Origin of the sequence: Parasphingomonas puruogangriensis (genome assembly GCF_036663635.1) — a bacterium.
GTDB lineage: Bacteria > Pseudomonadota > Alphaproteobacteria > Sphingomonadales > Sphingomonadaceae > Sphingomonas.
Map to the genome: position 1 here is coordinate 456,672 of NZ_JAXOJI010000002.1, position 108,738 is coordinate 565,409.

General features: G+C 65.2%; 125 protein-coding genes, 3 tRNA genes, 1 pseudogene and 1 riboswitch (2 of these 130 running past the window's edge). Of the genes and pseudogenes, 42 read left to right on the forward strand and 87 right to left on the reverse strand.

The annotated features are described in order from the left end of the window. The 6 genes from U1739_RS07625 to U1739_RS07650 form a co-directional block, all read right to left on the reverse strand. Nucleotides 1-478, reverse strand: partial view of a hypothetical protein gene (locus U1739_RS07625; RefSeq protein ID WP_332706025.1) — the 5' portion only. It extends 494 nt beyond the left edge of the window; the window shows 478 of its 972 coding nt (coding positions 1-478); the start codon lies at nucleotides 476-478; its stop codon lies beyond the left edge, outside the window. Further along, nucleotides 475-1,167, reverse strand: a complete 693-nt coding sequence (locus U1739_RS07630) for a DUF805 domain-containing protein (protein WP_332706027.1) — start codon at nucleotides 1,165-1,167, stop codon at nucleotides 475-477. The genes U1739_RS07625 and U1739_RS07630 overlap by 4 nt, the downstream gene beginning before the upstream one ends. A gap of 365 nt (nucleotides 1,168-1,532) precedes the next feature. Further along, nucleotides 1,533-2,597 carry a DNA-directed RNA polymerase subunit alpha gene (locus tag U1739_RS07635; protein WP_332706030.1) on the reverse strand — a complete coding sequence of 355 codons (1,065 nt, stop codon included), beginning with the start codon at nucleotides 2,595-2,597 and terminating at the stop codon, nucleotides 1,533-1,535. 98 nt (nucleotides 2,598-2,695) lie between these two features. Continuing rightward, complete coding sequence (rpsK, locus tag U1739_RS07640; RefSeq protein WP_260598070.1) at nucleotides 2,696-3,085, reverse strand: 30S ribosomal protein S11; 390 nt, start codon at nucleotides 3,083-3,085, stop codon at nucleotides 2,696-2,698. A gap of 69 nt (nucleotides 3,086-3,154) precedes the next feature. Next, the gene (gene rpsM / locus U1739_RS07645; protein WP_332706033.1) at nucleotides 3,155-3,523 is read right to left on the reverse strand and encodes a 30S ribosomal protein S13; all 369 of its coding nucleotides are present in this window, start codon (nucleotides 3,521-3,523) and stop codon (nucleotides 3,155-3,157) included. A 189-nt stretch (nucleotides 3,524-3,712) separates the two neighbouring features. Next, nucleotides 3,713-3,964, reverse strand: a complete 252-nt coding sequence (locus tag U1739_RS07650) for a hypothetical protein (protein ID WP_332706036.1) — start codon at nucleotides 3,962-3,964, stop codon at nucleotides 3,713-3,715. A 154-nt stretch (nucleotides 3,965-4,118) separates the two neighbouring features. Here U1739_RS07650 and U1739_RS07655 point away from each other — a divergent pair, with 154 nt between their 5' ends. Next, nucleotides 4,119-4,769, forward strand: a complete 651-nt coding sequence (locus U1739_RS07655) for a PAS domain-containing protein (protein ID WP_332706039.1) — start codon at nucleotides 4,119-4,121, stop codon at nucleotides 4,767-4,769. Between the two features lie 6 nt (nucleotides 4,770-4,775). Here the strand turns inward: U1739_RS07655 and U1739_RS07660 are convergent, their stop codons facing one another. The 29 genes from U1739_RS07660 to U1739_RS07800 all read right to left on the reverse strand — a co-directional run bounded on the left by U1739_RS07660 (nucleotide 4,776) and on the right by U1739_RS07800 (nucleotide 23,427). Further along, nucleotides 4,776-5,345: an SRPBCC family protein gene (locus U1739_RS07660; protein WP_332706042.1), complete on the reverse strand. Its 570-nt coding sequence runs from the start codon at nucleotides 5,343-5,345 to the stop codon at nucleotides 4,776-4,778. 62 nt (nucleotides 5,346-5,407) lie between these two features. Further along, complete coding sequence (locus U1739_RS07665; protein ID WP_332706045.1) at nucleotides 5,408-6,058, reverse strand: adenylate kinase; 651 nt, start codon at nucleotides 6,056-6,058, stop codon at nucleotides 5,408-5,410. Between the two features lie 43 nt (nucleotides 6,059-6,101). Further along, a complete protein-coding gene (secY, locus tag U1739_RS07670; RefSeq protein ID WP_332706048.1) occupies nucleotides 6,102-7,466 on the reverse strand; it encodes a preprotein translocase subunit SecY in 1,365 nt (454 codons plus the stop codon). A gap of 122 nt (nucleotides 7,467-7,588) precedes the next feature. After that, nucleotides 7,589-8,131, reverse strand: coding sequence for a 50S ribosomal protein L15 (gene rplO, locus U1739_RS07675; RefSeq protein ID WP_332706051.1), 543 nt, complete (start codon nucleotides 8,129-8,131; stop codon nucleotides 7,589-7,591). Nucleotides 8,132-8,274: 143 nt separating this feature from the next. After that, on the reverse strand, nucleotides 8,275-8,451 hold the full coding sequence (gene rpmD / locus U1739_RS07680; RefSeq protein WP_261292492.1) for a 50S ribosomal protein L30: 177 nt from the start codon (nucleotides 8,449-8,451) through the stop codon (nucleotides 8,275-8,277). Nucleotides 8,452-8,456: 5 nt separating this feature from the next. Then, entirely contained in the window at nucleotides 8,457-9,203 is a 747-nt protein-coding gene (rpsE, locus tag U1739_RS07685) for a 30S ribosomal protein S5 (RefSeq protein ID WP_332706054.1), read from the reverse strand. Between the two features lie 3 nt (nucleotides 9,204-9,206). Further along, nucleotides 9,207-9,566, reverse strand: a complete 360-nt coding sequence (rplR, locus tag U1739_RS07690) for a 50S ribosomal protein L18 (protein ID WP_332706057.1) — start codon at nucleotides 9,564-9,566, stop codon at nucleotides 9,207-9,209. Beyond that, on the reverse strand, nucleotides 9,566-10,099 hold the full coding sequence (rplF, locus tag U1739_RS07695; protein ID WP_260598057.1) for a 50S ribosomal protein L6: 534 nt from the start codon (nucleotides 10,097-10,099) through the stop codon (nucleotides 9,566-9,568). The genes rplR and rplF overlap by 1 nt, the downstream gene beginning before the upstream one ends. After that, nucleotides 10,099-10,494 carry a 30S ribosomal protein S8 gene (rpsH, locus tag U1739_RS07700; protein WP_332706060.1) on the reverse strand — a complete coding sequence of 132 codons (396 nt, stop codon included), beginning with the start codon at nucleotides 10,492-10,494 and terminating at the stop codon, nucleotides 10,099-10,101. The genes rplF and rpsH overlap by 1 nt, the downstream gene beginning before the upstream one ends. Before the next feature lie 10 nt (nucleotides 10,495-10,504). Then, a complete protein-coding gene (rpsN, locus tag U1739_RS07705; protein ID WP_332706063.1) occupies nucleotides 10,505-10,810 on the reverse strand; it encodes a 30S ribosomal protein S14 in 306 nt (101 codons plus the stop codon). A gap of 1 nt (nucleotide 10,811) precedes the next feature. Beyond that, entirely contained in the window at nucleotides 10,812-11,372 is a 561-nt protein-coding gene (gene rplE / locus U1739_RS07710; RefSeq protein ID WP_332706583.1) for a 50S ribosomal protein L5, read from the reverse strand. 22 nt (nucleotides 11,373-11,394) lie between these two features. Continuing rightward, nucleotides 11,395-11,712, reverse strand: coding sequence for a 50S ribosomal protein L24 (gene rplX / locus U1739_RS07715; protein WP_261292488.1), 318 nt, complete (start codon nucleotides 11,710-11,712; stop codon nucleotides 11,395-11,397). Then, a complete protein-coding gene (rplN, locus tag U1739_RS07720; RefSeq protein ID WP_202095168.1) occupies nucleotides 11,712-12,080 on the reverse strand; it encodes a 50S ribosomal protein L14 in 369 nt (122 codons plus the stop codon). Before rplN ends, rplX begins: the two co-directional genes overlap by 1 nt. A 60-nt stretch (nucleotides 12,081-12,140) precedes the next feature. Continuing rightward, on the reverse strand, nucleotides 12,141-12,419 hold the full coding sequence (gene rpsQ, locus U1739_RS07725; RefSeq protein WP_332706066.1) for a 30S ribosomal protein S17: 279 nt from the start codon (nucleotides 12,417-12,419) through the stop codon (nucleotides 12,141-12,143). A gap of 10 nt (nucleotides 12,420-12,429) precedes the next feature. Continuing rightward, entirely contained in the window at nucleotides 12,430-12,636 is a 207-nt protein-coding gene (gene rpmC / locus U1739_RS07730) for a 50S ribosomal protein L29 (RefSeq protein ID WP_332706069.1), read from the reverse strand. Between the two features lies 1 nt (nucleotide 12,637). Next, on the reverse strand, nucleotides 12,638-13,072 hold the full coding sequence (rplP, locus tag U1739_RS07735) for a 50S ribosomal protein L16 (RefSeq protein ID WP_260598049.1): 435 nt from the start codon (nucleotides 13,070-13,072) through the stop codon (nucleotides 12,638-12,640). A gap of 10 nt (nucleotides 13,073-13,082) precedes the next feature. Next, nucleotides 13,083-13,790, reverse strand: coding sequence for a 30S ribosomal protein S3 (gene rpsC / locus U1739_RS07740; protein ID WP_332706072.1), 708 nt, complete (start codon nucleotides 13,788-13,790; stop codon nucleotides 13,083-13,085). Beyond that, nucleotides 13,790-14,170, reverse strand: a complete 381-nt coding sequence (gene rplV, locus U1739_RS07745; RefSeq protein WP_261292484.1) for a 50S ribosomal protein L22 — start codon at nucleotides 14,168-14,170, stop codon at nucleotides 13,790-13,792. The genes rpsC and rplV overlap by 1 nt, the downstream gene beginning before the upstream one ends. A 1-nt stretch (nucleotide 14,171) precedes the next feature. After that, nucleotides 14,172-14,447: a 30S ribosomal protein S19 gene (gene rpsS / locus U1739_RS07750; protein WP_261292483.1), complete on the reverse strand. Its 276-nt coding sequence runs from the start codon at nucleotides 14,445-14,447 to the stop codon at nucleotides 14,172-14,174. A 6-nt stretch (nucleotides 14,448-14,453) separates the two neighbouring features. Beyond that, the gene (gene rplB / locus U1739_RS07755; RefSeq protein ID WP_261292482.1) at nucleotides 14,454-15,305 is read right to left on the reverse strand and encodes a 50S ribosomal protein L2; all 852 of its coding nucleotides are present in this window, start codon (nucleotides 15,303-15,305) and stop codon (nucleotides 14,454-14,456) included. Then, nucleotides 15,305-15,625 (reverse strand): 50S ribosomal protein L23, encoded by a 321-nt coding sequence (locus tag U1739_RS07760; RefSeq protein ID WP_332706075.1) that lies wholly within the window; start codon nucleotides 15,623-15,625, stop codon nucleotides 15,305-15,307. Before U1739_RS07760 ends, rplB begins: the two co-directional genes overlap by 1 nt. Continuing rightward, nucleotides 15,618-16,247, reverse strand: a complete 630-nt coding sequence (gene rplD, locus U1739_RS07765) for a 50S ribosomal protein L4 (protein WP_332706078.1) — start codon at nucleotides 16,245-16,247, stop codon at nucleotides 15,618-15,620. Before rplD ends, U1739_RS07760 begins: the two co-directional genes overlap by 8 nt. 2 nt (nucleotides 16,248-16,249) lie before the next feature. Further along, nucleotides 16,250-17,008, reverse strand: a complete 759-nt coding sequence (gene rplC, locus U1739_RS07770; RefSeq protein WP_332706081.1) for a 50S ribosomal protein L3 — start codon at nucleotides 17,006-17,008, stop codon at nucleotides 16,250-16,252. A gap of 239 nt (nucleotides 17,009-17,247) precedes the next feature. Then, nucleotides 17,248-17,559 carry a 30S ribosomal protein S10 gene (gene rpsJ, locus U1739_RS07775; RefSeq protein WP_332706586.1) on the reverse strand — a complete coding sequence of 104 codons (312 nt, stop codon included), beginning with the start codon at nucleotides 17,557-17,559 and terminating at the stop codon, nucleotides 17,248-17,250. Between the two features lie 556 nt (nucleotides 17,560-18,115). Further along, nucleotides 18,116-19,309: an elongation factor Tu gene (gene tuf, locus U1739_RS07780; RefSeq protein ID WP_332706084.1), complete on the reverse strand. Its 1,194-nt coding sequence runs from the start codon at nucleotides 19,307-19,309 to the stop codon at nucleotides 18,116-18,118. 101 nt (nucleotides 19,310-19,410) lie between these two features. Beyond that, nucleotides 19,411-21,507: an elongation factor G gene (gene fusA, locus U1739_RS07785; RefSeq protein ID WP_332706087.1), complete on the reverse strand. Its 2,097-nt coding sequence runs from the start codon at nucleotides 21,505-21,507 to the stop codon at nucleotides 19,411-19,413. 120 nt (nucleotides 21,508-21,627) lie between these two features. After that, nucleotides 21,628-22,098, reverse strand: a complete 471-nt coding sequence (gene rpsG / locus U1739_RS07790) for a 30S ribosomal protein S7 (protein ID WP_332706090.1) — start codon at nucleotides 22,096-22,098, stop codon at nucleotides 21,628-21,630. 94 nt (nucleotides 22,099-22,192) lie between these two features. Further along, nucleotides 22,193-22,564 carry a 30S ribosomal protein S12 gene (gene rpsL / locus U1739_RS07795; RefSeq protein ID WP_019516007.1) on the reverse strand — a complete coding sequence of 124 codons (372 nt, stop codon included), beginning with the start codon at nucleotides 22,562-22,564 and terminating at the stop codon, nucleotides 22,193-22,195. A 410-nt stretch (nucleotides 22,565-22,974) separates the two neighbouring features. Beyond that, a complete protein-coding gene (locus U1739_RS07800) occupies nucleotides 22,975-23,427 on the reverse strand; it encodes a hypothetical protein (protein WP_332706093.1) in 453 nt (150 codons plus the stop codon). 182 nt (nucleotides 23,428-23,609) lie between these two features. Between U1739_RS07800 and U1739_RS07805 the strand changes: the two genes are divergently transcribed. From U1739_RS07805 to U1739_RS07825, 5 genes are all read left to right on the forward strand, one after another. Next, on the forward strand, nucleotides 23,610-24,026 hold the full coding sequence (locus U1739_RS07805) for a hypothetical protein (RefSeq protein WP_332706096.1): 417 nt from the start codon (nucleotides 23,610-23,612) through the stop codon (nucleotides 24,024-24,026). Between the two features lie 149 nt (nucleotides 24,027-24,175). Next, nucleotides 24,176-25,642 (forward strand): glycerol-3-phosphate dehydrogenase, encoded by a 1,467-nt coding sequence (gene glpD, locus U1739_RS07810; protein WP_332706098.1) that lies wholly within the window; start codon nucleotides 24,176-24,178, stop codon nucleotides 25,640-25,642. Nucleotides 25,643-25,749: 107 nt separating this feature from the next. After that, entirely contained in the window at nucleotides 25,750-26,814 is a 1,065-nt protein-coding gene (locus U1739_RS07815) for an NAD(P)-dependent alcohol dehydrogenase (RefSeq protein ID WP_332706589.1), read from the forward strand. 39 nt (nucleotides 26,815-26,853) lie between these two features. Beyond that, nucleotides 26,854-27,795 carry an oxygen-dependent tRNA uridine(34) hydroxylase TrhO gene (gene trhO, locus U1739_RS07820; protein WP_332706101.1) on the forward strand — a complete coding sequence of 314 codons (942 nt, stop codon included), beginning with the start codon at nucleotides 26,854-26,856 and terminating at the stop codon, nucleotides 27,793-27,795. A 90-nt stretch (nucleotides 27,796-27,885) separates the two neighbouring features. Next, complete coding sequence (locus U1739_RS07825) at nucleotides 27,886-28,566, forward strand: type 1 glutamine amidotransferase domain-containing protein (RefSeq protein ID WP_332706104.1); 681 nt, start codon at nucleotides 27,886-27,888, stop codon at nucleotides 28,564-28,566. Nucleotides 28,567-28,605: 39 nt separating this feature from the next. Here the strand turns inward: U1739_RS07825 and proS are convergent, their stop codons facing one another. Next, entirely contained in the window at nucleotides 28,606-30,156 is a 1,551-nt protein-coding gene (gene proS / locus U1739_RS07830) for a proline--tRNA ligase (RefSeq protein ID WP_332706107.1), read from the reverse strand. A 26-nt stretch (nucleotides 30,157-30,182) separates the two neighbouring features. Then, nucleotides 30,183-30,785, reverse strand: a complete 603-nt coding sequence (gene cas5c, locus U1739_RS07835; protein WP_332706110.1) for a type I-C CRISPR-associated protein Cas5c — start codon at nucleotides 30,783-30,785, stop codon at nucleotides 30,183-30,185. A 123-nt stretch (nucleotides 30,786-30,908) separates the two neighbouring features. On the opposite strand from cas5c, the gene U1739_RS07840 reads away from it, so the two are divergent. Further along, nucleotides 30,909-31,811 (forward strand): DMT family transporter, encoded by a 903-nt coding sequence (locus U1739_RS07840; RefSeq protein WP_332706113.1) that lies wholly within the window; start codon nucleotides 30,909-30,911, stop codon nucleotides 31,809-31,811. Nucleotides 31,812-31,833: 22 nt separating this feature from the next. Here the strand turns inward: U1739_RS07840 and gcvPB are convergent, their stop codons facing one another. The 5 genes from gcvPB to U1739_RS07865 all read right to left on the reverse strand — a co-directional run bounded on the left by gcvPB (nucleotide 31,834) and on the right by U1739_RS07865 (nucleotide 37,732). Further along, nucleotides 31,834-33,504 carry an aminomethyl-transferring glycine dehydrogenase subunit GcvPB gene (gene gcvPB, locus U1739_RS07845; RefSeq protein ID WP_332706116.1) on the reverse strand — a complete coding sequence of 557 codons (1,671 nt, stop codon included), beginning with the start codon at nucleotides 33,502-33,504 and terminating at the stop codon, nucleotides 31,834-31,836. 267 nt (nucleotides 33,505-33,771) lie between these two features. Next, complete coding sequence (gcvPA, locus tag U1739_RS07850) at nucleotides 33,772-35,130, reverse strand: aminomethyl-transferring glycine dehydrogenase subunit GcvPA (RefSeq protein ID WP_332706119.1); 1,359 nt, start codon at nucleotides 35,128-35,130, stop codon at nucleotides 33,772-33,774. A gap of 130 nt (nucleotides 35,131-35,260) precedes the next feature. Next, nucleotides 35,261-35,632 (reverse strand): glycine cleavage system protein GcvH, encoded by a 372-nt coding sequence (gene gcvH, locus U1739_RS07855; protein WP_332706122.1) that lies wholly within the window; start codon nucleotides 35,630-35,632, stop codon nucleotides 35,261-35,263. Beyond that, nucleotides 35,629-36,780, reverse strand: a complete 1,152-nt coding sequence (gene gcvT, locus U1739_RS07860) for a glycine cleavage system aminomethyltransferase GcvT (RefSeq protein ID WP_332706125.1) — start codon at nucleotides 36,778-36,780, stop codon at nucleotides 35,629-35,631. The genes gcvH and gcvT overlap by 4 nt, the downstream gene beginning before the upstream one ends. A 162-nt stretch (nucleotides 36,781-36,942) precedes the next feature. Continuing rightward, a riboswitch (glycine riboswitch) is annotated at nucleotides 36,943-37,043 on the reverse strand. Nucleotides 37,044-37,105: 62 nt separating this feature from the next. Beyond that, nucleotides 37,106-37,732, reverse strand: a complete 627-nt coding sequence (locus U1739_RS07865) for a hypothetical protein (protein WP_332706128.1) — start codon at nucleotides 37,730-37,732, stop codon at nucleotides 37,106-37,108. A 150-nt stretch (nucleotides 37,733-37,882) separates the two neighbouring features. On the opposite strand from U1739_RS07865, the gene ispH reads away from it, so the two are divergent. The 3 genes from ispH to rnhA all read left to right on the forward strand — a co-directional run bounded on the left by ispH (nucleotide 37,883) and on the right by rnhA (nucleotide 40,428). After that, nucleotides 37,883-38,842 carry a 4-hydroxy-3-methylbut-2-enyl diphosphate reductase gene (ispH, locus tag U1739_RS07870; RefSeq protein ID WP_332706131.1) on the forward strand — a complete coding sequence of 320 codons (960 nt, stop codon included), beginning with the start codon at nucleotides 37,883-37,885 and terminating at the stop codon, nucleotides 38,840-38,842. Between the two features lie 174 nt (nucleotides 38,843-39,016). Continuing rightward, complete coding sequence (gene thrB, locus U1739_RS07875) at nucleotides 39,017-39,973, forward strand: homoserine kinase (protein ID WP_332706134.1); 957 nt, start codon at nucleotides 39,017-39,019, stop codon at nucleotides 39,971-39,973. Continuing rightward, nucleotides 39,970-40,428, forward strand: a complete 459-nt coding sequence (rnhA, locus tag U1739_RS07880) for a ribonuclease HI (protein ID WP_332706137.1) — start codon at nucleotides 39,970-39,972, stop codon at nucleotides 40,426-40,428. The genes thrB and rnhA overlap by 4 nt, the downstream gene beginning before the upstream one ends. A gap of 156 nt (nucleotides 40,429-40,584) precedes the next feature. On the opposite strand, the gene U1739_RS07885 is transcribed toward rnhA, so the two are convergent. Further along, entirely contained in the window at nucleotides 40,585-41,676 is a 1,092-nt protein-coding gene (locus tag U1739_RS07885) for an NAD(P)/FAD-dependent oxidoreductase (RefSeq protein ID WP_332706140.1), read from the reverse strand. A gap of 3 nt (nucleotides 41,677-41,679) precedes the next feature. Further along, complete coding sequence (locus tag U1739_RS07890) at nucleotides 41,680-42,621, reverse strand: alpha/beta fold hydrolase (protein ID WP_332706143.1); 942 nt, start codon at nucleotides 42,619-42,621, stop codon at nucleotides 41,680-41,682. A 48-nt stretch (nucleotides 42,622-42,669) separates the two neighbouring features. Between U1739_RS07890 and U1739_RS07895 the strand changes: the two genes are divergently transcribed. From U1739_RS07895 to U1739_RS07930, 8 genes are all read left to right on the forward strand, one after another. After that, complete coding sequence (locus U1739_RS07895; protein ID WP_332706146.1) at nucleotides 42,670-43,146, forward strand: A24 family peptidase; 477 nt, start codon at nucleotides 42,670-42,672, stop codon at nucleotides 43,144-43,146. 48 nt (nucleotides 43,147-43,194) lie between these two features. Further along, nucleotides 43,195-44,235 (forward strand): Flp pilus assembly protein CpaB, encoded by a 1,041-nt coding sequence (cpaB, locus tag U1739_RS07900; protein ID WP_332706149.1) that lies wholly within the window; start codon nucleotides 43,195-43,197, stop codon nucleotides 44,233-44,235. After that, nucleotides 44,235-45,764 (forward strand): type II and III secretion system protein family protein, encoded by a 1,530-nt coding sequence (locus U1739_RS07905; RefSeq protein ID WP_332706152.1) that lies wholly within the window; start codon nucleotides 44,235-44,237, stop codon nucleotides 45,762-45,764. The genes cpaB and U1739_RS07905 overlap by 1 nt, the downstream gene beginning before the upstream one ends. A 23-nt stretch (nucleotides 45,765-45,787) precedes the next feature. After that, nucleotides 45,788-46,501, forward strand: coding sequence for a CpaD family pilus assembly protein (locus tag U1739_RS07910; RefSeq protein WP_332706155.1), 714 nt, complete (start codon nucleotides 45,788-45,790; stop codon nucleotides 46,499-46,501). Between the two features lie 3 nt (nucleotides 46,502-46,504). Further along, nucleotides 46,505-47,779 (forward strand): CpaE/TadZ family protein, encoded by a 1,275-nt coding sequence (locus tag U1739_RS07915; protein WP_332706158.1) that lies wholly within the window; start codon nucleotides 46,505-46,507, stop codon nucleotides 47,777-47,779. A 59-nt stretch (nucleotides 47,780-47,838) separates the two neighbouring features. Beyond that, nucleotides 47,839-48,813, forward strand: coding sequence for a type II secretion system F family protein (locus tag U1739_RS07920; RefSeq protein ID WP_332706161.1), 975 nt, complete (start codon nucleotides 47,839-47,841; stop codon nucleotides 48,811-48,813). Nucleotides 48,814-48,834: 21 nt separating this feature from the next. Then, nucleotides 48,835-49,830, forward strand: coding sequence for a type II secretion system F family protein (locus U1739_RS07925; protein ID WP_332706164.1), 996 nt, complete (start codon nucleotides 48,835-48,837; stop codon nucleotides 49,828-49,830). Nucleotides 49,831-49,910: 80 nt separating this feature from the next. Further along, a complete protein-coding gene (locus tag U1739_RS07930; protein ID WP_332706167.1) occupies nucleotides 49,911-50,516 on the forward strand; it encodes a helix-hairpin-helix domain-containing protein in 606 nt (201 codons plus the stop codon). Between the two features lie 157 nt (nucleotides 50,517-50,673). Here U1739_RS07930 and ppdK read toward each other — a convergent pair whose 3' ends face one another. From ppdK to U1739_RS07945, 3 genes are all read right to left on the reverse strand, one after another. After that, entirely contained in the window at nucleotides 50,674-53,337 is a 2,664-nt protein-coding gene (gene ppdK / locus U1739_RS07935) for a pyruvate, phosphate dikinase (protein WP_332706170.1), read from the reverse strand. A gap of 77 nt (nucleotides 53,338-53,414) precedes the next feature. Further along, complete coding sequence (glyS, locus tag U1739_RS07940; RefSeq protein WP_332706173.1) at nucleotides 53,415-55,850, reverse strand: glycine--tRNA ligase subunit beta; 2,436 nt, start codon at nucleotides 55,848-55,850, stop codon at nucleotides 53,415-53,417. Continuing rightward, nucleotides 55,847-56,713, reverse strand: a complete 867-nt coding sequence (locus U1739_RS07945) for a glycine--tRNA ligase subunit alpha (protein WP_332706592.1) — start codon at nucleotides 56,711-56,713, stop codon at nucleotides 55,847-55,849. Before U1739_RS07945 ends, glyS begins: the two co-directional genes overlap by 4 nt. Nucleotides 56,714-56,856: 143 nt before the next feature. Between U1739_RS07945 and U1739_RS07950 the strand changes: the two genes are divergently transcribed. Both U1739_RS07950 and U1739_RS07955 read left to right on the forward strand, forming a co-directional pair. Continuing rightward, nucleotides 56,857-57,738: a TraB/GumN family protein gene (locus tag U1739_RS07950; protein ID WP_332706176.1), complete on the forward strand. Its 882-nt coding sequence runs from the start codon at nucleotides 56,857-56,859 to the stop codon at nucleotides 57,736-57,738. Then, nucleotides 57,735-58,550 carry a TraB/GumN family protein gene (locus tag U1739_RS07955; RefSeq protein WP_332706179.1) on the forward strand — a complete coding sequence of 272 codons (816 nt, stop codon included), beginning with the start codon at nucleotides 57,735-57,737 and terminating at the stop codon, nucleotides 58,548-58,550. Before U1739_RS07950 ends, U1739_RS07955 begins: the two co-directional genes overlap by 4 nt. A 128-nt stretch (nucleotides 58,551-58,678) precedes the next feature. Here U1739_RS07955 and U1739_RS07960 read toward each other — a convergent pair whose 3' ends face one another. The 3 genes from U1739_RS07960 to U1739_RS07970 form a co-directional block, all read right to left on the reverse strand. Beyond that, entirely contained in the window at nucleotides 58,679-59,197 is a 519-nt protein-coding gene (locus U1739_RS07960) for an AAA family ATPase (protein ID WP_332706182.1), read from the reverse strand. Beyond that, nucleotides 59,194-59,754 carry a nicotinamide riboside transporter PnuC gene (pnuC, locus tag U1739_RS07965; RefSeq protein ID WP_332706185.1) on the reverse strand — a complete coding sequence of 187 codons (561 nt, stop codon included), beginning with the start codon at nucleotides 59,752-59,754 and terminating at the stop codon, nucleotides 59,194-59,196. The genes U1739_RS07960 and pnuC overlap by 4 nt, the downstream gene beginning before the upstream one ends. A gap of 60 nt (nucleotides 59,755-59,814) precedes the next feature. After that, nucleotides 59,815-59,891: transfer RNA gene (locus tag U1739_RS07970), tRNA-Pro, on the reverse strand. Nucleotides 59,892-60,167: 276 nt separating this feature from the next. On the opposite strand from U1739_RS07970, the gene dinB reads away from it, so the two are divergent. Continuing rightward, the gene (dinB, locus tag U1739_RS07975; RefSeq protein ID WP_332706595.1) at nucleotides 60,168-61,253 is read left to right on the forward strand and encodes a DNA polymerase IV; all 1,086 of its coding nucleotides are present in this window, start codon (nucleotides 60,168-60,170) and stop codon (nucleotides 61,251-61,253) included. Nucleotides 61,254-61,391: 138 nt separating this feature from the next. On the opposite strand, the gene U1739_RS07980 is transcribed toward dinB, so the two are convergent. From U1739_RS07980 to glmU, 7 genes are read right to left on the reverse strand one after another with little or no spacing between them, the layout of a single operon-like run. Further along, nucleotides 61,392-62,303, reverse strand: coding sequence for an ROK family protein (locus tag U1739_RS07980; RefSeq protein ID WP_332706188.1), 912 nt, complete (start codon nucleotides 62,301-62,303; stop codon nucleotides 61,392-61,394). Further along, nucleotides 62,300-63,532: an NAD(P)/FAD-dependent oxidoreductase gene (locus U1739_RS07985; protein WP_332706191.1), complete on the reverse strand. Its 1,233-nt coding sequence runs from the start codon at nucleotides 63,530-63,532 to the stop codon at nucleotides 62,300-62,302. The genes U1739_RS07980 and U1739_RS07985 overlap by 4 nt, the downstream gene beginning before the upstream one ends. After that, on the reverse strand, nucleotides 63,532-64,368 hold the full coding sequence (fghA, locus tag U1739_RS07990) for an S-formylglutathione hydrolase (protein ID WP_332706193.1): 837 nt from the start codon (nucleotides 64,366-64,368) through the stop codon (nucleotides 63,532-63,534). The genes U1739_RS07985 and fghA overlap by 1 nt, the downstream gene beginning before the upstream one ends. After that, a complete protein-coding gene (gene glmS, locus U1739_RS07995; RefSeq protein ID WP_332706196.1) occupies nucleotides 64,365-66,200 on the reverse strand; it encodes a glutamine--fructose-6-phosphate transaminase (isomerizing) in 1,836 nt (611 codons plus the stop codon). Before glmS ends, fghA begins: the two co-directional genes overlap by 4 nt. A gap of 14 nt (nucleotides 66,201-66,214) precedes the next feature. After that, nucleotides 66,215-66,583, reverse strand: coding sequence for a type II toxin-antitoxin system VapC family toxin (locus U1739_RS08000; protein WP_332706199.1), 369 nt, complete (start codon nucleotides 66,581-66,583; stop codon nucleotides 66,215-66,217). Further along, on the reverse strand, nucleotides 66,580-66,846 hold the full coding sequence (locus U1739_RS08005; RefSeq protein ID WP_332706202.1) for a ribbon-helix-helix protein, CopG family: 267 nt from the start codon (nucleotides 66,844-66,846) through the stop codon (nucleotides 66,580-66,582). Before U1739_RS08005 ends, U1739_RS08000 begins: the two co-directional genes overlap by 4 nt. Nucleotides 66,847-66,871: 25 nt before the next feature. After that, nucleotides 66,872-68,233 carry a bifunctional UDP-N-acetylglucosamine diphosphorylase/glucosamine-1-phosphate N-acetyltransferase GlmU gene (glmU, locus tag U1739_RS08010; RefSeq protein WP_332706205.1) on the reverse strand — a complete coding sequence of 454 codons (1,362 nt, stop codon included), beginning with the start codon at nucleotides 68,231-68,233 and terminating at the stop codon, nucleotides 66,872-66,874. Nucleotides 68,234-68,308: 75 nt separating this feature from the next. Here glmU and U1739_RS08015 point away from each other — a divergent pair, with 75 nt between their 5' ends. Further along, nucleotides 68,309-69,013, forward strand: coding sequence for an HAD hydrolase-like protein (locus U1739_RS08015; protein WP_332706208.1), 705 nt, complete (start codon nucleotides 68,309-68,311; stop codon nucleotides 69,011-69,013). 269 nt (nucleotides 69,014-69,282) lie between these two features. On the opposite strand, the gene U1739_RS08020 is transcribed toward U1739_RS08015, so the two are convergent. Then, complete coding sequence (locus tag U1739_RS08020) at nucleotides 69,283-70,326, reverse strand: hypothetical protein (protein WP_332706211.1); 1,044 nt, start codon at nucleotides 70,324-70,326, stop codon at nucleotides 69,283-69,285. Between the two features lie 186 nt (nucleotides 70,327-70,512). On the opposite strand from U1739_RS08020, the gene U1739_RS08025 reads away from it, so the two are divergent. Then, nucleotides 70,513-70,752, forward strand: a complete 240-nt coding sequence (locus U1739_RS08025) for a hypothetical protein (protein WP_332706214.1) — start codon at nucleotides 70,513-70,515, stop codon at nucleotides 70,750-70,752. An 83-nt stretch (nucleotides 70,753-70,835) separates the two neighbouring features. Here the strand turns inward: U1739_RS08025 and U1739_RS08030 are convergent, their stop codons facing one another. The 6 genes from U1739_RS08030 to U1739_RS08055 all read right to left on the reverse strand — a co-directional run bounded on the left by U1739_RS08030 (nucleotide 70,836) and on the right by U1739_RS08055 (nucleotide 74,187). Further along, a complete protein-coding gene (locus tag U1739_RS08030; RefSeq protein ID WP_332706217.1) occupies nucleotides 70,836-71,156 on the reverse strand; it encodes a hypothetical protein in 321 nt (106 codons plus the stop codon). Nucleotides 71,157-71,200: 44 nt separating this feature from the next. After that, nucleotides 71,201-71,416 (reverse strand): hypothetical protein, encoded by a 216-nt coding sequence (locus U1739_RS08035; protein ID WP_332706220.1) that lies wholly within the window; start codon nucleotides 71,414-71,416, stop codon nucleotides 71,201-71,203. A 103-nt stretch (nucleotides 71,417-71,519) separates the two neighbouring features. Continuing rightward, nucleotides 71,520-72,518: a nucleotidyltransferase family protein gene (locus U1739_RS08040; protein WP_332706223.1), complete on the reverse strand. Its 999-nt coding sequence runs from the start codon at nucleotides 72,516-72,518 to the stop codon at nucleotides 71,520-71,522. A 124-nt stretch (nucleotides 72,519-72,642) separates the two neighbouring features. Next, nucleotides 72,643-73,503 carry an HprK-related kinase A gene (locus U1739_RS08045; RefSeq protein ID WP_332706226.1) on the reverse strand — a complete coding sequence of 287 codons (861 nt, stop codon included), beginning with the start codon at nucleotides 73,501-73,503 and terminating at the stop codon, nucleotides 72,643-72,645. Continuing rightward, entirely contained in the window at nucleotides 73,500-73,781 is a 282-nt protein-coding gene (locus tag U1739_RS08050) for an HPr-rel-A system PqqD family peptide chaperone (RefSeq protein ID WP_332706229.1), read from the reverse strand. Before U1739_RS08050 ends, U1739_RS08045 begins: the two co-directional genes overlap by 4 nt. Before the next feature lie 4 nt (nucleotides 73,782-73,785). Further along, on the reverse strand, nucleotides 73,786-74,187 hold the full coding sequence (locus U1739_RS08055; protein ID WP_332706232.1) for a hypothetical protein: 402 nt from the start codon (nucleotides 74,185-74,187) through the stop codon (nucleotides 73,786-73,788). Nucleotides 74,188-74,268: 81 nt separating this feature from the next. Between U1739_RS08055 and U1739_RS08060 the strand changes: the two genes are divergently transcribed. The 10 genes from U1739_RS08060 to U1739_RS08105 all read left to right on the forward strand — a co-directional run bounded on the left by U1739_RS08060 (nucleotide 74,269) and on the right by U1739_RS08105 (nucleotide 84,305). Further along, nucleotides 74,269-75,474 (forward strand): ATP-binding protein, encoded by a 1,206-nt coding sequence (locus U1739_RS08060; RefSeq protein ID WP_332706235.1) that lies wholly within the window; start codon nucleotides 74,269-74,271, stop codon nucleotides 75,472-75,474. Between the two features lie 232 nt (nucleotides 75,475-75,706). After that, nucleotides 75,707-76,750, forward strand: a complete 1,044-nt coding sequence (locus U1739_RS08065) for a substrate-binding domain-containing protein (protein WP_332706598.1) — start codon at nucleotides 75,707-75,709, stop codon at nucleotides 76,748-76,750. 73 nt (nucleotides 76,751-76,823) lie between these two features. Beyond that, nucleotides 76,824-78,200 carry a phosphate ABC transporter permease subunit PstC gene (gene pstC / locus U1739_RS08070; protein ID WP_332706238.1) on the forward strand — a complete coding sequence of 459 codons (1,377 nt, stop codon included), beginning with the start codon at nucleotides 76,824-76,826 and terminating at the stop codon, nucleotides 78,198-78,200. Beyond that, the gene (gene pstA, locus U1739_RS08075) at nucleotides 78,193-79,494 is read left to right on the forward strand and encodes a phosphate ABC transporter permease PstA (RefSeq protein WP_332706241.1); all 1,302 of its coding nucleotides are present in this window, start codon (nucleotides 78,193-78,195) and stop codon (nucleotides 79,492-79,494) included. Before pstC ends, pstA begins: the two co-directional genes overlap by 8 nt. Beyond that, a complete protein-coding gene (gene pstB / locus U1739_RS08080) occupies nucleotides 79,491-80,249 on the forward strand; it encodes a phosphate ABC transporter ATP-binding protein PstB (protein WP_332706244.1) in 759 nt (252 codons plus the stop codon). Before pstA ends, pstB begins: the two co-directional genes overlap by 4 nt. Before the next feature lie 13 nt (nucleotides 80,250-80,262). Next, the gene (phoU, locus tag U1739_RS08085) at nucleotides 80,263-80,955 is read left to right on the forward strand and encodes a phosphate signaling complex protein PhoU (protein ID WP_332706247.1); all 693 of its coding nucleotides are present in this window, start codon (nucleotides 80,263-80,265) and stop codon (nucleotides 80,953-80,955) included. 1 nt (nucleotide 80,956) lies between these two features. Continuing rightward, a complete protein-coding gene (gene phoB, locus U1739_RS08090) occupies nucleotides 80,957-81,649 on the forward strand; it encodes a phosphate regulon transcriptional regulator PhoB (RefSeq protein WP_332706250.1) in 693 nt (230 codons plus the stop codon). Between the two features lie 96 nt (nucleotides 81,650-81,745). Beyond that, complete coding sequence (locus U1739_RS08095) at nucleotides 81,746-82,075, forward strand: hypothetical protein (RefSeq protein ID WP_332706253.1); 330 nt, start codon at nucleotides 81,746-81,748, stop codon at nucleotides 82,073-82,075. 107 nt (nucleotides 82,076-82,182) lie between these two features. After that, complete coding sequence (locus U1739_RS08100; protein ID WP_332706256.1) at nucleotides 82,183-83,082, forward strand: SDR family NAD(P)-dependent oxidoreductase; 900 nt, start codon at nucleotides 82,183-82,185, stop codon at nucleotides 83,080-83,082. Between the two features lie 194 nt (nucleotides 83,083-83,276). Next, nucleotides 83,277-84,305, forward strand: coding sequence for a hypothetical protein (locus tag U1739_RS08105; RefSeq protein ID WP_332706259.1), 1,029 nt, complete (start codon nucleotides 83,277-83,279; stop codon nucleotides 84,303-84,305). Nucleotides 84,306-84,411: 106 nt separating this feature from the next. On the opposite strand, the gene U1739_RS08110 is transcribed toward U1739_RS08105, so the two are convergent. Together U1739_RS08110 and epsC are read right to left on the reverse strand one after the other, a co-directional pair. Next, the gene (locus tag U1739_RS08110; protein WP_332706262.1) at nucleotides 84,412-84,756 is read right to left on the reverse strand and encodes a DUF2794 domain-containing protein; all 345 of its coding nucleotides are present in this window, start codon (nucleotides 84,754-84,756) and stop codon (nucleotides 84,412-84,414) included. 1 nt (nucleotide 84,757) lies between these two features. Then, on the reverse strand, nucleotides 84,758-85,432 hold the full coding sequence (gene epsC, locus U1739_RS08115; protein ID WP_332706265.1) for a serine O-acetyltransferase EpsC: 675 nt from the start codon (nucleotides 85,430-85,432) through the stop codon (nucleotides 84,758-84,760). A gap of 161 nt (nucleotides 85,433-85,593) precedes the next feature. Here epsC and U1739_RS08120 point away from each other — a divergent pair, with 161 nt between their 5' ends. The 3 genes from U1739_RS08120 (at nucleotide 85,594) to U1739_RS08130 (ending at nucleotide 88,112) form a co-directional block, all read left to right on the forward strand. After that, nucleotides 85,594-86,361 carry a sulfite exporter TauE/SafE family protein gene (locus U1739_RS08120; protein ID WP_332706267.1) on the forward strand — a complete coding sequence of 256 codons (768 nt, stop codon included), beginning with the start codon at nucleotides 85,594-85,596 and terminating at the stop codon, nucleotides 86,359-86,361. Nucleotides 86,362-86,463: 102 nt separating this feature from the next. Next, nucleotides 86,464-87,363 (forward strand): hydrogen peroxide-inducible genes activator, encoded by a 900-nt coding sequence (locus U1739_RS08125; RefSeq protein WP_332706269.1) that lies wholly within the window; start codon nucleotides 86,464-86,466, stop codon nucleotides 87,361-87,363. A gap of 86 nt (nucleotides 87,364-87,449) precedes the next feature. Continuing rightward, nucleotides 87,450-88,112 carry a fasciclin domain-containing protein gene (locus U1739_RS08130; protein WP_332706270.1) on the forward strand — a complete coding sequence of 221 codons (663 nt, stop codon included), beginning with the start codon at nucleotides 87,450-87,452 and terminating at the stop codon, nucleotides 88,110-88,112. Here U1739_RS08130 and U1739_RS08135 read toward each other — a convergent pair. Genes U1739_RS08135 through pgsA form a run of 3 tightly spaced genes read right to left on the reverse strand, consistent with a single transcriptional unit; the run spans nucleotide 88,109 to nucleotide 89,372 of the window. Further along, nucleotides 88,109-88,549: a molybdenum cofactor biosynthesis protein MoaE gene (locus U1739_RS08135; RefSeq protein ID WP_332706273.1), complete on the reverse strand. Its 441-nt coding sequence runs from the start codon at nucleotides 88,547-88,549 to the stop codon at nucleotides 88,109-88,111. The two genes, U1739_RS08130 and U1739_RS08135, sit on opposite strands and share 4 nt — an antisense overlap. Then, a complete protein-coding gene (gene moaD / locus U1739_RS08140; protein ID WP_332706275.1) occupies nucleotides 88,546-88,800 on the reverse strand; it encodes a molybdopterin converting factor subunit 1 in 255 nt (84 codons plus the stop codon). Before moaD ends, U1739_RS08135 begins: the two co-directional genes overlap by 4 nt. Nucleotides 88,801-88,805: 5 nt before the next feature. Further along, on the reverse strand, nucleotides 88,806-89,372 hold the full coding sequence (gene pgsA / locus U1739_RS08145; protein ID WP_332706278.1) for a CDP-diacylglycerol--glycerol-3-phosphate 3-phosphatidyltransferase: 567 nt from the start codon (nucleotides 89,370-89,372) through the stop codon (nucleotides 88,806-88,808). Nucleotides 89,373-89,508: 136 nt separating this feature from the next. Between pgsA and U1739_RS08150 the strand changes: the two genes are divergently transcribed. Continuing rightward, nucleotides 89,509-90,798 (forward strand): MFS transporter, encoded by a 1,290-nt coding sequence (locus tag U1739_RS08150; RefSeq protein ID WP_332706601.1) that lies wholly within the window; start codon nucleotides 89,509-89,511, stop codon nucleotides 90,796-90,798. A 138-nt stretch (nucleotides 90,799-90,936) separates the two neighbouring features. On the opposite strand, the gene U1739_RS08155 is transcribed toward U1739_RS08150, so the two are convergent. Further along, nucleotides 90,937-91,101: a hypothetical protein gene (locus tag U1739_RS08155; protein ID WP_332706281.1), complete on the reverse strand. Its 165-nt coding sequence runs from the start codon at nucleotides 91,099-91,101 to the stop codon at nucleotides 90,937-90,939. Nucleotides 91,102-91,264: 163 nt separating this feature from the next. Between U1739_RS08155 and U1739_RS08160 the strand changes: the two genes are divergently transcribed. Continuing rightward, nucleotides 91,265-92,716 carry an ATP-binding protein gene (locus tag U1739_RS08160; RefSeq protein ID WP_332706284.1) on the forward strand — a complete coding sequence of 484 codons (1,452 nt, stop codon included), beginning with the start codon at nucleotides 91,265-91,267 and terminating at the stop codon, nucleotides 92,714-92,716. A 94-nt stretch (nucleotides 92,717-92,810) separates the two neighbouring features. Here U1739_RS08160 and U1739_RS08165 read toward each other — a convergent pair whose 3' ends face one another. From U1739_RS08165 to aroA, 12 genes are all read right to left on the reverse strand, one after another. Next, complete coding sequence (locus U1739_RS08165; protein WP_332706287.1) at nucleotides 92,811-93,665, reverse strand: hypothetical protein; 855 nt, start codon at nucleotides 93,663-93,665, stop codon at nucleotides 92,811-92,813. Between the two features lie 277 nt (nucleotides 93,666-93,942). Continuing rightward, a complete protein-coding gene (locus tag U1739_RS08170) occupies nucleotides 93,943-94,374 on the reverse strand; it encodes a DUF4112 domain-containing protein (protein WP_443025516.1) in 432 nt (143 codons plus the stop codon). 6 nt (nucleotides 94,375-94,380) lie between these two features. Then, nucleotides 94,381-95,835: an ABC transporter substrate-binding protein gene (locus U1739_RS08175; RefSeq protein ID WP_332706289.1), complete on the reverse strand. Its 1,455-nt coding sequence runs from the start codon at nucleotides 95,833-95,835 to the stop codon at nucleotides 94,381-94,383. A gap of 145 nt (nucleotides 95,836-95,980) precedes the next feature. Continuing rightward, entirely contained in the window at nucleotides 95,981-96,199 is a 219-nt protein-coding gene (locus U1739_RS08180) for a hypothetical protein (RefSeq protein ID WP_332706292.1), read from the reverse strand. An 86-nt stretch (nucleotides 96,200-96,285) separates the two neighbouring features. After that, a tRNA-Leu gene (locus tag U1739_RS08185) sits at nucleotides 96,286-96,371 on the reverse strand. A gap of 63 nt (nucleotides 96,372-96,434) precedes the next feature. Then, on the reverse strand, nucleotides 96,435-96,716 hold the full coding sequence (locus tag U1739_RS08190; RefSeq protein WP_332706296.1) for an integration host factor subunit beta: 282 nt from the start codon (nucleotides 96,714-96,716) through the stop codon (nucleotides 96,435-96,437). 205 nt (nucleotides 96,717-96,921) lie between these two features. Then, nucleotides 96,922-98,655 (reverse strand): 30S ribosomal protein S1, encoded by a 1,734-nt coding sequence (gene rpsA / locus U1739_RS08195; protein ID WP_332706299.1) that lies wholly within the window; start codon nucleotides 98,653-98,655, stop codon nucleotides 96,922-96,924. Nucleotides 98,656-99,116: 461 nt separating this feature from the next. After that, nucleotides 99,117-99,521 carry a hypothetical protein gene (locus tag U1739_RS08200; protein WP_332706302.1) on the reverse strand — a complete coding sequence of 135 codons (405 nt, stop codon included), beginning with the start codon at nucleotides 99,519-99,521 and terminating at the stop codon, nucleotides 99,117-99,119. Between the two features lie 37 nt (nucleotides 99,522-99,558). Further along, complete coding sequence (locus U1739_RS08205) at nucleotides 99,559-99,780, reverse strand: helix-turn-helix domain-containing protein (protein ID WP_332706305.1); 222 nt, start codon at nucleotides 99,778-99,780, stop codon at nucleotides 99,559-99,561. Between the two features lie 2 nt (nucleotides 99,781-99,782). Further along, nucleotides 99,783-100,304, reverse strand: coding sequence for a DUF2975 domain-containing protein (locus U1739_RS08210; protein ID WP_332706308.1), 522 nt, complete (start codon nucleotides 100,302-100,304; stop codon nucleotides 99,783-99,785). A 309-nt stretch (nucleotides 100,305-100,613) separates the two neighbouring features. After that, nucleotides 100,614-101,264, reverse strand: coding sequence for a (d)CMP kinase (locus U1739_RS08215; protein ID WP_332706311.1), 651 nt, complete (start codon nucleotides 101,262-101,264; stop codon nucleotides 100,614-100,616). After that, entirely contained in the window at nucleotides 101,261-102,607 is a 1,347-nt protein-coding gene (gene aroA, locus U1739_RS08220) for a 3-phosphoshikimate 1-carboxyvinyltransferase (protein ID WP_332706314.1), read from the reverse strand. The genes U1739_RS08215 and aroA overlap by 4 nt, the downstream gene beginning before the upstream one ends. Before the next feature lie 103 nt (nucleotides 102,608-102,710). Between aroA and U1739_RS08225 the strand changes: the two genes are divergently transcribed. Further along, on the forward strand, nucleotides 102,711-103,028 hold the full coding sequence (locus U1739_RS08225; RefSeq protein WP_332706317.1) for an FYDLN acid domain-containing protein: 318 nt from the start codon (nucleotides 102,711-102,713) through the stop codon (nucleotides 103,026-103,028). A 92-nt stretch (nucleotides 103,029-103,120) separates the two neighbouring features. Next, nucleotides 103,121-103,196, forward strand: a tRNA-Ala gene (locus U1739_RS08230). Nucleotides 103,197-103,370: 174 nt separating this feature from the next. On the opposite strand, the gene U1739_RS08235 is transcribed toward U1739_RS08230, so the two are convergent. The 3 genes from U1739_RS08235 to nadC form a co-directional block, all read right to left on the reverse strand. Further along, a complete protein-coding gene (locus U1739_RS08235; RefSeq protein ID WP_332706320.1) occupies nucleotides 103,371-104,078 on the reverse strand; it encodes a ribonuclease T2 family protein in 708 nt (235 codons plus the stop codon). Beyond that, nucleotides 104,075-104,500, reverse strand: a complete 426-nt coding sequence (locus tag U1739_RS08240; RefSeq protein ID WP_332706323.1) for a hypothetical protein — start codon at nucleotides 104,498-104,500, stop codon at nucleotides 104,075-104,077. Before U1739_RS08240 ends, U1739_RS08235 begins: the two co-directional genes overlap by 4 nt. A gap of 61 nt (nucleotides 104,501-104,561) precedes the next feature. Next, complete coding sequence (nadC, locus tag U1739_RS08245) at nucleotides 104,562-105,407, reverse strand: carboxylating nicotinate-nucleotide diphosphorylase (RefSeq protein ID WP_332706327.1); 846 nt, start codon at nucleotides 105,405-105,407, stop codon at nucleotides 104,562-104,564. 250 nt (nucleotides 105,408-105,657) lie between these two features. On the opposite strand from nadC, the gene U1739_RS08250 reads away from it, so the two are divergent. Continuing rightward, complete coding sequence (locus U1739_RS08250) at nucleotides 105,658-107,445, forward strand: DUF885 domain-containing protein (protein ID WP_332706330.1); 1,788 nt, start codon at nucleotides 105,658-105,660, stop codon at nucleotides 107,443-107,445. Nucleotides 107,446-107,597: 152 nt separating this feature from the next. Continuing rightward, nucleotides 107,598-107,792 (forward strand): annotated as a pseudogene (locus U1739_RS21150) (IS1 family transposase); the annotation flags it as partial. 193 nt (nucleotides 107,793-107,985) lie between these two features. Here the strand turns inward: U1739_RS21150 and U1739_RS08255 are convergent. After that, nucleotides 107,986-108,171, reverse strand: coding sequence for a hypothetical protein (locus U1739_RS08255; RefSeq protein ID WP_332706333.1), 186 nt, complete (start codon nucleotides 108,169-108,171; stop codon nucleotides 107,986-107,988). Nucleotides 108,172-108,257: 86 nt separating this feature from the next. Then, nucleotides 108,258-108,738: the 3' portion of a quinolinate synthase NadA gene (nadA, locus tag U1739_RS08260; protein WP_332706336.1), read on the reverse strand. It continues 530 nt past the right edge of the window; 481 of the gene's 1,011 nt are visible here — the last part of the coding sequence; its start codon lies off the right edge, out of view; the stop codon is at nucleotides 108,258-108,260.

A 108,738-nucleotide genomic window follows, 5' to 3' on the forward strand; every position in this document is an offset into this window, starting at 1 on the left:
CTACCGCGCCTATACCGAACGGCCTTGTCGACACGCTTAGGCATGACATGGTCATCCAATCCAGATCGTTGATATAGCGATGCTTGCCGTCCTTGGCACGCGTTTCGACCAGCTTGGTCGCGGCGTTTATCGTGCCGCTGCCGGTGCCGATATCCACCATCGCGTTCTTATTGCCAAAGCGGAAATGTCCATGTTCCCAAAGCGAGAGCGCATACTTGACGTAAACGTCTGGTCGATCGTGGATGAGACAGAAGAGGAAGGCAGCAGGGCCGCAGTAGGACGTCCCAAGTTGCTCCGGCAGCTTGCCGCCGAGCCGGTTTCTGAGTTGCCGGGCAAGCATGTCCCTTGTCACGGGCCACCCCGCAGGACTGCTCTGCAGCGCCGCCTTGCGTTTTGCATCTTTCGTCTGACCAATCGCGATGAAACGACGCAGCAAATCCACCGCAACTTTCATCCGCTCCGTATTGCCCGTTATCACTGCGCCTCTCCACGGTTCAGCATCGCATCGATTCCGTTCAACAATTCGGTATTTTCGTCGTCCATTTCCGTATGCGTATTGTTAGACTGAACAGTTCCAGCGGTGACGGCAGTCTCGGGAGGAGTGGGGTGATCTGCGCTAATCCTCGTCCGCAACTCCCTATCGCGGTCGATCCCCGCCTGCCAGTCGAGCACCGCGAAGCCGAAGGCGATGCCCGCCAGCAGGAAGCCCATCGCCACCAGCAGCCCCGCTTTGCCGCCCGTCACACCGCTGGTCGCAAAGCGCGCAGGCGGTGGCGGCCCATAGCTGTTGATGCCCGCCGTCCCCGGCCGCAGCAGCAGCACGGCGACGCCAAGTCCCGCCAATCCCATCGCGCCCCATGACACCGCATCGTCCGCATATCCCAGCGAGCGCACCAGCCCGGCAAGGAACAACGCCACCACGCCTGCCATCACCGCCAGGCCCAGCCGCCCCGATTGCTCGCAATCGTGCAGCCGGCGCACGGATTCGATCGCCAGCTTGCCCACGGCGAGCGCCAGAACGGCATAAGTGGCGACCAGGGCGATCCCCTCCACGTCCTGCAAAGCCAGGATGCACAGCCACGCGACCCCGAGCGTCGCAGCGAGCCACGCCAGCCAACGTAACGGCCCCACACGCGGCGCCAGCGAGAAGAATTGAACGAACCCCAAGTACGTCTTCCCTTCCACCGGCGGTGAAGCGGCCGCCCCGCCTGCTTGTAATTGCAAACAATTTCGTTGCGAGCATCATGCCACGGCGTAATGAGGATTCAACCGTAGCGTGCCGTGGTGGCTGCACTATACGACAGGCAGCTAGTGCAGTCAGCATCCTCCGCGTCCCGGGTAAGAACAGACAAACAAAAAGGCCGCCCCTCGCAGGACGGCCTCTTCGTATTCCCAGAAGCGCCGCGCCCCGGCAAAAGCCGGTGCCCGTCGATCACGTCGGACGGGACGGGGATCGCGGGCCAAGCCCGCTCCCCCGCCCGCCGGCCGGGCCTTCGGCGTCTCCGGATTAGCGTGCGCTAATCCGGTGCGCCTCAGCCCATAATCTCCTGTTCGAGCTTCTTGGCCATTTCCTCGATATTCTCCGGCGGCCAGCCCGGGATTTCCATCCCCAGCCGCAGGCCCATCGACGACAGCACTTCCTTGATCTCGTTCAGCGACTTGCGCCCGAAATTCGGCGTGCGCAGCATCTCCGCTTCGGTCTTCTGCACGAGATCGCCGATATAGATGATGTTGTCGTTCTTCAGGCAGTTGGCGCTGCGCACCGACAGTTCCAGCTCGTCGACCTTCTTGAGCAGGTAACGGTTGATCTGCTGCGTGTCGCCCGCCGCTTCGCTCGCGCCGGAGGCCGGTGCGGCATGGCCGATCGGCGCCGAGCGCGTGACCAGCGAATCGTCGAACTGTACGAACAAGGCCAGCTGGTCCTGCAGGATGCGCCCGGCATAGCCGACCGCGTCCTCCGGGGTCACCGTGCCGTCGGTCTCGATGTTGAGCGTCAGCTTGTCGTAATCCAGCTCCTGGCCGACGCGCGTATTCTCGACCTTGTAGCTGACCTGCTTGACCGGCGAGTACAGCGCGTCGATCGGGATCAGCCCGATCGGCGCATCCGCCGGACGGTTGGCGACCGCCGCGACATAGCCCTTACCGACATCGGCGGTGAGCTCCATGTTGAGCGTCGCGCCCTCGTCGAGATGGCAGATGACGAGCGTCGGGTTGAGCACTTCGATATCGCCCGACACGGCGATGTCGCCGGCGGTGACGGTCGCGGGGCCGGTGGCCGAGAGCTGCAGCCGCTTGGGGCCTTCGCCCTGCATGCGCAGCGCGATCTGCTTTACGTTGAGCACGATGTCGGTGACGTCCTCGCGCACCCCGGCGAGCGAGCTGAATTCGTGCAGCACGTTCTCGATCTTGATCGAGGTCACGGCCGCCCCCTGCAGCGACGAGAGCAACACGCGGCGCAGCGCATTGCCCAGCGTCAGGCCAAAGCCACGCTCCAGCGGCTCGGCCACGAACGTCGCCTTGCGCTTGCCGTCACCAGCCTTTTTCTCGAGACCGTTGGGCTTCTTGAGTTCCTGCCAATTTTTTGCATTGACGGACATGGGCTTCCCCTTGGTTTTGGACTGCGTGCGACAGACGGCACGAGCCATGAGAGAATCGGCGGCGCAGCGTGATCAATCGCGCGCCGCCGAGCGGTAGGTCAGACGCGGCGGCGCTTCGATGGGCGCACGCCGTTGTGCGGGATCGAGGTCACGTCGCGGATCGAGGTGATCTGGAACCCGACCGCCTGCAGCGCGCGGAGCGCCGATTCACGGCCCGAGCCGGGGCCCTTCACTTCCACTTCCAGCGTGCGCACGCCGTGCTCGGCGGCCTTCTTGCCGGCGTCTTCCGCGGCGACCTGCGCGGCATACGGGGTCGACTTGCGGCTTCCCTTGAAGCCCATCGCGCCGGCCGAGGACCACGAGATCGCATTGCCCTGGGCATCGGTGATCGTGATCATGGTGTTGTTGAAGCTTGCGTTCACATGGGCGACGCCCGAGGTGATGTTCTTGCGCTCGCGCCGCTTGATGCGTGCTGGTTCACGTGCCATTTTCTGTCCTAAATCCTTGAATCAAATAAGCGCGCCGCCTGCGCCCTGGGGGCGCGGACGGCTGCGGGCTTATTTCTTCTTGCCGGCGATCGGCTTGGCCTTGCCCTTGCGGGTGCGGGCGTTGGTGTGCGTGCGCTGGCCGCGGACCGGCAGGCCCTTGCGGTGGCGCAGGCCACGATAGCAGGCCAGGTCCATCAGGCGCTTGATGTTCATCGATACTTCGCGACGCAGATCACCCTCGACGGTGTAATCGGCATCGATCGTCTCGCGAATCTGCAGCACTTCCTGATCGGTCAGATCCTGCACGCGACGCTCTTCGGCGATGCCCAGTTTCTTGACGATGGCCTGGGCATGCGTGTTGCCGATGCCGTGGATATAGGTCAGCGCGATAACCACGCGCTTATTCGTTGGGATATTGACCCCAGCAATACGAGCCATGTACTATTTTCTCCTGCTCCACAGGCCGGCATGGCAGCCAACCCATCTCATAGCGTTGCGACACATCCCTAACGCACAGAAGCGGCGGACGCTGATAAGCGCCGCCGGGACCGGTGGTTCGGAATGGGTGCCAGTAAGCCTCCGCCCTAAACTTGTCAACCGAGTCGGCGGGCGCTTCGGCGCGCTCGCCTACCTTGTCGTAGCGGCCGTCGCGGCGCGGGCGCGGCGTGCCGGCATCAACCACCAGCGACGCAATGCGACGACGGTCCAGGCCAGCTCGACTAAGCCGAACGGCCAGGCGCCCTGCAGAAAGCCATAGGCCGATCCCATCACACAGCCGGCGGCGAAAGCCAGCGTCCACCAATGGCTTGCCTGCTCCTTGATATAGCAAACCAGCATGAAGGTAACGGCAAACAGGCCGAATAGTGTCAGTGCGTCCATAGGCCGCGGTGTGCCCATCCCGACAAGATTATACCAGCCCCGGACGAGCTTCCTTGATGCCCATGCTTCGCTATTGTTAATTTGTGATATTGTCATAGGATAAGGTTCGTATGCTCAAACGGGTGACGCATGCTTGGTGACCAGGGGGAACATCGTGCTGATCGGACACTCCGTCTCTGATGGCGACGGCAGAATATTGGCGATCGACAGCGCCGTATGCGACGCCATGCAACGCATACGCCGCGACGTTATCGGACAATCCTATCTCGATCTCACGCATCCTGCCGATCGCCGACGCAATGCCGTGTTGGTCGCGCGTCTGCCCAGCAACGGTGCAGCGATCTGGTTCCGCAAACGCTATCTCGTGCCCGACGGCGGAACGGTCGAAACGGATGTCCACGTATCGCGCATGAATGCGGGGAGCGATGCCGGACGCCTGATTGGTACGCTCTATCTGGTCGCGCCGGAGGAACAACGGTTCGCGCCGGCCATGTTATGGCGTGCCGCGCGGCAATTGGCCCAATTGAACGACATCCGCCGCGACCTGCTCGGCAGCGACCTGTTCTCCGATTACGCCATGTCGATCCTGCTCCAGCTGTATCTCGACGAAGCCGAAGGGCGGCAAAGCGATACCGAGACATTAGCCGTGCGGATAGGTCTGTCGCCACTGTCGACCACGCGCTGGCTTCGCGCGCTCGCGCAAAAGGAACTGATCGAGCTGCTCGAGCGCGACACGGTTGCGCAGCTCACCGGTATCGGCGCGCAGAAAATCCTTCGCTTGCTCGCGGCAAGCGGCTGCAGCTGACCGCAATCAGCGGCCGGGTTCGGCAGGCTTCTTAGCCGCTGGTGCGAGCGGGGCTGCTGTTTCGGCAAAGGTCTTGAGATTGACGAGTTGTAGCGCCAGCACCTCGTCGACCTTTGACGCGAGCGTATCGGCCCCTGCCCGGACATAGCCGCCAACCACATAGCTCAATGTCATCCGCGTCTTATCGTCGCCCTCGGGATCAAGCTTGAACGTCAACGTGCCCGTCACCGCCTCGGCCTGGAGCGGACCCAGCGATCCTACCATCCGGATCATCCGCCCGGGCGCGACATATACGATATGGGCGTGCTCGACGCTGCCGTTGCTGTCGGGCAGCTTTTCGCAAAAGCAGCCGCTGGCTTGTGCATCGAGATACAGATTGGCGCTGTCGTCGGAATAGGTGTGATCCTTATCCCACCAGCGCTGCGGCAATTTGAGCGCGGCCCAAGCCCGCGCGATCGGCACCTCTATCGTGATCGCCTGGCTAAGCTCGAATCCGGCCGGCGTCGCCTGGACCACCTCCGCGCGCGCCGGTGCGGCAAGGCCAAGCGCACTGATTCCAACTAACAAATGTTTCATCGCCTGCCCCTTGATCTTCGGGGCCAGCATATGCGCTCTCACGCGTAGCGCAACGACACGCGTTAGTGGCGTGCGATAATCGCCTCGATCGACTGCGTCACGTGATCGATGTCCGCCATACCATCGACGCGATGGACCAGCCCGCGCGCGTCGTAGATCGGCAGGATCGGCGCGGTCTTGGCACGATATTCCTCCATCCGCGTGCGGACGGTTGCCTCATTGTCGTCGGGGCGGCGCTTGAACTCGGTCGAAGCGCATTTGTCGCACACGCCAGCCACGACGGGCTTGGCGAACTTGTCATGATAACCGGTGCCGCACTGCGCGCAGGTATAGCGCCCAACGATACGCTCCACGAGCGCGTCCTCGTTCACCTCCAGCTCGATTACGAAATCCAGCGTGCGATCCCGCGCATCGAGCAGCGCATCCAGTTGCTCTGCCTGCGCCGCGGTACGCGGATAGCCATCGAAAATCACGCCGTTCGCAGTGTCCGCCGCGTCGAGACGCTCGCCGATGATCCCGGAGACGATATCGTCCGACACCAACCCGCCGGATTCCATGACTGCCTTGGCCTGAAGCCCGGTGGGGGTGCCCGCCTTGACCGCGGCGCGCAGCATGTCGCCGGTTGACAGCTGCACCATGCCATGGGTCGTCATCAAGCGGCCCGCCTGGGTGCCCTTGCCGGCGCCCGGAGGCCCCAAGAGAATGATATTCACGCCTGCTATCCCCTCGCCTGCCCCATCGGCAGCCGCCATCCGCTTAGCGGAGACGGCCACCCTTCAGCTTCGCCTTTTTGATCAGATCGCCATACTGATGTGCCAGCAAATGCGACTGGATCTGCGTCACCGTATCCATCGTTACGTTGACCACGATCAGCAAGCTAGTCCCGCCGAGGTAGAACGGGATCGACAAGGCCGACACGAGATATTCCGGCAACAGGCAGATGATCGCCAGATAGCCCGCACCGATCACCGTGATGCGCGTCAGCACGTAATCGAAATAGGTCTCGGTATTCTTGCCCGGGCGGATGCCGGGGACGAACCCACCATAGCGCTTGAGATTGTCCGCGGTCTCTTCCGGGTTGAACACCACGGCCGTGTAGAAGAACGAAAAGAAGATGATCCCCGCGCCGTACAGCGCCATGTACACCGGCGAACCGTGCTGGAGATACTGGTTGAGCGTGATGATGAAGTCACCCCACTGGCTCTCACCCGCCACGCGCTGCCCGGCAAACTGGCTGATCGTTAGCGGCATCAGCAGCAGCGATGATGCAAAGATCGGCGGGATCACACCGGCAGTGTTGATTTTGAGCGGCAGATGGCTGCGATCGGCCTGCATACCGCGCTGCGTCTGGCGCTTGGGATATTGGATGAGAATGCGGCGCTGCGCACGTTCCATGAAGCAGATGAACAGGATCAGCCCGACCACTGCGACGATGATACCGAACATCTTCACCGCGTCGAGCGAACCCGAACGGCCGCCTTCGAACAGATTGTAGAGGGTGGTGGGCAGGCTGGCCACGATGCCGGCCATGATGATCAGCGACATGCCGTTGCCGATCCCCCGCGCGGTAATCTGCTCGCCCAGCCACATCAGGAACATCGTACCGCCGATCAGCGAGATGACCGCGCCGACCCGGAACATCATGCCTGGCTCGACGATCGCCTGCACGCCCTGGCTGGCGCCGAGCGCTTCCAGGCCGACGGCGATGAAATAGCCCTGCACGGCGGTCAAAGCGACCGTGCCGTAGCGGGTGTACTGGTTGAGCCGCTTACGTCCGCTCTCGCCGTCCTTCTTGATCGCGGCGAGCGTTGGCGACAGCGAAGTCGCGAGCTGCACCACGATCGAGGCGGTGATGTACGGCATGACGCCGAGCGCCGTCAGCGACATGCGGCTGAGCGACCCACCTGAGAACGCATTGAAGAAATCGAGCACGCCGCCCTGCGTCTGCTGGCTGAGCAGCCCGAGCGCGGTCGGATCTACACCCGGCAGCGGCACGTAGGACAGCATCCGGAAGACGATCAGCACACCGATGGTAAACCACAAGCGCTTCTTAAGATCGGTCGCCTGCGCGAACTTCGACAGGCTGAGGCCCTGGGCCATGGAATCGGCTGCTGATGCCATTATCGTTATCGTCCCGGAAACAAAAAGCGGCGGGAAACGTTTCTACGCCCCCGCCGCCCATATAGTCATGCAAGCGGTCTTGCCTAGCGCTCGTCGCACTTGCGACGATGCCGAAGCGGACTTTACGCCTTGAACGAGGCCTTGTGTGCCTTGCGCTCCTGATACTTGACGCCCTTCTTAGCGGCAGCCTTTTCAGCGGCAGGCACGACTTCGATCACGTTGACCGTGCCGCCAGCCTTTTCGACCATCTCGATCGCGCCCTTCGACGCACCGGCGACGGTGAAGCTGAGCTTAGCCGAGAACTCGCCCTTGCCAAGCAGACGCACGCCATCCTTGCCGCCACGAGCGACGCCAACCGCCTTGAGCGCGGCGTGATCGAGCGTCGCGCCGGCTTCGATCGTGCCGGCGTCGATCAGCTTCTGGATCACGCCGAGGTTCACGACAGCAAAGTCGCTGGCGAAGATGTTGTTGAAGCCGCGCTTAGGCAGACGCATGTGCAACGGCATCTGGCCGCCCTCGAAGCCGGCGATCGAGACGCCTTCACGGCTCTTCTGCCCCTTGTGGCCGCGGCCTGCGGTCTTGCCCTTGCCGGAACCGATACCACGGCCGACCCGCATGCGGGATTTACGGGCACCGTCGTTATCGCGGATTTCGTTCAATTTCATGTCGTGCACTCGCTTTCGCTTTTGTCGCGCTGATGGATGCCCTCTCCCGACGGGAGAGGAAGGTGTGGGCGAATAACGAAAGGGCCGGCATTACACCAGCCCTTTCACCATAACCCGATCTCTCCCCGCAGGGAGAGAGGATCTTACTTCTCGACGCTCAGCATGTGCGAGACCTTGCGGATCATCCCACGGACCTCGGGGCTATCCTCGAGTTCGCTGGTCTTGTGCATCTTGTTAAGCCCAAGGCCGATCAGCGTTGCGCGCTGGTCTGCCTTGCGGCGGATCGGCGAACCGATCTGGGTGATCTTGATGGTTGCCATCTGTCTTACTCCACGATCGCATCGGCTTCGGCCTGGGGTGCTTCCGCACCGCCACGGCCGAGCAGGTCGGCGATCTTCTTGCCACGACGCTGCGCGACCGACTTCGGGCTGACCTGAGTGGTCAGTGCCTCGAAGGTCGCACGGATCATGTTGTACGGGTTGGAGGTGCCGACCGACTTGGTCACCACGTCACCAACACCGAGCGATTCGAACACGGCGCGCATCGGGCCACCAGCGATGATGCCGGTACCGGCAGGTGCCGAACGGACCGTCACGAGACCGGCCCCGAAATGGCCACGACCGTCATGATGCAGCGTACGGCCATCCTTAAGCGGCACGCGGATCATCGTCTTCTTGGCAGCTGCAGTTGCCTTCGAAATTGCTTCCGGCACTTCGCGTGCCTTGCCATGGCCGAAGCCGACACGGCCCTTGCCGTCGCCAACGACGACGAGCGCGGCGAAGCCGAAGCGCTTACCACCCTTCACCGTCTTCGAGACACGGTTGATGTGCACCAGCTTCTCGATCAGCTCTTCGCCACCATCGTCGCTGCCGGGACGGCCGCCACGATTGTCACGACCGCCGCCGCGATTGTCGCGACCGCCACGGTTCTGACCGCCACCCGGAGGACCACCACGACCACGACCACCGCGCGGCGCGCCGCCGGGGCCGCCAGGACCGCGATTGTCCTGGGGTGCTGCTGCGCCTTCCGGTGCTGCTGCGGCTGCTTCGGTCGGAATGTTGTCGTCAGCCATGTCTTAGAACTCCAATCCGGCTTCGCGTGCCGCGGTAGCCAGCGCCTTGACGCGGCCATGGAACAGGAAGCCGCCACGATCGAACACGACCTGCGTCACGCCGGCAGCTTTGGCTACTTCGGCGATGCGGGTGCCGACCGAGGTCGCTGCGTCGATCGTCGCGCCGGTCGTGTCGCGCACTTCCTTCTCGAGCGTCGAAGCGGCAGCCAGCGTACGGCCCTGCGCATCGTCGATGATCTGCGCATAGATGTGCCGGCCCGAACGGTGGATCGACAACCGCGGACGGGTGCCACCACGCGCGCGGAGCGCGGTGCGGACGCGAAGACGACGCTTCGCGAAGAGAGAGAGACCCTTGGTGCTCATTACTTCTTTTTCCCTTCCTTGCGGAAGATGAACTCGCCGTCGTACTTGATGCCCTTGCCCTTGTACGGCTCGGGCTTACGCCACTGACGAATTTCCGCGGCCAGCTGGCCGACCTTCTGCTTGTCGGAACCGGTGATCTGGATCGTCGTATTGTCCGGCGTGGCCACCTCGATGCCTTCCGGCACGTTGATGTTCACGTCGTGACTGTAGCCGAGCTTCAGGTTCAGGTTACGACCCTGCGCTGCGGCACGATAGCCGACGCCATTGATCAGCAGCTTCTTGGTGAAACCATCCGAGACGCCGGTGATCAGGTTCTGCACCATGGTCCGCTGCATGCCCCAGAACGCCCGCGCACGCTTGGTGTCGTTCGCCGGGTTCACCGCGATGCCGCCGTCTTCCAGCACATAGCTGATCTCGTCGCGCATCGGCATGGAGAGAGTGCCCTTCGGCCCCTTCACGCTGAGGATCGCGCCTTCGATGTTCGCCGTCACGCCCGCTGGGATCGTGACCGGCTTTTTGCCGATGCGGCTCATCAGAATACCTCCGCCAGCACTTCGCCACCGACATTCTGTTCGCGCGCTTCGGCGTCGGACAGAACGCCACGGGGCGTCGATACGATGGTGATGCCCAGGCCGTTCATGACGCGGGGCAGTTCGGTCGAACCCGAATAGACGCGGCGACCCGGCTTCGAAACGCGGGCGACGTGCTTGATCGCGGGCTGACCCTCGAAATATTTCAGCTCGATGCGGATGCCGGCTGCAGGGCCCATCTGCTCTTCGCTGTAGCCACGAATATAGCCTTCGCGCTGCAGCACGTCGAGGACGCGCTGACGCAGCTTTGAACCCGGAGTCAGGACAGAGTCCTTCTTCGCGCGCTGGCCGTTACGGATGCGGGTGAGCATATCACCCAGGGGATCGGTCAATGCCATCTTCTGATCCTTACCAGCTCGACTTCGTAACGCCCGGGATCAGGCCCTTGTTGGCCAGATCACGCAACATGATACGAGAGAGACGGAACTTACGGTAATAAGCGCGCGACCGGCCGGTCAGCATGCAACGGTTGCGCACGCGGGTGGGATTCCCGTTACGCGGGATCTCGGCCATCTTGAGACGCGCCTCGATCCGCTCGCCGTCGCTCAGCGTGCTATCGGCGGCAATCGCCTTCAGCTTCGCATATTTCGGCGCGTACTTCTTGACGAGCAGCTTGCGGCGCTCGTTCTTGTTGATCGAACTTACCTTCGCCATCTTATGCCGCCTTCTTTTCGTCTGCCGCTTCTTCGATCGGGAACGGGAAGCCGAACAGGCGGAGCAACTCGCGCGCTTCGTCGTCGGTCTTCGCCGTGGTCGTCACGATCACGTCCATGCCGCGTACCTGGTCAACCTGGTCATAGCTGATTTCCGGAAAGATCAGCTGTTCCTTCAGGCCGCAGGCATAGTTGCCACGGCCATCGAACGACTTGGGGTTGAGGCCACGGAAATCGCGGACGCGGGGAAGAGCGATGGTGATGAAGCGGTCGAGGAACTCGTACATCCGCTCACGGCGCAAAGTAACCTTCACGCCGATGGGCATGCCCTCACGCAGCTTGAACTGTGCGATCGACTTCTTGGCCTTGGTCACGACGGGCTTCTGCCCCGCGATCAATTCCATCTCGCCGGCGGCCTTATCGACCTTCTTCTTGTCCTGCGTCGCTTCGCCAACGCCCATGTTCAGGACAATCTTGTCGAGACGGGGAATTTCCATCACGTTCTTGTAGCCGAACTTCTCGGTCATCGCCTTGATGATCGTGTCGTCGTACATCTGCCGCATACGCGGCTTTGCGTTCTGGGCCTCAGCCACCGACTTTCTCCCCGGTCTTGACGGCCACACGGACCTTCTTGCCGTCCTGGGTCTCGAAACGGACACGGGTCGGCTTGCCGTCCGCGGTCACGTGCGCAACCTTGGAGGCGTGCATCGGTGCTTCCGAACGGACCAGACCACCCTGCGGGTCGCCCTGGCTCGGCTTGGTATGACGAACGTGGATGTTCACGCCCGATACGATGACCTTGCCGTCGCGCGGCAGAGCCTGGGTGACGTCACCGGTCTTGCCCTTGTCCTTACCGGACAGGACGATGACGCGGTCACCCTTCTTGATCTTGGCAGCGGCCATTACAGCACCTCCGGCGCAAGCGAGATGATCTTCATGTGCTTCTTGCCACGCAGTTCGCGCACCACTGGGCCGAAGATACGGGTGCCGATCGGCTCCTCGTTCTTGTTGACCAGCACGGCGGCGTTGCCGTCGAAGCGAATCACGGTGCCATCGGCACGACGGATGTCCTTGGCCGTCCGCACGATGACGGCGCGATGAACGTCGCCCTTCTTCACGCGGCCGCGGGGAGCGGCTTCTTTCACGCTGACGACGATGATGTCGCCAACGCCTGCAACACGACGCTTGGACCCGCCAAGCACCTTGATGCACTGAACCCGCTTCGCGCCGCTGTTGTCAGCGACGTCGAGATTGGATTGCATCTGGATCATGTGATCCCATTCCTTCTCACTATGACACCGATTCCGACCGGTGCCGCCTACGAATGGCTGTTAAGCCGTTGCGTCCGTTTCGACCCGTTCCGGCGTCGCATGGGTGTTAACCCGATCGATCACCTTCCAGGTCTTCAGCTTGGAAATCGGTGCGGTCTCTTCGATCCGCACGGTCTCGCCCTGCTTGAACTCGTTGCTCTCGTCATGAGCATGATACTTTTTCGAACGACGAATGATCTTGCCGTAGAGCGGGTGCTTGACCTTACGCTCCACGTTCACGACCACCGTCTTGTCGCCCTTATCGGAGACGATCAGCCCCGTCAGCACGCGCTTTGGCATGATCTAATCCTTACTTGGCTGCAGCGTCGCGCGAGCGCGACGTCTGGAGCGTCTTGATGCGAGCGATGTCGCGACGGACTTCGCGAACCCGGCTCGGCTTTTCGAGCTGGTTGGTCGCGGCCTGGAAACGCAGGTTGAAGGCCTCGCGTTTCAGGTTGCCGAGCTCTTCGCCCAGCTGGTCTTCCGACTTCGCCTTGAGGTCGTCGATACGGGCCATGTTATGCAACTCCCAGATGCGAGGTGTCGCCGAGACGGGCAACGACCTTCACCTTGATCGGCAGCTTCATCGCTGCACGGCTGAACGCGATCGCCGCGATATCGCCGGGAACGCCGTCCAGTTCGAACAGGATACGGCCTGGCTTGACGCGGGCTGCCCAATATTCCGGCGAACCCTTGCCCTTACCCATGCGGACTTCGGCCGGCTTGCCGGTGACCGGCAGATCCGGGAATACGCGGATCCACAAACGGCCCTGACGCTTGATGTGACGCGTGATCGCGCGGCGAGCCGCCTCGATCTGGCGCGCGGTCAAACGCTCCGGTTCCATCGCCTTCAGCCCGTACGAGCCGAAGTTCAGCGTCGTGCCGCCCTTGGCGTCGCCATGGATCTTGCCCTTAAAGGCTTTGCGAAACTTGGTTTTCTTCGGTTGAAGCATGTTTCAGTCCTTAGCGGCGGTCGTCGCGCGCCGGGCGCACGCCGGAGGTCTGAGCCTCCATCATGATCCGGTCGGTCGCCATCGGGTCGTGACCCAGGATTTCGCCCTTGAAGATCCACACCTTCACGCCGCACACGCCATAAGCAGTGTGCGCGGAAGCTTCGGCATAATCGACGTTACCGCGCAGCGTGTGCAACGGAACGCGACCTTCGCGATACCATTCCGACCGTGCGATTTCAGCGCCGCCAAGACGGCCACCGCAATTGATCCGGATGCCCTCTGCGCCGAGGCGCATGGCCGACTGGACCGCACGCTTCATGGCGCGACGGAAGGCGATACGACGCTCGAGCTGATCGGCGATGCCTTGGGCAACGAGCTTGGCGTCGACTTCCGGCTTGCGGATCTCAACGATGTTCAAGCTCACGTCCGACGTCGTCATCTTGCCGAGGGTACGGCGAAGCTTCTCGATGTCGGCGCCCTTCTTGCCGATGATCACGCCGGGGCGCGCAGCAAAAATGGAAACGCGGCACAGCTTGGCCGGACGCTCGATAACCACCTTGGAGATCGCCGCCTGCGGCAGCGTCTTCATGATGTAAGCGCGCATCTTGAGGTCTTCGAGAAGGAGACGACCATAGTCGGCGCCTTCCGCATACCAGCGGCTGTCCCACGTGCGGTTGATCTGCAGGCGCAGACCGATGGGGTTCGATTTCTGGCCCATTACGCTTCTTCTTCCATTTCGCGAACGACGATGCGCAGGCGGCTGAACGGCTTCAGGATGCGGGTCGATTTGCCGCGGCCGCGCGTGGCGAACCGCTTCATCGTGATCGACTTGCCGACCGAGGCCTCGGCGACGACGAGCGCGTCGACGTCGAGGTTGTGGTTGTTCTCAGCGTTGGCAATCGCCGAAGCGAGCACCTTGCGCGCTTCGACAGCCATGCCCTTGGTCGAGAATTGCAGGATGTTCATCGCATCCCCAACCTTCTTGTTGCGAATGAGCGCAGCGACGAGGCCGAGCTTCTGCGCCGAGCCACGAATCTGCGTGCCAACCGACAGCGCTTCGTTATCGGCCACCTTGCGGGGGGATTTTGGCTTGGACATGTTAGCGCTTGCCCTTCTTGTCGGACGCGTGGCCCGGGAAGTAGCGGGTCGGCGCGAACTCGCCGAGCTTCATCCCAACCATATCCTCGTTAACCGTGACCGGCACGAACTTGCGGCCATTATAGACGCTGAACGTGAGGCCGACGAACTGCGGCAGGATCGTGGAGCGACGCGACCAGGTCTTGATCGCGCCACGCGCATTAGCTTCCTGCGCGGTTTCTGCCTTCTTGAGCAGATGAAGGTCGACAAACGGACCTTTCCAGACGGAACGTGCCATGAGCTCTTAGCCCTTCTTCTTGGCGTGACGCGACCGGATGATCATCTTGTCGGTCGACTTGTTATGACGAGTGCGAGCACCCTTGGTCGGCTTGCCCCACGGCGTAACCGGATGACGGCCACCCGAGGTACGGCCTTCACCACCGCCGTGCGGATGGTCGACCGGGTTCTTGGCGACACCACGCGTCAGCGGGCGGATGCCCTTCCAACGGTTGCGGCCGGCCTTGGCGAGGTTGGTGTTGCCATTGTCGGGGTTCGACACGGCACCGACCGTCGCCATGCAGTTCGCATGGATGTAGCGCTGCTCGCCCGAGTTCAGGCGAATCATCACCATGCCCTTGTCGCGACCGACGACCTGCACGTAGGTGCCGGCCGAACGTGCGAGCTGACCACCCTTGCCGGGCTTCATCTCGACGTTATGGACGATCGTGCCAACCGGCATCTGGCCCAGTTCCATCGCGTTGCCAGGCTTCACGTCGGTCTTCTTGGCGGCGATGATCTTGTCACCGACGGCTAGGCGCTGCGGCGCGATGATATAGGCGACGTTGTCCTTGCCGGCTTCATCTGCACCGTAGTTGATCAGCGCGATGAACGCGGTGCGGTTCGGATCATACTCGATCCGCTCGACCGTGCCTTCGACTTCCCACAGGCGGCGCTTGAAATCGATGATACGATAACGCTGCTTGTGGCCGCCGGCGATGCCGCGCGACGTGACATGGCCCTTGTTGTTACGGCCACCGGTCTTGCGCTTGCCTTCGGTCAGCGCCTTGACGGGGCCGCCCTTGTGCAGACCCGAACGGTCGACGAGGATCAGACCACGGCGCGCCGGGCTGGTCGGATTATAATGCTTGAGTGCCATTACGCGCTGACCCCCTGCGTCACGTCGATCGACTGGCCATCGGCCAGCGTGACGATCGCCTTCTTGATGTCGGACTTGGTGTAGGGCACGCCCTTCCACTTCTTAGTCTTGCCCTTCTGGACGATCGTATTGACCCCCAGAACCTTGACCGAGAACAGCGCCTCGACGGCCGCCTTGATCTCAGGCTTAGTCGCGTCATTGCTGACGCGGAACACGACGGCGTTATGCTCGCTGAGCAAGGTCGCCTTTTCGGTGATGTGCGGGGCAACGATCACGTCGTAATGACGCAGATCGATGTCTCCCTTTTGCTTCTTAGCCATTGAAGCGCGCCTCCAGCATTTCGACGGCAGCGCGGGTCAAGACCAGCGTGTCGTGCTTCAGGATGTCGTAAACGTTCGCACCGGCGGCCGGCAGAACGTTGATCGTGTGGACGTTGCCAGCAGCAAGCGCGAAGCTCTGCTCGACGGCATCGCCATCGATCACGAGTGCGGTCTTGCCGAAGCCGAGGTTCGCCCAATTCGCCAGCAGCGTCTTGGTCTTGTTCTCTTCAACCGTCAGGCTGTCCATGACGACCAACGTGCCCGCCTTGGCGTGGCTGCTGAGCGCCATCTTCAGGCCCAGCGCACGAACCTTCTTGTTCAGCGACGGGTTGAAGTCACGAACGCGGGCACCGTGTGCCTTACCGCCGCCGACGAACACCGGCGCACGACGATCGCCGTGACGAGCCGTACCGCCGCCCTTCTGGCGACCGAACTTCTTGCCGGTACGAGCAACATCAGCGCGCTCACGCGTACCACGTGCCGTCGCGCGGCGCTTTTCGAGCTGCCAGGTGACGACGCGGTGCAGGATGTCGGCGCGCGGATCGAGGCCGAAGACCTCGTCGTTGAGCTCGATGTCGGCGCCGGTGGCGTTCGCATCGAAGGACTGAGTGGTGACCTTCATGTTCAGCCCTCCTGGCCAGCGGTCGCTTCAACCGTCGACGTGTCCTCAGCGGGCGTCTCGGCAGGAGCGGTATCGTTGTTGTTGGCGACCTGCTTCAGGCCGGCCGGATATGGCGCATCCGCATGGCGATCGACCTTCATCGAATCCTTGACGAGCAGCCAGCCGCCCTTCGAGCCAGGGACCGAACCCTTAACGAAGATCAGGCCGCGCTCGACGTCGGTCGAGACGATTTCCAGGTTCTGCTGGGTGCGGTTCTTGTTGCCCATCTGGCCGGCCATCTTCTTGTTCTTGAAGACCTTGCCCGGATCCTGGCGCTGGCCGGTCGAACCGAGCGAACGGTGCGAAACGGACACGCCGTGGGTCGCACGCAGACCACCGAAGCCCCAACGCTTCATGCCGCCGGCGAAGCCCTTACCCTGGGTCACGCCCTGGATATCGACGATCTGGCCAGCGACATAATGGTCGGCGGAAATGGTCGCCCCGACTTCGAGCAGCGCATCATCGCTAACTCGGAATTCGGCAACCTTCGCCTTGGGCTCAACTTCGGCCTTGCCGAAATGGCCACGCTGCGGCTTGGCGACGTTCTTTGCTTTCGCGGTACCCGCGCCCAATTGGACTGCGACATACCCGTCTCGATCGGCCTCGCGAACGGCCACTACCTGAAGATTCTCCAACGCCAGCACGGTGACGGGCACATGGCGCCCATCATCCCGGAACAAGCGGGTCATCCCCATTTTCTTCGCGATCACGCCAGTGCGCATGATCATGCTCCTTGTAACAGAGGCACCCCGGGGGAATTCCCGAAGGTGCGTGAAGGCCCCAGCAAAGCCTGCGCCTCGCTGGAGACCTAAATCAGCCCGATAGATTTTATACTGCTGCCCCGACCCGGGCTGGTGCTCCCCGCAGGGAACGTGTCGGGGGACGCAGACCCGGAATAATCCGGCGGTATCCCTGTATTTGGCGCTGCGTGAAACAGCGCCGAATCTCGTGAAGCGCGGCTTTACGCCAGCTTGATCTCGACGTCAACGCCAGCGGCGAGGTCGAGCTTCATCAGCGCATCTACCGTCTGCGGGGTCGGCTGAACGATGTCCAACATGCGCTTGTAGGTGCGCACCTCGAACTGCTCGCGCGACTTCTTGTCGACATGCGGGCCGCGGTTAACCGTGAACTTCTCGATGCGCGTCGGCAACGGGATGGGACCACGGATGAGCGCACCGGTGCGACGGGCGGTATCGGCGATGTCGCCGGTCGCCTGATCGAGCACGCGATGATCGAACGCCTTCAGACGAATGCGAATATTCTGCGTTTCCATGAAGTCCCTACCGATGCGAAAGAGCGGGCGCCGTTGCCGGCGCTCTTGCTGTTGAATGAAAAACCGAAGGCGGGCCACTACACAGGCGTGGACCGGAGATCAAGCGGGAAAGCACGGGACGCCCACAACATGGCGCAGAACGCGCGCCGGTGTCGCCCGGGGGTACACGAGCGCGGAAGTTTACACCGCCGGAAGCTTACAAGGTTTACGCCCTCCACAGTGTGCGGCACGGCGCCCAACGGCGGAGCGGCGCTATCACGCGCGACGCGGCACAAATCGACCGCGAATGGGACGAGTCGAAGCACCCGGCAAAGGTAGTAGACGACGTCCAACATTGCAACGGGCGGGCAACGGTGCGCGGCGCCCGAGGGATGCGGGACAAAGGCATCCGTTCCACCACCGGGCGATTTGGTGGCCTAGCGGACCGCGGAACAGGTCCGCGGTGACGAACGGCATCGTTGCGAGCTGCCTCGCCCGCACTGCGTTGCAACGCAAAAGACCCGGCCTTCCCTAAAGAAGACCGGGCCCTTTATCTCAACCCTTACGGGCGTGAGATTTAGGCGGTGATGCCGCTGACGATGCCCGAACCGACGGTCCGGCCACCTTCACGGATCGTGAAGCGCTGGCCCAGATCCATGGCGATCGGTGCGATCAGCTTGACGCCCAGTGCGACGTTGTCGCCCGGCATGACCATTTCGGTGCCCTCAGGCAGCTCGACAGTGCCGGTGACGTCCGTGGTACGGAAGTAGAACTGCGGGCGATAGTTAGCGAAGAACGGCGTGTGACGGCCACCCTCTTCCTTCGACAGCACGTACACTTCCGACTGGAAGTCGGTGTGCGGCTTGATCGAGCCGGGCTTGCAGAGAACCTGCCCACGCTCGACTTCTTCACGACCGACGCCGCGGATCAGCGCGCCGATGTTGTCGCCTGCCTGGCCCTGATCGAGCAGCTTGCGGAACATTTCGACGCCCGTGACCGTGGTCTTGCGGACGGCGGGCTGGATGCCGACGATCTCAACTTCCTCGCCAACTTTGACGACGCCGGTTTCGACGCGACCGGTGACGACCGTACCGCGACCCGAGATCGAGAACACGTCCTCGATCGGCATCATGAACGGCTTGTCGAGCGGACGCTCGGGCTGCGGCAGATACGTGTCGACAGCCTGCATCAGCTTGAGCACGGCGTCATGGCCGATCTCGGGCTGCTTGTCGTCGAGCGCGCACACGGCCGAACCCTGGATGACCGGGATGTTGTCGCCGTCGAAATCATACGAGCTAAGCAGCTCGCGGATTTCCAGCTCGACCAGCTCGAGGATCTCGGCGTCGTCGACCAGATCGACCTTGTTCATGAACACGACCATCGTCGGCACGCCGACCTGGCGGGCCAGCAGGATGTGCTCGCGGGTCTGTGGCATCGGGCCATCGGTTGCCGAAACGACGAGGATCGCGCCGTCCATCTGCGCCGCACCGGTGATCATGTTCTTCACATAATCGGCGTGGCCCGGGCAATCGACGTGCGCATAGTGGCGTGCTTCGGTCTCATACTCGACGTGCGCGGTCGAGATGGTGATGCCGCGCTCGCGCTCTTCCGGCGCCTTGTCGATGTTCGCATAGCTGGTGAACGTGGCGCCGCCGGTCTCGGCCAGCACCTTGGTGATCGCTGCGGTCAGCGAGGTCTTGCCATGATCGACGTGACCGATGGTGCCGATGTTGAGATGCGGCTTGTTCCGCTCAAACTTTGCTTTTGCCATTTTCGCCTCTTCTTGATTCAGATTCGCGGCCAAGGGGCTCCACGCGAACGTGGCCCCTTAACGACCTAGTTGATGTTACGCCAGCCCTAGCGCGAGCCGGATCAGGCCAATTTCGCCTTAACTTCGTCAGCCACGTTCGACGGCACTTCCTCATAATGCGAGAATTGCATCGAATAGTTGGCCCGTCCCTGCGTGAACGAGCGCAGCGCGTTCACATAGCCGAACATGTTGGCCAGCGGGACCATCGCGTCCACCGACTGCGCGTTGCCGCGCGTATCGGTGCCCTGGATCTGGCCACGGCGGCTGTTGAGATCGCCGATCACGTCACCCAGATAATCCTCGGGCGTGACGACCTCGACCTTCATGACCGGCTCGAGCAGCGTAATGCCCGACTTCTGCGCTACTTCGCGCATCGCGCCGCGGGCACAGATTTCGAACGCCAGCGCCGACGAATCGACGTCATGGTACGCGCCGTCATAGACCAGGATCTCGAAATCGATGATCGGGAAGCCGACCAGCGAACCCGTGGCCGCCGTTTCGCGGAAACCCTTTTCGATCGCCGGAATATATTCCTTGGGAATATTACCGCCCTTGATCTCGTCCTTGAAGACGATGCCCGAACCGCGCTCGCCCGGCGTGACCTTGACCTTCACGCGGCCGAACTGACCGGTACCACCCGACTGCTTCTTGTGCGTGTAATCGACGTCGACCGGCTTCTTGAGATATTCGCGATACGCCACCTGCGGCGCGCCGACATTGGCCTCGACCTTGAACTCGCGCTTCATGCGATCGACCAGAATCTCGAGATGGAGCTCGCCCATGCCCTTGATGATGGTCTGGCCGCTCTCGGCGTCCGAGGACACGCGGAACGACGGATCTTCGCGTGCCAGGCGATTGAGCGCGATGCCCATCTTTTCCTGGTCGGCCTTGGTCTTCGGCTCCACCGACAGCTCGATCACCGGCTCGGGGAATTCCATCCGCTCGAGAATGATCGGGGCGTTCATCGCGCACAGCGTGTCGCCGGTCGTGGTGTCCTTGAGACCCGCCAGAGCGACGATGTCGCCGGCATAGGCCACCTGGATGTCCTCACGCTCGTTGGCATGCATGAGCAGCATGCGGCCGACCTTTTCCTTCTTGTCCTTGACCGAGTTGGTGACCTGCGAGGCGGTCTCCAGCTTGCCCGAATAGATGCGGGCGAAGGTCAGCGTACCCACGAACGGATCGTTCATGATCTTGAACGCCAGCGCCGAGAACGGCACGTCATCCGACGAGGCGCGCTCGTCCGGCGTCACGCCGTCAAGCTTGAGGCCCTGAATGGCGGGAACGTCGAGCGGGCTCGGCAGATAGTCGACCACGGCGTCGAGCAAAGGCTGAACGCCCTTGTTCTTGAACGCCGAGCCGCACACCACCGGCACGAAGGCCATAGCAAGCGCGCCCTTGCGGATCAGCTTCTTAAGGTCGACCGTGCTCGGCTCGTTGCCCTCGAGATAGGCTTCCATTAGGTCGTCGTCTTGCTCGACGGCCATTTCGATCAGGTCGCTACGATACTTAGCGGCCTTCTCGACCATGTCCTCAGGAATGTCCTGATATTCGAACTTGGCGCCGAGGCTCTCTTCGAGCCAGATGATCGCGCGGTTCTCGACCAGATCGACCAAGCCCTTGAAGCCGCCTTCGATGCCGATCGGCAGATACAGCACGGCCGGACGCGCGCCGAGGCGATCGATGATCGACTGGACGCAGAAATAGAAGTCGGCGCCGGTGCGATCGAGCTTGTTGATGAAGCACATGCGCGGCACGCCATATTTGTCAGCCTGACGCCACACGGTCTCGGACTGCGGCTCGACACCGGCAACGCCATCGAAGCAAGCAACCGCGCCATCGAGCACACGCAGCGAACGCTCGACTTCAATGGTGAAGTCGACGTGGCCGGGGGTGTCGATGATGTTGATCAGATGCTCTTCGCCCTTGCCCTCTTCGGCGCGCCATTTGCACGTCGTTGCGGCGGACGTGATCGTGATCCCGCGCTCCTGCTCCTGCTCCATCCAGTCCATCGTCGCGGTGCCTTCATGCACTTCGCCGATCTTGTAGGACTTGCCGGTGTAATAGAGGATGCGCTCGGTCGTCGTCGTCTTACCGGCGTCGATATGCGCCATGATGCCGATGTTGCGATAGCGGTCGAGCGGATGGCTGCGGGCCATGATCGTTATTCCTTGGATGTGGAGAAGCCGGGGTTGCCCCCGGCTCATCCGATATAGGTAGTTTACGTTACCGGAGGAAGGCCCGCCGACATTGCCGGCACGCCCCAACCAGCACCGCCGTTACCAGCGATAGTGCGAGAAGGCGCGGTTGGCTTCGGCCATGCGATGCGTGTCTTCGCGCTTCTTCACCGCGTTGCCACGGTTGTTGGCCGCATCCAGCAGCTCGCCCGACAGCCGTGCGGCCATCGTGTTCTCGCTGCGGTTACGCGCCGCACCGATCAGCCAGCGAATGGCCAAAGCCTGCGAACGCTCGAAGCGCACTTCGACCGGCACCTGATAGGTAGCACCACCCACGCGGCGGCTACGCACTTCGATGTTCGGCTTCACGTTGTTCAGCGCGTCATGAAACACGCTGAGCGGATCCTTCTTGGCGCGGGTCTCGACGGTCTCGAGCGCACCATAAACGATCAATTCAGCGACGGACTTCTTGCCGTCGAGCATAACCGAATTCATGAACTTGGAGAGAACCTCATCACCGTATTTAGGATCGGGGAGGATGATACGCTTTTCTGGGCGACGACGACGTGCCATTTCAAATTCCTTCGTTCTTCAGCTGGTCCGGAACGTGTGGGCCCCATCAAAGCGATACTTTGATGGGCACCCTGTCCGGGGCTTACTCTGGCTGTTATTTAGGACGCTTGGCGCCGTACTTGGAACGCGACTGGCGACGATCCTTCACACCCTGTGTATCAAGCACACCGCGCAGGACGTGATAGCGCACACCGGGAAGATCGCGAACACGACCGCCACGGATCAGGACCACCGAGTGCTCCTGGAGATTGTGGCCTTCGCCCGGAATGTACGAAATCACTTCGCGCTGGTTGGTCAGGCGAACCTTGGCCACCTTGCGCAGAGCCGAGTTCGGCTTCTTCGGGGTCGTCGTGTAAACGCGCGTGCAAACGCCGCGCTTCTGCGGGTTCTGTTCCATCGCAGGGACCTTGGACTTGGCCTTCTGCGGATCGCGGCCCTTGCGGACCAGCTGGTTAATCGTCGGCATTGAAGCCTTCACCTTTCAAATGGTTACTTTGCTGGAGCCCTAAAGCGCCGAGGAATACAAAAAGGACCGTTAGAGGCGTTACCGCCCCCCGGGCCCTGGAATGCATCCAGCAATGTTCAAGCTTGCCCAGGAGGCACAAGGGCCCTCCAAGCAGCCGCGCCTATACAAGCCGACTCGCTCGCGGTCAATCTGTTGCGCGACGGATGGGAACCGAGGTGCCGTTGGTGCCGCCCCACCCCGCACGACCGGCAATCGGCCGACACCCCATCCCAATCGCCGCCTCTTAGGTGGTTCGGAATTTGCCGCCGGTCGAACGTTGCTAGTCTCGGCGGTGCGGCATGCTGAAGGGCGGATTTTGGGTGGGAAGCGGTCAGGCTGCTTTTGAGAATTGAGTGTAAGGCAGCGGACGTTCAATCCAGCAACGCGATGGCTGCCAGCGTCTCATCTCGGGGCGGTTGCCAATGGTCATCCTGCGCAATGATTTTTCCACTGTCATCTTCAATATAGTGAATGGCGTCTCGCGCGGCATCGTCCGCGAAGTCGAAATCATTATTCATAATGATGCAGTCGGCAACATAGTTGGCCGCGGTGAAAGGCAGGCGCTGGTCTAGGACTGCCTCCAGCAAGCGTCGGGCTGCGTCTTTGGTGATAAGAAACTGTGGCCCATCGGAAACGGCGATGTGGCCGATCGCGGTCAAACGGAGAGCGTCCCTGAACGCGGCGACTTCAGCGGCAATCTCTTCGGCCAACGCCTCGGGAGAGAGTTTGCCTGTCAAGAACGCGACTATCGAAGAATGTTGCATCGAACGACGATGCATCGTCGAACGAACGTCTGCAATCGGGAAGCTGGTGCGGCGCTTCAAACGGCGACAATTGGGCGATCTTTGCCGGGGAGCTTTTTCTCCCGAAACCTTCGGTCGGCTATCAGACACTCACGCCCTCGCGCTATCGTAAATGGCGATAGGTGGTGGGAAGCAGAAGAGCCGCTTCAAGGATGAAATCTGCTATAGCCGCCGCTGTCTCCCGGACGGAGTAATCAGGTCCCATGCACATCAGTTACGACGACATCACCAAGCGCATCGCTGAGCCGCCCAACTGGTGGCTGGAGGGTGTCCCCCGCTATCGCAGCTTCAGGCCCGACGATCTTGATGTTTATGCTCAGGAAGTCGTCCTGATGGAGGTCGAATGCCAAATGTGCTTCCGAAAGTTCAATATCGGCCAATATAGCCCCAATGCCTGGCACCCCGGGCAGCACCTACCTCTCCATGGTGATCCACCTTCCCACTCATCCGATGCCGAAGAAAGTTGTGGAGGCGAGTCGATGGGCTTCACTGAGCTGAGGATTTTCGAGTTTTGGCGTCGGGCGCGCTACGATCCTGCGGCCGAGCCTCCGGTAGAATCACATTGGGTTCGTGATCATAACCGAGAGATTGCCTACAAAGAGGATACGGCTTCAAAATAGGTCGTGTGACCTTGCAGGGACAGGTTAGCCGGCGCCAATGTCCACGATTGGGGCGTAAGCCGACTGGCCGCTAATGCGTCGAGGCGCTCGACTCCGATAGCATCATCCCGCCCGATTGCCGGGTAGTCGCCCGCCGGCCCATCCGCTAGATGACAGCGGTGACTTACGATCTCCTCATCATCGGCGGCGGTATCAACGGCTGCGCGATCGCGCGCGAGGCGGCGCTCAATGGCCTCAAGGTCCTGCTGGTCGAGCGCGACGATCTCGCCGCGCACACTTCGTCTGCCTCGACCAAGCTGATCCATGGCGGGCTGCGCTATCTCGAATATTACGATTTCAAGCTGGTCGCCGAGGCGCTGCGCGAGCGCGAACGGCTGGTCAAAGCCGCGCCGCACATCATTCGCCCAATGCGCTTCGTGCTGCCGCACGAAAACGCCGTCCGCCCATGGTGGATGGTACGGCTCGGCCTGTATCTCTACGATTTCCTCGGCGGCAAGATGACGCTGGCGCGCTCGCGTGGGCTGCGCAAGAGCGACACCGCCTATGCCGCGCCGCTGAAAGGCGGGCATAAGGGCTTCGTCTATTCCGACGCCTTCGTCGATGATTCGCGGCTGACCCTGCTCAACGCAGTGGATGCCGCCGCCAATGGCGCGGAAGTGCTGGTCGGCGTTGCGCTCGAATCGGCCCGGCGCGAGGATGGCGTGTGGCGCGCGACCTTGTCCGACTGGCGCACGGTCGAGGCGCGCGCGATCGTCAACGCCGCCGGCCCCTGGGTCCACCAGATGCTCGGCAGCCTCGGCGTCAACGCGGCGAGCAATATACGCCTGGTCAAGGGCAGCCACATCGTCGTGCCAAAATTGTTCGACGGCGACCACGCCTATATCCTGCAACAGCCCGATCGCCGTATCGTCTTCGCCATCCCCTATCAGGGCGACTTTACCGAAATCGGCACCACCGACATTCCGGTCGAGCGGCCCGAAGACGCGCAGATCGACGCGGACGAGATCGCCTATCTATGCGACGCGGTGAACCTGCACTTCACGCAGCAGATCGGCCCTGTCGACGTCACCTCCACCTGGTCCGGCGTCCGCCCGCTGTACGACGACGGCGCCAGCGACGCGAAAGCGGTGACGCGCGATTACGTGCTCGAACTCGACACCAATGGCCCCGCTTTGCTGTCGATCTTCGGCGGCAAGATCACCACCGCGCGTCATCTGGCCGAGGAAGCGCTCGCCAAGCTCGCCGCCCCGCTCGGCTTTACCGCCACCAAGCCGACCCGCGACCGGCCGTTCCCCGGGGCGCCGATCGCCGCTTGGACCGCATTGCTCGCGCACACCCGCGCCACCTGGCCGTTCCTCGGCGCGGCGCGCAGCGAGCGTATGGCGCATGCTTATGGCGAGCAGCTCGGCGAGATGCTGGCCGGCGTCACCGATGCTGCCGGCCTGGGCGAGGATTTCGGCGCCGGGCTGACCGCGCTCGAGGCGCGCTGGATGCACGACCGCGAATGGGCGCGCGCGCCCGACGATGCGCTGATGCGGCGCAGCAAGATCGGGCTGCATCTGACGGCCGAACAGCGCAGTCGCTTCGAGACGTGGTGGTCGACCGCCTTCGCCTGACCGGCACGCCGCTCGTTTGAGCGGAATTCTCGCGCGCGCACCTTGTGACCGGCAGCGCGAGGGCCATCTACCGGACGCTGCCCCACGCCTAACCCCGGGAATTCCGTATCACCACCACCGCCCACGCCTTTGCGGCGCCGTCCGCCGACGCGCCGTTCGCCCCCTTTTCGTTCGAACGCCGCGATCCCCTGCCCGATGACGTCGCGATCGACGTCCTGTTCTGCGGCGTGTGCCATTCCGACCTGCACACCGCGCGCGGCGAATGGGGCTCGGTCAATTATCCGTGCGTCCCCGGCCATGAGATTGTCGGCCGCGTCTCCGCGGTGGGCAGCGCGGTGACCAAGTTCGCGATCGGCGATCTCGCCGGCGTCGGCTGCATGGTCGATAGCTGCGGCCACTGCCCGTCCTGCAGCGATGGCGAAGAGCAATATTGCGAGACGACCGGCTTTGTTGGCACTTATGACGCGCCGGACACGGTATCGGGCGGCTATACGTTCGGCGGCTATTCCGACCATATCGTGGTCAAGCAGGATTTCGTGCTCAAGGTCGGGCATGACGAGGCCGATCTCCCCGCCGTCGCGCCGTTGCTGTGCGCCGGCATCACGACCTATTCGCCGCTGCATCACTGGAAGGTCGGGCCAGGCCAGAAGGTCGGCGTGGTCGGCCTGGGCGGGCTTGGCCATATGGGCGTCAAGATCGCCAAGGCGATGGGTGCCGACGTCTATGTGTTCAGCACCTCGCCCGGCAAGCGCGAGGACGCCAAGCGGCTCGGCGCCACCGACCTGGTCGTGTCCAAGGACGACGACGCCATGGCCGCGCACGCCAACAGCTTCGATTTCATCCTCAACACCGTCGCCGCCGCGCACGATCTCGATCCGTTTTTGGCCCTGCTCAAGCGCGATGGCACGATGACCTTGGTCGGCGTGCCCGAGACGCCGCATCCCTCGCCCAGCGTCGGCGCGCTGGTGTTCAAGCGTCGCGCGATCGCCGGCTCGCTGATCGGCGGGATCCAGGAAACGCAGGACATGCTCGACTTCTGCGTCGAGCACGGCCTGACCGCGGATATCGAGATGATCGATATCCAGAGCATCGACGGCGCGTATGAGCGCATGCTCAAGAGCGATGTGAAGTATCGCTTCGTCATCGACATGCAGTCGCTGAAGGCGGCATAATTGCCAGCGGCGGGGGGCGGCCGTAAAGCGCCAGGCGATATGGCCGCCCCCCACCCGATGCGCGTCACCGCGCTCTACCGCTTCGCGCGCTTCCCTGATCCTGCCGCGTTGCGTGCGCCGCTGCTGGCGGTGTGCACCGACCACGGCGTGAAGGGCACGCTGTTGCTCGCCCGGGAAGGGATCAACGGCACGATCGCGGGCCGGCCAGAAGCGATCGACGCCGTCCTGGATCATATCCGCACCCTGCCCGACTGTGCGGGTCTCGAGGTCAAGGACAGCATGGCGGAAACCCCGCCCTTCCTGCGCCTTAAAGTCCGACTTAAGCGCGAGATCGTGACGATGGGCGAACCCGATATCGATCCGCTCACCGGCACCGGCCACTACGTCAAACCGGCCGACTGGAACGCGCTGATCGACCGCCCCGACACGGTCGTGATCGACACGCGCAACGATTACGAAGTCCGCGTCGGCTCGTTTGAAGGCGCGATCGATCCGCAGACGCACAGCTTCAGCGACTTCCCCGCCTGGTTCCGCGACCACCGCGAGGAGTTCGTCGGCAAGACCATCGCGATGTTCTGCACCGGCGGCATCCGCTGCGAGAAATCGACCGCCTTCCTGAAAGCGGAGGGGATCGACGACGTCCATCACCTCGAAGGCGGCATCCTCAAATATCTCGAGCAGGTGCCGGCGGAGCAAAGCCGCTGGCAGGGCGAATGCTTCGTGTTCGACCAGCGCGTGAGCGTCGACCACGGCTTAGCGCTCGGCACGCACAGCCTGTGCCACGCCTGCCGCATGCCGGTAAGCGCTGCGGAGCGCCAGTCGCTGCTATACGAGGAAGGTGTCAGCTGCCCGGCGTGTCACGACGCGCGCGATGCCACGCAGCGCGCGGGCTATGCCGAACGCCACCGCCAGGTGCAGCTCGCCGAAGCGCGCGGCGAACTGCATGTCGGCGCACAAATCGCGACGGCCCCGCAGAGATAGCGTCGGGGCGTCGTAACGCCCGGACAACGCACTACATGGGGAAGCGATACCCTGACCGCCGCCCAAAGCGGCTGACATCGGAGACCTATGTTGAAAATCCTCGTCGTCCTCACGTCGCATGCCGATCTCGGCGATACCGGCAAAAAGACCGGCTTCTGGCTGGAAGAGCTCGCCGCCCCCTATTACGTGTTTAAGGATGCCGGTGCCGAGCTCACCCTGGTCTCGCCCAAGGGCGGGCAGCCACCGCTTGATCCAAACAGCGCCGCGCCCGACGCGCAGACCGAGGCCACGCGCCGGTTCGAGGCGGATACCGAGGCGACCACTGCCCTCGCCGCCACGCAGGTGCTCGCCGACATGGATATCGCGAACTATGATGCGGTATTCTACCCCGGCGGCCACGGCCCGCTATGGGATCTCGCTAATGATGCGGCATCGATCGCGCTGATCGAAAACACGCTGGCTGCCGGCAAGCCGATCGCCCTGGTGTGCCATGCACCCGGCGTGCTGCGCGATGTGCAGGCGGCGGATGGCGCGCCGCTGGTCAAGGGCAAGTCGGTCACAGGCTTCACCAACAGCGAAGAGGCGACCGTCGGCCTGACCGATGTGGTGCCGTTCCTGGTCGAGGATATGCTCGCCGAGCGCGGCGGCGTCTATTCGAAGACCGAGGATTGGGGCGTTCATGTCGTGTCGGACGGGTTGTTGATCACCGGGCAGAACCCTGCCTCGTCGGCCAAGGCCGCAGAGACGCTGCTCGCCGCGCTCAAGCACTAAGCACTGTGCCGCCGGGCACATGATGCCCGGCGGCCGCCTTTAGTAACTGCGCCCGATCAGCACGCGCTCCACCGCCGGCGCGCCGGTGAAGATGCAGGTCGCTGCGCCCCCGGCTTGGTCGGGATGGCCCGTCTGCCCCATCGGGGCGTTGCGGATCGTCAGCTTGAGCGCTTTCAGCCGCTCGACCACCGCATCGAGCGCCACGCCGGTCGGCTTCGACCAGGGCACATCGACCCAGCCGGGGTTCTTCACGCCCTCACCGAACGTCGCCTCGACGCCGGCCCAATCCTCCACCGGCGCGATGTTGGCGCGGAGCCGGGCATGCGCCTCGTCGAACAATGCCGCCTGGATCTCCTCGAGCAGCGTGCCAACACTGCCGACGAAGTCGGCGCGGGCCACGACTGCGCTGTCGAGCTTGCCGCTCTCCTGGTACAGGCTATCGCGCCGGATCACCGAGAGATTGCCGCCGGCCACATCGCGCCCGCCTATTTCGATGATGATCGGCGCGCCTTTCTTGACCCAACCCCAGCGCTTGGTCGCCGCCTTGCCGAATTTGATATCGAGCAGCGCGCGCACCGGCTCGCCCAGTGCAGATTGCTTGGCCAACTCGGACTGCACGTTCTTGCAATAGTCGACGATCGCTTCGTCCTCGGGCTGATCGCGCAGCATAGGCACGATCACCACCTGCCATGGCGCCACGCGCGGCGGCACGCGCAGCCCATCGTCATCGCCGTGGACCATGATCAGCCCGCCGATCATCCGCGTCGACATGCCCCAGCTCGTCGTTTGTGCGAGTTCGAGCTCGCCCGCGGCATTTTGAAAGCGGATATTCTGCGCGCTCGCGAAATTGGTGCCGAGGAAATGCGAGGTGCCGGCCTGCAGCGCCTTGCCATCCTGCATCATCGCCTCGATCGAATAGGTAGCGACGGCGCCGGGGAAACGCTCATTCTCGGGCTTCTCGCCGGCCACCACCGGCAGCGCGACGCACTCCTCGGCGAAGCTGCGATACACTTCGAGCATTTTCAGCGTCTCTTCGACCGCCTCGGCCTCGGTAGCATGCGCAGTATGCCCTTCCTGCCACAGGAATTCGGACGTGCGCAGGAACATGCGCGTGCGCATTTCCCAGCGCACCACATTGGCCCATTGGTTGATCAGCACCGGCAGGTCGCGCCACGATTGCACCCAGCGCGCGAACGCCATGCCGATAACGGTTTCCGAGGTCGGCCGGACGACCAGCGGCTCCTCCAGCTTGGCGGTCGGATCGGGCTTCAACCCACCCTTGCCATCGCTGACCAGCCGGTGATGCGTGACCACCGCCATTTCCTTGGCGAAGCCTTCGACATGTTCGGCCTCCTTCTCGAAATACGAAAGCGGGATGAACAGCGGGAAATAGCAATTCTCATGCCCCGTCGCCTTGATACGGTCGTCGAGCAGGCGCTGGATCCGCTCCCAGATGCCGTAGCCCCATGGCCGGATGACCATGCAGCCACGCACGCCAGATTCCTCGGCGAGGTCGGCCTCGGTGATGACGGACTGGTACCAGGCGGAAAAATCGGCCTCGCGGGTGACGGGAAGTGCGCGTTTGATCATGGCGCCAGGCGATACGGCCCCGACGGCTATCCCGCAAGGATCAGCGACTCGCGCCGGCGCAGGTCGATCACCCCGTCGATCATGATCGGGCGAAAGAAGCGCGAACCGTCACCGTCGCGCGCGCCATCGTACAGCATCCAACCAAGATCGATCGCGCCGCTGCCCGCCCACGCGCTATCGGGCCACGGATCCTCGCGATCGAGCAAGGTAATCGCGGCCAGAAAGCTGCGATGCCCCAGGCATGGCTGGCGCCCGAACTGCTGGCGCGCCGCGCGGTCGCGAAACGCCTCGGCGGCCAGCGTCGCGCCGGGCAGGTCGCCGACATGCGCAGTGACGACATAGGCCAGGTCGCGCAGCACATGCGCCATGCGCCGGTCGCGCCGCCCGGCGACGATGCCCGGCACGCCCGCGCCGTGCTCGATCTCGGCCAGCGACATCCAGGTCGACCGCAGCGGCGCCAACACACGGATTTCGTCGATCCGCCAACGCAGCGCCGGCCCGCTGTAGATCGCATCGAAAATCTCGCGCGCGGTCGGGGGCGTGATGACATCGTAGCTGACCAGATCGTCGGCGAATTCCGGCCGCCGGAAACAGGCGCGATCACCCCGCACGAGCAGCCGAAATTCCATGCCCCGCCCCCTGCCATTCGTCCCTCACCCGTGTAGAAGCGACGCAGCCATTACGGCGCGGCTTGCCGCCGGAACGGATCAATCTCACACGCAAATGACGCATTGGTCGGAAGGGGACGCAACATGAGTACCGCGTCCACCGACCGTCTGCTGCCCGCGATCGGCCTGCGCCTGGCCTCGGTTGGCGTGTTTGCCTGCATGAACGTGCTGATCAAACTGAGCGAAGCGCACGGCGCCAGCCTGGGCGAGATCATGTTCTTCCGCCAGGGCGGCGCGGCCGTGCTGATGCTGGCGATCATCGGCGCCGGCCCGGGGCTGGCCTCCGTCAAGACGCAGCGGCTGCCGGCGCATCTGCTGCGCATGGTGGTGGGGCTGAGCGCGATGGCGTGTACTTTCCGCGCGATCCTCGCGCTCCCGCTCGCCGAATCGACCACGATCGGCTTCACCATGCCGATCTTCGCCACCATCCTGGGCGCACTGGTGCTGCGCGAACCGACCGGCTGGCATCGCTGGCTGGCCGTGCTGGCTGGATTTGGCGGCGTGCTGATTGTCGCCCAGCCGGGCGGGGCGCATTTTCCGTTATGGGGCGCTGGCTTCGGCCTGGCCGGCGCCTTCCTTACGGCCTGTATCTCGATCCTGCTGCGCCAGATCTCGAAGACCGATACGCCGCTGACCATCGTCTTCTGGTTTTCGACGCTGTCGCTGGTGCCGCTGGGGCTGAACTATGCCTTCGCCCGGCAGCCGCACGATGCCATCGTCTGGCTCTTGCTCGCCGGCGTGGGCCTGCTCGGCGGTGTCGCGCAACTGGCGATGACCGCCGCCTTGCGGCTTGGCCCGGTGTCGGTGGTCGTGCCGATGGACTATTCCAGCCTGCTCTGGGCGACCGCCACCGGCTGGCTGGTGTTCGGCGCGCTGCCGGGCCTGTGGACCTGGATCGGCGCACCGATCATCATTGCCAGCGGGCTTTACATCGTGTGGCGCGAACATGTTCGCCGCGTGCCCAAGCCGATCGAGATCGTGCAATAAGGCACGCTCGATCGACTCGCGCTTATTCCGCGGCCTGCGCCAGCGGCTTCTTCCACACCAGAACCGGCTTCCTAGCCGCCAGCGTTTCATCGAGCCGGCTGCGCGGGGCGAAGTGGGGGGCCGTCTTGAGCGCCACATCGCCGGCCTTGGCCCGTTCCGCCACGCTGCGCAGTGCGCCGATGAACTGGTCGAGCGCCGCCTTGCTCTCTGTCTCGGTCGGTTCGATCAACATCGCGCCGTGCACCACCAATGGAAAATACATCGTCATCGGGTGATAGCCTTCGTCGATCAGCCCCTTGGCGATATCGATGGTCGAGAAGCCCTCGGCCAGATTGTCGTCGGAGAACAAGGCTTCGTGCATGCATGGCCCGCTATGCCCGAACGGCGCGACGAGCGTGTCACCCAGCGAACGCAGGATGTAATTGGCGTTGAGCACGGCATCCTCCGCGACTTGGCGCAGGCCGTCCGCGCCATGACTCAGGATGTACGTGAGGGCCCGCGTAAACATGCCCATCTGGCCGTGGAACGCGACCATGCGACCGAAGGTCTGGTCGTGATGTTCCTCGGCGGTTTCCTCCTCGACGAGGCGGAATCCGTGGTCGGTCTTTTCGACGAACGGTAGTGGCGCGAACGGAGTCAGCGCCTTGGACAGCACGACCGGGCCCGAGCCTGGCCCGCCGCCGCCATGCGGAGTGGAAAAGGTCTTGTGCAAATTGATGTGCATAGCGTCGATGCCGAGATCGCCGGGGCGGACGCGGCCGACGATGGCGTTGAAGTTCGCGCCATCGCAATAGACCAAACCACCGGCAGCGTGCACCGCGTCGGAGATTTCGCGCATGTCACGCTCGAACAGGCCGCACGTGTTGGGATTGGTGATCATCACGCCGGCGACGTCTGGGCCGAGGCGCGCGATCAACGCTGCCGTATCGACACGGCCTTCGCTGGTGGCGGGGATATCCTCGACGCGGTAGCCGGCAAAGGCGGCGGTGGCGGGATTGGTGCCGTGCGCGCTTTCTGGCACCAGGATGACCTTGCGATGGCCCTCGCCGCGGGCTTCGAGCGCGGCCTTGATGGCCAGGATGCCGCAGAGTTCGCCATGCGCGCCGGCCTTGGGGCTCATCGCGACCGAGTCCATGCCGGTCAGCGTGACCAGCCAGTGCGCGAGTTGGTGGATCACTTCGAGCGCGCCCTGCACGGTATCGACCGGCTGCAGCGGATGCACGTCGGCGAAACCGGGCAGCCGCGCCATCTTCTCGTTGAGCCGCGGATTGTGCTTCATCGTGCAGCTGCCGAGCGGGAAGAAGCCGAGATCGATGCCGTAATTCTGGCGGCTGAGGCGGGTATAGTGGCGCACCGCTTCGGGCTCGGACAGGCCGGGGAGGCCGATCGTGGCGGTGCGGGCGAGATTGCCTAGCCTCCCTCTCCCTTCTGGGGAGAGGGTTGGGGAGAGGGGCTGTACTGGATTGCCGGCCGTGCCGTCGGAGGCAGACGTCCCCTCTCCCCGGCCCTCTCCCCGGCCCTCTCCCCGAAGGGGAGAGAGAGAAAAAAAATCTACGCCGGTCGTATGGATGTCGCCGATCTCGAAGATCAGCGCTTCCTCCAGCATCAGCGCCTTGTTGCCGGTGAAGGTGGGGGCTGCGGACGTGCCCTGCTGCGGCGCTTCCGGGCGCCAGCCGCTTGCATTGATGCTCATCGGATTAGCCTTTCGCCGACGCGACGCACGGGGCGCTGCGACGATTGCAGAAAACGAATGTTGAGAATGTTGAGACGCTGGCGCTGTTTTCGGCAGTGCGCACCTTATTCGTCACCCAAGCGAAGGCTGGGGTCTCGTGCGGTTGCTGTCCCGCAGGAGCCGCACGGCATCCCAGCTTTCGCCGGGATGACGGCTGATCTAATCCGGGCTTGCCGCTGCGCATCCCCAGTGTGGACCATAAATTATCCAACATTGGTAGGGGCTGATTCATGCCAGCGCCTCGGCGAGCGCAGTCGCCAGTGCCTCGACGTCTTCAGGGGTTGTCGTCTCGGTCACTGCGACGACCAAACCGTTGGCGAGCGCCGGCTCACCTGGATATAGTCGGCCGAGCGACACACCGGCCAGGATGCCCTTGTCCGCCAGCGCGCGGACGATCGGGCGCGCTTCGACGGGCAGCCTTAGCGTGAATTCGTTGAAGTAGGTCGGCGTGGCCAGCTCGACACCGGGGATCTGCACCAGCCGATCCGCCGCGGCTACTGCACCGGCGTGATTGACCTCGGCCAGCGTGCGCAAGCCGGCTTCGCCGAGCAACGTCATGTGGATCGAGAAAGCGAGCGCGCACAGGCCGCTATTGGTGCAGATGTTCGACGTGGCCTTTTCGCGGCGGATATGCTGTTCGCGGGTGCTGAGCGTCAGCACGAAACCGCGGCGGCCATCGGCATCCACCGTTTCGCCGCACAGCCGGCCCGGCATTTGGCGGACATATTTGTCCTTGCAGCCGAACAGGCCGACATAGGGCCCGCCGAATTGCAGCCCGACGCCCAGCGACTGGCCTTCGCCGACGACGATATCGGCGCCCATTTCGGCCGGCGACCGGATGGCACCGAGCGCCACCGGCTCGGTGACGACGGCGATGAGCAGCGCCTTATTGGCCTGGCAGGCGGCGGCAAGATCGGTCAGATCCTCGATGCGGCCGAGAATGTCGGGATATTGCACGACCACGCACGACGTATCGCCATCGATGCGGGCGATCAGATCGGCGATGTCGGTCTGCGCGTCGAGCGTCGGCGCGGCGGTTTCGAGCTGATCGCCGGTGAACTTGGCCATCGTGTTGGCGACGGAAACGTAATGCGGGTGCAGCCCGGACGACAGCAGCGCCTTGCCGCGCTTGGTGATGCGCCGCGCCATGCCGATCGCTTCCCAGCACGCGGTGGAGCCGTCGTACATCGAGGCATTGGCGACATCGGTGCCGAGCAGCCGCGCGACCTGGGTCTGGAACTCGAACAGCATCTGCAGCGTGCCCTGCGCGATTTCCGGCTGGTACGGCGTATAGGCGGTGAGGAATTCGCCGCGCTGAATCAGATGATCGACGCTGGCAGGGACATGATGCTTGTAGGCCCCGCAGCCGAGGAAGAACGGGCCATCGCTGGCCGCGATGTTCTTGCGCGACAGCGCGGTCATGTGGCGCTCGACGGCGAGCTCGCTGGCGTGCATCGGCAGGCCGTGGATCGGGCCGTCGAGCTGCGCGATGGCGGGGACATCGACGAACAGGTCGTCGATGCTCGCGGCGCCGATGACGGCGAGCATTTCGGTGCGGTCGGTATCAGTGAGGGGCAGGTAGCGCATAGCACTTACTCCCCCCTCCCGCTTGCGGGAGGGGTCGGGGGTGGGCGCCCGACCAAAGCGAGCGATGACATTCGGGGAGAGCGCGAGCCCACCCCCGGCCCCTCCCGCAAGCGGGAGGGGGGAGAACAAACTAAAGCCCGGCGATGAACGCGGCGTAAGCCGCTTCGTCCATCATCGCCTCGAGCTCGCTCGGATCGCTAAGCGTCAGTTTGAAGAACCAGCCGGTCTTTTCCGGATCCTCATTGACCAAAGCGGGCGTGTCGGCGAGCGCGGCATTGCCTTCCAGCACAGTGCCGCTGGCGGGGGCATAGACGTCCGACGCGGCCTTGACCGATTCGACCACCGCGGCGTCATCGCCCTTGGCCAAGGTCTTGCCGGTTTCGGGCACGTCGACGAACACGATGTCCCCCAACTGGCTTTGCGCATATTCGGAGATGCCGACCGTGCCGACATCGCCGGTGACGTCGATCCACTCATGATCTTGCGTGAAATAACGGCTCATTTTGGACCTCCTGCACGGACGTAACGGTGGGGGATGAAGGGCATGGCGGTGACGGTGCCGCTGTGCAGCTTGCCACGTTGCGACAGCTGGACGACGGTGCCGATCTCGGCCAGCGCCGACGGCACATAGGCCATGGCGATCGGCGCGCCCAGCGACGGCGCGAAGCCGCCGCTGGTGACCCGGCCGATCTCGGCGCCGCTCTGGTCTACCACCGTGGCGCCTTCGCGCACCGGCTGGCGGCCGTCGATGACCAGGCCGACGCGCTTGACCGCGGGGCCCTGCTCGCGCTCCGCGAGGATCTGCTTGGCACCAGGAAAATTGGCTTCTTCGCGCCGACGCTTACTGCCGACCGCGAAGTTCAGCGCGGCCATGATCGGCGTCGTTTCGAGATCGAGATCGTGACCGTAGAGCGGCAGATCGGCCTCCAGCCGCAGCGAATCGCGCGCGCCGAGGCCAATCGGTTTCACTTCCGACTCGGCAGTCAGCGCATCGGCGAAGGCCGCGACATGTTCGGCGTCGAGCGAGATTTCGAAGCCGTCCTCGCCGGTATAGCCCGAGCGGCTGACCCATAGATCGACATCCTGCCAGGTGAAGCGCCCGCCGGTCATGAACACCAGCGCCTCGACGCCCGGCACGAGCCGCGACAGCACGGTAACCGCTTCCGGCCCCTGCAGCGCCAGCAGCGCGGCATCGGCCATGTGGTTGATCGTGACGTCGTCGGGCAGGTGATCGAGCAGATGCGAAATATCGTCATATTTCACCGCGCCGTTGACGACCATGTAGATGCCGTCGTCCCAGCGCGTGAACATCAGGTCGTCAAGAATGCCGCCAGCATCGTTGAGCAGCAGCGAGTATTTCTGTGCGTTGAGCTTCACGCTGACCACATCGGTGGGGATCAGCGCCTCCAGCGCGGCATCGAGGCCGTCGCCGGACAGGAACAGCTGGCCCATGTGCGAAACGTCGAACAGCCCGGCATGCTCGCGCACCCACAGATGCTCGGCCATGATGCCCTCATACTGGACCGGCATTTCGTAGCCGGCGAACGGCACCATCCGCCCGCCACGCGCGCGATGCCAGGCATCGAGCGGCAGCAGCTCGTTCTCGATCTCAGGGCCTTCTTCCGCCCCGCCATTGTCGAAATCGCTCAATCCAGGTCTCCGCGCGAGTGCAACGATACCCCCGGCACGCACGGTGCCTGCGGATCGCTGCCCCCTCTGTCACGGAACCTGAGAGCTTTGACCCCCCGGTGCCCGGGCGGCTTACACCTTCGGTGGCATCCGCCGCGGCGAATGCGCTTTCCAGAGTGTCTTGCGGCCCGCGCGGTCCTTGGTGCCTGAGAGATTCCGGGGCGGTTGCTCCTTCGGCGGCAGCTCATCCTCGAAGGATGTCTGCACTCTCCCGCGCGTACCCATGACGGTCGCCCGCCATCGACGCGTCGGGTGTGACGCGCCGCAGCATATGAGTCAAACGGGTTTAGCGCGTGGCGTTATATTTGAGCTGTTCGTCGGTCAGCTGGAAGCCGACCAGCGCCTCGAAGCTGGCGCTGAGCACGGCCTGGCGCACTTCCGGCGCCGACAGCGGATCGATCGCCGCGCTGGTATCGCCGGCCTTGCGCTTCTCGGTCAGTTTCTTGCGCACGTCCTCGGGCAAGGTCGCCGCGCTGCGCGAAACCGTCGCGCTGGCCGTACCGCTAGTCTGTGCGCGGGTCTGTCCGGCATCGAAATGCACCGTCACACGGCCGATGCGCTTGGCGATCACCGCGGTGCCGCCGCGCACGATGGTGATGAAATATGGCAGGGTCACGTCGCGCGCGACATCGCCGCGCATCCGGCTGGCGCGCACGTCGAACGTCACGGCGGTGACGATGTCGGTGCCCTCGGTGCAGGTCGAGCGCACGTTGGTCATCAATGCGGTGACGTCGATCGCCGCAGCGTCGCGGCTGGCGGGTGGATCGAACACGGTGATGTCGCCGGTCGAGGCGGGAATGCCGACGCTGGGGCAGGACGAGCGTACCGCGGTGATGCCGACGCCGCCATCTAGGTTGATGTCGCCCTTGCCGGCGCAGCCCGCGACGAGCGCCGAGATCAGGGGGACCAGCATCAAGGGGGCAAGAATCTTCCGGGCTGTCACGGGCATACGCACCTTAAATCTTGGAACGGCGGAAAGCGCAGCTGCGCCTCGCCTGGGGAACGGCGCGCACCATAGGAACCGGCTTTCGCGCGCGCAAGCAATCGCGTAGAGCATCGCGTCATGGCTACAGCTCCAAAACCAGCACTAAACCTGCTGATCGCCGCACCGCGCGGCTTCTGCGCCGGGGTCGATCGTGCGATCCGCATCGTCGAACTGGCGATCGAGAAGCACGGCAGCCCGGTCTATGTCCGGCACGAGATCGTCCACAACAAATATGTCGTGGACTCGCTCAAGGACAAGGGCGCGGTGTTCGTCGAGGACCTGAGCCAAGTGCCGCAGGACGTGCCGGTGGTGTTCTCCGCGCACGGCGTGCCCAAATCGGTGCCGCTGGCGGCGCAGGATCGCGGCCTGACCTATCTCGACGCGACCTGCCCGCTCGTCTCCAAGGTCCATCGCCAGGCCGAGCGGCTGGTCGCGCAGGGCAAGCATATCGTGTTCATCGGCCATGCCGGGCATCCGGAAGTGATCGGTACGTTCGGCCAGGTGCCGCCCGGCGCGATGACGCTGATCGAGACGGTCGCCGATGCCGAGGCGTTCATGCCGGCCGATCCGACCAATATCGCCTTCCTGACGCAGACCACCTTGTCGGTCGATGACACCGCCGAAGTCGTCGCCACGCTGCAGCGCCGCTTCAATGCGATCCAGGCGCCGCGCCCCGACGATATCTGCTACGCCACCTCCAACCGCCAGACCGCGGTCAAGGCGATCGCCGCGATGTGCGATGCCATGCTGGTGATCGGCGCGCCCAATTCGTCCAATTCGGTGCGGCTGGTGGAAGTGGCCGAGCGCGAAGGCACGCCGGCGCGGCTGATCCAGCGCGCCCAGGATCTGGATCTGGCGTTTCTCGCTGGAGTCGGCACGCTGGGGATTACGGCGGGCGCCTCGGCCCCGGAGATATTGGTGCGCGAACTGGTCGCACGGCTCGGCGAACATTACACGATCACCGAACGCGAGGTCGAAACCAACCGCGAGACGATCTCGTTCAAGCTGCCACGCGGCCTGGAAGCCGAGGCCGCGTAAGCCTCGCAAGCGGATAATCCCCACGTCATCGTCACCCCGGACTTGTTCCGGGGTCCGCTGCGCGGCATGGGACGGCGATGGAAGCTTTAGCGCACGCTTTGCCGAAGGGTGGACCCCGGACCAAGTCCGGGGTGACGACGGGGGGTTGCTCCCGAACCGCGATGCGCCGCTAGCATGGCTGTCTACACCCATGTCTCCGCCGAAGCGCTTGGCGCGTTCCTCGCGCGCTACGATTGCGGCGCGCTGGTGTCGGCCAAGGGCATTGCCGAGGGGGTCGAGAACAGCAATTATCTGGTCGACACGACCACCGGTCGGTTCATCCTCACGCTGTACGAAAAGCGCGTCGATACCAGCGATTTGCCCTTCTTCTTCGCCATGCTCGATCACCTCGCAGCGCGCGGCAGCCCGGTGCCGCCGGCGATCAAGGATCGCGCCGGTCAGGCGATCCAGCACTTGGCCGGCCGTGCCGCCTGTCTGATCAAGTTCCTGTCCGGCGTATCGCTCTCCACCCCCACCCCAGCCCAGGCGCTGGCCGCGGGCAAGGCGCTGGGCGAAATGCACGCTGGCCTCGCCGATTTCACGATGGTGCGCCCCAACACGCTCGGCGTGGATGACTGGCGGCCGCTGCTCGATCAATGCGGCCGCGCCATGGACGAAATCCAGCCCGGCCTGTTCGATCGCGTCTCGGCGGCGCTGGGCACGGTCGAGACGCAGTGGCCGCGTGACCTGCCCGTCGCCACCATCCACGCCGATCTGTTCCCCGACAACGTGCTGATGCTCGGCGACCAAGTCACCGGGCTGATAGACTTCTATTTCGCCTGCACCGATATCCGCGCTTATGACCTTGCCGTGATGCACAGCGCCTGGGCGTTCGATGCGGATGGCCTGCCGCTCGATGCCGGAGTCGGCCGCGGCATCGTTGCCGGTTATGACGCAGCGCATGGCCTATCGGGCGCCGAACGCGCCGTCCTGCCGATCCTGGCGCAAGGCGCGTGCATCCGCTTCCTGCTCACGCGCGCCTGGGATTGGCTCAACACGCCGGCCGATGCGCTGGTGACGCGCAAGGATCCGCTGGCCTATCTGCGCCGGCTCGACACCTACACTGAACAAGGCACCACGATTTTCGCATGACCGAAACTGTTGAAATGTCCCGCGTTGAAATCGCCACCGATGGCGCGTGTAAAGGCAATCCCGGCCCCGGCGGTTGGGGCGCGCTGGTGCGCGCAGGCGACAAGGAAAAGGAGCTTTCGGGGGGCGAGAAGCTGACCACCAACAACCGCATGGAGCTGACCGCGGCGATCGAGGGGCTGAACGCACTCAAGCGCCCGTGCCGCGTCACACTGTCGACCGACAGCCGCTATGTGATGGATGGGCTGACCAAATGGATCAAGGGCTGGCAGAAGAATGGCTGGAAGACCGCCGCCAAACAGCCGGTGAAGAATGCCGATCTGTGGCAGGCGCTGCTGGATGCGGCCAAGCCGCACCGCATCGATTGGGTGTGGGTCAAGGGCCATGCCGGGAATGCCGATAACGAGCGGGTCGACAGACTGGCGAGCGATGCCGCTGTGAAAGCGGGGCGCAGCTAAATTCCTCCCCGAGCTTCGCTCGGGGAGGGGGACCGTTCGCGAAGCGAATGGTGGAGGGGTACGCCACGAACGTAACGCGGGGCGGCAAGAACCCCTCCACCATTCGGCTAAAAAAGCCGAATGGTCCCCCTCCCCCAGCAAGCTGGGGGAGGAATATTAGAAGCGAAACCGCCCTGGTGCGTACACTGCCGGATCGATCGCCGCCACGAACGGCTCGGGCGCCACGCCCAGCAGCAGCCCCGCCGCCAGCGCGGCGCCGGCCGGCGCGGTCTGGATGCCGAACCCGCCCTGCCCGGCGCACCAGAAGAAATCCGCTCGTCCCGGTTCGAACCCGTATACCGGCAGCCGATCCGGCGCGAAGCTGCGCAACCCCGCCCAGCGCCGCTCGACCGCCGCCGCGCGCCATGCGCCTGCCCGTTCGAATCGATCGATCGCGATCGCCACGTCGAGTTCCTCGGGCTGCACGTCGTGCGGATCGACTGGCGTCTCGTCATGCGGGCTGAGCCACAGTCGCCCGTCGCCTTCCGGCTTGAAATAGAAGTCGCCCGAAATATCGGAGACGTGCGGCAGCGTGGCGGGGGTTGGCGGATCGGTGCGCACCTGCACCATAGTGCGACGATAAGGCTGGATGCCGAGCGGCGCGATCCCGGCCAGCACTGCCACCGCATCGGCCCAGGCGCCAGCCGCATTGACCAGCACGTCCGCCTCGAACACCCCCGCCTTGGTCTTAAGCCGCCAGCCGCGGTCGGCTGCCCGTAGCGGCGCGGCGGTCACCAAGCTTGTCCCGCTACGCCGGGCGCGCGCGAGACAATCGGCGTGCAGCGCCGCCACGTCGATATAGGCGCTGCTTGCCTCCATCACGCCGAGTTCCCAATCGGCATGCAGCCCCGGCACCAGCGGGCGCGGATCGACCCGTGTCAACGCCACGCCGCTGCCGGCAAATTGCTCCAGGAACGCGTCGATCTTCGTGGCGTCCGCGGCCCGCCCGATATGCAGCGACCCGAGGGGTTCGAGGAACCCGCCCTCCTGCAACGCAGGCCCGGATGCGGTGGTCAGCGGCTGCACCCCGGGCCCGCCATAGCTTTCCGACCAAAAGGCCGCCGAGCGCCCGGTAGCGTGATAGCCCGGCGTCGTCTCGCTTTCGAGCAGCAGCACGGAGACACGTCCGGCGCTGAGCTCGCCGATCGCCGCGGCCAGGCCGGCGCCGGCAATACCGGCGCCGATAATCGCAATGTCGTACCGCGCCACGGGTCAGGCGCCCGGCGCGCGGGCGGCCAGGAATGCGTCGATCGCAGCCAGCACGCGATCGCGGATAAGATCCGTCTCGCGCAGGAGTTCATGCGCCGCTTTGGCGCCGAAGCGGACCACCTCCGCATCGGGCAGGATCGACGCGACGTACAATGCGGCCGGCGGACTGACCAATTGGTCGGCCTCGGCGACGAGCAGCAAGGTCGGCACGCGCATCGCCTTGAGCTGCGGGTCATCGCGTAGCAGGCGAGTCGATTCGAACGCGCGGATCAGCCAGCGCCAGCTCGGCGGGCCCAGCACCAGCTCGGGTTTTGCGCGCTGCCACCACAATTCGTCTTCGTAACGGCCGTGATCGTGGGTCAGCAGCGCCTCGCGCGTGGTCGTCGTCGCCGGCCGCTCATTGCCCTTCCATGCCGCCCGCGCCGGATTGCCGAGCCTGCCGACAAGCTTGGCCAGCCGCTCCCCCCAGCGCGGGCCCACCGGGCTGTGCAGCCCCAGCATCGGCGCCACCAACACCGCCGCGTCGGGCACCGCCGCGCCTTCGGTCATCGCGCGCAGCACCAGATGCCCGCCCATCGAATGCCCCATCAACACGTGCGGGCCCGGCGTGTGCGCCTGCCACTCGGGCCAGAACGTCCGGAAGTCGGCGATATATTGTGCGAAATCGTCGACATGGCCGACATGCGGGTCCGGCGACAGGCGGCCCGACCCGCCCTGCCCGCGCCAATCCAGCGAACTCACGCTCCAGCCGAGATCGTGCCAATAAGCGAACGTCTCCAGATACTTTTCGAACACGTCGCCGCGCCCGCCCTGGAACAGGATCGCTCCGCGCGCGCCCTCCGCCGGCCAGTCGAAGCGGCGCAATTCCCAGCCGTCGGGCGTGCGCCATGTGTCGATGCTGGCGCCCGCCGGCAGGGCGCGACGATACGTGTGGGGGGAATTCATGGCCGATCGTTACTTTTTCGAAAGCCATGTCGTCTAGGAAATTCCCCCATGGGGTGGGGAAATCCGATCTTGCTGTTGCTCGGCGTGCTCGCCCTGCTTCTGGTCTCGGCCGGGATCGAGGACCTGCGCAGGCGCGAAATCGCCAATTGGAAGAATATCGCGATCGCGGTGCTCGCGCCTGTGTGGTGGTGGGCCAACGGGCTGCAACCCTGGCCCGACATGGCGCTGCAGATCGCCAGTGCCCTGATCGTCTTCGGGCTGTTTTGCATTGCCTTCGCACGCGGCTGGATGGGCGGAGGCGACGTCAAGATGATCGGCGCGCTGGCCCTGTGGTGCATCGCGGTCGGCGCGCTCGCCTGGCTGCTGATCGTCATGTCGCTGGTCGGCGGGCTGCTCACGATCGTGCTGATGATCGACCGCAAACGCCTGCCATCCGACGCTGAAATCGAGGTTCCGTACGGCGTGGCGATCGCCGTCGCGGCGTTTTTCGCGATCCACCAACCGATCCTTAACCAATTACGGTGATGATTAATCACGGATCAACCGGTCCGTGCCCAAGAGGTTCTAGACGACATGGATACCCGTAAACTCATCCTGCTGGTTGGAGCGTTGATCGTCGCTGCGGTCACCGCGTTCATGGCGCGCAGCCTGATCTCGGGCGATTCCGCGCCCGCCGCGAGCGCCGCCGCCGCGCAGATCGACGGCCCTGAAGTGCTCGTCGCGACTCGCTCCCTCCCCGTCGGTACGATCCTCGATGCGAGCGCGCTGAAGTTTCAGCCCTGGCCCAAGGATCTGGTCGAGAACGCCTATTATCTTAAGGCCGACACCAATCTGGCGGTGCTGCAGGGCACGGTGGTGCGCAACGCGATCACCGCGGGCCAGCCGATCACGCAAGGCGCGCTGGTCAAGCCGGGCGACCGCGGTTTCCTGGCCGCCGCGCTGACCCCGGGCATGCGCGCCGTGACGATCCCGATCACCGCCCAGGCCGGCGTCGCTGGCTTCGTCTTTCCCGGCGACCGCATCGATCTGATCCTGACCCAGACCGTGCCCGGCGGCGGCGATGGCCCGCCGCTCAAGGCCTCGGAAACGGTAATGCGCAACCTGCGCGTGCTGGCCACCGATCAGCGCACCGACAATACGGTCGGCGAAGACGGCAAGACGGTGGTGCGCGGCTTTTCCAACGTGACGATCGAGGCCACGCCGAAGATCGCCGAGCAGGCCGCCGTCGCGCAGACGCTAGGCACGCTGTCGCTGTCGCTGCGTTCGATCGCCGACAATACTTCCGAGCTCGAACAGGCGATCGCCAGCGGTGATATCAAGGTGCCCGAGGGCAACGATCCGCGCGCCGAAAAGGCCATGCTCGCCAGGCTCGCGACGCAGCCGGTGTCGGGCAATGGCAGCTACGCGGTCGGCGCGGACGTGTCGCGCTTCCAGCGCCGCACCGTGCCCGGCAAGACCGTCAACACGCAGACGCTGGCGCCGGTCGCCACCGTCATCGCCACGCCGGCGCCCGGCGGCTCGTATCCCGGTGCGGCCACCGTATCGATTGGCCCGGTGGTGCGCGTGGCGCGAGGCACGTCAGTGACGGCGGTTGTCGTCGGGGAGAAGAAGTGATGCGTTTCCTGGCAACGCCAATCGGCTGGCCGCTGGCCGCCGCGATGATGGCAGCCTCGATGGGCGGCGCATCCGCCCCTGTGCTCGCCCAATCCGGCGCCACCGCACCCGTGCTGCAGGTCAATACCGGGCGTGGACGCCTGATCACATTGCCCCGCGCGATGAGCGACCTGTTCATCGCCAGCGATACGATCGCCGATGTCCAGATCCGCTCGCCGACGCAGATGTACATCTTCGGCAAAACTCCCGGCGAAACGACGGTTTCGGCGACCAACAAGGCGGGCGCGGTGGTCTATTCGGCGACCGTCCGCGTGATCAACAATTTCGATTCGGTGCAGCAGATGCTGGGCCTGGCGATGCCCGACGCGCGGGTCGTGGCAACGCCGATGAACGGGCTGATCCTGCTCACCGGGACGGTCGGATCGCCGGCCGATGCATCGGAAGCGGAACGGCTGGTCCAGGCATTTGTCGGCGAGTCGACCAAGGTACTGAGCCGCCTGCGCACGGCGACGCCGCTGCAGGTCAATTTGCAGGTGCGCTTCGCCGAGGTCAGCCGCAGCTTCGTCAAGAATGTCGGCGTGCGCCTCAACACGAGCGACCGCAACGGCGCGGGCACGTTGGTCAATTCCAACTCGGGCACGGCAGGGACGATCGTTTATGATCCGGTAACCGGTGTGAAAACCTCGACCGTAGCCAATGGCTCCTTCCGGTCGACGCTAGGCCTGGCCGGACGCGCGCTGGGCACGGATTTCCTTGCCGCGCTCGATCTCGGCGAGACGGTCGGCCAAGTCGCGACGCTGGCCAATCCCAATCTGACGGCAATGTCGGGCGAGACGGCGACGTTCCTGGCAGGCGGCGAAATTCCCATTCCCATCAGCCAGGGCGCGCTCGGCGGCGTCTCGGTCGAGTTCAAATCCTACGGCATCAGCCTGTCGTATACGCCGACGGTGCTGGCCGATGGCCGCATCTCGCTGCGGCTGCGCGCCGAGGTATCCCAGTTGGACGCCGCCAATTCAGTGCAGCTGAACAATACGGTGATTCAGGGCCTAAGCACGCGGCGCACCGAGACAACGGTGGAGCTCGGTTCCGGCCAGAGCTTCATGACCGCCGGCCTGCTGCAGAACAGCCATGACAACAACATCGAAAAGACGCCGGGCCTGGGCGACGTACCGATCCTCGGCGCGCTGTTCCGCTCCAATGGTTTCCGCCGCAACGAGACCGAATTGGTGATCGTCGTTACGCCGTATCTGGTGAAGCCGGTCAACGCGAACGACATCGTGCTGCCGACCGACGGGTATATGGCACCGACCGATGCCGAACGCATCTTGCTCGGGAAGATCGGCAGCAGCGCCAATGGCGGCGATCGGCCCAAGCCAAGCATGGCACCGCCGAGTGTGGCCACGCCGGCGTTCGGCGCGGTTGCGCCGACGCTGCCGGCACCCAAGGCCGACGCCCGGCGCGAGGAAAAAGCCCCGCCGACACGGACGCAGAAAAAGAGCGGCAATGCCACGCCCGGATTCTCCTTTTGACGCTTGCAGCCAGGAAGACAGAAATGTTCAAGCGACCTATCCTGATCGCCCTTGCGCTCGCCCCCGCTGTGTTGCTCGGGGCCTGTAGCGGCACGCAGAATCGCGGGCTGGAATCGGTCCATCAACCGATCGTCGCCCGGTCCGACTATCTGTTCGACGTCGCCACCAGCGGCGGGGCGCTGGCCCCCGGCGAGGGGCAGCGATTGGCCGGCTGGATGCGCTCGATCAACGTCGGCTATGGCGATCGCATCGCGCTGGATGATCCCAATGCCTATGGCGGTAGCGGCGTGCATGACGACGTACAGGCGCAGGCCGCGCGCTACGGCTTGCTCGTGTCGGATGATGCGCCTGTCACCGGTGCGCCGGTCGCGCCGGGCACGGTGCGCATCGTCGTCAGCCGCATGAAGGCTACGGTGCCGCATTGCCCCGATAACAGCCGCGTCAGCGGCATTGAATATGAAGGCAATACGTCCTCCAATCAGGGGTGTGCGATCAATTCCAACCTCGCGGCGATGATCGCCAATCCGAGCGATCTGGTGCGCGGACAGCCCGGCTCGCTCGTCACCGATCAAGCGCGGGCGACCAAGGCGATCGATGCCTATCGCAGCGGTACCGCAGTCAGCACCGGCGGCGCGACGAGTGGCGCCGCAGGCGCGGCAGCAGCCGGCAGCAGCAGCGGATCCGGCAGCACCTCGGGTGGCGGCGGATCGAGCGGCGGCTCAGGCGGGGGCAATTAAATCATGAACGCACCATTCAATCCCACGCGCCTCGGCACACGCGACCCGTTCGTTGCCTATGTCTGCGATGAAACCACGGCCGAGGCGTTGCGCCCGATCGTCGCCGAACTGGGCTGGGCGCCGGAAAAGGTCCACAAGGGCGGCTTGCGCAACGCCGTGCAATCGCTGTCCGTTTCCGCCAGCCCGCAGATCCTGTTCGTCGATCTCTCCGAGTCCGGCGACCCGCTCAACGACATCAATGCGCTGGCCGAAGTATGCGAACCCGGCACGGTGGTGATCGCCGCCGGCCAGGTCAACGATGTGCGGCTGTACCGCGATCTCGTGGTCAGCGGCATTCAGGATTATCTGCTCAAGCCGCTGAGCCCGGACATGCTGCGCGAGGCGTTTACGCACGCGCATACCGTGCTCAACGCGCCCAAGGCCGCCGAGCCCGGCACCGAACGCGTGCATTGCTCCACCGCAGTGATTGGCGCGCGCGGCGGCGTCGGCGCGTCGACCGTCGCGACCTCGATCGCCTGGATCCTCAGCGAACGCGGCAAGCGCAGCACCGCCTTGCTCGATCTCGACGTGCATTTCGGCACCGGCGCGCTGGCGCTCGATCTCGAGCCCGGCCGCGGCCTGACCGATGCGATCGAGAATCCCAGCCGGATCGACGGCCTGTTCATCGAACGCGCGATGGTCAAATCCAGCGAGACGCTGTCGGTGCTGTCGGCCGAAGCGCCGATCAGTTCGCCGGTCTTGACCGACGGCGCTGCCTTCTACCAGTTGCAGGAAGAGATGCGCGCGGCGTTCGAATGCACGATCGTCGATCTGCCGCGCAACATGCTGGTGCAGCATCCGAACCTCATCACCGATGTCCAGATCGCCGTAATCGTCACCGAGCTGACGCTCGCCGCCGCGCGTGATTCGATCCGGTTGCTGTCGTGGCTCAAGTCCAATGCCCCGCAGACGCAGGTCTATGTCATCGCCAACCGCGTCCAGCCGGGCGCGCAGTTGGAGATTTCGCGTAAGGACTTCGAAAACTCGATCGAACGCCGGATCGATTTCCTGATGCCGTTCGATCAGAAACTGGCCGCGCAATCGGCCAAGCTGGGCAAGCCGATGGCGGAAGCCGGCAAGGGCTCCAAGACCGTGGTGGCCCTGAACGAGCTGGCCGATGCGCTGATCAGCTGCGGGGATGCGGTTAAGGACGTTAGCCCTGGGGTGAAGAACCCCGCTAAGGGGGGATCGCTGATGGGCAAGTTCGCGCTGACGACGATGCTGGCGAGGAAGAAATAATCCCGTGGCGTACCGCATGATTGACCATCCGGTAACGAAACGGGGCGCAGGGTAGCGTCATGGAATTTTCGCCATTCTTCATGCTGGTCGTCGGCGCGAGCATCTTCTTCGTGCTGATCGCGTTCGCGCTGGCCGGGCCGTCGCCACAGCGCGCGCAGGCGCGGCGCTTGAGCTCGCTGCGCGCGCGTCACGCCGAGGGCGCCATGACGGCGGAGGCGCAGCTGATGCGGCGCATCACCACGTCGCGCGCCACCAAGGCGGACGGTTTCGTCACGCGGCTGCTGCCGCGCCCGGCCTTGTTGAAGCAGCGCCTGGCGATGAGCGGCAAGAGCTGGACGCTCGGCCAGTACGGCATCGCCACGGCCATCATCACGATCGTCGTGACCACCATAGCGGCGCTCAAGGGCCTGCCGATCCTGCTCGCGGTCCTGCTCGGACTGGCGCTTGGCGGCGGCCTGCCGCATTTCGTGGTCAGCTATTTCATCAAGCGGCGGGTCGGCCAGTTCACCACCAAATTGCCCGACGCGATCGAATTGCTGGTGCGCGGCCTGCGCTCCGGTTTGCCGATCACCGAGACGATCGGCGTCGTCGGCAACGAAATGGACGGGCCGATCGGGGCTGAGTTTCGCGCCGTCAACGACAAGATGAAGATCGGCCGCACGCTCGACGCGGCGCTGCAGGAAACCGCCGATCGGCTCGGGACGCCTGAATTCCAGTTCTTCGTCATCTCGATCGCGATCCAGCGCGAGACCGGCGGCAACCTTGCCGAGACGCTGGCGAATCTCGCCAACGTGCTGCGCATGCGCGGTCAGATGAAGCTCAAGATCAAGGCGATGTCGTCCGAATCCAAGGCCTCGGCCTATATCATCGGCGCGCTGCCGTTCATCGTCTTCGGGCTGATCTGGTTCATCAACGGCACCTACATGCAGAAATTCTTCGAGGACGAGCGGCTGATGGCGATCGGCGGCGGCGGGCTGTGCTGGATGGCGATCGGCGCCTTCATCATGTCCCGCATGATCAGCTTCGAAATCTGATGCGCGGGAAAAGACACGATCATGGGTGAAACCGCCGGACCGACGATCCTGGGGATCGATGTGACGATGGTGGCGACGATCCTCGCCGCCGTCGCCGCCTTGGCGGTTTTGCTCGCCATCTATGCCGCGACCACTGTGCGCGATCCGATGACCAAGCGCGTCAAGGCGCTGACCGAGCGGCGCGAACAGCTCAAGGCGGGGATCACGGCCTCGACCAAGCGCCGCGCCAAACTGGTCACCAAGAACGAAACGACCGACCGGATCAGGGCCCTGCTGTCGGGCATGAAGGTGCTGCAGGACAGCCAGGTGAAGGTCGCGCAGGTCAAGCTGATGCAAGCCGGCATCCGTTCGAAGGAATATGCCGTCGCGGTGATTTTCGGCCGGCTGGTGCTGCCGATCGTGTTCGGCGCGCTGGCCATCTACCTGGTCTATGTCGCGGAGATGTTCCCCGATTACGGCGCGCTCAAACGCTACGGCATCGTCGCGGGCACGTTCATCCTGGCCTACAAGGCCCCGGACATTTTCCTCAAGAACAAGATCGCCAAGCGCTCGGACGCGATCCGCAAGGGATTGCCCGATGCGCTCGATCTGCTGGTGATCTGCGCCGAGGCGGGCCTGACGGTCGATGCCGCATTCCACCGCGTGGCGCGCGAACTGGGCCGCGCCTATCCGGAATTGGGCGACGAATTCACGCTGACCGCGATCGAACTCGGGTTCCTGTCGGAACGACGCCAGGCGTTCGAAAACCTCGCCATGCGCGTCGATCTCGATGCGGTGAAGGGCGTGGTCACGACGATGATCCAGACCGAGAAATACGGTACGCCGCTGGCCTCCGCGTTGCGCGTGCTGTCGGCGGAATTCCGCAACGAGCGCATGATGCGCGCCGAGGAGAAGGCCGCGCGACTGCCGGCGATCATGACCGTGCCGCTGATCCTGTTCATCCTGCCGGTGCTATTCGTGGTGATTTTGGGGCCGGCAGCATGCTCGATCTCCGACGCGTTCAAGAGCGGGATCTAACGCCCCGTTCCACGCGACTTGATCACAGCGCCACATCGCGTCAGGATTGCGACCGCTCTTCCTGATCGAGGCTATTCGCCATGCTGTTCACGTCGTCATCCCAGTTGATCGTCCTGCTCCTGCTGTTCTTCGGCGGGCTGGTTATCGGGATGGGGTTGCGCTCCGGCGGCAGCAAGTGGCGCAAGCGCTTCAACGACGAGAGCGGCAATTACGCGCAGTTCCGCCGCGATGCCGATCTCAAGCTGCGCGAAGCCAATCGGCGCGTCGCCGAACTGGAGCGCGACAATGCCGAGCTGCAGCGGGTGCGCGCTGCCGAGGCCGCGATCGTCACCGAACCGGTGGCGACCGCCGTGCCGGTGGCAACAGCCGCCGCCGCGCCGGACCTCGTGCCCGAGACGACGCCCACGCCGGTGGCCGATGCCCCCAAGAGCAGCTGGTTCAGCATCGGTCGCCCCGATCTCGGCAATATCCGCGGCATCGATCCCGCGCTCAAGACGCGGCTGTTCGGCCTTGGGGTGACGCGCTTCGAGGATATTACCGACATGTCGGCCGAGGATGAAATGGCGCTCGAGCAGCGGCTGGCGCTCCCGGCCGGCTATATCACCCGCGAGCAGTGGCGCGAGCAGGCCGCCTTGCTGCGCGACGGCAAGGAAACCGAACAGGCGGAGCGCTTTCCGCCGGAATAGCGCTGCTGGTCGCCCTCACCCTTCCCACCGGCTGCGCCGGCGGGCCCCTTCCCTCTCCCGAAGGGAGAGGGAGATTGTGGTGCCGCTTAAGTCCCTCTCCCATCGGGTGAGGGAGGGAGGCGCGTAGCGCCGGAAGGGTGAGGGCGACGCTTGAAGCTCAGCCTTTCGCCAATGCGGCCTGCGCCGCCGCCAGACGCGCGATCGGCACGCGGTAGGGCGAGGCCGAGACGTAATCGAGGCCGACCGTCTCGCAGAAGGCGATGCTCGCCGGATCGCCGCCATGTTCGCCGCAGATGCCAAGCTTGATGCCGGGGCGCGCCGCCCTGCCCCGCTCTGCCGCCAGTTCGATCAACTGCCCGACACCCTCGACGTCGAGGCTGACGAACGGATCCTTGGCGTAGATGCCGCGCTCGACATAGGTGGTGAGGAAGCGGGCCGCGTCGTCGCGGCTCACGCCGAGCGTCGTCTGCGTCAGATCGTTGGTGCCGAACGAGAAGAATTCGCCAACCTCGGCGATCTCGCCGGCCATCAGGCAGGCGCGCGGCAGCTCGATCATCGTGCCGACGAGATACTCGATCTCGCGGCCCTTGTCGGCAAACACCGCCTGCGCAGCCTTGTCGACGACCTGCTTCATCAGTTCGAGCTCGCGCCGCGTGCCAACCAAGGGGATCATCACCTCGGGGATCGGTGCGGCGCCCGATTTCACCGCGACCTCGATCGCCGCTTCGAAGATGGCGCGCGCCTGCATCTCGTAGATCTCGGGATAGGTAACGCCCAGGCGGCAGCCGCGATGGCCGAGCATCGGGTTGAACTCGTGCAGTTCGGCGGCGCGGCGCTTGAGCGTGTCGATGTCGATCCCTGCCGCCGTCGCGACTTCGGCGAATTCGGCTTCCTCGTGCGGCAGGAATTCGTGCAGCGGGGGATCGAGCAGACGGATCGTGACGGGCAAGCCGGCCATGACCTCGAACAGTTCGACGAAATCGCTGCGCTGTTCGGGAAGCAGTTTCTCCAGCGCGACGCGGCGGCCGGCTTCGTCTTCGGCGAGGATCATCTGGCGCACGTTGGTGATGCGCTCGGCATCGAAGAACATGTGCTCGGTGCGGCACAGGCCGATGCCCTCGGCGCCGAATTCGCGCGCGACGCGGGCGTCGAGCGGTGTCTCGGCGTTGGCGCGTACCTTCAGGCGACGGACGCCATCGGCCCAGGCCATCAGCGTGCCGAAATCGCCCGACAGTTCGGGCTGCACGGTCGGCACCGCGCCGGCCATCACTTCGCCGGTCGAACCGTCGATCGTGACGATATCGCCGGCATGAATCTCGCGACCGGCAACGCGCATCACGCCGGCCTTGGCGTCGATCGAGATCGTGCCCGCGCCGGAAACGCACGGACGCCCCATGCCGCGCGCGACGACCGCGGCGTGGCTGGTCATCCCGCCGCGTGCGGTGAGGATGCCCTTGGCGGCGTGCATGCCGTGAATGTCTTCGGGGCTGGTTTCGGTGCGGATCAGGATCACGCTGTCGCCGGCGGCAGCGCGCTTCTCGGCCGTGTCGCTGTCGAACACGGCAGCACCCGAGGCCGCGCCGGGGCTGGCGGGCAAGCCCTTGGTGAGCACGTCGCGCTTGGCCGAGGGGTCGAGCGTCGGGTGCAGCAATTGATCGAGCGCCTGCGGGTCGACGCGGGCGACCGCTTCCTCGCGCGTGATGAGACCCTCTTCGGCCATGTCGACGGCGATCTTCAGCGCGGCCTTGGCGGTGCGCTTGCCCGAACGGGTCTGCAGCATCCACAATTTGCCCTGCTGCACGGTGAATTCGATATCCTGCATGTCGCGGTAATGCGTCTCGAGCAGGTCGAACACCTTGGCCAGCTCTCCATACACTTCGGGCATGGCCTCTTCCATCGAGGCGGGCTTGGCGCCGGCAACCTCGCGCGCCGCGACCGTCAGATATTGCGGGGTGCGGATGCCGGCGACGACGTCTTCTCCCTGCGCGTTGATCAGGAATTCGCCGTAATAAGCGCGGTCGCCCTTGGCGGGATCGCGCGTGAAGGCGACGCCGGTGGCGCTGGTTTCGCCCATATTGCCGAACACCATGGCCTGGATATTGACCGCGGTGCCCCAGGCGGCGGGAATATCGTTGAGCCGGCGATAGACTTTCGCGCGCTCCGACTGCCACGAGCCGAACACCGCGCCGACCGCGCCCCACAGCTGATCGTGCACGTCCTGCGGGAACGGCTTGTTCCACTGCTGCTCGACCAACAGCTTATACTCGGCGACGAGCTTCTGCAGGTCTTCCGCCGTAAGGTCGGTGTCGAGATAATAGCCGTTATCTTCCTTGGCGATCTCCAGCGCATCCTCGAACGCGGCGTGATCGAGCTCGAGCACGACATCGGCATACATCTGGATGAAGCGGCGATAGCTATCCCAGGCGAAGCGCGCATCGCCCGAGGTTTCGGCCAGGCCCTGCACGGTCTGGTCGTTGAGCCCGAGATTGAGCACGGTATCCATCATGCCGGGCATCGAGGCGCGTGCGCCCGAGCGGACCGAGACGAGCAATGGATCGGCGGTGTCACCGAATTTCTTGTCGGTGACGCCTTCGATATGCGCGAGCCCGGTGGCGACTTCATCGCGTAGGCCCTGCGGGAAGGCGCGGCCCTCCTGGTAATAGACGTCGCAGAACTCGGTCGAGATGGTGAAGCCGGGCGGCACGGGCAGCCCGATCGAGGCCATTTCCGCCAGGTTCGCGCCCTTGCCGCCGAGCAGGTTGCGATCGCCCTTGCCGCCGTCCGACACGCCGCCGCCAAACCGATATACGTACTGCGTCATTCGTCAGTCCCTTTTGAGGTGGTTATGGGCCTGGGGAGGCGGAAGGTTAGGCTAAGGTCAGGCCAAGCATAGGACGCTCAGCCCTCGATCCTGGAGAAATCGGCGACTTGATGGACCGCGGCGCGCACGCGCGCGAGCAACGCCAGCCGCGCGGTGCGTTTGGCCGGCGCGGGATCGTTGACGGTCACGGTTTCGAAGAACGCATCGATCGGCGCGCGGAGCGTGGCGAGGGCGGCCATGGCGGCTTCGAAGTCTTCGCGGTCGACCGCGGCGGCGGCCTGGGGAGCGGCCGAGTCGAGTGCCGTGATGAGATCGGCCTCGGCTGGTTCCGGCGTGTAGGACAGCGGAATTTCCCCGGCGGCGCCCTCACCCGTCACCCCAGCGAAAGCTGGGGTCTCGTGCGGCTCTTGTCCCGCGCCATCGCTCGAGATCCCAGCTTGCGCTGGGATGACGGCTTGGGGCTGGGCGACGGGGGCGTCGGTGACCCCTTCCTTCTTCAGGATATTCGCCGCGCGCTTGTATCCGGCGAGTAGGTTCGCGCCGTCGGGCGTGCCGACGAACGCCTGCAGCGCATGGACGCGGGCGAGCAGGCGGACGAGATCGTCCTCGCCGCCCAAAGCAAACACCGCGTCGATCAGATCGTGCCGGACGCCAGCTTCGCGTTGCTGGACTTTGAGGCGGTCGGCGAAGAAGTCTATCGGCGGCGCGGGGTGAAGCCCCGCGGCCTGTAGGCCGGCGTAGCAGGGCGCAGTCGAGGCGACGGGGAAGTCGATCAGCGCGACGCCGTCTGACATCAGCCTTTTGGTGCCGTTCACGACCTCGAGATACATCGGAGCGGTCGGGATCGGCTGGCCGACAGCTTGCAAGTAGGTTTCGAGATGCAAATCGGCCGCCTTGTTCAGCCACTGCCCAAGTTCGCCGCGCAGCCCGTTGGCGACGATCAGCCGGATGACGCCAAGCGCCGCGCGCCGCAGCGCGAACGGATCCTTCGAACCGGTCGGCAATTCCTCGATCAGGAAAAATCCGCGAAGCGTATCCAGCTTGTCCGCCAGCGCCACCGCCACCGTGACCGGATCGGTCGGCACGTCGTCGCCCTGCCCTACCGGCTTGTAATGGTCGCGGATCGCGGCGGCGACGGCGGGGTCTTCGCCTTGGGCTGCCGCGTAATAGCCGCCCATCAGGCCCTGCAGCTCGGGAAATTCGCCGACCATGCCGGTGACCAGATCCGCCTTGGCGAGGCGGGCGGCGCGGTCGACCTGGGTGGCGAGCTTCTCCCTCTCCCCTTCAGGGGAGAGGGTGGCCGAGCGCAGCGAGGTCGGGAGAGGGGCAGTATCGAGTGGTGTCGTTTGCGACTGCCCCTCTCCCCGGCCCTCTCCCCGGAGGGGAGAGGGAGAAATTATGCCCTCTTCCACCAGCCAGCGGGCCAGCTTGGCGACGCGGTCGACCTTGTCGGCGAGCGTGCCGAGCTTTTCGTGGAACACGATGGCGCCGAGCTTCTCGGCCTGCACGTCAAGCGGCACCTTGAGATCGGTGTCGTAGAAGAATTTCGCATCCGACAACCGCGCGGCGAGCACCTTGCGGTTGCCCTCGATGATCTTCGCGCCGCCATCCGCGGCGTCGATATTGGCGGTGCAGACGAAGGCATTGGCGAGCTTGCCGTCGGCATCGCGGCACACGAAATATTTCTGGTTCACGCGCGCGGTGAGCTGAATCACTTCCGGCGGCACATCGAGGAACGCTTCATCGAAGCGGCCGAGCAGCGGCACCGGCCATTCGGTGAGCCCGGCATTCTCGATCAGCAGGCCCGCGTCCTGGATCAGCTCCAAGCCGGCTTTCCGCGCGGCCATGGTCGCGCCGAGCGCGATGATCTGGCGGCGTTCCTCGTGATCGACGATGACGTGGCAGGCGCGCAGTTTCTCGACATAATCGGCGGCGCTGCCGATCGTGATCACGCCCGGATGGTGGAAACGATGCCCGACCGTCGCGGCGCCGCTGGTCACGCCGGCGATCTCGACGGGCACGATCTCCTCGCCGAGCAAGGCGACGATGCCCTGCAGCGGGCGGACCCATTTGGGGCTTTCGGTGGTGGTGCTGGCGGCGCCCCAGCGCATCGATTTGGGCCAGGGGAAGGCGCGGATGATCGCGGGGATGGCGTGCGCCAGCACGTCGGCAGTGGCGCGGCCCGGTCTGTCGATCACGGCGAACAGGATGCCGTCGCGCTCGACCAATTGCTCGCGGGTGAGGCCGGTCTTGCGCAGGAAACCTTCCAGCGCTTGCGGCGGGGCGCTGGCCTTGGGACCCTTGGTTTCCTCGCTCAACGCGGCGGTTTCGCTGGGCAGGTCGCGCGCGATCAGCACCAGGCGGCGCGGCGTAGCATAGGTGACGAGCTCGGGCGCGGCGAGGCCGGCCTTGGTCAGCTCGGCGGCGAACAGACGGGCGAGATCGTCGCGCGCCTTGTCCTGCATCCTGGCCGGAATTTCTTCGGAGCGGAGTTCGAGGAGGAAATCGGTCATGCCGTCCACCCCGGGTATTTCGCTTGCCAGGCGGGCGTGTTGCTTTCGATCCAGGCCTGGCAGCTGCCCTTCGCAAGGTCGCGCACGCGGCCCATATAGGCCTGGCGTTCGGCGACCGAGATCACGCCGCGCGCCTGCAGCAGGTTGAACACGTGGCTGGCCTTGATCGCTTGCTCATAGGCCGGGATCGGCAACTTGGCCTCCAACGAGTTCTCGCATTCGGCGACATGCTTGCGGAACAGATCGAACAGGGCGTCGGTGTTGGCGATCTCGAAATTCCATTTCGACATCTGCTTCTCGTTTTCGAGGAATACGTCGCCATAGCTGACTCCGGCATCGTTGAACGCCAGATCGTACACGCTATCCTTGTCCTGGATATACATCGCCAGCCGCTCGAGCCCGTAGGTCAGTTCGCCCGCCACCGGCTTGCAATCGAAGCCGCCCATCTGCTGGAAATAGGTGAACTGGGTGACTTCCATGCCATCGCACCACACTTCCCAGCCCAGCCCCCAGGCGCCGAGCGTGGGGCTCTCCCAATCGTCCTCGACGAAGCGGATGTCGTGCTTGGTGAAGTCGATGCCGATCGCGGCGAGGCTGCCGAGATACAGTTCCTGCAGATCGGCCGGGCTGGGCTTCAGGATCACCTGATATTGGTAATAATGCTGCAGCCGATTGGGGTTCTCGCCGTAGCGGCCGTCGGTCGGGCGGCGGCAGGGCTGGACGAAGGCGGCGTTCCACGGCTCCGGGCCGAGCGCCCGCAGCGTCGTCGCGGTGTGGAACGTGCCGGCGCCCATTTCCATGTCATAGGGCTGAAGGATCAGGCAGCCGCGTTCGCTCCAATAATCGTGGAGCTTGAGAATCATGCGCTGAAAACTGAGCGGCTGGCTCAAAGACGATACCTTCGCAGATGCGGAAAATCTGTCTGCGCTTTGGCGCAGGCGGGTTTGGGGGTCAACCGGCGCGAATTGCCGCCCCCCGCCCGCACCCCTATATGGAGGGCATGATGATGCTGAAAAAACTGCGCGGGCTGATCGCCGCTGCGCTGCTGGCGCTGCCGCTTCCTGCCGTCGCCAAGGGCAATGACGCGGATCCCGCTTTGTGGGTGGTCAAGGATGCCGACACGACGATCTACCTGTTCGGCACGATCCATGTGCTCAAGCCGGGGCTGACCTGGTTCGACGATGGGGTGAAGAATGCCTTCGATGCGAGCGACGATCTGGTGCTGGAGATGGTCCAGCCGCCGCCCGCGGAGATGCAGGCGATCGTCATGAAGGCGGGCTTCACCACCACCGGCCCGACGCTGCCGGAAAAATTGTCCGAGCCGGATCGTGCCGCCTATCTCAAGGCGCTGACCGGGTTCGGCTTGCCGGCGACCGCACTCGACCGCGCCGATCCGTGGCTGGCAGCGACGCAATTGTCGCTGATCCCGGTGATGAAATCGGGCTACGACACCAGCAACGGGCCGGAAACGGTGCTCAGCGCCGCGGCCAAGGCGGCGGGCAAGAAGGTCATCGGGCTGGAGACGGCGGAGCAGCAGATCGGCTATTTCGATACGCTGCCGGAAAACCTGCAGATCAAATTCCTCAACAGCACGGTGAAGGACCTGCCCGAGGTCAATGCCTCGCTCGCCGAGATGGTCGGCGATTGGTCGGCGGGGAAGCCCGACCGGCTCGGCAAGACGATGAACGAGGGGATGCGCGAGACGCCCGAGCTCGGGCGCATCCTGCTGGCCGATCGCAACGTGCGTTGGGCGGACTGGATCGACACGCGGATGAAGCAGCCGGGCACGGTGTTCGTGGCGGTCGGCGCCGGGCATCTGGCGGGCAAGGACAGCGTGATCGCGCAGCTCAAGAAGCGCAAGCTGAAGGCCGTGCGAGTCAAATATTGATCCGCTGGCTGGCGCTTGCCGCGGCGCTGCTGCTGGCATCGTGCGGGCCGCGCGAGACGGTGGCCACGCCGGCGGTGTGGCGCTTGAGCGACGGCGATACCGAGATCTGGTTGCTGGGCACGATCCACGCGCTGCCGGCGGGTGTGCACTGGCAGACGCCGGCGGTGGCGGCGGCGATCGCTGGGGCGGATACGCTGGTGACGGAAATACCGGCCGGCGATGCCGCGACGTTCGAGGCAGCCGCGCGCGTGCTCGGCCTGCCACCCTTGGCCCAGCGCGTCGCCGCCGCACAGCGAGCGGCGCTGGCGCGCTACGGCACGACGCTCGACGATATGAAGACCTGGGCAGCGGCGGTGACGATCGCCGCCGCGCCGATGCAGCAGGCCGGGGCCTCGGCAGAGGACGGCGTGGACGCCACGCTGGCGGCGCGCTTTGCCGGGCGGCGGCATCTGGCGTTGGAGACACAGGCGGGGCAGCTGGCATTGTTCGACAGCCTGCCCGAGCCGGCGCAGCGCGTGCTGCTGGCGCGTGCGATCGGCGATCCCGATGGCTATGCCAGGACGCTGGCGGCGTGGTCGGCCGGCGACATGCGGGCGCTGGCGGCGAGCCTCGAACCGGCGTTCCGCGGCACGCCGGTGTTGCAGGAGGTGCTGGTGACGCGGCGCAACGCGCGCTGGTCCGGGTGGATCGCGCAACGGATGCGGCGGCCGGGCCGCGTGCTGGTGGCGGTCGGCGCGGGGCATCTGGTGGGTGCGGATTCGGTGGTGGCGATGTTGGGTAAGCGCGGCTTCACGGTGACGCGGATCGGCTGACGCACCCCTAACCCGTCACCCCGGGCTTGACCCGGGGCCCCGCTTCTTCTTCGTCGTGGGTAGAAGCTGGGCCCCGGGTCAAGCCCGGGGTGACGATCGATTATGGGCAAATTCTAGCCCAACAAACGTCAGCCCAGCCCCGCCGCCCTCACCGCCGCCAGCGCATTGGCGTAGCGCGCCGCGCCTTGCCCGCCGACCAGCGCCCAGCGCACGTCGCGCCGCTCCAGCTCCGCCTTGGACAGATCGAAGAAACGCTGCCGCGCCGCGACCGTGCCGAACAGGCGCGTGCCATCCTCGATCCACGGCAGGTCGATATCGAGCAGCAGGTACAGATCGGCGGTATTGTCCCAGGCGTCGAACCACGGGTCGCGCCGGCCGAACAGCATGTCGGCCCACACCGCGGTCATCAGCGGATCGGTGTCGATGATCAGCGGATCGATCCCGCTGGCGATCAGCGTGCGGGTCAGCCGGTCGTGCGTCTGCGCGATCGTCACCAGATCGGCCATGGTGAAATCCACGCCGTGCTGCTCGGCATAGGTGCGGCCATATTCGTCGACCACCGCACCGCCCAGCGCGCGCGCGAGGCGCGGCGCGAGCGTCGACTTGCCGGTGCTTTCCGGCCCGTGCAGGCAGATCGTGCGAGTCACGCCGCGCGCTCGGCGCGGCGCCAGTCGATCAGGCCCCAGATCGAAATGCCCAGCAGCAGCACGTAGAGCAACGCCGTCACGCGCAAATCGCGCGCCGCGTAGACGCCGATGGCGACCAGATCGACCGCGATCCACAACAGCCAATTCTCGAGCTTCTGGCGCGACAGCAGGATCTGCGCGACGATGCTGGTCATGGCGATGCCGGCATCGACGAAGGGCAAGGCGGCGTCGGTGAGACGGTGCATCGCACTGCCCCAGGCAAAGGTGGCGAGCGCGATACCGGCGAGCCACACGGCGCGGGCGGCGGGCGTCAGGCGCGACACGCTGACCCGCCCGGCGGTCGCCAGCGAGCGCGACCAATGGCGCCAGCCATACAGGTTGATGACCAGGAAGAAGCCCTGCAGCAGCATGTCGCTGTACAATTTCGCCTGGTAGAACACCAAGGCGTACAGCGCGACGCCGGCGATCGCGAAAGCGTAATTCCATACGCTGCGCCGCGCGACGAGCGCCACGTTGATCAGCACGAGCAAGGCGGCCAGCAGTTCGAGCGGGCACATGCGCGATGCCTCTTCGCCAAGCGAACGTCGGCGCGGTCGCGTTCGGGGTGTACCCTGCAATGGTCGGGGCGATAGGATTCGAACCTACGACCCCTGGACCCCGAGACCAGTGCGCTACCAGACTGCGCCACGCCCCGACAACATTGCAGGTGGGAGCGCCTAGCGGCACGCCCCGCGCCGATCAAGTCGAAAGTGACGAGCGGGTGACGGAAGCTGCTGCGACGCGAGCGCCCCCCTGTTCGTCACCCCGGACTTGTTCCGGGGTCCATCGGGCCGCCGGCGCGAAGATAGGCCGCACCGGTATCGGAAGCCGCAGAGTGGACCCCGGAACAAGTCCGGGGTGACGGGTAGGAGGCGGAGTGAGATGATATCGGCTAGAGTGTGTGCACGGCCAAGCCTATGCCGATACCAGCATGGCCGACGATCCCCCTCCCCAGCGCAAGGTGATCCATATCGACATGGACGCATTCTACGCGAGCGTGGAGCAGCGCGACGATCCCAGCCTCAAGGGCAAGCCAGTGGCGGTGGGCAGTGCGCAGGCGCGCGGGGTGGTGGCAGCGGCGAGTTACGAGGCGCGGACGTTCGGGGTGAAATCGGCCATGCCCTCGGTCACCGCGCTGAAGCGCTGCCCCGATCTGGTGTTCGTGCCGCCGCGTTTCGACGTGTATCGATCGATCAGCCAGCAGATCCGCGCCGTATTTGCCCATTATACTGCGCTGATCGAGCCACTGTCGCTCGACGAGGCCTATCTCGACGTGACCGAGGATGTGCGTGGCCTGGGCTCCGCGCGCGCCATCGCCGAGGAGATCCGTGCGCGGATCAAGGCGGAGACCGGGCTGACCGCATCGGCCGGCGTGTCGTACAACAAGTTCATCGCCAAGCTGGCGTCGGACCAGAACAAGCCGGACGGCGTCTGCGTCATCCCGCCGGCGAAAGGCGCAGCGTTCGTGGCCGGATTGCCGGTGCGGCGGTTCCACGGCGTGGGGCCGGTGACCGCAGCGAAGATGGAACGGCTCGGCATCCTGACCGGCGCGGACCTGCGCGCCCAGCCGATCGAGATGCTGCGCGGGCATTTCGGCAGCAGCGCGGACTATCTGTTCGGCGCGGCGCGGGGCGTGGACCATCGCCCGGTGCGGGTCGACCGCGCGGTAAAGTCGGTCGGGGCGGAGCGGACGTTCGATGCGGATCTGACCGAGCGAGCCCACTTGCTCGCGGCGCTGGAGCGCGTGGCGGAGGCGGCGTGGGTGCGGATCGAGCGGAGCGGCGCGCAGGGGCGGACGGTGACGCTGAAGGTTCGCTATGCCGATTTCCGGACGATCACACGGGCGCGATCGTCGGGCATGCCGGTGGCGGATCGGGCGGCGTTCCTGGCCGCCGGCATGGTGTTGCTGGAGGCGTTGCTGCCGGTGACCCCGGGGGTGCGACTGCTGGGGCTGACGCTGTCGGCGATCCAGGAGAAGGGGGATGAGGCTGGCGAGCAGGCGGTGTTGCCGTTGTAGGCGTCTCTCCTTCACTTCTCCTTTTTTAGCGCTTCCCCGGCGAAGGCCGGGGCCCAGTCGCGAAGGTGGAGGTAACGACGCGCAACGCCAGCCAACTGCTGCGCTACGCCTGGGCCCCGGCCTTCGCCGGGGAAGGGCTTAGGATAGGGTAGCGGAACCCAACGCCCGCTGCCCGAGCACAATCGCCCCCAATGGCCCGGCATTGTTGCCCAACGCGGCGGGCACCACGAATTGCTCGACCGGCGCGATCAACCCGGTCGCGCCATAGCCGCCGAGACTCGCCACCAGCCGCTCGCGGATCATTGGCAACAGATGCGGCATGCCGGTGATCACGCCGCCGCCCATGACGATGCGGCGCGGGATGCCGGTGAGCACCAACGTGTGGAGCAATTGCGCCAGCGTGTGCGCGACCGAGACCCACACCGGGTGATCGAGGGGCAGATCCGGCGCGCGGATGCCGGTGCGCGCCTCGATCGCCGGGCCCGAGGCGAGCCCTTCGACGCAGGCGCCGTGAAAGCTGCAGATGCCGCCCCAGGCGTCGTTAGGCAGTTGCGTGGGGCGGATGTGGCCGAGTTCGGGGTGGGTCATGCCGCTGGTCGGCTCGCCGCGCATCACCAGCCCGACGCCAACGCCGGTGCCGACGGTGATATAGGCATGATCGGCCAGGCCCCGCGCCGCGCCCCACTTGCCCTCGCCCAGCGCTGCGCCGGCCACGTCGCTGTTGAATGCGGTCGGCACGCCGGCGCGCGCGGCGAGCCGGCGGGCGACATCGGTGTTGGACCAGCCGGCCTTGGTGGTGGCGGTGATGAAGCCGTAATCGGCGGCGTGCGCGTCGATCGACACCGGGCCGAAACTGGCGATGCCGAGCGCCCGATAGCCCGACCAGCGATCGAGCACCGTTTCGATCTTGCCCAGCGTCTCGCCCGGCGTCGTCGTCGGGATGCGGACTTCCTCACGAATGTCGTCGGGGCCACTGGCCAGGATCAGATTGCACTTGGTGCCGCCCAGTTCGATCCCGGCGATCAACGGGGTGATCGACGGCGCCGTCATGCGAGCTCCTTCAGCACCTGCCCGGGATCGGCGAGGCGCGCCGGATCGGGCGACGCGCCGGCCAGCACCAGTGCCCGGCCCTGCACGTAATCGCGCGTGGCATTGACGCAATCGAGCGCGATGACCTTGCCGGCCTTGAGATAGACGAGCGAGAAGCTGCGCGCGGCAGGGTCGCCGCGCAGCACGGTCTGGTCATAGCCGATCGACAGGCCGACGGTCTGCAGCTTGAGATCATATTGGTTGGACCAGAACCACGGAATGGCATGATAGGGCTGCGGCTCTTCGCCGGGGGCGGCACAGATCGCCTTGGCGACGCAGGTCGCCTGATCATTGGCATTCTGCACCGATTCGAGCCGGATGGCCAAGCCGTCGGCGAAGTCGTTGGCGTGCAGCGCGCAATCGCCGACCGCGTAGATATCGGGCAAGCTGGTGCGGCAATGGCGATCGACCGCGACACCGTTGCCGCCTTCGGCGCCCGCGGCGATGAGCGCGGCGACCTCGGGAACGATGCCGATGCCGACGATGACCATGTCGGCGGGCACGATCGCGCCATCGGCGAGGCGCACGCCGGTGACCTTGTCGGCAGCACCTTCGATCAGATCAACCGTCACGCCGAGCCGGATCTCGACGCCGTGTGCGCGGTGTTCGGCCTCGTAGAAGCGCGACAGTGGCGCGCCGGCGACACGCGCGAGCACGCGGTCCTGCGCTTCGAGCACGGTGACGTGCTTGCCGAGCTTGGTCAGCACGGCGGCCGCCTCGAGCCCGATATAGCCGCCGCCGATCACCACCACATGCTTCGTGGTGGCGAGTTCGGTGATCAATTTGTCGACATCGGCGCGGGTGCGCACGCCGTGGACGCCGGCATAATCATGGCCGCTACAGCTCAGCCGCCGCGGACTGCCACCGCCGGCCCAGATCAGCCGGCCATAGCCGATCGCGGTGTCGCCGACCGATACGGTGCGCGCGGCCGCATCGACCGCGGTGACGCGCCGGCCGAGCAGCATCGTCACGTCGCGCTCGGTCCAAAAGGCCGGCGGGCGGATCAGCAGGCGTTCGAACGGCTTGTCGCCGGCGAGATAATCCTTCGATAGCGGCGGGCGTTCATAGGGCAATTCGGGTTCGTCGCCGATCATGGCGATGCTGCCGGCAAACTTCGCCTGGCGCAGCGCGATCGCCGCCTGCGCGCCGGCATGGCCGGCGCCGACGATGACGACGTCGTAGCGCTCCATCAGCGCGCCAGCCGTTCGGCGTGCCAGCGCACGTGATCGGCCATGAAGGTCGAGATGAAATAGTAGCTATGGTCGTAACCCGGCTGCAGGCGCAGCGTGAGATCGATGCCGGCGGCGGCGCAGGCGGCGCGCAGCAGTTCGGGCTTGAGTTGCTCGGCGAGAAACTGATCGGCATCGCCCTGATCGACGAGCAGATCGGGGACGCGCGCGCTGTCTTCGATCAGCGCGCAGGCGTCGTATTCGCGCCACGCCGCGCGGTCGGGGCCGAGATAGCCACCGAGCGCCTTCTCGCCCCAGGGGCAATTGAGCGGCGAAACGATTGGGGCGAAAGCGGAGACGCTGCGGAAGCGCTCCGGATTGCGCAGACCGATGGTCAGCGCGCCGTGGCCGCCCATCGAATGGCCGGTGATGCCCTGGCGCGCCATGTCGCCGGGGAAGTCCGCCGCGATCAGCGCGGGAAGCTCGTCCTCGATGTACGAACGCATCCTGAAATTGGCCGACCACGGCGCCTGCGTCGCATCGACATAAAAGCCCGCGCCCTTGCCGAAATCATAGGCCTCGTCATCGGGAACGTCATCGCCGCGTGGGCTCGTATCCGGCGCGACGAAAATGACGCCCGCTTCGGCGCAGGCGGCGCGATACTCGCCCTTGTCGGTGACATTGGCGTGCGTACAGGTCAGGCCGGACAGGTACCATAAGACCGGCAGCTTGGCGCCGGGCGCATGTGGCGGGACATAGACCGAGAAGGTCATGTCGGTGCCGGTCGCGCGCGACGCGTGGCGGTACACGCCTTGCGTGCCGCCGAACGCGGCGTTGGCGGACACCCGCTCGATCATTCGACGGTGACCGACTTGGCGAGGTTGCGCGGCTGATCCACGTCCGTGCCTTTAAACACGGCAACGTGATAAGCGAGCAACTGCACCGGCACGGCATAGACTAGAGGCGCGATCAGCGGATGCACCTTGGGCATCTCGATCGTGGCGATGGTGTTCTCGCCAGCCTGGGCGATGCCCTCGGCATCCGAGATCAGCACGACCTGCGCGCCGCGCGCCTGGGCTTCCTGCATGTTGCTCACCGTCTTGTCGAACAGCGGGCCCGAGGGCGCGATGACGATTAGCGGCACGTGCTCGTCGATCAGCGCGATCGGGCCGTGCTTCATCTCGCCCGAAGCATAGCCCTCGGCATGGATATAGCTAATTTCCTTGAGCTTGAGCGCGCCTTCCAGCGCCATGGGATATTCCGGGCCGCGGCCAAGATACAGCACGTCGCGCGCCGCCGCGATCTTCGGCGCGATGGCCTCGATTTCGGCATCGTGGCCGAGCGCATGGCTCATCGCCTCGGGCACTTCGCGCAGGTGATGCACGATCTCGCGCTCCTCCTCGCGGCTGAGCTTGCCTTTGGCGCGGGCAAGATTGACCGCCAGCGCGGCCATCACCGCCAACTGGCAGGTGAACGCCTTAGTCGAGGCGACGCCGATTTCGGGGCCGGCATGGGTGGGCAGCAGCAGATCGACCTCGCGCGCCATGCTGCTGGTCGGCACGTTGATTATCCCGCCCGTCGTGAGCCCCGATTCCTTCATGTGGCGCAGCGCCGCCAGCGTGTCGGCGGTTTCGCCCGATTGCGAGATGACGATGCCGAGCATGTTCGGCGTGAAGACCGGATCGCGGTAGCGGAACTCGCTGGCGAAATCGATCTCGACCGGGATGCGGGCGAGCTGCTCGATCCAGTATTTGCCGATCATGCCGACATAATAGGCCGTACCGCAGGCGACGATGGCGACGCGCTCGACACCCGCCAGATCGAACTCCATGTCGGGCAAGGCGACCTGCTCTTCGAGCGGGCGGAGATAGGAGCGCAGGGTCTGCGCGACGACCACCGGCTGCTCGTAAATCTCCTTCTGCATGAAGTGGCGGTGATTGCCCTTGTCCATCAGCTGGCCCGAGGCGCCCGAATTGACGATTGGACGTTCGACCATGTCATTATTCTTGTCGTAGATTTGCACGTGCGCGCGGGTGACGACGGCCCAATCGCCTTCCTCGAGATAGGCGATGCGCTGCGTCAGCGGCGCCAGCGCGAGCGCGTCCGAGCCGATGAAATTTTCACCCCCATGCTCCTGGCTGCCATACCCGACGGTAAGCGGCGCGCCAAGCCGAGCGCCGATCAGCAGATCCGGCTCGGACTTGAACATCACGCCCAGCGCGAATGCGCCATGCAGGCGCGGCAGCACGTTGGCCACAGCCTCGCGTGGCTTGAACCCGCGCGCGAGTTCGCGGTCGACGAGATGCGCGACGACTTCGGTATCGGTCTGCGACTGGAACTGGCGGCCCTCGGCGATCAGCTCGTCGCGCAGCGGCTTGAAATTCTCGATGATGCCGTTGTGCACCAGCACGACGTCACCGACGATGTGCGGATGGGCATTGTCCTCGGTCGGCGCGCCATGCGTCGCCCAGCGCGTGTGCGCGATGCCGCTGTTGCCGGGGAGCGGGTCTTCCGCCAGACGCTGGGCGAGGTTGATCAGCTTGCCGGGAGCGCGGCGGCGATCGAACGCGCCGTTATGCACGGTGCACATGCCGGATGAATCATATCCGCGATACTCAAGCCGCTTGAGCCCGTCGAGCAAGCGATCCGCCACGGGACCTTGCCCGAGAATTCCTACGATGCCGCACATATCTGATCCGCCGTCTAAAGAGTGTAGGGAATGCGGATACCCGGCATCTCGGCCGGGAAATCCTTGGTATTACGCGTCACGAGGATGCGGCCATTGGCCTGCGCCGAGGCAAGGATGATTGCATCGGGGGATTTCAGCCCGCGCCGCTGATGGCGGAGCGCCGCAGCACGACGGGCGATATCCTCGTCGATCTCGCACATCGCGAACAGCCCGAGAAAACGTTCCGTATCCGCGCCGGCAGCATCTGGCACGCCGGACATGACCTCGATCCAGGTCATGCGGCTGATCCAGGACCGCGTCGCCAGACGCAGTTCGGCCCAGGCGACGGGGCGGTCATGAAGCACGTCGATGACGATATTGGTGTCGAAGAACCGTTCGCTCACGCTGCGTCCGACCTGGTCGCCCCGGCAGGCGTGCCGACGCTGGGCCACTCGTCGCGTAACTCTTGCTCATAGGCAAGCCCATCGACCCGCGATCCATGCCGTTCCCACAAGCCGAAATACTGCTCCATCTCGGTCTTGTCCTCGGCATGACGAAAAGCGGCGATCGCCTCTCTGACGATCGCGGTGCGAGACTTGCCTCCCGCCCGCGCGGCGGCGTCGAGCCAGGCAACATCATCGTCCGGCAAATCGACTAAGGTGCGCATGGCGGCATGATATCACCAGCCGATATCACTTGCCAGCCTTCTTCGCCGCCATCGCCGCGCGGAAGCGCTTGGCCCAGCCGGGTTTCGCGGTCTGCGCAGGCCGCACCAGGCACAACGCGTCCGCATCGACATCCGCCGTCACCACCGACCCGGCGGCGACGATCGCGCCGGCGCCGATCGTCACCGGCGCGACCAAAGCGCTGTTCGAGCCGATGAACGCGCCCTCGCCGATCACCGTCTTGGCCTTGAAGAAGCCGTCATAATTGCACGTGATCGTGCCCGCGCCGATATTGGCGCCGGCACCCACCTCGGCATCGCCAAGATAGGTCAGGTGGCTGGCCTTGGCCCCGACCCCCAGCACCGCTTTTTTCATCTCGACGAAATTGCCGACCTTGGACTGGGCGCCGAGCACCGCGCCGGGGCGCAGGCGCGCATAGGGCCCGACCTCCGCGCCAGCGCCGATCGTCGCGCCGGCGATATGGCTGAAGCCGTGGATCACCGCGCCGTCGGCAATCGTCACCCCGGGTCCGAAGAACACGTTGGGCTCGATCACCACGTCGCGGCCGACCACCGTGTCATACGCGAACCACACCGTATCGGGCGCGAGCAATGACGCGCCGTCGGCCATTGCGCGGACCCGCCGCCGGGCCTGCCACGAGGCCTCGACCGTGGCGAGCTCGCCGCGGCTGTTGACGCCGGCGACCTCGTCGGCATGGGTTTCGATGACGATCGACGTCCGCCCTTCGCCCGCCGCCAGCATGACGATATCGGGCAGATAATATTCGCCGGCCGCATTGTCGTTGCCGACCAACGCCAGCAACCGGAACAGATCGGCCGAGCGCACCGCCATCAGGCCGGAATTGCACAATGTCTCGGCCAGTTCGGCCGGCGTCGAGTCCTTGGCCTCGACCATCTTGGCGATGCGACCCGCGCCATCGGCGATGACGCGGCCATAGGCCCCCGGCGCCTCCGGCCGGAAGCCGAGCACCACCGCGGTCGGCGCGTCCTCGCCCTGCAGCGTATCGAGCATGCGGCGCATTGTAGCCGTGCTGACCAGCGGTACGTCGCCATACAGGATCAGCACGTCGCCGGCAAAATCGCCCAAAGCCGCATGCGCCTGCAACACGGCATGCGCCGTGCCCAATTGCTCGGCCTGCAGCGCCGTGGCGATGCCGAGCGGCGCGACCGCCGCCTCGACCTGCTCGCGCCCTGCGCCGGTCACCACCACGGTGCGTTCCGCGCCCAGCGCCGCCACCGCCGCCGCCAGATGCAGCAGCATCGGCCGCCCGGCGATCGGGTGGAGCACTTTGTGCAGATCGGATTTCATCCGCGTGCCCTTGCCCGCGGCAAGGATGATCGCAGCAATCGGTGTTTCTCGGGCGGTCATCGGGTCTCCCATCGCCCCGCCGCCTGCCACCAAAGCATTGCCAATTCCATAGCAATGCTGGCACGCCGACCGGCGATGAGCAATTTTCCCTTCGCGATCGTCGGTTTCGACCTGGACGGCACCTTCATCGATACGTCCGGCGACCTGGCCGCCGCGGTCAATCACACGCTCGTCGCCGCCGGCCGAGCGGCGCTCGGCGTAGAGCAGGTCAAGACCATGATCGGCGGCGGCGCCAAGCACATGCTCACGCTCGGGCTCGAGGCGACCGGCGGCTACGCCCCGGACGAGTTCCGTCCGCTCTACAAGAGCATGCTGGCGCGGTACGAGGCGCATATCGCGGTGCAGTCGCGGCCCTATCCCGGCGCGCTGGACGCGCTCGACCGGCTCGACGCGCTGGGCGTCAAGGTCGCGATCGTGACCAATAAGTTCGAGAGCATGGCGCGCAAGCTGCTCACCGAACTCGGCCTGCTCGATCGCTTCGCGACCTTGATCGGCGGGGACACGCTAGACCGGATGATGGGGGTCAAGGGCCTGTCCAAACCCAACCGTGCGCCGATCGACGAGATGATCCGCCGCCTGGGCGGCGAGATCGGCGTGACGCGGGCGGCGTTCGTCGGCGATTCGATCTACGACATCATGGCGGCGCACAATGCGGGCATCCCCGGCGTCGCGGTCAGCTTCGGCTTTGTCCATCAACCGATAGAGGAGCTCGGCGCGGATGCGATCATCGACCATTATGCCGAGCTGATCCCGACGCTGGAACGATTGGGCGCCGCCTAGCCTCCCGCACTCCAGACTGGCGCGGCGGCTTAGGCCTCGCGCAGCGGCGAAGGCGGCCCGTGGCACACGCAGCGCCCGCCGAAAGCAAGATTTCAGTATGAGCCACCGGCACTCAGTCGTTCGGGTAGCGACCGAATACTTGGCGCATCGGCGCCTGCAGGAAGGACTGTAGTTGGTGGTGAGCGGAAAGGCGGGTTTTGAGTTGGAATATTGGAAAGCTGACGTTCGGATTCGACAGTCGATACCAGTAGGCTGAGCTCGAAGGTGCGCTAAGTTTTTTCGTGTCGGAGGATGAACTCAGCCTTCTCTCGGACCGATGATGATCGGTCAAATTGGAGGGGTTCCGCGAAGGCTCGAGCTTCTTCGGTTCCGAGCATGTGCCGGATGACACCGGTAAGCGCGACCCTCCGCACAGCTGCCGATTTGTCCCTGACGCCGTGCTTGATAAGAACGGCGCGAGACGGAGCTATTATTAGGGAGCGGTGGTTGAAAACCGTCTCTCGACGCCGCAGCCCCATAGATTTGTCGATCCAACGCCACGCGGCGCCAGACGGCCATTCCGCCTTGCCGTCGATCAACGTTCTTAGGGCCATCGCACGTACTGCTGGCTGTGTCGCATCGAAGGCAAGCTGCTCCAAATACTGGTCGAGCACTGGTGTGCGAAGAGCGTACTGCAGCGTTGAGGCCTGCGGACCCGTCGTTGCGGCAGCCATCAGGTTCGCCAGTTCAGCTGCCACATCGCTGCGGCCAAACACTTCGTCTAGGATTGACCGCTCTTCCTGCCATCTGCGCCAGCTCGCCTGCCGAACAAGCAGTTCGGCTGCCGTTCGCGCGACGACGGCTGGGTTGGTGACAGGAAACGAACGGCTGGCACATCGAGCAGCGGCTTGTCGGACAGGTTCCGCCCAATCATTGAGTCGCCAAAGGACAGCGGCGAATAGAAACGGGCTAGGCAAGCCTCCCGTGATCTTGAGCAGCGCGGCCTCCCGGAGCCGGCCATCCCGATGGAACACGAAGAGATATTCGAGCCCCGGAGTCCGGAGCAACTGCGAAGCTCCACTCGGACGCGGGGAGAATATCTTGCCCAACGGCGACTGCGGCGGTTGCCGATCAAGACCAGCGGCGGCTGCGATCTCTCCGTCCGCTCTAGCAACGTTACCGGGGTCCAAATGGGCAAGCAGATCAAGTGCAACGCTCAACGAGGATGCAGCGTCGTCACCGACCCGCAGCTTAGCGCTAACCTCGGCCAGCGCCGTGACTAGTTCGGAAGACAAAAGAACGGATTGAGTTATCACCTTCAAAAAGTGCGTCACCTGTGGCGCTAGGTCAACGCTGGGGGACTCTCAAGCTGAACGAGCTGCGGCTTTCGGGCGAGCGCCGTAACGCTCTGAACGGCGAGAAGTGGGCGTTTCCCGCCACAGCCGACAAAGCCCTTAACGGTTGAACCCGATCCCCCTTATCTGCCAAGGGCCCGCTCCATTTTTTTGAAAAGGGTCACCATGCAGAAAATCGTTCAAGTCCTGTGCGTCGTGCTCGTCGGTGCTGCCGTGATGTTTGGCGGGCGGTGGTACATGTATGTCGCGCGCGCGGAGAGCCCGTATGATGAGGTCGGCATCGCGCTCAATGGCTATGCGCCGGGGCCGCTGCGGCGCTGGGGCTGCCATAAGATGCAGCAGCGCTTCCCGGATCAACTGCCGCCTTATGGCTGTGCAGGGCCGGATGGTCGGCACTGGAGCTAGATGATACCGGCGAACCGGCAATCGACAAACAAAGGGCCCCCACCGCTGCGGTGGAGGCCCTTTTCGCTGCGAGGTCGAATGGCTTATTTCTCGCCATTGTCCTTCACGCCGACGGTCGGCACGTCGACCGTCTCGGTCTCGGTCTTGACCTTGGGCACTTCGACTTCGGTCTTCTTGGTGCCGACGACGACTTCCTTCGAATCGAGATCGACCGACGGCAGTTCGCCGCCCTTGACCGATACTTCCGGCAGCGCGCCATCCTTCTTCATGTCAGCGCTCCAGAAGCCGGTCGCGAACAGCAGGCCGACGATGACGGCGATGGCGACCAGCACGATCGCGATCGTCGTGCCACCGCTACGGCGCTTTTCGACGACGACGGTCTCGTTGTTGCGATAATCGGACATGATACTCTCCCTGTTTATAACGCCGCTGAAACGGTGCCGCGGGGCTATTGTTCCGCAAAGTCCGCAACGCGGGGCGCAGCGTCGGGCAGGCGCTCGGCGCGGAACTGGCGCGGCTTGGTCAGGCCAAGCATTTGCATCCGCGCGCGCGTCGCTTCCTGCGAGCGCTCCAGTCCGGTGGCGATCTGGCGCACGGTGTGCCCGGCGGCAATGCGCGCGCGCAAGTCTTCGACGTCTTCTTCCGTCCAGCGTTTATTGGCCATGATGCGACCCTTCCCTCAATTGATCCCGTGTATGAGGAGGACTATTGCCGCGCGGCGCATGTCGGCGTGCTGAACCCGTCAGTCAGCTTGGGGACAGCTATGGTCAGCCGGCAGCGGGGCCCGCGCCGCCCTTGCGCCATTTGGTCCAAAGATGGCGCAGCAGCATGGCCGGGGGCATGCGCAGATAGTGCGAGCGGATGTAGAAGGCCTGGCGGGTCAACGGGCGGGTGGCGCGGCCCCAGCCGTCGCGCGCGGTGAGCCGGCGGAGATAGAGCCGGTCGGCGGCGGTCGGCGACACGCCTTGCCCATAGAGCGCCGCGGCGAGGCGCAGCGCACGGGTCGTCTCCTTGCCGAGCCCATGATGCGCCGCGCGCTCGGCCAGCCGCGCGGTGCCGCGTTCGGCGACGAGACAGTGCACGTCCCAAAGATTGCGCATCCCGCCGGCGAGATCGCCATCGGCGAACAGATGCGCCGCGGCATGGACGAGCATGTCGGCAGCGGACAGCGTCCATAGGCCCGGCGCGACCTCGACCGCATCGTCGAGCAGCGCCGCCGCATCGGGCGTGATGCGCGCGGTGAGCGGCAGGATCGTGTGGTGCACGTCGATCATGCGGTCGCGGTCGCGGTGGATCAGCGGGGGAAGCTCGTGCATCCAGCGCCGGTAATAAGCGTCGTCATAGGGATCGGGCTTGACCCATTCCCAGCCGGCGTTGAGCAACGCCGCCTCGACCGCAGCGAGGTGGGCATGCGGCACGAGGATATCGAGATCGCCGATCGAGCGCCCCTCCCCCGCCTCGAGGTCGGCGGCGACGAAGGAGGTGCCCTTGAGCAGGACGAGCGGGACGCCGAGCGGGAGCACGCGGCGCGCGGCTTCGGCTTCCCACAGCGCCAGCGTGCGGCCGTGAGCGGCCGATGCGCGCGCGTCGGCCAGGATCTGCGCGACGGCGGGCGGCTTGGGCACAGGATCGAGGCGGTAGGCGAGCGTGCCGATCATCTGCTCGGCGCGGGCGATGGCGAGCAAGTAGGTCCAGCCGTGCGCGTCGAGCGTGCGCGTGCTGCCGGGATCGCGCAAGGCGCGGGCGAGGAGCCAGCCGTCGTTCATTTGGGCGCACCGTCGCCAACAACTGTTCCCCCGCGAAAGCGGGGGTCCAGGGCCGCAAGCGCCGGCACCTGTGACTCTGGACTCCTGCTTTCGCAGGAGCACTGCATGATGTGCGGGCTAACCCTCACAACGCCGCCCACGCCGCTTCGACTTGCGCGATGGCGCTGTCGGTGTCGGGATAGTCGATCGCCCTGGCCGGCACCGCCGCGACCAGCCCGGTCAGCGCGTCGAAGCCGCGTTCGCCCATGGCGACGTAATTGGTCGAGGCCTGGGTCAGCCGCACGAACGCTTCGCTGGACGAAACGACACGCTCAGCGGGATCGAAGCCGAAGCTGGGGAACAGCAATAGCGCGGGCGTCGCCGGCACGCCCATCGCCGCCACCGCCGCCGCATCGGGCACCATATGACGGATGTCGCCCTTCGGCGTCGCCGCCAGCAAGGGCCCGAAGCGCGCATCGGGCGCGGCGCGCTCGACCACGCCGATCGCCTGGTTCTTGAGGCTGACGAGCCGCGGAAAGGCATGGACCAGCCCGGTGGCGGGATCGAGCAAGGCGAATTCGTCGCCCATCAGCCGCCAGCCGCGCCGCGACAATAACGCCGCCAGCGTCGATTTGCCCGCGCCCGACAGGCCGGTCATCAGCAGCGCTCGACCGTCGCGCTCGACCGTCGAGGCGTGCAGCAGCAGATAGCGCCGCTGGCCGAGCGCCATTTGCAGGTTCATGCCCATCTCCGCCGCGAGCAGGCCTTGCGCCAGCGGCAGTGGCGCGGCCTCGGGCAGCACGTAATCGCCGCCGATCATCACCGACGGGCGAATGAATCGGCGCCATGGCCGCGCCGCGAACAGGCGCACGGTGAAATCGGGCACGCCATCGCGCGGCGGGGGATAATCGGCGTAGAGATCGGCCAGATGCGCGATCGGCGCGCGCCAATCGGCGCCGACGCGAAACCCGATCGGCCCGATACGCACCGCAAAGACGTGCCTCACGCTGCGTCCACGATCTGGGCCTCGACCAAGCCCGCCGCGACCAGTTCGTCGAGCCGCGCGGCAAGCGCGCCATCGGCATCGCCGAGCTCGAACGCCGCCGCCAGCCGCACCTGCAGCTCGGGCAGCGACAGCCCCGCCTCGCCCAGCATCGCGAGGATCTCCGGCGCCGGCGCAGTGAGCAGATGGGTGATGCCGGAAGGGCGGTGATAGACGACGGTGAAATCGTCGAGCCAGGCGACGCGCAGGCTCTCGACGCGCGCCGCGCGAAACAACGTCACGGCCTCAGCCGCGCGGCATCTGCAGCGAGGCGAAGCACGTGAAGCCGCTGGTGCCCGATTGCAGCTTGCGGATGTAATTGGTGTAGGCGCGGCTGGTTTCGTAATCGGTGCCGGGCAATTGCCCGCCGGCCAGCGCGTTCTTGACGTCCTGCCCCTTGAACGGCCGGCCGCTGGCCGGGAACGATCCCGGCGTGCCCACCGGTACGACCGTGCCATCGGCGGCGATGGCCGAGCCGGCGCGCCCGGCATCGGGCACCGGAATCTCGCAGGTCAGCACCGAGGCATTGGTCTGGGCGAGCGCGGGGCGGATCGAAATAACCGCCGTCGCACCGACCGCGCCGAGCATCAGCGCGCGCCGTCGCGTGGTGCCGGCGGGCGCCGAGGCGGAAGGAATGTCGTCGCTCATCGCACTAGCCCTTTCATAATCGCCCGAAACTGGCAAGCGGGCCTAGCCCGGTTAAGCACGATTGGATTAAGGATCGTCCCGATGTTTCATGGTTTCGGTCTTCGCACACTCACCGCGATCGGCATCGTCGCGATCGCCGCCGTCGCCGTGTTCCTGCTCGGTCATGACGTGCAGCCGACCCTCGTCACCTTGGTCGGCGGGATCGCCGCGGTGCTGGCGGCAGCCGGCACGAGCGAGACCGTGCCCGACGCCGCCGACCCGCCGGCGGCGATCGAGCTGCCCGCGCCGGGGCTGGACGATGTGCTCGAAGTGATCGTCGAGCCGATCCTGATCGTCGCCGGCGGCCGCGTGACGCAGGCCAACGCCCCGGCGCGTGCGCTGCTCGGCCGGCATATCGTCGGCGAGGATGTGCGCATGGCGATCCGCCATCCCGCCGCCGCCGAACGACTGGTCGGACCGCTCGATCCCGGCGTGTCCGAGCCGATCGATCTGGTCGGGCTCGGCACGCTCGACCAACGCTGGCAGATGCGCGTCGGGGCGGGCCGCGACGGGCAGCGCATCGTGCAGTTGATCGACCAGACCAACAATTACGCCGCCGAGCGCATGCGCGTCGATTTCGTCGCCAATGCCAGCCACGAGCTGCGCACGCCCTTGGCCTCGATCCTCGGCTATATCGAAACACTCAACGAAGAGGCCGGCGACGATCCAGCGATCCGCGCCCGCTTCCTGAAGATCATGGACGACGAGGCGCGGCGCATGCAGCGCCTGGTCGAAGATCTCATTTCGCTGAGCCGGATCGAAGCCGAGAAATATCGCCTGCCCGATCGGGCCGTCGATCTGACCGACCTGATCGAGGAGGTGCGCAGCGAGATCACCAAGGGCGAGGTGATCCTGGAACTGGCGGACGACGTGCCGCCAGTGGCCGGCGACCGTGTGCAGCTCAGCCAAATGCTGCACAATCTGATCGGCAACGGCATCAAATACGGCCGCAAGGATGCGCCGGTGACGGTGCGGCTGCTGCAGGATCAGGCGGGGATGATCCGCCTCAGCGTCGCCGATCGCGGCGAAGGGATTGCCGCGGAGCATCTGCCGCGGCTCACCGAGCGCTTCTACCGCGTCGATTCCGGCCGCAGCCGCGCGGCCGGCGGCACCGGCCTGGGCCTGGCCATCGTCAAGCATATCGTCGAGCGGCATCGCGGGCGGCTCGACATTACCAGCCTGGTCGGCACCGGCACGACGGTGTCGATCCTGCTGCCGGCGCATGGGGCGGGCGGACGGGCTGTCTGATGCCACGGCCCTGGCGGTAAACCGTGCTCCTGCGAAAGCAGGAGCCCAGGATTACAAAGCATACCGCCTGCGACTCCTGGGCTCCTGCTTTCGCAGGAGAACAGCGAATTGTGTGAGCCCTACCCTGAACGTTGTCATAAAATCGCAACTCAACTGTCACAATGCAGCCCCTCACCGCTGCTAGGCGGATCGCGCCGGGCCGATACGCCTTCGCTGGAGACGCTGTTTCGTGCTGAGGTTCCTTGCATTGTCGATCGTCGCGCTCAGCGTTTCCGCATGTGCGGATCAGGCGAGCGGCGGCGGTGCGGGATCGCGCGATCATATCACCGCGGTCGGCTCGTCGACCGTCTATCCCTTCACCACGATCGTGGCCGAACAATTCGTCAACGCCACGCCGGGCGCCAAGGCACCGGTGATCGAATCGACCGGTACGGGCTCGGGGATGAAATTGTTCTGCGACGGCGTGGGCGCGGCGCATCCCGATCTTGTTAATGCCTCGCGCCGCATGAAGGCGTCGGAATATAAAAGCTGCGCCGCGCATGGCGTGACCGATATCATCGAGATCCAGGTCGGGCTCGACGGCATCGCCTTTGCCGAGGCGAAGAACGGGCCGAAGATGGTGCTGACCCCGGCCCAGATCTACCGCGCGCTCGCCGCCGCCCCCAATGGCCAGCCCAACACCAACCGCACGTGGCGCGACATCGATCCAGCGCTCCCCGCCACCCCGATCCAGGTCTACGGCCCGCCCTCGACCAGCGGCACGCGCGACGCGCTGACCGAATTGATCCTCGACAAGGGCTGCGCCGAAGTGTCACCGCAGGCGGCGGCGCTGAAGGACAGCGACAAGGATGGCTATGCCGCCTTGTGCAACCGCATCCGCGAAGACGGCGCCTATATCGACGCCGGCGAGAACGACAATCTGATCGTCCAGAAGCTGCAATCCAATCCCAATGCGATCGGCATCTTCGGCTATTCCTATCTCGAAGAGAATCACGATAATGTGAACGGCGTGCCGCTGAACGGCGTGACGCCGACCTATGCGACGATCGCGACCGGGCAGTATCCGGGATCGCGGCCATTGTTCATCTACGTCAAGAAGGCGCATCTGACGGCGATTCCGGGACTGGCGAAGTTCCTGAAGGCGTATGTCGCGGCGTGGAACCCGGACGGGCCGCTGGCGGCCAAGGGGCTGATCGCGTCACCGCCCGAGGTGCGTGCGGCGGCGGCGGCGGTGGTCGCCAATGGTACGCTGCTGAATGCGGCGGCATTGAAGTGAGCGCTGTCCATAGCAAAGCCGCCTCCCCGGCGAAGGCCCGAATCGTGGTAATCGTTGCGCGAGGCGCCCGCTAATGTCCGCCCTTACGCTCTTCTTCCTCATCATCGGCCTCGGGCTGATCGGCTGGCTGTCCGCCCGCGTCCGCGCGGTCAGCTTCCGCCGCGCGACCAGCGCGCGGTTCGGCTCGCTGCCGTCGCATCACGCCACGCATGTCGCCTTGTGGACCGTGTTGCCGGCCGCCTTGTTCATCGCGGTGTGGTCGTTCACCTCGCCCGCTTTGGTCACCGATCTGGTGCTGACCAACCCCGCCGCACAGCAATTGCCGCCAAAGGGGTTCGAGCGCGCCGCCGTGCTGTCCGAAGCGCGCAACCTCGCCGAGGGCCGCGGCTTCGGGGCGTTCCATCCGCTCGCCGAGACGCTCGCCCCGTCTTATGCCGCCGCGCAATCGCGCTACGACTGGATCGGCAGCGCCGCCGCGTTGCTGCTCGCCTTCGCCTGTGGCGCCTGGGCCTATACCCGCGTCCGCGCCGACTATCGCGCGCGGGCGAAGATCGAGCGCGTGGTGATGGTGCTGCTGCTCGCCGCCTCGTTGATCGCGATCCTCACCACCGTCGGTATCGTCGCATCCTTGCTGTTCGAATCCGCGCGCTTCTTCCGCATCGTGCCGATCACCGATTTCCTGTTCGGCACGCATTGGAGCCCGCAGGTCATTTCGGCCAAGGATCCCGGCGCGTCGCTCGGCGCCGTACCGCTCTTCTGGGGCACGTTCTTTATCGGCGCGGTGATCGCGATGATCGTCGCCATCCCGTTCGGACTGATGAGCGCGATCTACCTGACGCAATATGCCGCGCCCCGCGTGCGCCGTTGGATGAAGCCGATCCTCGAGATGCTCGCCGGCGTGCCGACGGTGGTTTACGGCTATTTCGCCGCGTTGACAGTGGCGCCGGCAGTGCGCGATTTCGCGGTGTGGATCGGGGTCAGCTGGGCGAGTTCGGAAAGCGCGCTCGCCGCGGGTCTCGTCATGGGCGTGATGATCATTCCGTTCGTCTCCTCGATGGCCGACGATTCGATCGCCGCCGTGCCCGCCTCGATGCGCGACGGCAGCCTGGCGATGGGGGCGACAAGCAGCGAGACGATCCGCAAGGTCGTGCTGCCCGCCGCACTGCCCGGCGTGGTCGGTGGCGTGTTGCTGGCGATCAGCCGCGCGATCGGCGAGACGATGATCGTCGTGATGGCCGCCTCGGGCGTGGCGACGATGACGCTCAATCCATTCGCCAGCGCCACCACGGTGACCAAGCAGATCGTCGATCTGCTGACCGGCGAAGCGGAGTTCGACAGCCCCAAGACGCTGGCCGCTTTCGCGCTCGGCCTGACGCTGTTCGTCATCACCCTGCTGCTCAACATCGTCGCGCTAAGCGTCGTCAAACGGTATCGCGAAGCCTATGACTGACACGCTCGTCCCTGGCCTGCCGCTGCACTCGACGCCGCTCGCCGAGCGTGCGCCGACCGACTGGCGCACCGATTCGATGCAGCGCCGCATCCGCAAACGCTACGCGTCCGAACGGCGCTTTCGTTTCTTCGGGCTGGCCGCGGTAGTGCTGTCGGCCAGCTTCCTCGCCTTCCTGCTGATCACCATGTTGATCAACGGCCTGGGCGGCTTCACGCAGACGCAGCTCAAGCTGCGCGTGGATTTTCCCGCCGCCGGGCTGACGCTCGACCCTGCCCGCCTGGCCGGGCCCGGCGCCGATTTCGCGCTCGCCGCCGCCGGGATCGAACGCGCTACCGATGCCGCCGCGACCGCGCAGTTCGGCACGGACGGGTATAAATTGCTGTCGGACGGCGCGTGGCTGCGCGTGCGCGCCGCGGTGAAGGCCGATCCCAAGCTGCTGCAAGGCGCGGCGGTGATCGACGTCCCCGCTTCGGACACGATCGACATTGCCGCCAAGGGCACGGGATCGCCCGAGGCCGAAGCGACCGTCGCCAAGCTGAAAGCGCAGAACGTCCTCTCCACCGGCTTCAACCCGAGCTTCCTCACCGCCTCCGACTCGACCGATCCGACCACGGTCGGGATCTGGGGGGCGCTGAAAGGCTCGCTCTATACGATGCTGGTAACGCTGTTGATCGCCTTCCCGGTCGGCGTGCTGTCCGCACTCTATCTCGAAGAATATGCCCCGAAGAACCGCTGGACCGATCTGATCGAGGTGTCGATCAACAATCTCGCCGCGGTGCCGTCGATCATTTTCGGCCTGCTCGGGCTCGCGGTATTCCTCAACGTGTTCCACCTGCCGCGCTCGGCGGCTTTGGTCGGCGGCCTGACGCTCGCGCTGATGACCATGCCGGTCATCGTCATTGCCGGCCGCAACGCGATCAAATCGGTGCCGCCGTCGATCCGCGACGCTGCGCTGGCGGTCGGCGCGAGCCCGATCCAGGTCGTGTTCCATCACGTCCTGCCGCTCGCTTTGCCCGGTATCCTGACCGGCACGATCATCGGCATGGCGCGCGCGCTGGGCGAAACCGCGCCGCTGCTGATGATCGGCATGCGCGCCTTCATGGTATCGCCGCCCGGACGCATCACCGATCCGGCCACCGTGCTGCCGGTGCAGATCTTCCTATGGTCCGATCAGGTCAATCGCGGCTTTGTCGAAAAGACCTCCGCGGCGATCATCGTGCTGCTCGTCTTCCTGCTCGCGATGAACGGGCTCGCCATCTATCTCCGCAACAAATTCGAGACCCGCTGGTCATGACCATCAAGATGTCCGCCCACCATGTGAACGTGTTTTACGGGCAGAAACAGGCGATCAACGACGTCTCGATCGATGTCGATCAGGACGAGGTCACCGCGTTCATCGGCCCCTCGGGCTGCGGCAAATCGACCTTCCTGCGCACGCTCAACCGCATGAACGACACCGTCGCCAGCGCGCGCGTCACGGGGGACATCCGGCTCGACGGCGAGGATATCTACGCCTCGAACATGGATGTGGTGCAGCTGCGCGCACGCGTCGGCATGGTGTTCCAAAAGCCCAATCCGTTCCCCAAATCGATCTTCGAGAATGTGGCCTATGGCCCACGCATCCACGGGCTGGCGGCGAACAAGACCGACCTTGCCGAAGTGGTCGAGAAATCGTTGAAGCGCGCCGGGCTGTGGGACGAGGTCAAGGATCGGCTGAGCGAAAGCGGCACCGCTTTGTCCGGCGGTCAGCAGCAGCGTTTGTGCATCGCCCGCGCGATTGCGGTCGATCCGGAAGTGATCCTGATGGACGAGCCGTGCTCGGCGCTCGATCCGATCGCCACGGCAAGGATCGAGGAATTGATCCACGAACTCAAGGGCCGCTACGCCATCGTCATCGTCACGCACAATATGCAGCAGGCTGCGCGCGTGTCGCAGCGCACCGCTTTCTTCCACCTCGGCACGCTGGTGGAATATGGCAACACCTCGGACATCTTCACCAATCCGCGCCAGGAGCGCACCAAGGATTACATCACCGGCCGCTACGGCTGAGAGGAACGGATCTGTGAACACCCACACCGTAAAAGCCTTCGATCAGGATATTGGCGAGCTGCGCGCACTGATCGCCCAGATGGGCGGGCTTGCCGAGCAGGCGATCCGCGATGCCGTGCAGGCGCTGACCCGGCACGATCTGGAGGCCGCAGCGCAGATCGTGGTTGGCGACAAGGCGATCGACGCGATCGAGATGAAGGTCGAACAGCTGGCGGTGCAGATCATCGCGCTGCGCGCGCCGATGGCCGACGACCTGCGCGAGGTCGTCGCCGCGATCAAGATCGGCGGCGTGATCGAACGCATCGGCGATTATGCCAAGAACATCGCCAAGCGCGTGCCCCTGGTGGAAAATCACGGCGACCTCGCGCCGCTGTCGATCCTTCCCGCTATGGCCAATCTGGCCATCAGCATGGTCCACGACGTGCTCGACGCGTTCGCCGCGCGCGATGCCGAGGCCGCGCTCGATGTGTGCCAGCGCGATCGCCAGGTCGATGATTTCTACAACAGCCTGTTCCGCGTGTTGGTGACCCACATGATGGAGAATCCGGCGACGATCGGTCAGATGGCGCATCTGCTGTTCATCGCCAAGAATTTGGAACGGGTCGGCGACCATGCGACGAACGTCGCGGAAATGGTCTATTTTGCCGCCACCGGCCATCACATGGTCGAACGCGATCGCGGCGACATCAAGACGGGGGAAATCTGATATGGCACGCGCACGTATGCTGCTGGTGGAGGACGACGCGGCCCTGGCCGAACTGCTCGTCTATCATTTCAAGCGCGAGGATTTCGAGATCGCGCACACGCCGGATGGCGAGGAAGCGCTGCTGCTCGCCAAGGAAAAGACCCCCGATATCGTGCTGCTCGACTGGATGGTCGAAAGCCTGTCGGGAATCGAAGTGTGCCGCCGCCTGCGCCGCATGCCCGAGACACAGAACGTGCCGATCATCATGCTCACCGCGCGCGGCGAGGAGGAGGATCGCGTCCGCGGGCTGGAAACCGGCGCCGACGATTACGTCACCAAGCCCTTCTCGCCCCGCGAACTGGTCGCCCGCGTCGGCGCGGTGCTGCGCCGCGTCCGCCCGGCGCTGGCCGGCGAGCAGCTGACCTATTCCGACATCGAGATGGACACGGTCGGCCACAAGGTCCGCCGCGGCGGCGACGTCGTCCCGCTCGGGCCGACGGAATTCCGCTTATTGAAGCATTTCCTGGAGCATCCCGGTTGGGTGTTCAGCCGCGAACGCCTGTTGGATGCGGTGTGGGGCCATGACAGCGATATCGAATCGCGCACCGTCGACGTGCACATCCGCCGCCTGCGCAAGGCGATCAACGGCGAGGACCGCCCGGACATCATCCGCACCGTCCGCTCGGCCGGTTATGCGCTGGATACAGGCACCTGAAGGACGAATCGTTATCGTAACGATGGAGCCATGGCGCGCGATGTGCGTTTGACCTCCATCGCCCGGATTGGCGTGCCCGTTTACAGGAGAATATCCATGAAGATCATGCTCATCGCCGCTTTGGCGTTCGCTGCACCGGCATTCGCGCAGACGACCCCGGCACCGGCCGACCCGGCAATGCAGGCGCCAGCCGCCGATCCGGCAACGCAGGATGCGCCCGCGGATCCGGCCATGCAGACTCCGCCAGCCGATCCCGCAGCGCCGATGCCGGCGGCCGATGCGGCAGCACCGATGCCGGCCGCAGCGCCCACCACGACCATGACGATGGGTCCGCTCGCCCCGCCGCCGGCACCGGAGCCCAAGGCCAGCTATCCGCGCTGCTCGAAGACGGTGAAAGACAGCTGCATCAATCCGGGCGGTAAGTAATTCGCTCGAATGACGTAGCGGAAGGGGGCGGGCACCATATCCCGCCCCCTTGCCAGCCACGATTGTTGGCCTAGGAAAGCGCTCACCATTCACGGGAGCGCTTTTTTATGTCCATCCGTTTCGATGACAAGGTCGCCATCGTCACCGGCGCCGGCGGCGGCCTCGGCCGCGCCTATGCGCTCGAACTCGCCAAGCGTGGCGCGAAGGTCGTGGTCAACGATCTCGGCGCATCGCGCGACGGCACCGGCCATTCCGACGCCGCACTGCAGGTGGTCGAGGAAATCAAGGCCGCTGGCGGCACCGCCATGTCGAACGGCGGCAGCGTCACCGAATATGAGCAGATGGTCGAGATGGTCGCCAAGGCGCAGGAAGCCTGGGGCGGCGTGCATATCGTCATCAACAATGCCGGCGTGCTGCGCGACAAGAGCTTCACCAAGATGGAGCCGGCGGATTTCAAGTTCGTCGTCGACGTGCACCTCAACGGCTCGGCCAACGTCACCAAGGCGGTGTGGGACCTGATGCGCGCGCAGAATTACGGGCGCTTGTTGATGACCGCGTCGTCGACCGGGCTGTACGGCAATTTCGGACAGGCCAATTACGGCGCGGCGAAACTGGCGCTTGCCGGCCTGACCAAGACGCTGGCGATCGAAGGCGCCAAGAACAACATCAAGGTCAACACGATCGCGCCGACCGCCGGCACGCGCATGACCGAGGACCTGTTCCCGGCCGAGGCGTTCGCCGCCTTCTCGCCCGACAAGGTCGCGCCCGCGGCCTTGTACCTGGTGTCGGAAGAGGCACCGACCAACATGATCATCGGCGCCGGCGCCGGCGTGTTCCAGGCGGCCTATGTCACGCTGACGCAAGGGAAATTGCTCACCGGCGAGGAATTGTCGCCCGAGGGCATCGCGGCGCATTGGGCCGAGATCACCGACCGTACCGGCGAGATGACGCCGCAGAACGGCGCGGAACAGTCTATGAGCATTTTGAAGAAGCTGCAGGGCGGCTGACCTCCTACTCCTCCCCGGCACGGGGAGGTAGCGCGAAGCGCGACGGAGGGGTGTGCCGGCTACGCGATTGTAGCGTTGCCGGCCCACCCCCTCCGTCAGCCTGTGGCTGCCACCTCCCCGTGCCGGGGAGGATTGGTGTATTGCAAGACTAATGCACCTATGCCATTCTCCCTGCACCAACAGGGAGGACTGCCATGTATAGCGAAAGCGACATCGAAGGCGCCGTGACCGCCGGAGCGCTCAGCCCGGAGGCCGCCGCCGCATTGCGCCAGCATATCGCCATGACGCGCGACGCGCCGGCGGTCGACGAGGAGAGCTTCCGCCTGCTCACCGGTTTCAACGATATTTTCGTCTCGATCGCGATCGCGCTGCTGCTCGTCGCCCTGGGGCAGATTGGCGGATCGATGTCGGTCGCGCTGGGCGGCGCGGCAGTGGCCGGGGCGTCGTGGCTGCTGGCGGAATATTTCACGCGGCGGCGGCGCATGGCGCTGCCCAGCATCCTGCTGCTGCTCGGCTTTGCCGGGGGTGTCGCGGCGACCTTGATCGGCCTGCTGATCGATAGCCATGCCGATGTCTCGCAGCAGACCCAGGCAATCATCAGCGCCGGGGTCGGGCTGGTCACCGCCGGCGCCGCGTGGCTGCACTGGCGCCGCTTCATGGTGCCGATCACCATCGCCGCGGGCGCGCTTGCGCTGGTCGGCACGGTCGTGTCGCTGGTCATGGCGGCGGTGCCGGCAAGCCGCGAGGCGATCTATCCGATCACCTTGGCCGGCGGCGTGGCGGTGTTCGCGCTCGCCATGTGGTGGGACATGTCCGATCCGCGCCGCCTCACCCGCCGTGCCGATGTCGCCTTCTGGCTGCACCTCGCCGCCGCGCCGCTGATCGCGCATCCCGTGTTCCAGATGCTCGGCGTGTTCGATAGCGCCGGCGTGGGCATGGGCGTGATCGTGCTCGGCCTCTACCTGCTGTTCGGCTTTATCGCGCTGGCCATCGACCGCCGCGCCTTGCTCGTCTCGAGCCTCGCTTATGTGCTGTTCGCAATGTACGCGATCATCAGGTCGGCCGGCGCGGTCGAACTGAGCGCGGCTATCACCGGGCTGATCATCGGTTCGGCCCTGCTGGTGTTGTCGGCCTTCTGGCATTGGATGCGCGCGCTGGTGGTGGGGACGCTGGGGGATGTCGGGCGGCGCCTGCCGCCGGTGTCGGGTTTGGCGGTGGCGTAGCCACGATCGTCACCCCAGCGAAAGCTGGGGTATCAATGGGGCGGGTGCTGCGCCCGCCCCACCAAGATCCCAGCTTTCGCTGGGATGACGTTCTACCTCCCGACGCTCACTCCGCCACCAGCTTCATCAACCGCCGCTCGACCGGGGCCAATACCGGCCCGAGCTCCTGCCCCCGCTTCAGCACCACGCCGGCTTCGCCGATCAGCGCCCACATGCCCTGGCGGTTGCGCAACGCCGGCCGCTTCTCGATGCGAAACTCGGGCCGCTCGGCGGCGCGACGGAAGGCCGAGAAGATGGCGGCGTCGCGCCCCAGATCCATGGCGTAATCCTTCCAATGCCCGGCCGAAACCATGCGGCCGTACAGATCCAGGATGCGATTCAACTCGGCGCGATCGAAGCCGACCTGCATGGGGCCGCGCAGCGGCGTCGGGAAAGGCGTGACGACTCCCACGTCAGGCGCGGTCTTTCAGCTCTTCGTTTTCGGCCAGCAGCGCGTCCAGCCGCTTGCGCATCGTCTCCAGCTCGCAGCGCAGCATCTCGACCTTCTGCGTCGCCGGATCGAACATGTCGCTGCACGGCGTGCCATAAGCCAGGAAGCCGGCCTGCTTGCGTCCGCCCTCGACCATCGTCGCGCGCGCGGGAATGCCGACCATCACGGCGCCTTCGGGCACGTCCTTGGTAACCACCGCATTGGCGCCCACGCGGCCGCCCTTGCCGACCACGATCGGGCCCAACACCTGGGCGCCGGAGCCGATGATCACGCCGTCCGACAAGGTCGGATGGCGCTTGCCGGCGACGCCGTTATCGGGGCTGGTGCCGCCCAGCGTGACGCACTGATAGATCGTGACATTGTCGCCGATCACAGCCGTTTCGCCGATCACCACGAAGCCGTGATCGATAAAGAAATTGCGCCCGATCGTGGCGCCCGGATGGATGTCGATCGCGGTAAACATGCGCGACCAATGATTGACGAGGCGCGCGAGGAAGAACAGCTTGGCCTTGAACAGACGATGCGCGATGCGGTGATAGCCGAGCGCCCACACCCCAGGATAGGTGAGGATTTCGGCGCGCGATCGCGGCGCGGGATCGCGCGCCTTGATCGAATCGAGATAGGCGATCAGCCCCATGTGCGTCGTCCGCCCCTGTTACGTTGCGCGCAATCTAGGCGTTCCGATCGCCGATTTAAAGCACCGCCCCATCGTAAGTTTCTCGCAGCAAACCCTATCTTGCTTGTAGGATTTGAGCTGGTACGCGATCCAGCGACGATAGACGTCGTGTGAGGATTGCCTTGAGCTCGTATTTTTCGGTCGACACGATAGAAGCGGTCTTGCCTTTCATTGCGGTGGGCTTCGCCGCGCAAATGGTCGATGGGGCGCTGGGCATGGCGTTCGGGGTGATCTCCAATTCGCTGTTGCTGTTCATGGGCGTGCCCCCTGCGGCGGCCTCGGCCGGCGTCCATACCGTGGAGACGTTCACCACCGCGGTCTCCGGCATCAGCCATGCGCTGCATCGCAATGTGAACTGGCGGATGTTCTTCCGGCTGATGATTCCCGGGGTGATCGGCGGGGTGTTCGGCGCCTACATACTATCCAATCTCGATGCGGCGGTGGTGAAGCCGTATATCCTCGTCTATCTCGCGGCGATCGGCCTGTATCTGCTGTGGCGCTCGACGCATTATCCGCCCAAGGAACGCACCCCCAAGATCGTCGAGCCGCTCGGGCTGGTCGGCGGTTTCCTCGATGCCGCGGGCGGCGGCGGCTGGGGGCCGGTGGTGACCTCCAATCTGCTCGTGCAAGGCGCGTCGCCGCGGATGACCGTCGGCACGGTCAACACCGCGGAATTCTTCCTGACCACGACCATCTCCGCGACGTTCATCACGCAGCTCGGCTGGGAAGCGTTCACGCTGGCCACGGTCGGCCTGCTGATCGGCGGCGTGATCGCCGCGCCATTCGGTGCGATCCTGGCCAAGCGCGTGCCAGCCGAACGGCTGATGTTCATGGTCGGGATTATCCTGACGCTGACCAGCCTGTTCAACCTGTATCAAGCAGTGAAATAGGCCGTCGCCCCGGCGACGGCCGCACAACCACTCAACCACATTGTGATGGCTTTTAATCGACGCACTAGTCTATTCAGCCGATTCTGATCGACTGGAGCGATGATGGCCACTTACCTACCGACGTTGAAGCAACTGCAATATCTCGTCGCGCTCAAGGATGCCGGCCATTTCGGGCGCGCGGCGGAGGGGTGTTTCGTGACCCAGTCCACTTTGTCGGCGGGCATCCGCGAACTGGAAACGCTGATCGGCGTGGTGCTGGTCGAGCGCACGCGCCGCGTGGTGCGCTTCACCCCGCTTGGCGATCGCATCGCCGACAAGGCGCGCATCGTGCTGCGCGAGGCCGACGAACTGGGCGACATGGCGCGCGCCGCGGGGCGGCCGCTCTCCGGCGACATGCGCATGAGCGTGATCCCGACCATCGCCCCCTTCATGCTGCCGCGCATCCTGCCCCGGCTGCGCGAGAGCTATCCGGACCTCAAGCTGTTCCTGCGCGAGGAGCCAAGCGGCGCGGCGTGCGAGGGATTGCAGAACGGGCGCACCGACTGCGTCTTGCTGGCATTGCCCTATGCTTGCGGCGACGTGGCCAGCGCTTTCCTGTTCGAGGACCGGCTGTTCGTCGCCGGAAGCCTCGCCGAGCTTGGCGGCAACACGCCGACGATCCGCGCGCGCGATATCGACGAGACGCGGCTGTTGCTGCTCGAGGACGGGCATTGTCTGAAGGATCATGCGCTGGCGGCGTGCAGTCGCCCGGAAATGCGCGCCGAGGCGACGATGCTCGGCACGTCGCTGCACACCATCGTGCAAATGGTCGATAACGGCCTGGGCGTTACCTTGCTGCCGGAAATGGCGCTGAAAGCGGGCATTCTCGATCATACCGGGCTGACCGCGCGGCCGCTCGAGGCGGACAGCCCGTCGCGCCAGATCGCGCTCGTGTGGCGCCGCGCGAGCCCGCGTGAAAAGGACTTTCAGTTGCTCGCGCAGGTGCTGGCCGAGGCGCGTTGATGGCACACAAGTGAAACAAATCGCCGTTTGGATCGTATCTTTGGAGTGCGCTGCCTGATGGCGCGCCCAACAATCCGGAGATTTTCATGACGTCCATCACCAAACTCCCCCTCGTCGCGCTGGTTGCAGCGCTCTCGATCGGCACCGTTTCGGCCCAGACGACGACCGCACGGACAACCGCACCGACGACCGCACCAACGGCCGCCGCACCGGTGGCGCCAACTGCCAAGACGGCGCCCGCGGCGCCGGCCGCCGCTGTGCCTAACCCCGATGTCGGTGGCGTGAAGATGGAGGCGACCAAGACGATCGTCGACAATGCCGCCGCCGCGCCCAACCTGACCACCCTGGTCAAGGCGGTGCAGGCCGCTGGCCTTGCCGCCACCCTGTCCGGCCCGGGCCCGTTCACCGTGTTCGCACCGACCAACGACGCGTTTGGCCGTCTCGCCCCCGGCACCGTCGACACGTTGCTCAAGCCCGAAGCCAAGCCGCTGCTGATCAAGGCATTGACCTATCACGTCGTGCCGGGCTCGATCTCGGCCGAGCAGCTTAAGGCGCAGATCACCGCCGGCGGTGGCAAGGCCACGCTGACCACGGTCGAAGGTGAGCCGCTGGTTGCCGAGTTCGCCAACAATGCGCTCAGCCTGACCGATATTCATGGCAATAAGAGCTATGTCGAAGTGCCCGACGTGCGCCAGTCGAACGGCATCGTCCATGTCGTGAACGGCGTGCTGCTGCCGAAGCTCGACTAAGCCTTCCACCGCGCGGCGGCGACATCGTCGCTGTCGCGCGGTTCTACCCAGTGCGCATCTGCGCCGCGCGTCTCACGCTTCCAGAACGGGGCGTCGGTCTTCAGCCGATCGATGAGAAACGCGCTCGCTTCCAGTGCCGCCCCCCGATGCGGTGCGCTCACGCCGACGAACACGATTCGCTCGCCCGGCCGCATCACGCCGACGCGGTGCACGATCGTTGCGGCCAATAACGACCAGCGCGTGCGCGCGAGTTCCGCCAGTTTCACCAGCGCCGCATCGGTCGCGCCGGGATAATGTTCGAGCTCCAACGTACCGACGCCATCATCGGCGCGGACCAGGCCGCTGAACGTCGCCACCGCGCCCGCCCCGCCCGCTTCGAGCGCTGCCATCTCGGCCGCGACATCGATCGTGTCGCTATTGACGACAACGCGGATCATCCGCCGGTCACCGGGGGAAAGATCGCCACCTCACGCGCGCCGACGATCGATGCATCGAGCGGCACGAACACTTGATCCACCGCCGCGCGCAACCGCCCCCGGTCCGCCAGCGCCTGCGCATGGCCGGCGCTCAGCGTCGCCAGCCAATCGATCAATGCGGTAACCGTTGCGATGCCCTCGGGCGGATCGACCCGCTCCTGCCCGGTGCCGACGGCTTCGCGCACCCAGGCGAAATACAGCACGTCCAGCATGACGCTCAGTCCATATGCTTCAGGCCGACGCGGAGATAATCCCAGCCGGTGATCAGAGTCAGCACCGCGGCACCCCATAAAGCGGCGAGCGAAATCGTCTGCAGCACGGGCCAGCCGGGCAGCCCGCCGGCCAGGATCAACCCGCCCAGCGAGACGAGCTGCAGCGTCGTCTTCCACTTGGCCAGTTGCGACACCGGCACGGAAACCTGCAATTGGGCGAGGAACTCGCGCAAGCCCGACACCGCGATCTCGCGGAGCAGGATGACCAGCGCTGCGATCTGGTGAATGCCGGGGATCAAGGCCGGCTGCGTGTCGCGCGTGCCGACCAGCAGCAGGATCACCGCCGCCACCATGATCTTGTCGGCGATCGGATCCAGGAACACGCCGAGCTTCGAGACGGCGCCTTGCGCGCGCGCCAGATAGCCATCGAAATAGTCGGTAATGCCCATCAGGCAGTAGAGCACGAACCCGGCCAGATACCCGTCCGCCCAGCCCGGCCACCACAACAAGGCGGCCAATAACGGAATTGCCACGATTCGCGACAAGGTGAGGAGATTGGGCAGTGTCCACATAGGCCTGTCCTAGACCCGACCCGTCTCGTGCGAAAGCCCATGCGCCGATCGCTACGGTCGATAGCGGTTGCCGCCCCCCCGGCCGCTCGGCTATGTCGCCGCCACGTTCTCGCCACATCAAAGGCCGTTTTCGACCATGCTCAATGCGCTCGGCCTACTCAAAGAGCGCCGTTTCCTGCCGTTGTTCACCACCCAATTCCTCGGGGCGTTCAACGACAATCTGTTCAAGCAGGCGATGGTGCTGTTCGCCACCTACAGCATCTTCAACGATGCCAAGGCGGAGCAGGGCTTCAACGCGCTGGCCACGGCGCTATCGACGCTGCCGTTCATCCTGTTTTCGGCGCTGGCCGGGCAATTGGCCGATACCAACGACAAGGCCAAGATCATCCGCATCGTGAAAACGGCGGAAATCCTCATCATGCTGGTCGGCGCCGCCGGACTGTTGCTCGCCAAGGCCGGGCACACGCAGGCCGGCATCGTCTTCATGCTGGGCGCGGTGTTCCTGCTCGGCGTGCATTCGACGTTCCTGGGCCCGATCAAATACGCCATTCTGCCGCAGCATCTGGACAAGGAGGATGTGCTTGGCGGCACCGGCCTGGTCGAGGCGGGCACGTATATCGCCATCTTAATGGGCACGATCCTGGCCGGCTATATTTCGATCGAGACAGCGGCGATCGGCGTGCTGATCGTTGCCGGGATCGGCTGGTTTGCCGGACGCGAAGTGCCCCCCGCGCCGCGCGAAGGCGCCAATCTCGAGATCAATTACAATCCGATCACCTCGTCCTGGCGGCTGATCAGCGCGACGATGCATATCCCGCGCCTGTTCCTGGCGATCTGTGCGATCAGCTTCTTCTGGACGATCGGCGCGGTGCTGATCATCATCTTCCCGCCGCTGGTGAAGAATTTGCTCACCACCACGCAAGAAGTCGCCAGCCTGTTCACCGCCACGCTGTCGATCGGTATCGCCATCGGCTCGGTGGTGATCAACAGCCTGCTCAAGGGCAAGATCTCCGCTAAATACGGCGCGGCCTCGGTGATTGCGATGGGTCTGTGCGTGGTCGTCTTCTCCACCTTAGTACGGATGTGGACTCCCGCCCCCCCCGGCCAATTCTACGATTGGCGCGAATTCATCGCCCAGCCGAGCGCGATCCCGGTGATGCTGTCGCTGCTCGCCATCGCCGTCACCGGCGGCATGTTCGTCGTGCCGCTCTACGCTTTCCTCACCACCACGGTGACCAAGGACCAGACCGCCCGAACGGTGGCCGCAAACAATGTGGTCAATTGCACCGCGATGACGATCGGCGCGGCGGCGGTGATCTTCATCTCCTCGCTGGGCGTGACGCCGGAGGATATGTTGTTGCTGGTCGCCGCGATGTGTCTGGTGGCGGCGTGGCTGGCACATAAGCTGCACAAGGCGTGCGACTGAGCCACGCGCAGACGCTCGTTACCGTCATCCCAGCGAAGGCTGGGATCTCAAGCGGCCTTGGCGGGACAGAGCCGCACAAGACCCCAGCTTGCGCTGGGGTGACGCGGTGTAGCTAAGCCGCGGCCGTCACCGCTCGCCTCAAAAAATCAGCGTATAGAAACAGACGAAGAAGGCGGTGAAGCTCAGCGCGAACAGCTTCAGATCGCTATCGTCCGGATTGGCCACTTTCACGCGCGGCGCGCGGATCACGCTGGCGCGGAACGGGTGGCGGGCCGGGGCGGCGGGGAGCGTGCGGCTGATCATCACTAAGAGTTAACAAACTGTTTACGATTCCGCCAAGCGCAAAGCGTGGTTAAGAATTGTGCTGCGTTGGGACGGTCGCGAATCGCGTCGATCGATCGCAAAGCAGTGCCCGCCCTGCCTTACCGCTTGCCCCGTGCCGCCCGCATCGGCCACAGCGTGCGGCATGACGGTTCAGGTGGATATGGGAATGGATTCGGCGGGCAGCCCCGTGTCCATGGACCTCGAGGAACTGCTCGCCACCCGTCTGCTGGTGCAAGGGAATTCCGGCTCGGGCAAATCACACCTGCTGCGCCGCCTGCTCGAAAAAAGCGCCGGGCACGTCCAGCAGATCATCATCGACCCTGAGGGCGATTTCGTCACGCTGGCCGAGCCTTACGGCCATGTCGTGGTCGAGGCGGTCAATTATTCGGTGGTCGAGATCATCCGCTTCGCGTCGCGCTGCCGCGAAGCGCGCGCCTCGGTGGTACTCGATCTCGAAGGGCTCGATGCGGAGGGGCAGATGCGCTGCGCAGCGGCGTTTCTCGGCGCGCTGTTCGATGCGCCGCGCGAACATTGGTATCCGGCTTTGGTGATCGTCGACGAGGCGCAGGTATTTGCCCCCGCAGTCGGCGGCGATGTCGCCGAGGACGTGCGGAAAGCCTCGCTTGCGGCGATGACCAATCTGATGTGTCGCGGGCGCAAACGTGGCCTGGCCGGCGTGATCGCGACTCAGCGACTCGCCAAGCTGGCCAAGAACGTGGCGGCCGAGGCGTCGAATTTCCTGATGGGCCGCACCTTCCTCGACATCGACATGGCCCGCGCGGCCGATCTGCTCGGCATGGAGCGCCGCCAAGCCGAGGCGATTCGCGATCTCGCGCGCGGCACGTTCCTGGCGCTCGGCCCCGCCGTGTCGCGCCGCCCGGTGTCGATCCGCATCGGCGCGGTCGAAACGTCGGCGAGAAGCGGCAGCCCGATTCTCACCCCCCTGCCCGCCAAACCCGGCCGCGACATGCAGGATATGCTGGCGGCCGAGGCGGAGCAGCCGCAATTCGTCATGCCGCCGCGCGCACCGAAGCCAGCACCGGTCGAGCAGGTGCTGGGCGACATGGACGAGGAGGAGGCCGCCGCGCCGTCCTCTTTGCCGGACCAGCCCGAAATCGATACGGCGCAGGTTACCGCTGACGTGCTGCGCGCGATCGTCGCCGACGACGAAGCCGCGGCGCGCTCGGCGGCGGTATTGTTTCAGGATTTCCAGGTGCGCTGCCGCATGGTTGGCGTGCAACGCTCGCCGCTCGATCTCTCGGCCTTCGCCCGCCGCCTTGCCGCTGCCCGCGCGGGGATCTTCGACGGGCTCGACGAGGAATGGGCCCCGGTGATCGAGATCGCGCAGGACCTGCCCGACGACATGCTCGGCGCCTTCCTGCTGATCGCCCGCGCCGCGCGCGACGGCGAACTCTGCCCGACCGACCAAGAAGTCGCGCGGATCTACGGCACCAGTTCGCTGGGGCGCGCGCGCCGCGTGATGAGCTATATCGAGGGGCGCAACATGTTCGTGACGCGGATCGATCTGGCGGGGAAGCGGTCGATCACCATCCCGCGGCTGGGCTGGACGACGCAGCCGGCGGAAGCGGCTTAAACGCTTCCCCTTCCGAGCGCTTCCCCGGCGGAGGCCGGGGCCCAGTCGCGGAACGGAAGGTAAGTACCGCTGCGCTTCATGACATCGGCCGTCGCTACTGGGCCCCGGCCTCCGCCGGGGAAGCGGCTACAATATTGGGCTCTCGCAGCGCATACCAACGTTCCAGGTCGACATAGCCGCCCGGGAAATCCTCCTGCGCCTCAGGAATCGACGTCACCTCCTGCAACACCAGGCTCAGAACGTTGCCGCTGTGGCGCAACACCAGCCCCAGCCGATCGAGCCGATCGAGCGCATGGGGATCGCCGAGCGACGCTTCCGCTCGGATGGCGTCGCAAGCGTCAAGCAGCTCCATCTCCTTCACGGCATAATCGTAGGGCGCGGTGTCGCTGGAGACGACCGCATCGAACCCCATGATGTGGTTGCTGAGCGAGCCATAGGATGAGGCAAAGTCCTCGCTCGCCAGCGGGACGCCGGTGCCATGCGCGTTGATCGCCAGCGCGCCGCCGACGCTGAGATTGCCCGGCGCCGGCACATGCGGGAAGGAGAAGCCGGGCGCCGATCCCTGCCCGCCCGCCTGCCCCTGCAGAAACGTGAGCAGATCGAGCATCGTCGCGCCGACGCCGGCCTGCACCATCGGGGGCGCAGCGCCGCTGGCCGGGATCATCGTCAGGCTGGTGAGGTTCTTGGTCGTGTCGCAGATGATCACATTGGCATTGGGCTTGGTGTCTTCGCCCACGGTAAGCGGCGACCAGCCATGCCGGATGCCTTTGGCACGCACCTGCCATGGCGGGGTCTGCGCCTTGGCCCAATTGCACACCTGCACCACTTCGTCCGCGCTTTGCGGTTCGCACGTCCATAGTGGATCCACCACGATGGTCTGCGACCAGTTGCGATAGGTACGGGAATGGAGCTTGATGGTCTTCGGAAAACCGGCCGGCTTGTCGGGCATGTCTCGCCTCCCCACGCCACAAGCGGACATGCGGGAATGCGCCCCCGGACCAGGAGCCCGGAGCCGGGGACGGATGTCAGGCGGCGTCCCAGGGAGTATCGATGCGGGCGGGGCATCGGCCCAGCGCAATCAGGTCCATTCCGGCGGCTTGGCTTTCACTCACGCGCGGCCGTTCCCCGGCGAGTAGCGCGACGGCGGTGATAGAACGCTGCGCGCCGTTACTTCCGCCTGCGCGACTGGAACCCGGCCTTGGCCGGGGAAGCGCTGCAGGGAAAGGCTAGTTGTTGACTGTCGCCGTCGACGGATGATGCTTGTCGAGATGCTTCTTGATGATGCGCAGATTGCGGCTGTTCGAGCGGAAGAAGAAATCGGGCACCGCGCCGACGAATGGGATCAGGCCGAGCATGAAATCGACCCCGACATTGCCGAACATGCGGCTGATCTGCATCTTGGACATGCCGAGATTGCGCGCCTCCCATACCATCCACGCGCCCATCGCCGAGGCGACCACGCCGCCGCCTATGGGTATGATATCAAGGATCACATCGAGCCCGACCTTGCGGTTGGTGCCCGGGATGGTGAACAATCCCTCGAGCAAATGCTCCATCGCCACGACGCGCTGGCGCACCGCCGCCGCGTCCGTACCGAACGGGATCATGCCCGCGATCTTGCGGGCGGGGTCGGAGTCGATGCGCGTGGTGTTGGCCATGATGACTCAATTGGTGTCGTTACGGAGATGATTCAACGGGTGCCACGCGCGGGCGTTCCCTTGCCACTGTCGTAATCGTAGCGCGACCAGCGACCAGCGCAGCGGCCGGGCGAGCGGAATATAGGCGCTGTCGGCGGCCAGCGCCGCGTCCGCCTCGGCCAGGCGCGCAGCGCGGGAAGCGCCATCGGGGGCGTCACGGGCGGCGTCGATCGCCGCCTCGGCCTCGTCGCCGCACGGCGCGCAGGCGGTGGCGAGATACCAGCGCGCGCTGTCATACGGCGCCACCGCATCGATCAGGCGCAGATCGGCGGGGTCGCGTGGCCCGACGCGGAGCGGCCGGATGCCCAGCGCGATCAGGCTGGCGCCAATCTTGGCGTATAGGATCGTCCCGCCCGGGCCGGCGGGCAGCGCGAGGCGCAGCGTCAGCGCGCCGGCTTGACCCTCTTTCCACGCCGCGACGAGCCGCTGCGCATTGCCCAACCGTACCGCCGGCGCGACGCCATTCCACGCCGGCAGCACCGGCGCGGTCGCGGAATCGAGTTGTTCGGGAAGCAGTTGCGTGACCGGCGCCCAACCCGGAACGAACGCCTCCAACACCGCGCCACGATCGATCGCCGCGGCCAGCGCGGCACGATGCGCCGCCTCGCCCAAAAAGCCGCTGCGGTCGCTGACTATCAGGCCGAACAGCCCCGCCGCCGGATCGATGCGTCGGCTGGCCGGCGGAATGTCGGCAGCCGCCAGCGACGGCCAGTCGGCCACCGTCCCGCCACTGACCAGATCGGATTGCCCGGCGCCAAAACGCACGATCGCGCGCGCGGCGCGCTCCGCGATCAGCCGTACGTCGTCTTCGGCTGCCGGCGCCTCGACCTCGTCGGGCGAGCGCGTGAGATCCGGCGCGGCGCGCAGCACCGCTTGCCCGCGGGTGATGCCGATGATGCGCAACGGCCCGCTCCCGCTCGGCGGGCGCGTGCGAAAGATCGCCAGTTCGGGTTGGGCGAACAATTTGAGCAGATCGGGCCGCGGGCGCTTCAGCCGCACTTCGATCACTTCCGGAGTCATCTCGACGATCTCGTCGATCGCGCTGAGGAACGGCAGCAGCGGATTGCGCGATCCTTCAGCCAATTGCCGCCGCAGCACGGTCACGACCTGCGCCGCGGTGACCGGCTTGCCATCACGCCAGGTCGCGTCGCGCAGCCGGAAGATGTAGCTCATGCCATCGTCGATGACGATCCAGCGCTCGGCGATGCCGGGCTCGATCTGCCCGGCGGCGTCGAAGCGCACCAGCCCCTGGGCGGTCGCATCGAGCATTATCCGCGCGGGAAAGTCGAGCCGGCCACGCGACGAATCGGCCACCAGCAGGTCGGCGCCGATCGCGCTGACCACGATCTGCCCGGCATCGCGCCGCCGGTCGCAGCCCGACAGCAGCACGGCGGCGATCAACAGGGGGGCGCGCAAATTCACGGACGGTGCGGGTCGGCAGCAGGCATCATCGCATCTTGCCACCTGCGTCGCCCGCGCGCCACAGCCGTGCGGCAGATACGGCGATCGACAACGCGGCCGGCAAAACGGCGCGCGCGGCCGGGCAACCCGCCCGCGCGCGCCGGGATCAGCCGCGCGTGCCGCGGAACGTGTTGAGCAGAGCGACTGCGGCCACGCCGAGCAACGCAGCGCTCGCCCAAGGCTTGGCCTTGGCGAAGTTCTTGGCCTTGTCGGTGATCGGCGCGTCGCCGGCAAAGTGCGTGCGGAACGCATCGCTCAAGCCGGTCTTCTTGTTCGACGTATCGGCCGAGACGGTATTGGTCGGGGTGGTGGTTGCGTCGGTCATAACTATCTCCGTCACCTGCGCGGGAATGCGGCGGTCCGGGCGTCAACGCGCGAGCCGCGCGACGGTGCCGTGCTCCACAGCATCAATGGTGCGGACGGCGGGACTCGAACCCGCACGCCTCGAAGGGCAGAAGATTTTAAGTCTCCGGCGTCTACCATTCCGCCACGTCCGCACGCCGCTCCCGTGGCGCGGACCGGGGGCTGTCGTCAACCGCCCACGTGAAGCGTAGCGCGCATCACTCGACGTTGAGACGACCGCGCATTTCCTTGCCGGGCTTGAAATAGGGCACGCGCTTGGCCTCGACATCGACCGTCTCGCCGGTGCGCGGATTGCGCCCGGTGCGGGCCTCGCGCGCGCGGGTCGAGAAAGCGCCGAAGCCGCGCAGTTCGACCCGGCCATCCTGCGCCAGGCGCTTGACGATCTCGTCGAAGAACGTGCCGACGATCGCCTCGATATCGCGCGGCGCGAGATCGGGATTGTCCTGTGCGAGGGTTTCAACCAGCTCGGATCGGATCATGATAGCGCCCCTGTTCCGGCATCCGGCCCGCAGACAAGCGGGGCGGCGACGCCGGACCCGCCCGGTATCATAGTCTGCCTGCGTAACGATAACTTGATAAAAGTCAATGCGATAGGCCAGATGCGACATCAAGCCCGCAAAGAAAAGGGCGGGCGGGGATCGCTCCCCGCCCGCCCTCGACAGCCCGAGCCTCGCGGCGCGCGGCTTACTTCTTAGCGTCGCCGCCCTGTGCCTTGAGTGCGGCACCCAGGATGTCGCCCAGCGATGCGCCCGAATCGGACGAACCATATTGTGCCACGGCCTGCTTCTCTTCCGAGATCTGCATCGCCTTGATCGAGAAGGTCGGCTTCTTGGACCGGTCGAACCCGGTGACCATCGCGTCGAACTTCTGGGCGGTCTGGAACCGCTCAGGACGCTGCTCGTCGCGATCGCGGCCGAGATCGGTGCGCTTGATGAAGCCCGTCGCGCCATCGTCGCCGACCTGCACTTCGAGACCCGCGTCGCGGACTTCCAGAACCGTGACCGTGACGATCTGGTTCTTGTTGAGGCCCGAACCCGCTGCTGCCGTGCCGCCTGCGGCGACGCCGCCGGCTGCCGGTGCGCCACGCTCGAGCTGCTTCATGCCGAGCGAGATGCGCTCCTTTTCGGCATCGATATCGAGCACGATGGCCTGGACGGTCTCACCCTTGCGATGCAGGTTGAGCGCGTCCTCGCCCGAGACGCCCCAGGCGATGTCGGACATGTGGACCATGCCGTCGACATCGTTGTCGAGGCCGATGAACAGACCGAATTCGGTCGCGTTCTTGACTTCGCCTTCGACGGTCGAGCCGATCGGATGCGCTTCCAGGAAGGCATCCCACGGATTGGCCTGGGCCTGCTTGAGGCCGAGGCTGATGCGGCGCTTGTCCGAATCGACCTCGAGCACGATGACTTCGACTTCCTGCGAAGTCGAAACGATCTTGCCCGGATGGACGTTCTTCTTGGTCCAGGACATTTCCGAGACGTGCACCAGGCCTTCGATGCCCGGCTCGAGCTCGACGAACGCACCATATTCGGTGATGTTGGTGACGCGGCCCGACAGCTTGGCGCCGATCGGGTACTTCGCCATCGCGCCGTCCCACGGATCGCTCTCGAGCTGCTTCATGCCGAGCGAGATACGCTGCGTGTCCTTGTTGATGCGGATGATCTGCACCTTCACGACGTCGCCGATGTTCAGCACTTCGCTCGGGTGACCGACGCGCTTGTAGCTGAGATCGGTGACGTGCAGCAGGCCATCGATGCCGCCGAGATCAACGAACGCACCGTAATCGGTGATGTTCTTGACCACGCCGTCGATGATCTGGCCTTCAGCCAGCGACAGGATGAGGCCCGAACGCTGTTCTGCACGCGTCTCTTCGAGGATCGCACGACGCGAGACGACGATGTTGCCGCGCTTGCGGTCCATCTTGAGGATCTGGAACGGCTGCGGGATGTCCATCAGCGGGGTCACGTCGCGGACCGGGCGGATATCGACCTGCGAACCGGGCAGGAAGGCCACGGCGCCGTTGAGATCGACGGTGAAGCCACCCTTCACGCGGCCGAAGATCGTGCCCTCGACGCGGGCGGTCTTGGCGAATTCGGTTTCCAGCTTGTCCCAGGCGGCTTCGCGGCGGGCGCGATCGCGCGACAGCATCGCTTCGCCGTGGATGTTTTCGACGCGGTCGACATAGACTTCGACTTCGTCGCCGATCTTGAGATCGGCCTTCTGGCCTGGTGCTGCGAATTCGCGCAGCGGCACGCGGCCTTCCGACTTCAAGCCGACGTCGATGACGGCGAGGTCGTTTTCGATGCCGGTAACGGTGCCCTTGACGACGCGGCCTTCGAAGCTGTCGGCGCCGCCGAACTGTTCATCGAGCATGGCGGCGAAATCGTCGCGGGTAGGATGTGCCTGAGTGGCCATAAAGAGGGATCGTCCTAAGTTTAGTTTCCGGCCAGCCGGTTGGATCCGGCGGTCTTGGCCAAAATACCGCGGCGGCCGAGTGCCGGACGCGGTATCCGTTCGGACAGTGAAGGAGGGGATCGCAAGGAATGCGAAAAGGGCGCACGAGACGAGACTCGGCGCCTTCCCCCGAGAGCAAAGCCCGCCGGACGAAGCGCGCATAGCGCAAGGAGGGAGAAATGGCAAGATAAGTGCTGGCGCGTGGCACGCGCGGCGCATTTTGTTGGGGCGCCTCAACGCTTGAGCGGTTGCAAGCGCGCAAGCCCGTCAGGGGCATGCCGGGCGGCAGCCGCCGCTCGCAACAAGCGACGTTCGACCGGTGGTGATCACCGACATAACGCTACCCCATCGATCGGCCCCTCATCCTGAGCCCACGATCCGGCCACCACAGCGATCCCGTTAGAGGTTCTTTTGCGGGGGTCCTACCGCCGCCAAGGTGCTCCGGGGCCCACGATATAGGCACGCAGCACGTAATCCCACGGGATGACCAATGCGATCAGCGCCGCCATCAGGCACTCCATAGCGGTCTCGGCCGCCGCAGCATCGAGGCGCCCGCCGGCCCATAAAGGTAGCGCAACACGCAGCAGCCAGATGGCTTTCCACGTTATTTCCCAGAACAGGAGCGGCAGCATCAGGAGCGGGTGACGCATGCCGACGAGCGCAAGCAGCGACAAGGCGCCCAGCATGGCGACGACGACGCCTCGGTCCGGATCCCACGTCCTCGCCGGATCGAGGATCGAAGGCCAGACGGTTAGGCCCAGACCAACGATTAGCAGCAGATAGCCGGCGCGCAGCAGATTGGCACGCCAAGTAGACAGTTCGGGCATGGTTGACTGCTCCAGTGTGATAGGCCGTTGCTTGGGGTCACCGGCCGGGTGGATCGTCCGGGTGAAAGGAGAGAATGTCGCCAGGCTGGCATTCCAAAACGGCGCAGATTGCCTCCAGCGTAGAGAAGCGCACAGCCTTGGCCTTGCCGGTCTTCAGGATCGACAAATTGGCCAGCGTGATGTCGACCGCTTGCGACAGATCGGTGAGGGACATGCGCTGCCGTGCGAGCATGTCGTCTAGATGCACCGTGATCGGCATCGTCAGACGGTGCCCGTCAGATCGTCGCGCATGACCGATCCGGCCGCGAAAACGCGGGCGAGCACGAACACCATCAGGGTCGCCAGCCATCCGCCAAACGATATGTCGCCAACGGGTGCGGCCGAACCAAGGCTCGGCCAGAACCTCGCCAGCATCGCGCAGCGCAGATCGAGCAATTGCAGGACAAGCAGCGCCCAGCCAATCCGCCGCAGTCGGTCGGCATTGGCGAGCACGAACGGGTCGCCTAGCCGAGCGCTTTCCACGATGGCTGCCAGTGGCACCAACAGCCGATCGATGGCGATCGTCATGACGATCCCGATCGCCATGAGCAACTGGGCGCCGAGCAGGGCAGCCGATACGTCAACCGAGGGGTCGGCCCTGACCACCAAGTCGCGATAAAAGCCGGGAACAGCCCATGTGCCGGCGAGTCCGACCGCTATGGCAGCGAGCATGAGCCCGTTGGCGACGCGACCGAAGCGAACGATCACCGCTGCACTTCCTACCAGATGATCCCGCTGTCGCATCCCCGTCTCCTTATTGATATTCGATAAGGATTGCCGGAGGCTGTGTCAATATATTTATCGATAAACAATACGTCATCGAGGGTCCGAGGCGTCGATAGTTGGCGGTTCACGCGGCCTTGCCGGATCGGCGTCGTTTCAGGACAGCGCGACACGCGATGATGGGATCGAGGGGGTAAGGCTCGCAGTATTATTTAGGAGCTCGGCCTCGCGACGAATCGCGGCACGAATTCAGGACAACCGCCACGCTTTCGAGCGTCATGCCGTCGGACAAGCACTGGGGCATGGGCTGGTTATAACCGGAACGGCGCTTCAGCCCTTGTCCGTGTCCCGCTCGCCTTTCAGCGCGACCTGCCGCTCGACCAGTTCGATCGCGCGCTGCACCGAAGCTTCGATCGACAGGAAGCTGGTGTCGAGCAAGGCCGCGTCCGGCGCCGCCACCAGGGGCGCTGCGCTGCGCGTCGAATCGCGCAGGTCGCGAGCGCGGATGTCGGCCAGCACCTTGTCCAGGCTGACGGTCGAGCCGTTGTCGCGCAGTTCCGAGTGGCGGCGCTTGGCACGGATCGAAGGCGTGGCGCGGATGAAGAGCTTGGCGTCGGCGTCCGGAGCGATCACCGTGCCGATGTCGCGGCCGTCGAGCACCGCGCCGCCCGGTTGCGCGGCGAAGCGCTTCTGGCGGTGAAACAACGCCGCGCGCACCAAGGGGTGCGCCGAGACGATCGAGGCCAGCTTGCCCACTTCGTCGCTGCGCAGCACCGGATCACGCAGCAACGCATCGTCGAAATCGCACGCCGCGACCGCATCGGCCTCGATGCCGTGATCCAGCTCCATCCGCGTCACCGTCTCGGCCACGGCGCGGTACAGCAGGCCGGTGTCGAGCAGCGGCAGCCCGAAATGCCGCGCGAGCGCGCGGGCGATCGTGCCCTTGCCGGAAGCGGCGGGTCCATCGACGGCGATGATCATGTGGTGGCCAACTCGTTCATCCCCTTGAGCGTGTCGAGCGTCGCAAAGAATATGGGATAGCTCGTTGCGACCGGCGAGACATCGTCGATCGTTACCGGCGCCGCGCTGACCATTGCGGCGACCGCCAGGCTCATCGCGATGCGGTGATCGAGCAGCGAGGCGATCGTGCCGCCGCCGGCAAGCGCCGCGCCGCCGCTGCCAGTGATCGCCAAGCCATCGTCAAACTCTTCCGTCGCCACGCCGATCGCACCGAGCGCGGCGACCATGGCCGCGATGCGGTCCGATTCCTTCACCCGAAGCTCGTGCGCGCCGCGCGCCACGGTGCGCCCGGTGGCGCAGGCAGCGGCGACGAACAGCACGGGATATTCGTCGATCATGCTCGGCGCGAGCTCGGGCGGCACCTCGATCGCGCTGAGCGCTGCGTGGCGCACGCGCAGATCGGCGACCGGCTCGCCGCCGACGGTGCGGGCGTCCTGCTCGGTGATGTCGGCGCCCATCATGCGCAAAGCGGTGAAGATGCCGGCGCGGGTCGGGTTGAGCCCGACATTGGTGACGACGATATCGGAGCCGGGCACGATCGTCGCCGCCACCACCAGGAAGGCGGCGGACGAGGGATCGCCGGGCACGACGATATGCTGCGGCTTGAGCTCGGCCCCGCCAACGAGCGAGATCACCCTGCCCTCCGACGTCTCCTCGACGGTAAGATCTGCCCCGAAGCCGGCCAGCATCCGCTCGCTATGGTCGCGCGTCGCCACCGGCTCGATCACCCGCGTGATGCCCGGCGTGTTGAGCCCGGCGAGCAGGATCGCCGACTTCACCTGCGCCGAGGCGACGGGGAGCGTGTACGTGATCGGCACGGCGGGGTTCATACCCCGCACCATCAACGGCAGGCGCCCGCCGGGGCTGGCAGTGATATCCGCGCCCATCTGCGACAGCGGCTCAATCACCCGCGCCATTGGCCTGGCCGAGAGCGAGGCGTCGCCGGTGAAGGTGGCGGTGATGCCGTGGCTGGCGATCAACCCCATCAACAGCCGGGTCGACGTGCCCGAATTGCCCATCTCCAGCGCGCGCGCCGGCTGCATTAGCCCACCGACGCCAACGCCGTGGACATGCCAAACGCCGTCTTCGTCGCGCGTGATCTCTGCGCCCATCTGTCGCATCGCCGCGGCAGTGGCGAGCACGTCCTCGCCCTCGAGCAACCCTTCGATCCGGCTTTCGCCGACGGCCAGTGCCGACAGCATCAGCGCACGGTGGCTAATCGACTTGTCGCCGGGCACGCTGACCCGGCCGCTCAGCGGGCCGGAACGATGGATCTCGCGGGGGGTGGGAACGGGGTGTGCCATGCGGCCTGCGCTTTGACAGTGCGCTTGTGCTATGGCAAGGCGCGCCCCACTTTGCTGGGCATCCCTCAGCAAACTCCCGAATTTCGAAAGGTTCAACCAAGCCATGGTCAAGGCCGAATGGGGCACGAAGCGCACGTGCCCGAAATGCGCAACGCGCTTCTACGATCTGGGCAAGGAAGATCCGGTCACCTGCATCGAATGCAGCTCGACCTGGACGCCGGAGCCGATCCTGAAATCCAAGCAGCCATTGCCGTTCGAGCAGGCCAAGCCTGAGCTGGTCAAGAAGGACGACGATCTCGCCGGCGACGACGAGGATATCGACACCGGTGAAGACGAAGAGCCCTCGCCCGACGACGAGGTCGATCTCGGCGGTGACGACGATCTCGGCGTGGAAACGCCGGTCGAGCAGGACGAGCATTGAGTTAATTGGCAAGCGGTGTTCGACACCGCTTGCCAAAGCGGCGAGGCCCCTTTAGGGGCAGCGCCTTCCCGGGGCCAACCCACCCGGGAGATGGGGCCGTAGCTCAGCTGGGAGAGCGTTCGCATGGCATGCGAAAGGTCAGGGGTTCGATCCCCCTCGGCTCCACCATTTCCTATTTTGCGCGATTAGTTGCGCGATCGAGACGGCCCAAGGGGCCCCCTCACTTCAAAGCGGTACCGTTCCCCTGCCCACGCAGGGGCCCAGGGTTACAAGCGATGCGCTCGGGTCTCTGGACCCCTGCGTTCGCAGGGGGAATTAGGCAGTTCGAGATTAAGACCGGCGCTAGCGCCGCCCGCGCCAGATCTTGAGCTTGGCGGTGGCCGCAATGCCCCCCGAACCCGGCCGGCAGCGTTCGTAGCGATAGGCCTTATCGAGGCACAGCCACAATTCGTCGAGCCAGCCCTGCTTGGTCGCGGTGATGCGGATCGAGTTCGCCGGCAGCCCCGGATTGACCGCGGCCATTGCCCGGGCGAACCCGCCGGCGGTCAGCGGCCGGCGCGACAGCGCGTCCATGTCGGGGTAGCGCAATTTGCCGTACAATTGCGTCGAGCGGCGGAAATAGGCCGCCGGCGTGGTGCGCATGCAGGTGCCGTGCTTGGCCCATTCGTGCTGGATCAATTGCGGCGACGGCGTTGCGCAGAGCGTGTCGCGGATCACCTTGCGCGGCACGATCGGCGTCGCCGCGCAATATTGCGGCCATTCGGCCCCCACCCCGTCCGGCCACAGGCCGTGCAGCGTGAAGCCGAAGCGATTGCCGCTGCCGCACTGAAAGCGTGCCGGCCCATCGCCGGCATTGGTGCGGCAATATTCCGGCGCCCAGGTCAGCGCCAGCGTGTAGCTGCCGATCGGCAACACACGCTTGGGCTGGCTGGCCGACGGCAGATCCGGCCGCGGCGTCGCGATGGTGCGCGGGATGGCGCACTGATACGCCTGGGCGTGCGCCACGCCCGGCACGAACAGCACCGTCGCGGCGGCCAGCAGATGCTTCATACGGTCTCGATGCGGTTTTCGCCGAACCAGGCCTTGGTATCGGGCTTGAACAGGAAACTGACGGCAACGGCCTGCAGCACGGTGTTGAAGATGCCGATGAAGCCGCTCAGGCCGCCGGGGTAGCTGCCCATCAGCAGCGCGAACAGCGTGCCGAGAATGCCGAAGCCGAGCAACACGACGACGATCCACTTGGCCACCGCGCTGCCCTTGCGCGCAATGAAATACCAGATCGCCAAGGTGATAGCGAAACCGATCAGCGTGGTCACCGGCAGGAACCAACTGCCCATCATCGCCGCTTGCGGGCTGGCGGCGAACGTCGCGCTGGTCGCAGACCAGGCCAAAGCGGTATTGACCAGGCCGATCACAAAGGCAGCAAGATAGCAGCGTTCGAAATTGACGATCGATTGTGGACGGTGTTCCATCGACTCATTCCCCCCATGTTACGGGCATGAGCCTAATGCGGTCATGTTACAGTGCCAAGCTTCAGGCGGCGGCGAAATCGAGCCCGATATCGGCGGCCGGCGCGGATTGGGTCAGGCGCCCGACGCTGACATAGGTCACCCCCGTCTCGGCAATGGCGCGGATCGTATCGAGCCGCACGCCGCCCGACGCTTCGGTCGGCACACGCCCGCCGACCAATGTCACCGCCCCGCGCAGCATCGGCGGGGCCATATTGTCGAGCAGCAGATGTGTCGCGCCGGCCGCCAGCGCAGGTTCGATCTGATCGATCGAATCGACTTCGACGATGATCTGCGCGATCCCCGCCGCCTTCGCCCGCGCCACCGCTTCGCCAACGCCGCCGGCGACCGCGACATGGTTGTCCTTGATCATCGCCGCATCCCATAGCCCCATGCGATGATTGGTCGCGCCGCCCATCCGCGTGGCGTATTTTTCCAGCAGGCGCAGGCCGGGAATGGTCTTGCGGGTATCGAGCAACGTCGCGCCGGTGCCGAGGATCTTGTCGACATAGCCGCGCGTCATGGTGGCGATGCCGGAGAGGTGCTGCACGGTGTTGAGCGCCGACCGCTCGGCGGTGAGCAGCGCGCGCGCGCTGCCCTCCAGACGCATCAGATCGGTGCCGGCGGCTACCTTCTGGCCGTCCTCGACGAGCAATTCGATCCGCACATCCGGATCGAGCCGGCGGAAGAAGGCTTCGGCGATGCCCAGGCCCGCGACGACGATCGCATCGCGACTGTCCATCGCGCCGGTGAAGCGCGCATCGGCGGGAATGACCGCGGCGGAGGTGATGTCGCCGATCGTGCCGAGATCCTCGGCCAGCGTGGCGGCCACGAAGGCGTCGAGATCGAAGCCGGGGAGCGTGAAGGTCATGGGCGCGGCTGTGGCACAGCGGTGGCGTGCGGGACAGTGCGAATTGGCGGGTAGCAGCCCCCTTCCGCTAATCCTTGCCCGGCGAAGGCCGGAGCCCAGTCGCGACGGCTTCGGTAATGGAGCGCAACAGCCGCTACCGGCTGTTCCACTACCGGGCCCCGGCCTCCGCCGGGGAAGGATCAAGGGTAACGATTTGATCTCCCGGAAACCCTGTCTAGGGTGCGACCAAACCTCAGTGTGAGACAAACCAATGCGCCTCCTCCCTGCCCTGCTCCTCGCCACCGCTGCGCTGCCGATCCTGCCCGTGACGGCCACGGCGCAAACCGCGAGCGCGCGACGCAGCAACGACGAGCAGCGCTTCGCCGCGCTGTCGCAGCGTTATATCGATGGCATCGCCCGCTTCGCGCCGACCTATGGCACCGCGCTCGGCGATCACCGCTTCGACGACCAGATCGGCGACGTGTCGGCGACGGGCCGCGCGGCCGTGGTGGCGCATGATCGCGCGCTGCTGGCCGATCTGGCCAAGATCGATCGCAAGAAGCTCGGCCGCGAAGCGCAGGTCGATGCGGCGCTGCTCGACAATGCGCTGCGCTACGAGCTGTGGCAGATCGAGGTGCTGAAGAACTGGCGTTGGGATATCCAGATCTACAACGACACGGCGGGCGGCGCGCTCTACGGCCTCGCCGCGCGCGATTTCGCCCCCTGGCCGCAGCGGCTGAAGGCGGCGACGGCGCGGATGGAGCGCATGCCCGCATTCCTGGCGCAGGCGCGCGCGGAAATCGTGCCCGCCTTGGTGCCACAGATCTTCGCCACCACTGTGGCCAAGCAGAATGGCGGCATGGTCGAGATTGCCGAGGGCATGCTCGCACCCCACCGTGATGAGCTGAACGCCGCCGACCGCAAACGCTTCGACACTGCGCTTGCCACCTTGAAGAGCGCGGCGACGGAGCACCAGAAGTGGCTCGACACCGTACTGGTGCCAAAGGCCAAGGGTGAGTTGCGGCTCGGCGCCAAGCTCTACGACCAGAAGATGAAATACGCCTTGGTGTCGAATCTAACGCGCCCGCAGATCAAGGCCCGCGCCACCGCCGCGCTCGCTGACACGCGCGCCCAGATGTACGATCTCGCGCAGCAAGTGCTGGCCGGCAAGCCGGGCGCCCCTGCTTTGCCCAAGCGGCCCACCGCGGCGCAGCAGCAAGTGGCGATCGAGGCCGCATTGCAGCTGAGCTACGCCCAACGCCCGGCGCGCGACGGGCTGATGGCCAAGGCCAAGCAGACGCTGGCGCAAGCGACCGATTTCGTCCGCGCCAAGAACCTCATCACGATGCCCGACGCGCCGGTGCGCATCATCACCATGCCCAAGTTCCAGCAGGGCGTGGCGGTGGCCTATTGCGACAGCCCCGGGCCGCTGGAAACGTCACTGCCGACCTTCTACGCGATCTCGCCGATCCCGGACGAGTGGACCGATGCGCAGGCCACCTCGTTCCTCAGCGAATATAATGATTACATGATCCAGGATCTGAGCATCCACGAAGCGATGCCGGGCCATTACCTGCAGATCGCGCACGGCAATCAGTATAAGTCGGTGCTGCGCGCCGTGCTGTCGTCCGGGCCGTTCGTCGAAGGCTGGGCGGTCTATGCCGAGGGCATGATGATGGACGCGGATTATATGAACGGCGATCCCTTGTTCAAGCTGACCGTGCTCAAGATGCGGCTGCGCTCGATTACCAATTCGCTGCTCGATATCGGCATCCAGACCGAGGGGCTCACGCGCGAACGGGCGATGCAGATGATGATGCAGGGCGCGTTCCAGCAAGAGCGCGAGGCCTCTGGCAAATGGGTCCGCGCCAGCCTGGGATCGACGCAATTGCTGAGCTATTTCACCGGCTATTCGGAGCATGTCGCGATGCGCGCGGAAGCGCAAAAGCGGCAGGGCGCAGCGTTCGACCTGAAGGCGTATAACGACGCGGTACTGGCGCACGGCTCGCCGCCGGCGCGGTTCGTGCGGGAGCTGATGTTCGGGCTGCCGATCAGCTGAGTCGGCGCCCGTCTAGTCGCCTGCCTTGCCCAGCAGGCCGACGATCGTCTCGCTGAGGTTGCTGCCGACATGCCGGTCATACAGCAACCACAGCAGGACGATCACGATCAACCACAGAATGCTGAACACCGACGAGGAAATATTCGGCGGGCAACGTTCACGCGCTGTCGCTCTACCTCGTGTTCTATAACTTCTGCCGTATCCATAAGACGCTGCGCATGTCGCCCGCGATGGCGGCTGGCGTTACCGATCGGCTTTGGTCGCTAGAGGATGTGCTGGTGCGGATTGACGCGGACGCCCCAGCTCCCCCTAAGCGTGGGCCGTACAAGAAGCGGGAGACGGTCTGATGGAGCCTAGGGCGCTTATCGCTATCGCGGTCTACTCCTTCATCGTCTTCCGGACCGTGCAGGGCCTAAGAACCGGGCGGGTCCAATTCTCAGGAATTACTGGCGATCGTACGAAGGCAGTTAGAGCCTATTGGGCTATCATGAGCCTCTATTTTGTCGCGCTCGCCGCGATCGCATTGGCGGCGCTCGGCGTTTACGGTGAGTTATATTGAACTGAGACACTACCGAACCGTCCGATCGTCTTGATCGCGACCACCGCGGCGATCGATTCCCAGCTATGCGCGATCAGGTCGGCGGCGATGATCAGGCGTTCGAGCGCGCCGATATAACGGCCGACATTGGCGGTTGGCTTCGGCGCGGGATTGTCCGCCGAGGCCACGGCTTTGGCTAGTCCCAGACCCGTCAATGGATCATGAAGCGATGAGACCCTATTTTGGGTCAAAAGCAAATAGCCCCCCTTAAGGGTCAATCACCACTGACGCGCACTGGTCCTAGGTCCCCCATCCCCACCGTACCGCTGGCCATGGCCAGCATCGCATCGAGACTTTTCTTGGCCTGTAACCGCAGCCCTTCCTCGATCTCGATCCGGGGCGCGAGATCGCGTAGCGCGATGTACAATTTCTCCAGCGTGTTCAGCGCCATGTACGGGCAGATGTTGCAGTTGCAGTTCCCATCCGCACCCGGCGCGCCGATGAAATTCTTCAGCGGCGCGGCCTTTTCCATCTGGTGGATGATGTGCGGCTCGGTCGCCACGATCAGCGTGTCGCCGGCCATCGCGTCGGCATAAGCCAGGATACCGCTGGTCGAGCCGACATAGTCGGCGTGATCGAGGATGTAGGGCGGGCATTCGGGATGCGCCGCCACCGGCGCGCCGGGATGCTGCAATTGCAGCTTGAGTAACTCGGTTTCGCTGAACGCCTCATGGACGATGCACACGCCAGGCCAT

Bases quoted from the DNA above. Each gene is read 5' to 3' on its own strand.
- U1739_RS08240 (WP_332706323.1), bottom strand. From the start codon at position 104,500: ATGGAACACCGTCCACAATCGATCGTCAATTTCGAACGCTGCTATCTT.
- rpsS (WP_261292483.1), bottom strand. From the start codon at position 14,447: ATGGCACGTTCCGTCTGGAAAGGTCCGTTTGTCGACCTTCATCTGCTC.
- rplN (WP_202095168.1), bottom strand. From the start codon at position 12,080: ATGATCCAGATGCAATCCAATCTCGACGTCGCTGACAACAGCGGCGCG.
- rplV (WP_261292484.1), bottom strand. From the start codon at position 14,170: ATGTCCAAGCCAAAATCCCCCCGCAAGGTGGCCGATAACGAAGCGCTG.
- pstC (WP_332706238.1), top strand. From the start codon at position 76,824: ATGTCCGCCCTTACGCTCTTCTTCCTCATCATCGGCCTCGGGCTGATC.
- U1739_RS07945 (WP_332706592.1), bottom strand. From the start codon at position 56,713: ATGATTCTCAAGCTCCACGATTATTGGAGCGAACGCGGCTGCCTGATC.
- U1739_RS08005 (WP_332706202.1), bottom strand. From the start codon at position 66,846: ATGCGCACCTTAGTCGATTTGCCGGACGATGATGTTGCCTGGCTCGAC.
- pstB (WP_332706244.1), top strand. From the start codon at position 79,491: ATGACCATCAAGATGTCCGCCCACCATGTGAACGTGTTTTACGGGCAG.
- secY (WP_332706048.1), bottom strand. From the start codon at position 7,466: ATGGCATCAGCAGCCGATTCCATGGCCCAGGGCCTCAGCCTGTCGAAG.
- ppdK (WP_332706170.1), bottom strand. From the start codon at position 53,337: ATGACGCAGTACGTATATCGGTTTGGCGGCGGCGTGTCGGACGGCGGC.
- gcvPB (WP_332706116.1), bottom strand. From the start codon at position 33,504: ATGAGCATCAATGCAAGCGGCTGGCGCCCGGAAGCGCCGCAGCAGGGC.
- U1739_RS07985 (WP_332706191.1), bottom strand. From the start codon at position 63,532: ATGGAGCGCTACGACGTCGTCATCGTCGGCGCCGGCCATGCCGGCGCG.
- U1739_RS08025 (WP_332706214.1), top strand. From the start codon at position 70,513: ATGCAGAAAATCGTTCAAGTCCTGTGCGTCGTGCTCGTCGGTGCTGCC.
- rpsN (WP_332706063.1), bottom strand. From the start codon at position 10,810: ATGGCGAAGGTAAGTTCGATCAACAAGAACGAGCGCCGCAAGCTGCTC.
- rpsH (WP_332706060.1), bottom strand. From the start codon at position 10,494: ATGGCATTGACCGATCCCCTGGGTGATATGCTCACCCGCATCCGTAAC.
- U1739_RS07915 (WP_332706158.1), top strand. From the start codon at position 46,505: ATGAACGCACCATTCAATCCCACGCGCCTCGGCACACGCGACCCGTTC.
- U1739_RS08170 (WP_443025516.1), bottom strand. From the start codon at position 94,374: ATGGCCAACACCACGCGCATCGACTCCGACCCCGCCCGCAAGATCGCG.
- U1739_RS08100 (WP_332706256.1), top strand. From the start codon at position 82,183: ATGTCCATCCGTTTCGATGACAAGGTCGCCATCGTCACCGGCGCCGGC.
- rplC (WP_332706081.1), bottom strand. From the start codon at position 17,008: ATGCGCACTGGCGTGATCGCGAAGAAAATGGGGATGACCCGCTTGTTC.
- U1739_RS08160 (WP_332706284.1), top strand. From the start codon at position 91,265: ATGACGGTTCAGGTGGATATGGGAATGGATTCGGCGGGCAGCCCCGTG.
- U1739_RS07840 (WP_332706113.1), top strand. From the start codon at position 30,909: ATGAGTACCGCGTCCACCGACCGTCTGCTGCCCGCGATCGGCCTGCGC.
- U1739_RS08015 (WP_332706208.1), top strand. From the start codon at position 68,309: ATGAGCAATTTTCCCTTCGCGATCGTCGGTTTCGACCTGGACGGCACC.
- glyS (WP_332706173.1), bottom strand. From the start codon at position 55,850: ATGACCGATTTCCTCCTCGAACTCCGCTCCGAAGAAATTCCGGCCAGG.
- fghA (WP_332706193.1), bottom strand. From the start codon at position 64,368: ATGATCGAGCGGGTGTCCGCCAACGCCGCGTTCGGCGGCACGCAAGGC.
- rpsQ (WP_332706066.1), bottom strand. From the start codon at position 12,419: ATGCCAAAGCGCGTGCTGACGGGGCTGATCGTCTCCGATAAGGGCGAC.
- U1739_RS08030 (WP_332706217.1), bottom strand. From the start codon at position 71,156: ATGTCCGATTATCGCAACAACGAGACCGTCGTCGTCGAAAAGCGCCGT.
- U1739_RS07760 (WP_332706075.1), bottom strand. From the start codon at position 15,625: ATGGCTAAGAAGCAAAAGGGAGACATCGATCTGCGTCATTACGACGTG.
- cas5c (WP_332706110.1), bottom strand. From the start codon at position 30,785: ATGGAATTTCGGCTGCTCGTGCGGGGTGATCGCGCCTGTTTCCGGCGG.
- U1739_RS07895 (WP_332706146.1), top strand. From the start codon at position 42,670: ATGGGGTGGGGAAATCCGATCTTGCTGTTGCTCGGCGTGCTCGCCCTG.
- U1739_RS07805 (WP_332706096.1), top strand. From the start codon at position 23,610: ATGCACATCAGTTACGACGACATCACCAAGCGCATCGCTGAGCCGCCC.
- rplF (WP_260598057.1), bottom strand. From the start codon at position 10,099: ATGAGCCGCATCGGCAAAAAGCCGGTCACGATCCCAGCGGGCGTGACG.
- glmU (WP_332706205.1), bottom strand. From the start codon at position 68,233: ATGACCGCCCGAGAAACACCGATTGCTGCGATCATCCTTGCCGCGGGC.
- U1739_RS07865 (WP_332706128.1), bottom strand. From the start codon at position 37,732: ATGCTGGTCCCCCTGATCTCGGCGCTCGTCGCGGGCTGCGCCGGCAAG.
- U1739_RS08125 (WP_332706269.1), top strand. From the start codon at position 86,464: ATGGCCACTTACCTACCGACGTTGAAGCAACTGCAATATCTCGTCGCG.
- U1739_RS08135 (WP_332706273.1), bottom strand. From the start codon at position 88,549: ATGATCCGCGTTGTCGTCAATAGCGACACGATCGATGTCGCGGCCGAG.
- rpmC (WP_332706069.1), bottom strand. From the start codon at position 12,636: ATGGCCCGTATCGACGACCTCAAGGCGAAGTCGGAAGACCAGCTGGGC.
- U1739_RS08190 (WP_332706296.1), bottom strand. From the start codon at position 96,716: ATGATCCGATCCGAGCTGGTTGAAACCCTCGCACAGGACAATCCCGAT.
- rpsG (WP_332706090.1), bottom strand. From the start codon at position 22,098: ATGGCACGTCGTCGTCGCCCAGAAAAGCGTATCATCCTCCCCGATCCT.
- nadC (WP_332706327.1), bottom strand. From the start codon at position 105,407: ATGACCTTCACGCTCCCCGGCTTCGATCTCGACGCCTTCGTGGCCGCC.
- thrB (WP_332706134.1), top strand. From the start codon at position 39,017: ATGGCTGTCTACACCCATGTCTCCGCCGAAGCGCTTGGCGCGTTCCTC.
- pstA (WP_332706241.1), top strand. From the start codon at position 78,193: ATGACTGACACGCTCGTCCCTGGCCTGCCGCTGCACTCGACGCCGCTC.
- U1739_RS08055 (WP_332706232.1), bottom strand. From the start codon at position 74,187: ATGAGCGACGACATTCCTTCCGCCTCGGCGCCCGCCGGCACCACGCGA.
- U1739_RS08060 (WP_332706235.1), top strand. From the start codon at position 74,269: ATGTTTCATGGTTTCGGTCTTCGCACACTCACCGCGATCGGCATCGTC.
- rplR (WP_332706057.1), bottom strand. From the start codon at position 9,566: ATGAGCACCAAGGGTCTCTCTCTCTTCGCGAAGCGTCGTCTTCGCGTC.
- rplE (WP_332706583.1), bottom strand. From the start codon at position 11,372: ATGCGGCAGATGTACGACGACACGATCATCAAGGCGATGACCGAGAAG.
- U1739_RS07635 (WP_332706030.1), bottom strand. From the start codon at position 2,597: ATGTCCGTCAATGCAAAAAATTGGCAGGAACTCAAGAAGCCCAACGGT.
- rnhA (WP_332706137.1), top strand. From the start codon at position 39,970: ATGACCGAAACTGTTGAAATGTCCCGCGTTGAAATCGCCACCGATGGC.
- moaD (WP_332706275.1), bottom strand. From the start codon at position 88,800: ATGCTGGACGTGCTGTATTTCGCCTGGGTGCGCGAAGCCGTCGGCACC.
- proS (WP_332706107.1), bottom strand. From the start codon at position 30,156: ATGATCAAACGCGCACTTCCCGTCACCCGCGAGGCCGATTTTTCCGCC.
- glpD (WP_332706098.1), top strand. From the start codon at position 24,176: ATGACAGCGGTGACTTACGATCTCCTCATCATCGGCGGCGGTATCAAC.
- rpmD (WP_261292492.1), bottom strand. From the start codon at position 8,451: ATGGCAACCATCAAGATCACCCAGATCGGTTCGCCGATCCGCCGCAAG.
- U1739_RS08095 (WP_332706253.1), top strand. From the start codon at position 81,746: ATGAAGATCATGCTCATCGCCGCTTTGGCGTTCGCTGCACCGGCATTC.
- rplO (WP_332706051.1), bottom strand. From the start codon at position 8,131: ATGAAATTGAACGAAATCCGCGATAACGACGGTGCCCGTAAATCCCGC.
- U1739_RS08105 (WP_332706259.1), top strand. From the start codon at position 83,277: ATGTATAGCGAAAGCGACATCGAAGGCGCCGTGACCGCCGGAGCGCTC.
- U1739_RS07980 (WP_332706188.1), bottom strand. From the start codon at position 62,303: ATGACGGCGCCGTCGATCACCCCGTTGATCGCCGGGATCGAACTGGGC.
- U1739_RS08180 (WP_332706292.1), bottom strand. From the start codon at position 96,199: ATGACCGACGCAACCACCACCCCGACCAATACCGTCTCGGCCGATACG.
- dinB (WP_332706595.1), top strand. From the start codon at position 60,168: ATGGCCGACGATCCCCCTCCCCAGCGCAAGGTGATCCATATCGACATG.
- U1739_RS07920 (WP_332706161.1), top strand. From the start codon at position 47,839: ATGGAATTTTCGCCATTCTTCATGCTGGTCGTCGGCGCGAGCATCTTC.
- rpsE (WP_332706054.1), bottom strand. From the start codon at position 9,203: ATGGCTGACGACAACATTCCGACCGAAGCAGCCGCAGCAGCACCGGAA.
- epsC (WP_332706265.1), bottom strand. From the start codon at position 85,432: ATGGGGCTGATCGCCTATCTCGATTCGATCAAGGCGCGCGATCCCGCG.
- U1739_RS08155 (WP_332706281.1), bottom strand. From the start codon at position 91,101: ATGATCAGCCGCACGCTCCCCGCCGCCCCGGCCCGCCACCCGTTCCGC.
- gcvPA (WP_332706119.1), bottom strand. From the start codon at position 35,130: ATGCGCTACCTGCCCCTCACTGATACCGACCGCACCGAAATGCTCGCC.
- U1739_RS08150 (WP_332706601.1), top strand. From the start codon at position 89,509: ATGCTCAATGCGCTCGGCCTACTCAAAGAGCGCCGTTTCCTGCCGTTG.
- U1739_RS08250 (WP_332706330.1), top strand. From the start codon at position 105,658: ATGCGCCTCCTCCCTGCCCTGCTCCTCGCCACCGCTGCGCTGCCGATC.
- phoB (WP_332706250.1), top strand. From the start codon at position 80,957: ATGGCACGCGCACGTATGCTGCTGGTGGAGGACGACGCGGCCCTGGCC.
- rpsJ (WP_332706586.1), bottom strand. From the start codon at position 17,559: ATGGAAACGCAGAATATTCGCATTCGTCTGAAGGCGTTCGATCATCGC.
- U1739_RS07905 (WP_332706152.1), top strand. From the start codon at position 44,235: ATGCGTTTCCTGGCAACGCCAATCGGCTGGCCGCTGGCCGCCGCGATG.
- U1739_RS07910 (WP_332706155.1), top strand. From the start codon at position 45,788: ATGTTCAAGCGACCTATCCTGATCGCCCTTGCGCTCGCCCCCGCTGTG.
- pgsA (WP_332706278.1), bottom strand. From the start codon at position 89,372: ATGTGGACACTGCCCAATCTCCTCACCTTGTCGCGAATCGTGGCAATT.
- rpsK (WP_260598070.1), bottom strand. From the start codon at position 3,085: ATGGCACGTGAACCAGCACGCATCAAGCGGCGCGAGCGCAAGAACATC.
- aroA (WP_332706314.1), bottom strand. From the start codon at position 102,607: ATGGCACACCCCGTTCCCACCCCCCGCGAGATCCATCGTTCCGGCCCG.
- U1739_RS08035 (WP_332706220.1), bottom strand. From the start codon at position 71,416: ATGGCCAATAAACGCTGGACGGAAGAAGACGTCGAAGACTTGCGCGCG.
- U1739_RS08205 (WP_332706305.1), bottom strand. From the start codon at position 99,780: ATGCCGATCACGGTGCATCTAGACGACATGCTCGCACGGCAGCGCATG.
- glmS (WP_332706196.1), bottom strand. From the start codon at position 66,200: ATGTGCGGCATCGTAGGAATTCTCGGGCAAGGTCCCGTGGCGGATCGC.
- U1739_RS07925 (WP_332706164.1), top strand. From the start codon at position 48,835: ATGGGTGAAACCGCCGGACCGACGATCCTGGGGATCGATGTGACGATG.
- cpaB (WP_332706149.1), top strand. From the start codon at position 43,195: ATGGATACCCGTAAACTCATCCTGCTGGTTGGAGCGTTGATCGTCGCT.
- U1739_RS08130 (WP_332706270.1), top strand. From the start codon at position 87,450: ATGACGTCCATCACCAAACTCCCCCTCGTCGCGCTGGTTGCAGCGCTC.
- gcvH (WP_332706122.1), bottom strand. From the start codon at position 35,632: ATGAGCCGTTATTTCACGCAAGATCATGAGTGGATCGACGTCACCGGC.
- rpsA (WP_332706299.1), bottom strand. From the start codon at position 98,655: ATGGCCACTCAGGCACATCCTACCCGCGACGATTTCGCCGCCATGCTC.
- rplB (WP_261292482.1), bottom strand. From the start codon at position 15,305: ATGGCACTCAAGCATTATAATCCGACCAGCCCGGCGCGCCGTGGTCTG.
- U1739_RS08215 (WP_332706311.1), bottom strand. From the start codon at position 101,264: ATGATCATCGCCGTCGATGGACCCGCCGCTTCCGGCAAGGGCACGATC.
- U1739_RS08040 (WP_332706223.1), bottom strand. From the start codon at position 72,518: ATGAACGACGGCTGGCTCCTCGCCCGCGCCTTGCGCGATCCCGGCAGC.
- U1739_RS07930 (WP_332706167.1), top strand. From the start codon at position 49,911: ATGCTGTTCACGTCGTCATCCCAGTTGATCGTCCTGCTCCTGCTGTTC.
- rplX (WP_261292488.1), bottom strand. From the start codon at position 11,712: ATGGCCGCTGCCAAGATCAAGAAGGGTGACCGCGTCATCGTCCTGTCC.
- U1739_RS07950 (WP_332706176.1), top strand. From the start codon at position 56,857: ATGCTGAAAAAACTGCGCGGGCTGATCGCCGCTGCGCTGCTGGCGCTG.
- trhO (WP_332706101.1), top strand. From the start codon at position 26,854: ATGGCCGCCCCCCACCCGATGCGCGTCACCGCGCTCTACCGCTTCGCG.
- pnuC (WP_332706185.1), bottom strand. From the start codon at position 59,754: ATGTGCCCGCTCGAACTGCTGGCCGCCTTGCTCGTGCTGATCAACGTG.
- rpsM (WP_332706033.1), bottom strand. From the start codon at position 3,523: ATGGCTCGTATTGCTGGGGTCAATATCCCAACGAATAAGCGCGTGGTT.
- U1739_RS08210 (WP_332706308.1), bottom strand. From the start codon at position 100,304: ATGCGACAGCGGGATCATCTGGTAGGAAGTGCAGCGGTGATCGTTCGC.
- fusA (WP_332706087.1), bottom strand. From the start codon at position 21,507: ATGGCCCGCAGCCATCCGCTCGACCGCTATCGCAACATCGGCATCATG.
- U1739_RS07890 (WP_332706143.1), bottom strand. From the start codon at position 42,621: ATGAATTCCCCCCACACGTATCGTCGCGCCCTGCCGGCGGGCGCCAGC.
- U1739_RS08165 (WP_332706287.1), bottom strand. From the start codon at position 93,665: ATGCCCGACAAGCCGGCCGGTTTTCCGAAGACCATCAAGCTCCATTCC.
- U1739_RS07650 (WP_332706036.1), bottom strand. From the start codon at position 3,964: ATGGACGCACTGACACTATTCGGCCTGTTTGCCGTTACCTTCATGCTG.
- U1739_RS08235 (WP_332706320.1), bottom strand. From the start codon at position 104,078: ATGAAGCATCTGCTGGCCGCCGCGACGGTGCTGTTCGTGCCGGGCGTG.
- U1739_RS08225 (WP_332706317.1), top strand. From the start codon at position 102,711: ATGGTCAAGGCCGAATGGGGCACGAAGCGCACGTGCCCGAAATGCGCA.
- ispH (WP_332706131.1), top strand. From the start codon at position 37,883: ATGGCTACAGCTCCAAAACCAGCACTAAACCTGCTGATCGCCGCACCG.
- U1739_RS08200 (WP_332706302.1), bottom strand. From the start codon at position 99,521: ATGCCCGAACTGTCTACTTGGCGTGCCAATCTGCTGCGCGCCGGCTAT.
- rpsL (WP_019516007.1), bottom strand. From the start codon at position 22,564: ATGCCGACGATTAACCAGCTGGTCCGCAAGGGCCGCGATCCGCAGAAG.
- rpsC (WP_332706072.1), bottom strand. From the start codon at position 13,790: ATGGGCCAGAAATCGAACCCCATCGGTCTGCGCCTGCAGATCAACCGC.
- rplP (WP_260598049.1), bottom strand. From the start codon at position 13,072: ATGCTTCAACCGAAGAAAACCAAGTTTCGCAAAGCCTTTAAGGGCAAG.
- tuf (WP_332706084.1), bottom strand. From the start codon at position 19,309: ATGGCAAAAGCAAAGTTTGAGCGGAACAAGCCGCATCTCAACATCGGC.
- U1739_RS07660 (WP_332706042.1), bottom strand. From the start codon at position 5,345: ATGAAACATTTGTTAGTTGGAATCAGTGCGCTTGGCCTTGCCGCACCG.
- rplD (WP_332706078.1), bottom strand. From the start codon at position 16,247: ATGAAGGTCACCACTCAGTCCTTCGATGCGAACGCCACCGGCGCCGAC.